93 protein-coding genes, 4 tRNA genes, 1 pseudogene and 1 riboswitch are annotated in these 98,093 nt (G+C 58.6%); of the genes and pseudogenes, 43 read left to right on the forward strand and 55 right to left on the reverse strand.

Features of this window, described 5'->3' with window-relative positions; translation table 11 throughout:
- Nucleotides 1-226: 226 nt before the first annotated feature.
- Nucleotides 227-1,393 carry a PLP-dependent aminotransferase family protein gene (locus FHW68_RS24085; protein WP_183683457.1) on the reverse strand — a complete coding sequence of 389 codons (1,167 nt, stop codon included), beginning with the start codon at nucleotides 1,391-1,393 and terminating at the stop codon, nucleotides 227-229.
- Between the two features lie 82 nt (nucleotides 1,394-1,475).
- Here FHW68_RS24085 and FHW68_RS24090 point away from each other — a divergent pair, with 82 nt between their 5' ends.
- From FHW68_RS24090 to FHW68_RS24100, 3 genes are all read left to right on the forward strand, one after another.
- Nucleotides 1,476-1,922 (forward strand): MarR family winged helix-turn-helix transcriptional regulator, encoded by a 447-nt coding sequence (locus FHW68_RS24090; protein ID WP_063342984.1) that lies wholly within the window; start codon nucleotides 1,476-1,478, stop codon nucleotides 1,920-1,922.
- A 317-nt stretch (nucleotides 1,923-2,239) separates the two neighbouring features.
- A complete protein-coding gene (locus FHW68_RS24095) occupies nucleotides 2,240-3,589 on the forward strand; it encodes an NCS2 family permease (protein ID WP_183683459.1) in 1,350 nt (449 codons plus the stop codon).
- A 78-nt stretch (nucleotides 3,590-3,667) separates the two neighbouring features.
- Nucleotides 3,668-4,294: a LysE family translocator gene (locus FHW68_RS24100; RefSeq protein WP_095633764.1), complete on the forward strand. Its 627-nt coding sequence runs from the start codon at nucleotides 3,668-3,670 to the stop codon at nucleotides 4,292-4,294.
- Between the two features lie 225 nt (nucleotides 4,295-4,519).
- On the opposite strand, the gene uraH is transcribed toward FHW68_RS24100, so the two are convergent.
- Nucleotides 4,520-4,873, reverse strand: coding sequence for a hydroxyisourate hydrolase (uraH, locus tag FHW68_RS24105; RefSeq protein WP_095633763.1), 354 nt, complete (start codon nucleotides 4,871-4,873; stop codon nucleotides 4,520-4,522).
- Nucleotides 4,874-5,304: 431 nt separating this feature from the next.
- Between uraH and puuE the strand changes: the two genes are divergently transcribed.
- The 8 genes and pseudogenes from puuE (at nucleotide 5,305) to FHW68_RS24140 (ending at nucleotide 12,143) form a co-directional block, all read left to right on the forward strand.
- Nucleotides 5,305-6,231, forward strand: coding sequence for an allantoinase PuuE (puuE, locus tag FHW68_RS24110; protein ID WP_095633762.1), 927 nt, complete (start codon nucleotides 5,305-5,307; stop codon nucleotides 6,229-6,231).
- Nucleotides 6,228-6,743 carry a 2-oxo-4-hydroxy-4-carboxy-5-ureidoimidazoline decarboxylase gene (gene uraD / locus FHW68_RS24115; protein WP_095633761.1) on the forward strand — a complete coding sequence of 172 codons (516 nt, stop codon included), beginning with the start codon at nucleotides 6,228-6,230 and terminating at the stop codon, nucleotides 6,741-6,743. The genes puuE and uraD overlap by 4 nt, the downstream gene beginning before the upstream one ends.
- 75 nt (nucleotides 6,744-6,818) lie before the next feature.
- Nucleotides 6,819-7,814 (forward strand): allantoicase, encoded by a 996-nt coding sequence (alc, locus tag FHW68_RS24120; RefSeq protein WP_095633760.1) that lies wholly within the window; start codon nucleotides 6,819-6,821, stop codon nucleotides 7,812-7,814.
- A gap of 117 nt (nucleotides 7,815-7,931) precedes the next feature.
- On the forward strand, nucleotides 7,932-8,435 hold the full coding sequence (locus FHW68_RS24125; RefSeq protein ID WP_095633759.1) for an ureidoglycolate lyase: 504 nt from the start codon (nucleotides 7,932-7,934) through the stop codon (nucleotides 8,433-8,435).
- A 51-nt stretch (nucleotides 8,436-8,486) separates the two neighbouring features.
- Complete coding sequence (locus FHW68_RS24130; RefSeq protein ID WP_183683461.1) at nucleotides 8,487-9,791, forward strand: urate hydroxylase PuuD; 1,305 nt, start codon at nucleotides 8,487-8,489, stop codon at nucleotides 9,789-9,791.
- 172 nt (nucleotides 9,792-9,963) lie between these two features.
- Nucleotides 9,964-10,076 (forward strand): annotated as a pseudogene (locus FHW68_RS27595) (hypothetical protein); the annotation flags it as partial.
- A 122-nt stretch (nucleotides 10,077-10,198) separates the two neighbouring features.
- Nucleotides 10,199-10,984, forward strand: a complete 786-nt coding sequence (locus FHW68_RS24135) for an outer membrane protein OmpK (protein WP_095633756.1) — start codon at nucleotides 10,199-10,201, stop codon at nucleotides 10,982-10,984.
- 373 nt (nucleotides 10,985-11,357) lie between these two features.
- Nucleotides 11,358-12,143, forward strand: coding sequence for an outer membrane protein OmpK (locus FHW68_RS24140; RefSeq protein ID WP_183683463.1), 786 nt, complete (start codon nucleotides 11,358-11,360; stop codon nucleotides 12,141-12,143).
- Nucleotides 12,144-12,230: 87 nt separating this feature from the next.
- On the opposite strand, the gene FHW68_RS24145 is transcribed toward FHW68_RS24140, so the two are convergent.
- Both FHW68_RS24145 and FHW68_RS24150 read right to left on the reverse strand, forming a co-directional pair.
- The gene (locus FHW68_RS24145; RefSeq protein WP_095633754.1) at nucleotides 12,231-13,385 is read right to left on the reverse strand and encodes a patatin-like phospholipase family protein; all 1,155 of its coding nucleotides are present in this window, start codon (nucleotides 13,383-13,385) and stop codon (nucleotides 12,231-12,233) included.
- Between the two features lie 33 nt (nucleotides 13,386-13,418).
- Complete coding sequence (locus FHW68_RS24150) at nucleotides 13,419-14,351, reverse strand: lipid A biosynthesis lauroyl acyltransferase (protein WP_095633753.1); 933 nt, start codon at nucleotides 14,349-14,351, stop codon at nucleotides 13,419-13,421.
- Between the two features lie 118 nt (nucleotides 14,352-14,469).
- Here FHW68_RS24150 and minC point away from each other — a divergent pair, with 118 nt between their 5' ends.
- The 6 genes from minC to FHW68_RS24180 all read left to right on the forward strand — a co-directional run bounded on the left by minC (nucleotide 14,470) and on the right by FHW68_RS24180 (nucleotide 19,300).
- Complete coding sequence (gene minC, locus FHW68_RS24155) at nucleotides 14,470-15,207, forward strand: septum site-determining protein MinC (protein WP_183683465.1); 738 nt, start codon at nucleotides 14,470-14,472, stop codon at nucleotides 15,205-15,207.
- A 201-nt stretch (nucleotides 15,208-15,408) separates the two neighbouring features.
- Nucleotides 15,409-16,221, forward strand: a complete 813-nt coding sequence (gene minD / locus FHW68_RS24160; RefSeq protein ID WP_007898841.1) for a septum site-determining protein MinD — start codon at nucleotides 15,409-15,411, stop codon at nucleotides 16,219-16,221.
- Entirely contained in the window at nucleotides 16,221-16,475 is a 255-nt protein-coding gene (gene minE, locus FHW68_RS24165) for a cell division topological specificity factor MinE (RefSeq protein ID WP_007898843.1), read from the forward strand. The genes minD and minE overlap by 1 nt, the downstream gene beginning before the upstream one ends.
- A 230-nt stretch (nucleotides 16,476-16,705) precedes the next feature.
- Nucleotides 16,706-17,341 carry an RluA family pseudouridine synthase gene (locus FHW68_RS24170; RefSeq protein WP_183683467.1) on the forward strand — a complete coding sequence of 212 codons (636 nt, stop codon included), beginning with the start codon at nucleotides 16,706-16,708 and terminating at the stop codon, nucleotides 17,339-17,341.
- A gap of 223 nt (nucleotides 17,342-17,564) precedes the next feature.
- Nucleotides 17,565-18,854, forward strand: a complete 1,290-nt coding sequence (locus FHW68_RS24175; protein WP_095633751.1) for a M18 family aminopeptidase — start codon at nucleotides 17,565-17,567, stop codon at nucleotides 18,852-18,854.
- Nucleotides 18,855-19,123: 269 nt separating this feature from the next.
- A complete protein-coding gene (locus tag FHW68_RS24180) occupies nucleotides 19,124-19,300 on the forward strand; it encodes a hypothetical protein (RefSeq protein WP_007898847.1) in 177 nt (58 codons plus the stop codon).
- A gap of 111 nt (nucleotides 19,301-19,411) precedes the next feature.
- Here the strand turns inward: FHW68_RS24180 and FHW68_RS24185 are convergent, their stop codons facing one another.
- Nucleotides 19,412-20,125 carry a UTRA domain-containing protein gene (locus FHW68_RS24185; protein ID WP_095633750.1) on the reverse strand — a complete coding sequence of 238 codons (714 nt, stop codon included), beginning with the start codon at nucleotides 20,123-20,125 and terminating at the stop codon, nucleotides 19,412-19,414.
- A 350-nt stretch (nucleotides 20,126-20,475) separates the two neighbouring features.
- On the opposite strand from FHW68_RS24185, the gene FHW68_RS24190 reads away from it, so the two are divergent.
- The 6 genes from FHW68_RS24190 (at nucleotide 20,476) to FHW68_RS24215 (ending at nucleotide 25,892) form a co-directional block, all read left to right on the forward strand.
- Nucleotides 20,476-21,540: an ABC transporter substrate-binding protein gene (locus FHW68_RS24190; protein ID WP_095633749.1), complete on the forward strand. Its 1,065-nt coding sequence runs from the start codon at nucleotides 20,476-20,478 to the stop codon at nucleotides 21,538-21,540.
- A gap of 164 nt (nucleotides 21,541-21,704) precedes the next feature.
- Nucleotides 21,705-22,511, forward strand: a complete 807-nt coding sequence (locus FHW68_RS24195; protein ID WP_095633748.1) for an alkaline phosphatase family protein — start codon at nucleotides 21,705-21,707, stop codon at nucleotides 22,509-22,511.
- 5 nt (nucleotides 22,512-22,516) lie between these two features.
- Nucleotides 22,517-23,353: an ABC transporter permease subunit gene (locus tag FHW68_RS24200; RefSeq protein WP_168185115.1), complete on the forward strand. Its 837-nt coding sequence runs from the start codon at nucleotides 22,517-22,519 to the stop codon at nucleotides 23,351-23,353.
- The gene (locus FHW68_RS24205; RefSeq protein ID WP_095633746.1) at nucleotides 23,340-24,140 is read left to right on the forward strand and encodes an ABC transporter permease; all 801 of its coding nucleotides are present in this window, start codon (nucleotides 23,340-23,342) and stop codon (nucleotides 24,138-24,140) included. The genes FHW68_RS24200 and FHW68_RS24205 overlap by 14 nt, the downstream gene beginning before the upstream one ends.
- Nucleotides 24,137-25,126, forward strand: a complete 990-nt coding sequence (locus tag FHW68_RS24210; RefSeq protein ID WP_183683469.1) for an ABC transporter ATP-binding protein — start codon at nucleotides 24,137-24,139, stop codon at nucleotides 25,124-25,126. Before FHW68_RS24205 ends, FHW68_RS24210 begins: the two co-directional genes overlap by 4 nt.
- 112 nt (nucleotides 25,127-25,238) lie before the next feature.
- Nucleotides 25,239-25,892, forward strand: a complete 654-nt coding sequence (locus FHW68_RS24215) for an HAD family phosphatase (protein ID WP_095633744.1) — start codon at nucleotides 25,239-25,241, stop codon at nucleotides 25,890-25,892.
- 113 nt (nucleotides 25,893-26,005) lie between these two features.
- On the opposite strand, the gene FHW68_RS24220 is transcribed toward FHW68_RS24215, so the two are convergent.
- Nucleotides 26,006-26,968, reverse strand: a complete 963-nt coding sequence (locus FHW68_RS24220; RefSeq protein WP_183683471.1) for a zinc-binding dehydrogenase — start codon at nucleotides 26,966-26,968, stop codon at nucleotides 26,006-26,008.
- Between the two features lie 139 nt (nucleotides 26,969-27,107).
- Between FHW68_RS24220 and FHW68_RS24225 the strand changes: the two genes are divergently transcribed.
- Both FHW68_RS24225 and FHW68_RS24230 read left to right on the forward strand, forming a co-directional pair.
- Complete coding sequence (locus FHW68_RS24225; RefSeq protein WP_183683473.1) at nucleotides 27,108-29,189, forward strand: carboxy terminal-processing peptidase; 2,082 nt, start codon at nucleotides 27,108-27,110, stop codon at nucleotides 29,187-29,189.
- Nucleotides 29,190-29,323: 134 nt separating this feature from the next.
- Complete coding sequence (locus tag FHW68_RS24230) at nucleotides 29,324-31,114, forward strand: bifunctional diguanylate cyclase/phosphodiesterase (protein ID WP_183683475.1); 1,791 nt, start codon at nucleotides 29,324-29,326, stop codon at nucleotides 31,112-31,114.
- Between the two features lie 244 nt (nucleotides 31,115-31,358).
- Here the strand turns inward: FHW68_RS24230 and FHW68_RS24235 are convergent, their stop codons facing one another.
- The 6 genes from FHW68_RS24235 to FHW68_RS24260 form a co-directional block, all read right to left on the reverse strand.
- Nucleotides 31,359-31,682, reverse strand: coding sequence for a hypothetical protein (locus FHW68_RS24235; protein WP_183683477.1), 324 nt, complete (start codon nucleotides 31,680-31,682; stop codon nucleotides 31,359-31,361).
- Nucleotides 31,683-32,168: 486 nt separating this feature from the next.
- Entirely contained in the window at nucleotides 32,169-32,576 is a 408-nt protein-coding gene (locus FHW68_RS24240; RefSeq protein ID WP_183683479.1) for an SEL1-like repeat protein, read from the reverse strand.
- Nucleotides 32,577-32,948, reverse strand: coding sequence for a hypothetical protein (locus tag FHW68_RS24245; protein WP_007898892.1), 372 nt, complete (start codon nucleotides 32,946-32,948; stop codon nucleotides 32,577-32,579).
- The gene (locus tag FHW68_RS24250) at nucleotides 32,945-33,286 is read right to left on the reverse strand and encodes a helix-turn-helix domain-containing protein (RefSeq protein WP_030131674.1); all 342 of its coding nucleotides are present in this window, start codon (nucleotides 33,284-33,286) and stop codon (nucleotides 32,945-32,947) included. Before FHW68_RS24250 ends, FHW68_RS24245 begins: the two co-directional genes overlap by 4 nt.
- A gap of 115 nt (nucleotides 33,287-33,401) precedes the next feature.
- Nucleotides 33,402-33,857, reverse strand: coding sequence for a YkvA family protein (locus tag FHW68_RS24255; protein ID WP_183683481.1), 456 nt, complete (start codon nucleotides 33,855-33,857; stop codon nucleotides 33,402-33,404).
- A gap of 294 nt (nucleotides 33,858-34,151) precedes the next feature.
- Nucleotides 34,152-34,865: an FKBP-type peptidyl-prolyl cis-trans isomerase gene (locus FHW68_RS24260; RefSeq protein ID WP_095633737.1), complete on the reverse strand. Its 714-nt coding sequence runs from the start codon at nucleotides 34,863-34,865 to the stop codon at nucleotides 34,152-34,154.
- Nucleotides 34,866-35,135: 270 nt separating this feature from the next.
- Here FHW68_RS24260 and FHW68_RS24265 point away from each other — a divergent pair, with 270 nt between their 5' ends.
- Nucleotides 35,136-36,968, forward strand: a complete 1,833-nt coding sequence (locus FHW68_RS24265; protein WP_183683483.1) for a di-heme-cytochrome C peroxidase — start codon at nucleotides 35,136-35,138, stop codon at nucleotides 36,966-36,968.
- 3 nt (nucleotides 36,969-36,971) lie between these two features.
- On the forward strand, nucleotides 36,972-38,108 hold the full coding sequence (locus FHW68_RS24270) for a catalase family protein (RefSeq protein ID WP_095633736.1): 1,137 nt from the start codon (nucleotides 36,972-36,974) through the stop codon (nucleotides 38,106-38,108).
- Between the two features lie 313 nt (nucleotides 38,109-38,421).
- Here the strand turns inward: FHW68_RS24270 and FHW68_RS24275 are convergent.
- The 4 genes from FHW68_RS24275 to FHW68_RS24290 all read right to left on the reverse strand — a co-directional run bounded on the left by FHW68_RS24275 (nucleotide 38,422) and on the right by FHW68_RS24290 (nucleotide 38,951).
- Nucleotides 38,422-38,498 (reverse strand) — tRNA-Asp (locus FHW68_RS24275).
- A 19-nt stretch (nucleotides 38,499-38,517) separates the two neighbouring features.
- Nucleotides 38,518-38,593, reverse strand: a tRNA-Val gene (locus FHW68_RS24280).
- Nucleotides 38,594-38,780: 187 nt separating this feature from the next.
- Nucleotides 38,781-38,857 (reverse strand) — tRNA-Asp (locus FHW68_RS24285).
- Between the two features lie 18 nt (nucleotides 38,858-38,875).
- Nucleotides 38,876-38,951: transfer RNA gene (locus FHW68_RS24290), tRNA-Val, on the reverse strand.
- Nucleotides 38,952-39,111: 160 nt separating this feature from the next.
- Here FHW68_RS24290 and rdgC point away from each other — a divergent pair.
- The gene (gene rdgC / locus FHW68_RS24295; RefSeq protein ID WP_095634568.1) at nucleotides 39,112-40,032 is read left to right on the forward strand and encodes a recombination-associated protein RdgC; all 921 of its coding nucleotides are present in this window, start codon (nucleotides 39,112-39,114) and stop codon (nucleotides 40,030-40,032) included.
- Nucleotides 40,033-40,345: 313 nt separating this feature from the next.
- The gene (gene sugE, locus FHW68_RS24300; protein WP_095634567.1) at nucleotides 40,346-40,660 is read left to right on the forward strand and encodes a quaternary ammonium compound efflux SMR transporter SugE; all 315 of its coding nucleotides are present in this window, start codon (nucleotides 40,346-40,348) and stop codon (nucleotides 40,658-40,660) included.
- A gap of 126 nt (nucleotides 40,661-40,786) precedes the next feature.
- Here sugE and FHW68_RS24305 read toward each other — a convergent pair whose 3' ends face one another.
- Both FHW68_RS24305 and FHW68_RS24310 read right to left on the reverse strand, forming a co-directional pair.
- Nucleotides 40,787-42,661 carry an MFS transporter gene (locus FHW68_RS24305; RefSeq protein ID WP_183683485.1) on the reverse strand — a complete coding sequence of 625 codons (1,875 nt, stop codon included), beginning with the start codon at nucleotides 42,659-42,661 and terminating at the stop codon, nucleotides 40,787-40,789.
- Between the two features lie 126 nt (nucleotides 42,662-42,787).
- Nucleotides 42,788-43,939, reverse strand: a complete 1,152-nt coding sequence (locus tag FHW68_RS24310) for a TDT family transporter (RefSeq protein ID WP_183683487.1) — start codon at nucleotides 43,937-43,939, stop codon at nucleotides 42,788-42,790.
- A gap of 275 nt (nucleotides 43,940-44,214) precedes the next feature.
- On the opposite strand from FHW68_RS24310, the gene FHW68_RS24315 reads away from it, so the two are divergent.
- Entirely contained in the window at nucleotides 44,215-47,685 is a 3,471-nt protein-coding gene (locus tag FHW68_RS24315; RefSeq protein ID WP_095634564.1) for a PAS domain-containing hybrid sensor histidine kinase/response regulator, read from the forward strand.
- Nucleotides 47,686-47,733: 48 nt separating this feature from the next.
- Here the strand turns inward: FHW68_RS24315 and rmuC are convergent, their stop codons facing one another.
- Together rmuC and FHW68_RS24325 are read right to left on the reverse strand one after the other, a co-directional pair.
- Nucleotides 47,734-49,098 (reverse strand): DNA recombination protein RmuC, encoded by a 1,365-nt coding sequence (gene rmuC, locus FHW68_RS24320; RefSeq protein ID WP_168185142.1) that lies wholly within the window; start codon nucleotides 49,096-49,098, stop codon nucleotides 47,734-47,736.
- A 175-nt stretch (nucleotides 49,099-49,273) separates the two neighbouring features.
- The gene (locus FHW68_RS24325; RefSeq protein ID WP_095634562.1) at nucleotides 49,274-49,594 is read right to left on the reverse strand and encodes a sel1 repeat family protein; all 321 of its coding nucleotides are present in this window, start codon (nucleotides 49,592-49,594) and stop codon (nucleotides 49,274-49,276) included.
- Between the two features lie 978 nt (nucleotides 49,595-50,572).
- Here FHW68_RS24325 and FHW68_RS24330 point away from each other — a divergent pair.
- From FHW68_RS24330 to FHW68_RS24340, 3 genes are all read left to right on the forward strand, one after another.
- On the forward strand, nucleotides 50,573-50,797 hold the full coding sequence (locus FHW68_RS24330; RefSeq protein WP_095634561.1) for a hypothetical protein: 225 nt from the start codon (nucleotides 50,573-50,575) through the stop codon (nucleotides 50,795-50,797).
- 271 nt (nucleotides 50,798-51,068) lie between these two features.
- Entirely contained in the window at nucleotides 51,069-51,551 is a 483-nt protein-coding gene (locus tag FHW68_RS24335; RefSeq protein WP_038979731.1) for a hypothetical protein, read from the forward strand.
- A gap of 146 nt (nucleotides 51,552-51,697) precedes the next feature.
- Nucleotides 51,698-52,966, forward strand: coding sequence for an OmpP1/FadL family transporter (locus FHW68_RS24340; RefSeq protein ID WP_183683489.1), 1,269 nt, complete (start codon nucleotides 51,698-51,700; stop codon nucleotides 52,964-52,966).
- 83 nt (nucleotides 52,967-53,049) lie between these two features.
- On the opposite strand, the gene FHW68_RS24345 is transcribed toward FHW68_RS24340, so the two are convergent.
- The 14 genes from FHW68_RS24345 to cobO form a co-directional block, all read right to left on the reverse strand.
- Nucleotides 53,050-53,601: a glutathione peroxidase gene (locus FHW68_RS24345; RefSeq protein WP_183683491.1), complete on the reverse strand. Its 552-nt coding sequence runs from the start codon at nucleotides 53,599-53,601 to the stop codon at nucleotides 53,050-53,052.
- Between the two features lie 56 nt (nucleotides 53,602-53,657).
- Nucleotides 53,658-53,780, reverse strand: coding sequence for a hypothetical protein (locus FHW68_RS27350; RefSeq protein WP_008071541.1), 123 nt, complete (start codon nucleotides 53,778-53,780; stop codon nucleotides 53,658-53,660).
- Nucleotides 53,777-54,985, reverse strand: a complete 1,209-nt coding sequence (locus tag FHW68_RS24350) for an MFS transporter (RefSeq protein WP_095634558.1) — start codon at nucleotides 54,983-54,985, stop codon at nucleotides 53,777-53,779. The genes FHW68_RS27350 and FHW68_RS24350 overlap by 4 nt, the downstream gene beginning before the upstream one ends.
- Nucleotides 54,986-55,037: 52 nt before the next feature.
- Nucleotides 55,038-55,442, reverse strand: coding sequence for a MarR family winged helix-turn-helix transcriptional regulator (locus FHW68_RS24355; protein ID WP_095634557.1), 405 nt, complete (start codon nucleotides 55,440-55,442; stop codon nucleotides 55,038-55,040).
- Nucleotides 55,443-55,603: 161 nt separating this feature from the next.
- On the reverse strand, nucleotides 55,604-56,335 hold the full coding sequence (locus FHW68_RS24360) for an adenosylcobinamide-GDP ribazoletransferase (protein ID WP_183683493.1): 732 nt from the start codon (nucleotides 56,333-56,335) through the stop codon (nucleotides 55,604-55,606).
- A 2-nt stretch (nucleotides 56,336-56,337) separates the two neighbouring features.
- Nucleotides 56,338-56,913, reverse strand: a complete 576-nt coding sequence (gene cobC / locus FHW68_RS24365; RefSeq protein WP_183683495.1) for an alpha-ribazole phosphatase family protein — start codon at nucleotides 56,911-56,913, stop codon at nucleotides 56,338-56,340.
- Complete coding sequence (cobT, locus tag FHW68_RS24370) at nucleotides 56,910-57,965, reverse strand: nicotinate-nucleotide--dimethylbenzimidazole phosphoribosyltransferase (RefSeq protein WP_183683497.1); 1,056 nt, start codon at nucleotides 57,963-57,965, stop codon at nucleotides 56,910-56,912. The genes cobC and cobT overlap by 4 nt, the downstream gene beginning before the upstream one ends.
- On the reverse strand, nucleotides 57,962-58,483 hold the full coding sequence (gene cobU / locus FHW68_RS24375; protein WP_095634553.1) for a bifunctional adenosylcobinamide kinase/adenosylcobinamide-phosphate guanylyltransferase: 522 nt from the start codon (nucleotides 58,481-58,483) through the stop codon (nucleotides 57,962-57,964). Before cobU ends, cobT begins: the two co-directional genes overlap by 4 nt.
- Nucleotides 58,484-58,618: 135 nt before the next feature.
- Nucleotides 58,619-60,079, reverse strand: coding sequence for a cobyric acid synthase (locus tag FHW68_RS24380; protein ID WP_409258783.1), 1,461 nt, complete (start codon nucleotides 60,077-60,079; stop codon nucleotides 58,619-58,621).
- A 29-nt stretch (nucleotides 60,080-60,108) separates the two neighbouring features.
- A complete protein-coding gene (cobD, locus tag FHW68_RS24385; protein WP_095634552.1) occupies nucleotides 60,109-61,101 on the reverse strand; it encodes a threonine-phosphate decarboxylase CobD in 993 nt (330 codons plus the stop codon).
- Nucleotides 61,094-62,002, reverse strand: coding sequence for an adenosylcobinamide-phosphate synthase CbiB (gene cbiB / locus FHW68_RS24390; protein ID WP_095634551.1), 909 nt, complete (start codon nucleotides 62,000-62,002; stop codon nucleotides 61,094-61,096). Before cbiB ends, cobD begins: the two co-directional genes overlap by 8 nt.
- Nucleotides 61,999-62,649, reverse strand: coding sequence for a 5,6-dimethylbenzimidazole synthase (gene bluB, locus FHW68_RS24395; RefSeq protein ID WP_183683499.1), 651 nt, complete (start codon nucleotides 62,647-62,649; stop codon nucleotides 61,999-62,001). The genes cbiB and bluB overlap by 4 nt, the downstream gene beginning before the upstream one ends.
- On the reverse strand, nucleotides 62,646-64,028 hold the full coding sequence (locus FHW68_RS24400; protein ID WP_095634549.1) for a cobyrinate a,c-diamide synthase: 1,383 nt from the start codon (nucleotides 64,026-64,028) through the stop codon (nucleotides 62,646-62,648). The genes bluB and FHW68_RS24400 overlap by 4 nt, the downstream gene beginning before the upstream one ends.
- A 10-nt stretch (nucleotides 64,029-64,038) precedes the next feature.
- Nucleotides 64,039-64,650, reverse strand: coding sequence for a cob(I)yrinic acid a,c-diamide adenosyltransferase (gene cobO / locus FHW68_RS24405; protein WP_095634548.1), 612 nt, complete (start codon nucleotides 64,648-64,650; stop codon nucleotides 64,039-64,041).
- Between the two features lie 80 nt (nucleotides 64,651-64,730).
- Nucleotides 64,731-64,982, reverse strand: a riboswitch (cobalamin riboswitch).
- A 154-nt stretch (nucleotides 64,983-65,136) separates the two neighbouring features.
- On the opposite strand from cobO, the gene FHW68_RS24410 reads away from it, so the two are divergent.
- Complete coding sequence (locus FHW68_RS24410) at nucleotides 65,137-65,721, forward strand: hypothetical protein (RefSeq protein WP_095634547.1); 585 nt, start codon at nucleotides 65,137-65,139, stop codon at nucleotides 65,719-65,721.
- A gap of 68 nt (nucleotides 65,722-65,789) precedes the next feature.
- Complete coding sequence (locus tag FHW68_RS24415; RefSeq protein ID WP_095634546.1) at nucleotides 65,790-67,097, forward strand: sorbosone dehydrogenase family protein; 1,308 nt, start codon at nucleotides 65,790-65,792, stop codon at nucleotides 67,095-67,097.
- Nucleotides 67,098-67,263: 166 nt separating this feature from the next.
- Here the strand turns inward: FHW68_RS24415 and FHW68_RS24420 are convergent, their stop codons facing one another.
- The 5 genes from FHW68_RS24420 to FHW68_RS24440 form a co-directional block, all read right to left on the reverse strand.
- Complete coding sequence (locus FHW68_RS24420; protein WP_007898942.1) at nucleotides 67,264-67,800, reverse strand: C40 family peptidase; 537 nt, start codon at nucleotides 67,798-67,800, stop codon at nucleotides 67,264-67,266.
- A 165-nt stretch (nucleotides 67,801-67,965) separates the two neighbouring features.
- On the reverse strand, nucleotides 67,966-68,604 hold the full coding sequence (locus tag FHW68_RS24425) for a C40 family peptidase (protein WP_095634545.1): 639 nt from the start codon (nucleotides 68,602-68,604) through the stop codon (nucleotides 67,966-67,968).
- Nucleotides 68,605-68,830: 226 nt separating this feature from the next.
- Nucleotides 68,831-69,535: a DnaA regulatory inactivator Hda gene (gene hda / locus FHW68_RS24430; RefSeq protein ID WP_095634544.1), complete on the reverse strand. Its 705-nt coding sequence runs from the start codon at nucleotides 69,533-69,535 to the stop codon at nucleotides 68,831-68,833.
- Between the two features lie 230 nt (nucleotides 69,536-69,765).
- Nucleotides 69,766-70,839, reverse strand: coding sequence for an AI-2E family transporter (locus tag FHW68_RS24435; RefSeq protein ID WP_095634543.1), 1,074 nt, complete (start codon nucleotides 70,837-70,839; stop codon nucleotides 69,766-69,768).
- Nucleotides 70,840-70,869: 30 nt separating this feature from the next.
- Nucleotides 70,870-71,928, reverse strand: coding sequence for a DUF2066 domain-containing protein (locus tag FHW68_RS24440; protein ID WP_183683501.1), 1,059 nt, complete (start codon nucleotides 71,926-71,928; stop codon nucleotides 70,870-70,872).
- Nucleotides 71,929-72,318: 390 nt separating this feature from the next.
- Between FHW68_RS24440 and purM the strand changes: the two genes are divergently transcribed.
- Genes purM through FHW68_RS24455 form a run of 3 tightly spaced genes read left to right on the forward strand, consistent with a single transcriptional unit; the run spans nucleotide 72,319 to nucleotide 74,761 of the window.
- A complete protein-coding gene (gene purM / locus FHW68_RS24445; RefSeq protein WP_095634541.1) occupies nucleotides 72,319-73,377 on the forward strand; it encodes a phosphoribosylformylglycinamidine cyclo-ligase in 1,059 nt (352 codons plus the stop codon).
- Between the two features lie 11 nt (nucleotides 73,378-73,388).
- Complete coding sequence (gene purN / locus FHW68_RS24450) at nucleotides 73,389-74,039, forward strand: phosphoribosylglycinamide formyltransferase (RefSeq protein ID WP_095634573.1); 651 nt, start codon at nucleotides 73,389-73,391, stop codon at nucleotides 74,037-74,039.
- Nucleotides 74,040-74,047: 8 nt separating this feature from the next.
- A complete protein-coding gene (locus tag FHW68_RS24455; RefSeq protein ID WP_183683503.1) occupies nucleotides 74,048-74,761 on the forward strand; it encodes a DUF3108 domain-containing protein in 714 nt (237 codons plus the stop codon).
- Between the two features lie 72 nt (nucleotides 74,762-74,833).
- Here the strand turns inward: FHW68_RS24455 and FHW68_RS24460 are convergent, their stop codons facing one another.
- Complete coding sequence (locus FHW68_RS24460; RefSeq protein WP_183683505.1) at nucleotides 74,834-75,298, reverse strand: DUF3859 domain-containing protein; 465 nt, start codon at nucleotides 75,296-75,298, stop codon at nucleotides 74,834-74,836.
- 286 nt (nucleotides 75,299-75,584) lie between these two features.
- On the opposite strand from FHW68_RS24460, the gene FHW68_RS24465 reads away from it, so the two are divergent.
- Nucleotides 75,585-76,001, forward strand: a complete 417-nt coding sequence (locus tag FHW68_RS24465) for an OsmC family protein (protein ID WP_183683507.1) — start codon at nucleotides 75,585-75,587, stop codon at nucleotides 75,999-76,001.
- Nucleotides 76,002-76,062: 61 nt separating this feature from the next.
- A complete protein-coding gene (locus tag FHW68_RS24470; protein WP_183683510.1) occupies nucleotides 76,063-76,950 on the forward strand; it encodes a pirin family protein in 888 nt (295 codons plus the stop codon).
- Between the two features lie 146 nt (nucleotides 76,951-77,096).
- Here the strand turns inward: FHW68_RS24470 and htpG are convergent, their stop codons facing one another.
- From htpG to FHW68_RS24485, 3 genes are all read right to left on the reverse strand, one after another.
- Nucleotides 77,097-79,001 carry a molecular chaperone HtpG gene (gene htpG, locus FHW68_RS24475; protein ID WP_095634572.1) on the reverse strand — a complete coding sequence of 635 codons (1,905 nt, stop codon included), beginning with the start codon at nucleotides 78,999-79,001 and terminating at the stop codon, nucleotides 77,097-77,099.
- 81 nt (nucleotides 79,002-79,082) lie between these two features.
- Nucleotides 79,083-79,535 (reverse strand): PaaI family thioesterase, encoded by a 453-nt coding sequence (locus tag FHW68_RS24480; RefSeq protein WP_183683512.1) that lies wholly within the window; start codon nucleotides 79,533-79,535, stop codon nucleotides 79,083-79,085.
- Nucleotides 79,532-80,008, reverse strand: coding sequence for a PaaI family thioesterase (locus FHW68_RS24485; protein WP_183683515.1), 477 nt, complete (start codon nucleotides 80,006-80,008; stop codon nucleotides 79,532-79,534). Before FHW68_RS24485 ends, FHW68_RS24480 begins: the two co-directional genes overlap by 4 nt.
- Nucleotides 80,009-80,165: 157 nt before the next feature.
- On the opposite strand from FHW68_RS24485, the gene FHW68_RS24490 reads away from it, so the two are divergent.
- Nucleotides 80,166-80,411 (forward strand): hypothetical protein, encoded by a 246-nt coding sequence (locus FHW68_RS24490; RefSeq protein ID WP_008071487.1) that lies wholly within the window; start codon nucleotides 80,166-80,168, stop codon nucleotides 80,409-80,411.
- A 77-nt stretch (nucleotides 80,412-80,488) separates the two neighbouring features.
- On the opposite strand, the gene FHW68_RS24495 is transcribed toward FHW68_RS24490, so the two are convergent.
- The 12 genes from FHW68_RS24495 to sdhC all read right to left on the reverse strand — a co-directional run bounded on the left by FHW68_RS24495 (nucleotide 80,489) and on the right by sdhC (nucleotide 94,961).
- The gene (locus FHW68_RS24495) at nucleotides 80,489-80,890 is read right to left on the reverse strand and encodes an MAPEG family protein (protein ID WP_095634533.1); all 402 of its coding nucleotides are present in this window, start codon (nucleotides 80,888-80,890) and stop codon (nucleotides 80,489-80,491) included.
- A complete protein-coding gene (locus FHW68_RS24500) occupies nucleotides 80,890-81,627 on the reverse strand; it encodes a DUF599 domain-containing protein (RefSeq protein ID WP_095634532.1) in 738 nt (245 codons plus the stop codon). Before FHW68_RS24500 ends, FHW68_RS24495 begins: the two co-directional genes overlap by 1 nt.
- Before the next feature lie 270 nt (nucleotides 81,628-81,897).
- Entirely contained in the window at nucleotides 81,898-83,211 is a 1,314-nt protein-coding gene (gene brnQ, locus FHW68_RS24505) for a branched-chain amino acid transport system II carrier protein (protein ID WP_095634531.1), read from the reverse strand.
- A 386-nt stretch (nucleotides 83,212-83,597) separates the two neighbouring features.
- The gene (gene sucD / locus FHW68_RS24510) at nucleotides 83,598-84,479 is read right to left on the reverse strand and encodes a succinate--CoA ligase subunit alpha (RefSeq protein WP_095191616.1); all 882 of its coding nucleotides are present in this window, start codon (nucleotides 84,477-84,479) and stop codon (nucleotides 83,598-83,600) included.
- Nucleotides 84,479-85,645: an ADP-forming succinate--CoA ligase subunit beta gene (sucC, locus tag FHW68_RS24515; protein ID WP_007898980.1), complete on the reverse strand. Its 1,167-nt coding sequence runs from the start codon at nucleotides 85,643-85,645 to the stop codon at nucleotides 84,479-84,481. Before sucC ends, sucD begins: the two co-directional genes overlap by 1 nt.
- Before the next feature lie 194 nt (nucleotides 85,646-85,839).
- Nucleotides 85,840-87,276: a dihydrolipoyl dehydrogenase gene (gene lpdA / locus FHW68_RS24520; RefSeq protein WP_095634530.1), complete on the reverse strand. Its 1,437-nt coding sequence runs from the start codon at nucleotides 87,274-87,276 to the stop codon at nucleotides 85,840-85,842.
- Between the two features lie 99 nt (nucleotides 87,277-87,375).
- Complete coding sequence (gene odhB, locus FHW68_RS24525) at nucleotides 87,376-88,596, reverse strand: 2-oxoglutarate dehydrogenase complex dihydrolipoyllysine-residue succinyltransferase (RefSeq protein WP_095634529.1); 1,221 nt, start codon at nucleotides 88,594-88,596, stop codon at nucleotides 87,376-87,378.
- A 42-nt stretch (nucleotides 88,597-88,638) separates the two neighbouring features.
- Nucleotides 88,639-91,470 (reverse strand): 2-oxoglutarate dehydrogenase E1 component, encoded by a 2,832-nt coding sequence (locus tag FHW68_RS24530; protein WP_183683517.1) that lies wholly within the window; start codon nucleotides 91,468-91,470, stop codon nucleotides 88,639-88,641.
- 262 nt (nucleotides 91,471-91,732) lie between these two features.
- Nucleotides 91,733-92,437 carry a succinate dehydrogenase iron-sulfur subunit gene (locus FHW68_RS24535; RefSeq protein ID WP_007898989.1) on the reverse strand — a complete coding sequence of 235 codons (705 nt, stop codon included), beginning with the start codon at nucleotides 92,435-92,437 and terminating at the stop codon, nucleotides 91,733-91,735.
- Between the two features lie 11 nt (nucleotides 92,438-92,448).
- On the reverse strand, nucleotides 92,449-94,221 hold the full coding sequence (gene sdhA, locus FHW68_RS24540; RefSeq protein WP_095634527.1) for a succinate dehydrogenase flavoprotein subunit: 1,773 nt from the start codon (nucleotides 94,219-94,221) through the stop codon (nucleotides 92,449-92,451).
- A gap of 3 nt (nucleotides 94,222-94,224) precedes the next feature.
- A complete protein-coding gene (gene sdhD, locus FHW68_RS24545) occupies nucleotides 94,225-94,593 on the reverse strand; it encodes a succinate dehydrogenase, hydrophobic membrane anchor protein (RefSeq protein WP_052967227.1) in 369 nt (122 codons plus the stop codon).
- Nucleotides 94,587-94,961, reverse strand: a complete 375-nt coding sequence (sdhC, locus tag FHW68_RS24550; RefSeq protein ID WP_095634526.1) for a succinate dehydrogenase, cytochrome b556 subunit — start codon at nucleotides 94,959-94,961, stop codon at nucleotides 94,587-94,589. Before sdhC ends, sdhD begins: the two co-directional genes overlap by 7 nt.
- 362 nt (nucleotides 94,962-95,323) lie before the next feature.
- On the opposite strand from sdhC, the gene gltA reads away from it, so the two are divergent.
- Entirely contained in the window at nucleotides 95,324-96,610 is a 1,287-nt protein-coding gene (gene gltA / locus FHW68_RS24555) for a citrate synthase (protein WP_008071464.1), read from the forward strand.
- 951 nt (nucleotides 96,611-97,561) lie between these two features.
- On the forward strand, nucleotides 97,562-97,864 hold the full coding sequence (locus tag FHW68_RS27355) for an IS3 family transposase (protein WP_060739331.1): 303 nt from the start codon (nucleotides 97,562-97,564) through the stop codon (nucleotides 97,862-97,864).
- Nucleotides 97,865-98,093 lie beyond the last annotated feature (229 nt).

Below are 98,093 nucleotides of genomic sequence, written 5' to 3' on the forward strand. Positions count from 1 at the left end.
ACGTTGTTCATGGCAATGATCTCCGATGAGCCCCCGGTGAAAGCTTAGTGGGCGATCACAGGGGGGGAGGCGGGGGTAGCCATTTCATTAGGTTGGCGGTGTGTGCGAATGGCCACCTCGCCTCCGTAGGAGCGAGGCTTGCCCGCGAAGGCGTCAGCACAAGCACTACAAATCCTGAGCAAAAATAAACCGGCCGATTGGCCGGTTTGTTGTTTATACCCTCCTCTCAGGCCGCTTCTGCTGCCTGGGCCTCACGCACCACGGTCGCCAATCGCTTGAGGCCTTCGTCCAGCTTCGCCGGGTCGATGTGGCTGAAGTTCAACCGCAGATGGCCAAGGTTGTTGTCCGGTTCGGGGAAAAACGGTTCGCCCGGCATAAACGCCACATCCGCCGCCAGCGCAGCCTTGAGCAGCGTGCGCGTATCCAGCGGCTGTTTGAGCGTCAGCCAGAAAAACAGCCCGCCCTGCGGCACATTCCACTGCGCCAGACCGGAAAAATGCGCTTCCAATGCTGACTGAAATGCATCCCGACGAGCCCGATAGAAAGCACGCAACTCACTCAAGTGCTGCTGGTATTTTTCGCTGCCGATCCATTGCAGCGTTTGCCACTGCCCGACGCGGTTGGTGTGAAGATCGGCCGATTGCTTGAGCCGCAACAAATGCGGGAACAGGTCCGGGCTGGCAATCAGGTAACCGACTCGCAGGCCCGGCAACAGGGTTTTCGACACGGTGCCGGTGTAGATCCAGCTGGCCTTGCTCAAGCGGCTGACGATTGGCGTGGCGCTGACGCCGTCAAAGGTCAGCTCGCGGTAAGGTTCGTCTTCGATCAGGGTCACGCCAAACTCGTCGAGCAATGCAGCCACCGCATCGCGCTTGGCCTCGCTGTAACGCACCGCCGAGGGGTTCTGAAACGTCGGGATCAGGTAGATGAATGCAGGTTTATGCCTTTCCAGACGGCAGCGCAATTGTGCCAGGTTCGGGCCATCGCCTTTCTGTGGGACGGTGATGCAGTCGGCACCGAACAATTGGAAGATCTGCAATGCTGCCAGGTAAGTCGGCGCTTCAAGCAGGATCTCGGTGCCTTTGTCGATGTAGAGCTTGGCCGCCAGATCGAGGGTTTGCTGGGAACCACTGACCACCAGCACCTGACTTGCCTCACATGGCACACCCAACGCTCGGGCTTGGGCTGCCAGCGCCTCACGCAGCGCCGGCTCGCCTTCACTCATGCCGTATTGCCCCATGGACAGCGGCATGTCCGCCCATTCGACTTTCGGCAGCATGGCTTCGGCCGGCAAGCCGCCGGCAAACGACATCACTTCCGGGCGCTGGGCGGCGGCGAGGATTTCACGGATCAAAGAACTTTTAAGGCGCGAGACACGTTCAGAAAAAGCCATGGGGGTCACCGGTAGCGAGGCCTGAGGAAAATGAGTCAAACTAGTTGACCGAAATTACGACAGACCGAGCGGATACGTCAACATGCTTGACCTTAAAAACCCCAGCACTCAGCAACAAGCCATGGAAGCTTTTTTCTTCGGCTACCAGGCCTTTACCGCCAAAGCCGACGAAATGCTCGAACGTCGCGGTTTGAGCCGGGTGCATCAACGCATCGTATTTTTCATCGCCCGCTACCCTGCCCTCAGCGTCAAGGAGTTGCTGGCGTTGCTGGGCGTGAGCAAGCAGGCGCTGAACATGCCGCTGCGTCAGTTGGTGGAAATGCATCTGGTGAACAGCGTCGCGTCCGAGACGGACAAGCGTAAGCGGTTGCTGGAACTGACCGCAGAAGGTGCGCGGTTCGAACAGTCGTTGCGGCGCGAGCAGGTGAAGTTACTGGAGCGGGTGTTTGCCGAGGCCGGAGAGACGGCGGTGAATGGGTGGTTGGCGGTGAATCTCGCGCTGGGTAAAGCCCAGGTCTTTCCAAGCTGATCGTTCCCACGCGCTGCGTGGGAATGCATCCCGTGACGCTCTGCGTCACATCAACGGCGGACGCAGAGCGTCCATGGCGGCATTCCCACGCAGAGCGGGGGAACGATCGTCCTATAGCCGATATATCCCGATCAACAAACTTTTCGTCTACAAAATCAAAAACATTATTTGCTTTATTTGTATACAAAAGCATAATTCGCCTCGTGCGAGATTTCTGACCAACAAGTCAACAAATTCGCAAGCACCTCAAAGGGTCGCTGCCGCCCTCATGGGTCCGGCCCTGGAAATAACAATAAAACTCTTGAGGAGTACTCGCTGTGGAAAGCCGCAAATCCGAAGCCCCGACGCTGGAACTCTCGCCGCCCATACGCAATGGCTGGCTGGAGCGCATCTTCAAACTCAGCTTGCACGGCACCACGGTGAAGACCGAGCTGATCGCCGGTCTGACAACCTTCATCACCATGGCCTACATCATCTTCGTCAACCCGAACATCATGGCCGATGCCGGTATCGATCACGGGGCGGCGTTCGTCGCCACTTGCATCGCCGCCGCGCTGGGTTGCCTGTTGATGGGGCTGTACGCCAACTGGCCGGTCGGCCTCGCGCCGGGCATGGGCCTGAACGCATTCTTCACTTACACCGTGGTGGGCACCATGGGCTACAACTGGGAAACCGCGCTCGGTGCGGTGTTCGTCTCCGGTGTGTTGTTCATGTTCCTGACCTTTTCCCGGATTCGCGAATGGCTGCTCAACAGCATTCCAGTGAGTTTGCGCTTTGCCATGGGCGCCGGCGTGGGCCTGTTTCTAGGGCTGATCGGCTTGAAAACCGCAGGCATCGTGGTTGACAGCCCGGCCACCCTGATCAAGCTCGGTTCCCTGCGCGAGCCTGGCCCGCTGCTGGCGGCCATCTGCTTCCTGATGATTGCCGTGCTCAGCTACCACAAAGTGTTCGGCGCGATCCTCATCAGCATCATCACCGTGACCCTGGCCGGTTGGGGCCTTGGCCTGGTGCACTACGAGGGCATCATGTCTGCCCCGCCGAGCCTGGCTCCGACATGGATGGCCATGGACGTCGCCGGTGTATTCAATATCAGTATGATCAGCGTGGTGCTGGCCTTCCTCTTTGTGCACATGTTTGATACCGCTGGCACCTTGATGGGCGTCGCCCAACGCGCCGGTCTGGTAAACGCTGACGGCAAGATCGAAAACCTTTCCCGTGCGCTCAAAGCCGACAGTGCTTCCAGTGTATTCGGTGCGGTGGTCGGTGTTCCGCCCGTCACCAGCTACGTGGAAAGTGCCGCCGGTGTCGCCGCGGGCGGTCGGACTGGTCTTACCGCTGTGACCGTAGGTGTGCTATTTATTGCCGCGATGTTTTTCGCACCGCTGGCTGGCATGATCCCCGCTTATGCAACCGCTGGCGCGCTGATTTATGTGGCGATGCTGATGATGGGCGGCATGGCGCACATCGAATGGGACGAAGCCACCGACAGCATTCCGGCGATTGTTACCGCGATCATGATGCCGCTGACCTTCTCGGTCGCCGACGGTATCGCGCTGGGCTTTATCACTTACGTGGTGTTGAAGGCTTTCACCGGTAAGCACAAGGAAATTTCCGTCAGTCTGTGGGTGCTCTGCGCGATCTTCATCGCCAAGTTCATTTTCTTGTAAGCCGTCTACGTTTCAACAACAGTGCTTCAAAACAGCCTCACCCCGTCGGGTGGGGCTTTTGCACATAGGGAGAAAGTGATGAGTCTGGAAACCTGGCTGCTGTTCAGCGGCGCTGCGCTGGTGGTGATCCTGATTCCGGGGCCACTGTCGTTGCTGATGATCAGCAACAGTCTGAATTACGGTTTGCGCCGTTCCTATCCGGCGTTTCTGGGCGGTGTGATTGCGTCGATCTGCCTGCTCAGTGCTTCGGCTTTGGGTCTGGGTGCCTTATTGCTGGCGTCGGAACAGTTGTTCAGCATCCTGAAAATCGTCGGCGCGCTGTACCTGTTCTACCTCGCCTGGCAGAGCTGGCAGCAATCGCGTCAGCCCTCCCATGGCACCGAAGTGCCCCAGGCTGCACCAGTGCCGCGCTTTCGCGCACTGTTCGGGCGCGCGTTCATGCTCGGCGCCAGCAATCCGAAAGACATTTTGTTCTTCGCCGCTTTTCTGCCGCAGTTTCTGAGCGCCGAGCAACCCTTCTTGCCGCAGTTGCTGGTGATGATTGTGACCTGGACGGTGCTGGATCTGCTGTGCAAATTGGCTTATGGGCTGGGGGCTCACGGTGCTGCCCGGTATTTGCGCAGCGGCAAGGGGCAGAGTTGGTTTAACCGGGTGAGTGCGGGGTTGTTCAGTGGTGCGGGTGCCGCGTCGTTGTTGAGCCGCTAGTTGAGCCGCTAAAAGCTGCGCGGGCAAGCCTCGCTCCTACAGGGATTTTGTTGTTCTTGCATGACATGAACGACGCAAATCCTGTAGGAGCGAGGCTTGCCCGCGAAGGGTCCCTCCCATGCACCCCATTTCTCAGAGCAAAAAAAAGCCCGCAGTGTGAGCGGGCGAAAGACCAAAGAAGCTATATGCGCAGTCGCTTCTCGGAGGAGGCAGCGGCTTGGGGGATCAACTGCCTCGGTACGTGGAATAGCTGTACGGCGAAATCAACAACGGCACGTGATAGTGATCCTGTTCCGCAGAGATGCCGAAACGCAGCACCACCACATCCAGAAACGCAGGCTCGGGCAGCTGAACCCCACGGGTGCGGTAGTAATCCCCCGCATGAAACTGAAGCTGATAGACCCCGGACCGATAGTCATCGCCTTGCAGCAGCGGCGCATCGACCCGGCCATCGCTGTTGGTGATCGCAGTGGAGACCAATTCCAGCTGCGAACCTTCAACGCGGTACAACTCGACCTTGATCGAGCTGCCCGGGCAACCGTGTGCAGCGTCCAAAACGTGTGTCGTCAAACGTCCCATTGATTCTGCGCGCCTGCCTGCGTGGAGCAGTCAGACCTCGCGCCTCCCGAAGTCAGTTGAAAAGGAGACCGCACCGTTTCGGAACACGAAAAGCTGCGGCGAGCGACTGATTAAGACATTTTTAATAAAAATTGTACACAATAAAAACGACATTTTTACCGCTACCGCCGTCATCAAGGATTGGCCAGCCAATCTTTCGCCGAACCATAGGATCAGAGATCCCGCTTTCCATTAGCTGACCAATCAGGCAGATTTCTTGCAGGCCCCTTCAAAGTGGACCGTCAGTAAAAAATGCAAAAAATCAGGCTTACAAAGTGAATATAAAGTTGTATACAATCAACCCATCGCTGTGACGCCAGCCTGCCCTCTCATCATCAGGCCGCCACACCCTGACTTTGAATAAGTCGACACGAACAAGAAGGAAGACTGCAGTGAGCGCTGACTACCCACGCGACCTGATCGGTTACGGCAGTAACCCTCCTCACCCACACTGGCCGGGCAATGCCCGCATCGCGCTGTCCTTCGTGCTCAACTACGAAGAAGGTGGCGAGCGCAATATCCTGCACGGCGACAAAGAATCCGAAGCGTTCCTCTCGGAAATGGTCTCGGCGCAGCCGCTGCAAGGCGAGCGCAACATGAGCATGGAGTCTCTTTACGAGTATGGCAGCCGGGCCGGCGTCTGGCGGGTTCTGAAACTGTTCAAGGAATTCGACATCCCGCTGACTATCTTCGCCGTGGCCATGGCCGCCCAGCGCCACCCGGACGTGATCCGCGCCATGGTCGATGCTGGCCATGAAATCTGCAGTCACGGCTACCGCTGGATCGACTACCAGTACATGGATGAAGCGCAGGAACGCGAGCACATGCTCGAAGCGATCCGCATCCTCACCGAAATCACCGGTGAGCGCCCTCTTGGCTGGTACACCGGCCGCACCGGTCCGAACACTCGTCGGCTGGTGATGGAAGAAGGCGGTTTCCTCTACGACTGCGACACCTACGACGACGACCTGCCCTACTGGGAACCGAACAACCCGACCGGCAAGGCGCATCTGGTGATCCCGTACACCCTGGACACCAACGACATGCGCTTCACCCAGGTCCAGGGCTTCAATAAGGGCGACGATTTTTTTGATTACCTGAAAGATGCGTTCGATGTGCTGTATGCCGAAGGCGCCGAAGCACCGAAGATGTTGTCGATCGGCCTGCATTGCCGCCTGATCGGCCGTCCGGCGCGTCTGGCTTCGCTCAAACGCTTTATCGAATACGCTAAAAGTCATGAACAGGTGTGGTTCAGCCGTCGCGTCGACATTGCTCGTCACTGGCATGCAACCCACCCGTATCAAGGGGCCGCGAAATGAGCCGCTTCCAAACCCTGAAACCATCGACCCTGAGCCGCGACGCCTTTGTCGCCGCCTTCGCCGACATTTACGAACATTCGCCATGGGTGGCCGAGAAGGCTTTCGACCTGGGCCAGGATGCGTCGATCGACGAGATCGAAACCCTGCACCAGCGCATGAGCGACATCCTGTTGAGCGCCGATCATGAAAGCCAATTGGCCCTGGTCAACGCTCACCCGGACCTGGCCGGCAAAGCCGCCGTCCAGGGCCAACTGACCGAAGCCAGCACGAATGAACAGGCTGGCGCCGGTATTCACCAATGCTCGAGCGATGAGTTCCAGCGCTTCACCGAGCTGAACGACGCCTACAAAGCCAAGTTCAAGTTTCCCTTCATCATGGCGGTAAAAGGCAGCAACCGGCATCAGATCCTCGCGGCATTCGAAACGCGCATTCACAACTCGGTCGACACCGAATTCAAATGCGCGCTGGCGGAGATCAACAAGATCGCGTTGTTCCGATTACTGACTCTTTAGCGAACAGCCCCTGAGGAAAACCCGAGCGGGCCCTGCGAGCATCCCAAGCCAACTTATTAAAGGCAGACAAGAAGAATGAAAGCTTACGCCGTACCTTTCGAGAAATTCGTCAACCTGGCCGACGCCCGCCTGGGCACTAAAATCATCTCGGTCACCGATGACTGGTTCGCAGACGCCAACCGTCTGTTCCAACCGACACCGGCTGTGTGGAAGGAGGGCGTGTTCGATGACAACGGCAAGTGGATGGACGGCTGGGAGTCGCGCCGCAAGCGCTTCGAAGGCTACGACAGCGCGGTGATCCGTCTTGGCGTACCGGGTTCGATCAAGGGCGTGGACATCGACACTTCATTCTTCACCGGCAATTACCCGCCGTCTGCTTCGCTTGAAGCCTGTTTCCTGACTTCGGGCGAACCGGACGAAAACACTCAGTGGACTGAAGTGCTGTCAGCCGTCGAGCTGCAAGGCAACAGCCATCACTACCACGAAATCAACAACGACCAGGCGTTCAGCCACCTGCGTTTCAACATCTACCCCGATGGCGGCGTGGCCCGTCTGCGTGTTTATGGCGTTCCGTACCGCGACTGGTCCGCTGTGGGCGACAACGAACAAGTCGATCTGGCCGCAGCCCTCAATGGCGGCCGGGCACTGGCCTGCTCCGACGAACATTTCGGCCGCATGAGCAACATCCTCAACCCGGGTCGTGGCATCAACATGGGCGATGGCTGGGAAACTGCACGCCGTCGCACCCCGGGCAATGACTGGGTAATCGTCGCGCTGGGGCATGCCGGCGAGATCGAAAAAGTCATCGTCGATACCCTGCACTTCAAGGGCAACTACCCGGACAGCTGCTCGATCCAGGGCGCATTCGTGAAGGGCGGCACCGATAGCCAGATCGAAACCCAGTCGCTGTTCTGGCGCGAACTGCTGCCAAGCCAGAAGCTGGAAATGCACGCCGAACACACCTTCGCCGAGCAGATCAAGGCGTTGGGCCCGATCACCCACATCCGCCTGAACGTGTTCCCGGACGGTGGCGTGAGCCGCCTGCGGGTATTGGGCAAGGTCGCCAAATAAGCGCTGAACCCAATCGCTAGCAGGCTAGCTCCCACATTTGGATCGCATTCCCCTTTGGGAGCTGGCCTGCCAGCGATAGCAATAGAACCAACAACACAGAATTCGGAAAACAACAGCATGCGCACACTGACGATTGAACCGCTGACCAAAGAAGCCTTCGCCCCTTTCGGTGACGTGATCGAAACCGACGGCAGCGATCACTTCATGATCAACAACGGTTCGACCATGCGCTTTCACAAACTGGCGACGGTGCAAACCGCTATGCCAGAGGACAAAGCGATCATCAGCATTTTCCGCGCCGATGCGCAGGACATGCCGCTGACCGTGAGCATGCTGGAGCGTCATCCGCTGGGCAGCCAGGCTTTCATCCCGCTGCTCGGCAACCCCTTTCTGATCGTGGTCGCGCCACTTGGCGATGAACCTGTATCAGGCTTGGTCCGCGCCTTCGTCACCAACGGCAGGCAGGGCATTAATTACCATCGCGGCGTCTGGCACCACCCGGTGCTGACGATCGAAAAGCGGGATGACTTCCTGGTGGTTGATCGCAGTGGCACAGGCAATAACTGCGATGAGCATTTTTTCAAAGAGGATGAGCGTTTGATCCTCGCCCCCCACCAATAAGAGAAGGTCTGATCACTTGACAATAAAAGTGACAGGCGAGAGGTAAAGACTGTGGAAGCACATCTGTTGGAATGGCTGAACCTGAGCGTGCGCTGGGTTCATATGATTACTGGCGTGGCCTGGATCGGCGCGTCGTTCTATTTCGTCTGGCTGGAAAACAACCTCAACCGGGTCAACCCGAAAAACGGGCTGGCGGGCGATTTGTGGGCGATCCATGGCGGCGGTATCTATCACCTGGAAAAATACAAACTGGCTCCACCGACCATGCCGGACAACCTGCACTGGTTCAAATGGGAAGCCTACTTCACCTGGCTGTCGGGGGTCGCGCTGCTGTGCGTGGTGTTCTACTCCAACCCGACCCTTTACCTGCTCGCTCCGGGCAGCAGCCTGACCGGTCCTGAAGGTGTTCTGCTGGGCATCGGCTCACTGTTCGTCGGCTGGTTTGTCTACTCCTTCCTCTGCGACTCGGCCCTGGGTAAACGCCCTGCCCTGCTCGGTTTCATCCTGTTCGTGCTGATCATCGGCGCTGCCTACGGCTTCAGCAAAGTGTTCAGCGGCCGTGGTGCATACCTGCACGTCGGCGCGATCATCGGCACCATCATGGTCGGCAACGTGTTCCGCATCATCATGCCGGCCCAACGGGCATTGGTGGCGGCGATCGCCGAGAACCGCACGCCCGATCCGGCGCTGCCGGCCAAAGGCTTGCTGCGTTCGCGGCACAACAACTACTTCACCTTGCCGGTGCTGTTCATCATGATCAGCAACCACTTTCCGAGCACTTACGGCAGCCAATACAACTGGCTGATCCTGGCCGGGATCGCGGTGCTGGCGGTGTTGGTGCGTCACTACTTCAACACCCGTCATGACAGCCACAAGTTTGCCTGGACCCTGCCCGCCGCGGCGGTCAGCATGATTTGTCTGGCCTACGTGACCGGCCCGGCGCCGATGTCCAGCGCACCTGAAGTGGCCAAGGCGCCTGGCACCATTGAGTATCAGCCGCTGCCGGAAACCGCCCTGGGCGGTGGCAAGAAACCGGCTGAAGCTGCACCGGCGGCAGCCCCTGAAACTGCACCCGCCCAGGCATCCAATGCCGGTCCTGCCTTCGATAAAGTGCACAACGTGATCCAGGAACGCTGCACAGTCTGCCATTCGGCCAAACCCACCAGCCCGCTGTTCAGTGCGGCACCGGGGGGCGTGATGTTCGATACCCCCGAGCAGATCAAGCTCCAGGCCCCGCGCATCCAGGCCCAGGCTGTTGCCAGCCAGATCATGCCATTGGGCAACATCACCCAGATGACCCAGCAAGAGCGCGACCTGATCGGTGCGTGGATTGTTCAGGGAGCCCAAACCCAATAAGCAACACACCGTTGTAGCGAAGGGGCTTTTGTGACCATACAAAGCCCCCTCGCCACAGGTTCACCTGATACAAAATCACAAGAATAAAAAAGATCCGAGGTGTTGCATGTCCGAGCTATCCGAAGCCCGCATTCCCGACGCACCCGTCATTCAGCGTTTACCCCTCTTGCAACTACCGAAAGCAGCGTTCCCGTGGCGTCGATTCCACCTGCGGTACCGGGCCGCGCAGCGCTAGCGATGTTCGGCATGGTTACCGCCACCGGAATCAAGCTTCTTCACGAAGCCGGCTGCCACGCCCAACCGCACTGACCCGTTAAAAGACACAGCCACTGTGGGAGCGAGCCTGCTCGCCCCCACAGTGGGTGGCTGCCTGCGCCTCAAACAATAAAAACAAAAGGGAGCAACAGATGATTCAGATAAAAACCAGCGTGCTGTTGAGCACCGGCCTGTTGGCCGCGAGCCAGGCTATGGCCAGTGATTTACTGCTGTGGCAAACCAATAGCCTGAGCTACCTGTACGGCAAGAATTTCGTGATCAATCCGTCGATCCAGCAGACGGTGACATTCGAGCACGCCGACAAATGGAAGTACGGCGATAACTTCCTGTTCATCGACAAGATCTTCTACAACGGCGAAGAAGATCGCAATAAAGGCCCCCACGCCTTCTATGGCGAATTCAGCCCACGCCTGTCGTTTGGCAAAATGCTCGACCGTCGCTTCGAACTTGGGCCGATCAAGGACGTATTGCTGGCCATGACGTACGAATACGGCGAAGGCGACAGCGAAGCGTATCTGATCGGCCCGGGGTTCGATCTGGCAGTACCGGGTTTCAACTACTTCACCTTGAATTTCTATCGTCGCCAGACCGAGGGCCCACGCCCTGGCGATGGTGTCTGGCAGATCACTCCCACGTGGTCCTACAGCGTTGCGCTGGGCAATTCGAACCTGTTGATCGATGGCTATCTGGATTGGGTGGTAGACAACGATCGCAATGCACGCGGCACTTACCACGCCAACCTGCACATCAATCCGCAGATCAAATACGACCTGGGCAAGGCTTTGGGCTGGGGCGAGAAATTCGTCTACGTCGGCACCGAATACAGCTATTGGAAAAACAAGTACGGAATCGAAAACAGCGCCAGCTTTGACACTAACCAAAACACCGCCAGCCTGCTGGTAAAGGTGCACTTCTAAGATGGCCCGCAACCGTGCCCCACAGCTGTCACCGGTGCTCTGTTGCGGGGCACTTGAGACCTGGCCAAGGAGTCAGTATTCTCCGCGCCCGCCCGAATCCGCTCTAAAAAAAAGCGCGGATTCAGTTCCTGACCAGAAAGCCAACTTATCCCGGCTCTGGGCAGCACCAAGGCCCCTCGAATTGACGCTCAATCGACTGTTTTCGAACAGCCGAACGGGCGTTTTTTTCTTTTTGGAAGCCTTGGCTCAGCTCTTGCTAACAGCACTAAAGCTGACCGAATGGATTGTTTTTTACAGCGAAGAAAAGGCGCCACACCAGAGCGCCAACCTTAGAAAAATAACGTGGAACCACCTACTTTTTGGGAGCAACCGAATGAAACGTACGTGCACCAGCCTGATGCTCGCGGGATCCTTGCTGGCCGGGGGCCAGGCAATGGCCGGCGACTTGCTGCAATGGCAGAACAACAGCCTGACCTATCTCTACGGCAAGGACTTCCAGGTCAACCCGCGCATTCAGCAAACCGTCACCTTCGAGCACGCCGATGCCTGGAAATACGGGGATAACTTCATATTCGTCGACAAGATTTTCTACAACGGAAAGGAAGACAGCGGCGTCGGCTCGAACACCTATTACGGCGAAATCAGCCCGCGCTTGTCGTTTGGCAAGATCTTCGACCAGAAACTGGCGTTCGGCCCGATCAAAGACGTGCTGTTGGCCATGACGTACGAGTTCGGTGAAGGCGATACCGAGTCCTACCTGATCGGTCCGGGTTTCGACCTGGCGATTCCCGGCTTCGACTACTTCCAGCTGAACTTCTACCAGCGTCACACCGAAGGCAGCCGCGCAGGTGATAACGTCTGGCAGATCACACCGGTCTGGTCCTACACCATTCCCGTGGGCGACTCGAATATCCTGATCGATGGTTTCATGGATTGGGTCGTTGATAACGACCAGAACAGCAAAGGCACCTACCACGCCAACCTGCACTTCAACCCGCAGATCAAATACGACTTGGGCAAAACCCTTAACATCGGCGAGAAGCAGTTGTACGTCGGTGTCGAGTACGACTACTGGTCAGACAAGTACGGAATCAAGGACAGCCAGTACTTCAAGACCGATCAGAGCAACACGAGCTTGCTGGTGAAGTTCCACTTCTGATTTAAAGTCAAAAGATCGCAGGCTTCGCCAGCTCCTACGGACGTGCGCATCCGGGGTAGGAGCTGCCGCAGGCTGCGATCTTTTGCTTTATGACACCCCCAGAAACCGGCACAATTCATGCCGTTTGGCCAACGCATCGCGCCGCCCCAGATCGATCAATTCGCTGCAATACCCCGCCTCGAATAACAGATAACTCAGCACCCCCGCTCCGCTGGTCTTGGTCGCCCCCGGCCCGCGCAAAAACAGACGCAAGGCTGCCGGCAATTCCTGGCGATGCCGCGCCGCGATTTCATCGATCGGCTGACTGGGCGAAATCACCAACACCTCCACCGGTGCAGCGCCCAATGCACGACTCGGCGCGCCGTCGGGCAGCAGATGGCTGAACTGATTCAAGCGCTGCAGCAACTCAATGTCACTTTCCAGGCTGTCAATGAACGTACTGTTGAGCATGTGCCCACCGATTTGCGCCAAGGTCGGCTGCTGACCGGTATAGGCACGTTGCAGCGGCTGTTGCGGGTCGACCCCGCGCGGGTTGCCGCTGACACCTACCACCAGCACGCGGCTGGCTCCCAGGTGCAGGGCCGGGCTGATGGGTGCCGATTGGCGTACGGCACCATCGCCGAAATATTCTTCGCCGATTTTCACCGGCGCAAACAGCAATGGAATCGCCGAACTGGCCAGCAAGTGTTCGACGCTCAATTGCGTCGGCACGCCGATTCGCCGATGGCGCAACCAGGACTCGATGGTGCCGCCCCCCTGATAAAACGTGACGGCCTGACCGGACTCGTAGCCAAACGCCGTGACCGCCACCGCCTTCAATTGCTTTTGCGCAATGGCCTCGGCAATCCCGGGCATGTGCAGTTTGTCGTTGAGCAAACCGCGCAGTGGCGAGCTGTTGAGCAGGGCCACGGGCACCGGAGCGCCAATGCCCATCAGATTGTGACTGATAAAACGGGTGGCTTGATGGATCACCCCCGGCCAGTCGCTGCGCAATACCAGATGGCTGCGAAAACCTTGCCAGAAGGCGGTCAGACGCTGAATCGCGCCGCGAAAGTCCATTGCCCCACTGGCTAGGCTGACCGCGTTGATCGCGCCAGCCGAAGTACCGACGATCACTGGAAACGGATTCGCCGCTCCCACCGGCAGCAGCTCGGCAATCGCCGCCAGCACGCCCACCTGATAAGCCGCCCGAGCCCCGCCGCCGGAAAGTATCAACCCTGTAACCGGTTCAGCAGAACTCATCGCAACACTCCATGGTGCATAAGGATCGGTGACTCAACCGCGCTTGGCGTACAACTTCGGTTCGCCCGGTGGACGGCTCTTGAAGCGGCGATGTGCCCAGAGGTATTGCTCCGGGCATTCGCGCAACGTGCTTTCGACCCATTGATTGATCCGAATGCAGTCAGCCTCTTCCGTCTCGCCGGGAAAGCCCTCCAGCGGCGCATGAATCACCAACCGATAACCACTGCCGTCCGCCAGGCGTTGTTGAGTGAACGGCACGACCAGTGCCTTGCCCAGTCGCGCAAACTTGCTGGTGGCGGTGACGGTCGCCGCCTGAATCCCGAACAACGGCACGAAGATACTTTGCTTGGCGCCGTAATCCTGATCCGGCGCGTACCAGATCGCCCGGCCTGAGCGCAGCAGTTTGAGCATGCCACGCACATCGTCCCGCTCCACTGCCAGCGAGTCGAGATTGTGCCGCTCCCGGCCACGACGCTGGATGTAGTCGAACAGCGGATTCTTGTGTTCGCGGTACATGCCATCGATGGTGTGTTGCTGACCGAGCAGCGCCGCGCCGATTTCCAGCGTAGTGAAATGCACGGCCATCAGAATCACGCCCTTGTCCTGCGCCTGGGCCTTCTTCAAATGCTCCAGGCCTTCGATATGGGCCAATTTCGCCAGACGCTTGCGAGACCACCACCAGCTCATGGCCATTTCGAAGAAAGCGATACCGGTGGAGGCAAAGTTTTCCTTGAGCAAACGCTTGCGCTCGGCAGCGGACTTTTCAGGGAAACACAGTTCAAGATTGCGCTTGGCAATGCGCCGTCGGTCGCCCGCCACTCGGTACATCAATGCACCCAGGGCGCGACCGACCGACAGCAATGCCGGATATGGCAACTGCACAATCAGCCACAACAGCCCCAAGCCACCCCATAGCGGCCAGAAACGTGGAGAAAGAAATGCTGTTCGAAAACGCGGGCGATCCATTAAAGGTTCCGTCAAGACAGTGGCCGCGCATTCTACATCGTTCGACCCGGCTTGCGGCCTGCGGGCGTTCTCGTTATAAGTCTCGGCACTTTTAGTGACAAGTCGTTGTATGCCGACCATGAGCCAAACCGAACCGCTAGACCAAGATCCCGTGTTCCAGTTGAAGGGCAGCATGCTCGCCATTACGGTGCTGGAACTGGCCCGTAACGACCTCGAGAACCTTGATCGACAACTGGCCGCCAAGGTCGCCCAGGCGCCCAACTTCTTCAGCAATGCGCCGCTGGTCCTGGCCCTGGACAAACTTCCGGCCAGTGAAGGCTCGATCGATCTTCCGGGGCTGATGCGCATCTGCCGCCAGCATGGCCTGCGCACTCTGGCAATCCGTGCCAGCCGCATCGAGGACATTGCCGCCGCCATCGCCGTCGATCTGCCGGTACTGCCGCCGTCCGGTGCCCGTGAGCGACCGCTCGACCCGCACGAAGGCACTGTTGTGAAAAAACCGGAAAAACCACCGGAACCGACCATCAAACCGACCAAAATCATTACCTCGCCCGTACGCGGTGGCCAGCAGATTTATGCCCAGGGTTGCGATCTGGTGGTGATTTCATCGGTCAGCCCGGGGGCGGAACTTCTCGCCGACGGGAACATCCATGTATACGGCGCGATGCGCGGTCGTGTCTTGGCCGGCGTCAAAGGTGACACGAAAGCCAGGATTTTCTGCCAGCAAATGACCGCTGAACTGGTCTCCATCGCCGGCCATTACAAGGTTTCCGAGGATTTGCGTCGTGATCCATTGTGGGGCGCGGGCGTGCAAGTCAGCCTGTCGGGCGACGTGTTGAACATCATTCGGCTTTAACGGATACTGCCGCATTTTCCAAGCATCTCTAAAACGTAGCGAAAACGGCTCAAACGAAGTAGGAAAAAGGCCAAAAGCAGTGTTTACCGGGGGTAAGCGCCGCTCAGAACCGGATTCCAGCCAAGGCTGTCCGACTGCAGTAGTTTTTCAAGAGATGTTTTTCAGGGGCTAAACGTCCTTTTTCCTTAGGGGTAAAACACCTTGGCCAAGATTCTCGTGGTTACATCCGGCAAGGGTGGTGTGGGTAAGACCACCACCAGCGCCGCTATCGGTACCGGCCTCGCTCTGCGTGGTCACAAAACAGTTATCGTCGACTTCGACGTCGGCTTGCGTAACCTCGACCTGATCATGGGTTGCGAGCGCCGCGTGGTGTATGACTTCGTCAACGTGGTAAACGGCGAAGCCAACCTGCAACAGGCCCTGATCAAAGACAAGCGTCTGGAAAACCTCTACGTACTGGCTGCCAGTCAAACCCGCGACAAAGACGCGCTGACTGTCGAAGGCGTCGAAAAGGTCCTGATGCAGCTCAAGGAAGACTTCGAATTCGTGGTCTGCGACTCTCCGGCGGGCATCGAGAAAGGCGCCCACCTGGCCATGTACTTCGCTGACGAAGCGATTGTAGTGACCAACCCGGAAGTCTCCTCCGTACGTGACTCGGACCGCATGCTGGGCCTGTTGGCCAGCAAGTCCCGTCGCGCCGAAAACGGCGAAGACCCGATCAAGGAACACTTGTTGCTGACCCGCTACAACCCGACACGCGTGAGTAACGGTGAAATGCTGGGCGTCGAAGACGTCAAGGAAATCCTCGCAGTGACCCTGCTGGGTGTGATTCCGGAATCGCAAGCCGTCCTCAAGGCATCCAACCAGGGCGTCCCTGTGATTCTCGACGACCAGAGCGACGCCGGTCAGGCGTACAGCGATGCCGTTGATCGTCTGCTGGGTAAAACCGTGGACCATCGTTTCCTCGATGTCGAGAAGAAGGGATTCTTCGAGCGACTTTTTGGAGGTAGGTAATGAACCTTTTTGACTTCTTTCGTGCCAGTAAAAAGGTCAGCACCGCGTCGGTAGCGAAAGAGCGTCTACAGATCATCGTGGCGCATGAACGCGGCCAGCGCAGTACGCCGGATTATCTGCCAGCCTTGCAAAAGGAACTGGTGGAAGTGATCCGCAAGTACGTCAATATCGGGTCCGATGACGTGCACGTCGCTCTGGAAAACCAGGGCAGCTGCTCGATCCTGGAACTCAATATCACCCTGCCAGATCGCTGAGTCGATCCGGCGGGAGCCACGGCGGCTCAGGCTTTCCAGCTCCTGTTTGGGGGCGAACTGTGACGAGGGGCTTGCCCCCGTTTGAGTGCGCAGCACTCACAGGACCTTCGGTACACCGGAAGTTTTGGGGCTGCTTCGCAGCCCAACGGGGGCAAGCCCCCTCGCCACAGGTCGCCCCTACAGGGGCGTGGGCCTGAGCCGCCGTTGGCGTTTGTTACGAGGCTGTTTTAATGCCGTTGTCCAACATCCGCATCATTCATCAGGACGCCGCCGTACTGGTGGTGGACAAACCGACCCTGTTGCTCTCTGTCCCCGGCCGGGCCGATGACAACAAGGACTGCCTGATTACGCGCCTGCAAGAAAACGGCTACCCGGAAGCGCGAATTGTCCATCGGCTGGACTGGGAAACGTCCGGTATCATTCTGCTGGCCCGTGACCCGGACACGCATCGCGAGCTGTCTCGGCAATTTCACGACCGCGAAACCGAAAAGGCCTACACCGCCCTGTGCTGGGGACAACCGGAACTGGACAGCGGCAGCATCGACCTGCCCCTGCGCTACGACCCACCGACCAAGCCACGCCATGTGGTGGACCACGAGCTTGGCAAGCATGCCTTGACTTTCTGGCGGGTGCTGGAGCGTTGTGGCGACTGTTGCCGCGTCGAACTGACGCCGATCACCGGCCGCTCTCACCAGTTGCGGGTGCACATGCTTTCCATCGGCCACCCGCTATTGGGTGACGGGCTCTATGCCCATGAGCAAGCCTTGGCTGCCTGGCCACGACTTTGTTTGCACGCCAGTATGCTCAGTTTCACTCATCCCCAGACGGGCGAACGCCTGCGCTTCGAGTGCCCCGCACCGTTTTAACAGTCAATGAGCGTGCTTTTGTGGCGAGGGGGCTTGCCCCCGTTGGAGTGCGAAGCACTCCTGAAACCAGCTAAACCGCATCTGCAGGATTTACGACTGCTTCGCAGCCGAACGGGGGCAAGCCCCCTCGCCACATTAAGACTCATACGCCACCAAGAACAGGCCCACCGCACTTTGCGCTTTCAATACGTTAAACTGGCGCCACTGCTGTCTGGAGCTACTTATGCGCGAAGAGTTGAACCAAGGCCTGATCGACTTCCTCAAGGCCTCCCCTACCCCGTTCCATGCCACCGCCAGTCTTGTTCAGCGTCTGGAAGCGGCCGGTTTCATGCGCCTGGACGAGCGCGAGCCATGGACCACCGAAGCCCATGGTCGTTACTACGTCACCCGTAACGACTCTTCGATCGTCGCATTCAAAATGGGCCGTCATTCGCCCTTGCACGGCGGCATCCGCCTGGTCGGCGCGCACACTGACAGCCCGTGCCTGCGGGTCAAACCCCAGCCAGAACTGCAACGCCAGGGCTTCTGGCAACTGGGTGTCGAAGTCTATGGCGGCGCACTGCTGGCACCGTGGTTCGACCGTGACCTGTCTCTGGCCGGTCGCGTAACCTTCCGCCGCGACGGCAAGGTCGAGAGCCAGTTGATCGACTTCAAGGCACCGGTCGCGATCATTCCCAACCTGGCCATTCATCTCAACCGTGAAGCCAATATGGGCTGGGCGATCAATGCCCAGACCGAACTGCCGCCGATCCTCGCGCAATTCGCCGGTGACGAGCGCGTGGACTTCCGCGCCGTGCTCACTGACCAACTGGCCCGCGAACACGGCCTGAACGCTGACGTGGTGCTCGATTACGAGCTGAGCTTCTACGACACCCAAAGCGCAGCGGTCATTGGCCTGCATGGTGATTTCATTGCGGGGGCGCGCCTCGATAACTTGCTGTCGTGCTACGCCGGCCTGCAAGCTTTGCTGACGGCCGAAACCGATGAAACCTGCGTGCTGGTCTGCAACGATCATGAAGAAGTCGGTTCTTGCTCGGCCTGCGGCGCCGACGGTCCAATGCTTGAGCAAACCCTGCGTCGTCTGTTGCCCGAAGGGGATGAATTCGTACGGACCATTCAGAAATCCCTGCTGGTTTCGGCCGACAACGCCCACGGCGTGCACCCCAACTATGCGGACAAGCACGATGCCAACCACGGCCCGAAACTCAACGCCGGCCCGGTGATCAAGGTCAACAGCAACCAGCGCTACGCCACCAACAGCGAAACCGCCGGGTTCTTCCGCCATTTGTGCATGGCCGAAGAAGTGCCGGTGCAGAGCTTCGTGGTGCGTAGCGATATGGGCTGCGGCTCGACCATCGGCCCGATCACCGCCAGCCACTTGGGCGTGCGCACCGTGGACATCGGTTTGCCGACGTTTGCCATGCACTCGATCCGTGAGCTGTGCGGCAGCCATGACCTGGCGCATCTGGTCAAAGTGCTGAGCGCGTTTTACGCCTGCCGCGAATTGCCCTAGCCCTTAGTGATTAAAAGGTAAGAACGAGGGGGCTTGCTGTGGCGAGAGGGCTTGCCCCCGTTGGGCTGCGAAGCAGCCCCCATTGCGTTCTGTTCCGACACATTCCATGAACCGGGACAGCGACCGCTGCGCGGTCGAACGGGGGCAAGCCCCCTCGCCACAGAAACTTCATTGTCCAAGTAGAAGCCTTTCCATTCCTGATTCACATCACCACCGCTCATCCGAAAGCCGCCTAGACTTGCGGTACCCTCTCTGACAAGGCTGTCCCTATGATCTCGTTGTCTTCGTTCCACGCCATGCTGATCCCGATTCTTTCCGGGATGATCATGCTGGCCATCGGCTTCAACTTTCGCGACAAAAATGCTGGTGTGTTCGCGATGTGGGTTGGCATGCTGATGATCCTTGCCACTGTGATCTACAAGATCCTCGCCAAACTCAACGAATAATCCTCGCGCCTGGCTCGCATTGATGTTGGCTGATGGGTTCATCCAGGGTTGACCGTGTTCGCTCGCGTACAGTCTGCACAGTTGCAGTGGCTGTGCCGTTGAATGTGCGATCTAAACCACATCCACCCCGACATGAATCGCATCATGGCGCCAGAACTCCAGGTCACAATCGATCAGTCGTTCGTGCTGATCGTAATTGACCCGGGCAATCCGCAATCCCGGGCTGCCTACCGACACCCGTAAAGCCGCCGCGGCGTCCACCGACAAGGCCGTCGGCACAATCTCGAAACGCACCCGCCCGTAATGCAAGTCGTAATGCCGCGCATACAGTTCAGTGATTGACTGATTCAGATCGAAGTCCAGAATCCCCGGAAAATATTGCGGGTTCAGGTAGTGCTCCACATACAGCACCAGTCGCCCGTCAATCCGTCGCGAGCGGCAGATCTGGATCACGCTCGACAACGCCGGCAATTGTAACCAGGCACACACCGCCGCCGACGCTGGTTGCAAACGGGCCGAAATCACCTCGGTGGACGGCACTCGCCCCTGCGCACTGACCATCGCGTGAAAGTGGCTGCGCTGCATCAGGTTGTAAGCCAGCCTTGGTGGCGACACGAACCAGCCGCGTCGTTCCTCGCGATAGATCTGGCCCTGGGCCTCCAGTTGCAGTAACGCCTCCCGCACGGTGATCCGCGTGGTACCGAACAACTCACTGAGCTTGCGCTCTGCCGGCAGTTTGCTCCCTGGCGCCAACAGACCATGGTCGAGCTGTTCCTGCAGAACCTGCCCGATGGCGGTCACCGCTTTGGTGGTCTCGATGCGCATCAACGTTACCTATCTGGACTAGACCAGCACTGATTCAGGGCAGAACCGTGATTCAAATCGGTTCCTTCAACTGCCTGCAAGCCTAGGCACTGCACATGACTGACAGATGACAAAGCCGCCGAACGGTTGCGCCAGACACCTGCAATTTTATGGCCAAGTCCCTTTCATATCAGCTCTTTAGCCATGGTCTACGCTTATCTCGCACGCCGCGTATCCGAGCACAGAAAATTCGGGCTGACCGGTTGTCGACATCAAAATGTCATCCAGCCTGCCTAAATTGGCTCAGGTATTGCTGACCTAGACCAACATAACCGCAATCGCAGCGTTGAAAACGCCCAAAGGAGCTTCGGATGAAACAGTTTTTCCTGGCATCACTGTTAGGCTCGACCATTGCCCTGTGCACCGCCGCCATGGCGGCGGATGATCTGAAAACCCTCGAAGCCGCTGCGAAAGCGGAAGGCGAAGTCAACAGCGTCGGCATGCCCGATGACTGGGCCAACTGGAAAGGCACCTGGGAAGACCTGGCCAGAATATATGGCCTGAAACACATCGATACCGACATGAGTTCGGCCCAGGAAATCGCCAAGTTCGCTGCCGAAAAAGACAACGCCACGGCGGACATCGGCGACGTCGGTGCCGCGTTCGGCCCGATCGCGGTCAAGCAAGGTGTCGTGCAACCTTACAAACCCACCACCTGGGAACAGATTCCGGACTGGGCCAAGGACAAGGACGGTAACTGGGCACTGGCCTATACCGGCAGCATCGCCTTCATCATCAACAAAAAACTGCTGCACGGTTCTGAAGCACCGACCAAATGGGCCGACCTCAAGACTGGCAAGTACAAAGTCTCTATCGGTGACGTGAGCACTGCGGCCCAGGCGGCCAACGGTGTACTGGCCGCCGCCCTCGCCAACGGTGGTGACGAAAAAAACATTCAGCCGGCCCTGTTGCTGTTCGCCGACATCGCCAAGCAAGGCCGCCTGTCCATGGCCAACCCGACGATCGCCACCATGGAAAAGGGTGAAATCGAAGTCGGTGTGGTCTGGGACTTCAACGGTCTGAGCTACAAGGCCAAGATGGCGAATCCGGATGACTACACCGTGCTGATTCCATCCGACGGCTCGGTGATTTCCGGTTACACCACCATCATCAACAAATACGCGAAGCACCCGAACGCTGCCAAGCTGACTCGCGAATACATCTTCAGCGACGCCGGCCAAATCAACCTGGCGAAAGGCAACGCCCGTCCGATCCGCGCCGAGCATCTGAAATTGCCGCAAGAGGTCAAGGCCAAACTGCTGCCTAACGAGCAGTACAAAAAGGTCACGCCGATCAAAGACGCCGATGCCTGGGAAAAGACCTCCAAGTCGCTGCCGCAGAAGTGGCAGGAAGAAGTCATTATCAATATGCCGTAACACGGTAGATCCCATTCGGGGGATCTGATGGAGATCAGATTGTAGGAGCGAGGCTTGCCCGCGAAGGCGGACTGTCAGCCAACATCAATGTTGAATGTCAGTCCCTCTTCGCGGGCAAGCCTCGCTCCTACAGGTTTGACGATATTTGCGGAGTCCCAGCCCCTATGAAACACAACGTCATCCTTGTCGTGCTCGACGGCCTCAATTACGAAGTCGCGCGCCACGCCATGGGGCATCTGCAGGCTTACGTTGGCGCAGGACGCGCGGCACTCTACAAACTGGAGTGCGAACTGCCGGCCCTGTCCCGACCGCTTTATGAATGCATCCTGACCGGCGTTACGCCGATCGACAGCGGTATCGTTCACAACAACGTCTCGCGCCTGTCCACCCAGCGCAGCATCTACCATTACGCCACCGACGCCGGCCTGAAAACCGCGGCCGCGGCGTATCACTGGGTCAGCGAGTTGTATAACCGTTCGCCGTTCGTCGCCGCCCGGGATCGGCACACCGACGACCCCAAATTGCCAATCCAGCACGGTCACTTCTACTGGAACGATCACTACCCCGACTCGCACCTGTTTGCCGACGCGGAAAACCTGCGCCTGCGCCATGCACCAGATTTTTTATTGATCCACCCGATGAACATCGACGACGCCGGGCACAAGCACGGCCTGGATACCCCGCAATATCGCAACAGCGCCCGCTCGGCAGACATCATTCTGGCCGACTATCTGCAAGGCTGGCTCGACGCCGGTTATCAGGTGATGGTGACGGCTGACCACGGCATGAACAACGACCGCTCGCACAACGGCTTGCTGCCCGAAGAACGTGAAGTGCCGCTGTTCGTCCTCGGCGATGCCTTCAGCCTCAACCAAAAAGCCGCACCGAAACAGACCGAAATCTGCGGCACCGTCTGTGAACTGCTGGGCGTGCCCCACGACAAACCTGTGTGCCGGGAGCTGCTCAATTGAACGCCATGACCCGCGGTAAATGGCTGGCCGCCCTGTGCCTGGTGCCCTTCGCGATTTTCTTCTTCATATTCCAGATCGCCCCGCTGCTCTGGGTGATGATCAATAGCCTGGAATCGGAAGAATTCGGCTGGGGCCTGGCCAACTTCAGCAAGATCTTCAACTCGAAATTCTATTTGCAGGCCATTCAGCACAGCCTCGAGATCAGTTTCTGGTCCAGCGTGTTCGGCATCATCATCGCCGTACTCGGCGCCTACTCCTTGCGCCGGGTCGACTCGAAACTGCGCAACTTCGTCAACGCCTTCGCCAACATGACCAGCAACTTCGCCGGCGTACCCCTGGCCTTCGCGTTCATCATTTTGCTGGGGTTCAACGGTAGCATCACCATCATGCTCAAACAGGCCGGGATCATTCAGGATTTCAACCTGTACTCGAAAACCGGTCTGATCATTCTCTACACCTACTTTCAGATTCCCTTGGGCGTGCTGCTGCTCTACCCGGCTTTCGACGCCTTGCGCGAAGACTGGCGCGAGTCCGCGCAATTGCTCGGCGCCAATGGCTGGCAGTTCTGGCGGCATATCGGTTTGCCGGTATTGACCCCGGCGCTACTCGGTACTTTCGTCATCCTGCTGGCCAACGCCCTCGGCGCCTACGCCACTGTCTACGCCCTGACCACAGGCAACTTCAACGTATTGCCGATTCGTATCGCGGCGATGGTCTCCGGCGACATTTCCCTGGACCCGAACCTGGCCAGTGCCTTGGCCGTGGTGCTGGTGACGTTGATGACCCTGGTGACTATCGTGCATCAGCTGCTGTTGAAGAGGAGCTACCATGTCTCGCGTTGAACTGGGCCCCGTCGGTATTTACCACCGCGTCGTGGTGTATTTGCTGTTTGCCATTCTGCTGCTGCCGCTGCTTGGGACATTGATCTACTCGATTTCCAGCAGTTGGTCCGCGACGATCATGCCCAGCGGTTTTACCGTCAAGTGGTACCTCCAGCTGTGGAGCGATCCGCGCTTTCTTGATGCGTTCGGTCAGTCCTTGCTGGTCTGTGTCGGCTCGTTGATTCTGTCGGTGGTGCTGATTCTGCCGCTGCTGTTCGTGGTGCATTACCACTTCCCGAAACTCGATGCCTTGATGAACATTCTGATCCTGCTGCCCTTCGCGGTGCCGCCGGTGGTGTCGTCGGTGGGATTATTGCAGCTCTATGGCTCGGGGCCGATCGCGATGGTCGGTACGCCTTGGATTCTGATCGGTTGCTACTTCACCGTGGCGTTGCCGTTCATGTATCGGGCGATCACCAATAACCTGCAAGCAATCAACCTGCGCGACCTGATGGACGCCGCGCAACTGCTCGGCGCCAGCACGTGGCAAGCGGCATTCCTGGTGGTGATGCCGAACCTGCGCAAGGGTCTGATGGTGGCGTTGCTGCTTTCATTCTCGTTCCTGTTCGGCGAGTTCGTGTTCGCCAACATTCTCGTCGGCACCCGTTACGAAACCCTGCAGGTCTACCTCAACAACATGCGTAACAGCAGCGGCCATTTCACCAGTGCGGTGGTGATTTCCTACTTCTTCTTTGTGCTGGTTCTGACCTGGGCGGCCAATATCTTGAACAAGGACAAAAGCGAATGAGCTATGTCAGCGTCCGACACCTTCAGAAAAATTATTCTGGAACCACGGTATTCAGCGACATCAACTGCGAAATCAAGAAAGGTGAATTCGTCACGCTTCTCGGCCCGTCCGGTTGCGGCAAGTCCACCTTGCTGCGTTGCATCGCCGGCCTGACCTCGGTGGACGGTGGCAAGATCCTGCTGGAAGATCAGGACCTCGTCCCGCTGAGCCCGCAAAAACGCGGGATCGGCATGGTGTTCCAGAGTTACGCGCTGTTCCCGAACATGACCGTGGAACAAAACGTCGCCTTCGGCTTGCGCATGCAAAAGGTCAACGCCGACGATAGCCACAAGCGCGTTGCCGAAGTATTGCAACTTGTGGAGCTCAAAGACTTCGCCGCCCGTTACCCACATCAATTGTCCGGCGGCCAGTGCCAGCGTGTTGCCCTCGCTCGCTCGTTGGTGACCCGACCCCGGTTGTTGTTGCTGGATGAACCGCTGTCGGCACTCGATGCGCGGATTCGCAAGCACCTGCGCGAACAGATCCGCCAGATCCAGCGCGAACTGGGCCTGACCACGATCTTCGTCACTCACGATCAGGAAGAAGCCCTGACCATGTCTGACCGAATCTTCCTGATGAACGAGGGAAAGATCGTACAGAGCGGCGATGCCGAAACCCTCTACACCGCGCCAGTCGATGTGTTTGCCGCCGGCTTCATCGGCAACTACAACCTGCTGGACGCCGAAAGCGCCAGCAAACTGCTGCAACGACCGATCACCCATCGCCTCGCCATTCGCCCGGAAGCCATCGAGCTGAGCCTCAACGGTGAACTCGACGCGCAGATCCGCAGCCACAGCCTGTTGGGTAACGTGATTCGCTACCGGGTCGAGGCCCGGGGCGTGGAATTGGTGGTGGATGTGCTGAACCGCTCGGCCGCCGATTTGCATCCCGATGGTCAACGCCTGGCGCTTTCCATCGATCCGACGGCCCTGTGTGAGGTCGCTTGAAAGCAGCGGCAAGCTACAAGCCATAAGCTTCAAGTTGTAGACTGCTGATCACCAAAATCCACTTCTTGCAGCTTGAAGCTTGAAGCTTGCAGCTGTTCTCAGAGAGAACCCGATGGCCCTGGCAATTTTTGATCTGGACGAAACCCTGATCCACGGCGACTGCGCCACCCTCTGGAGCGAGCAAATGGGTCGCCTGGGCTGGGTCGATCCAGAGTCGTTCATGCGTCGGAACAACGAACTGATGGACGCTTACAGTCACGGCAAGTTGCGCATGGAGGAATACATGACCTTCAGCCTCGAACCGATGATCGGTCGCACGCCGGAAGAACTCGAGCATCTGGTGGGGCCTTGGGTAGAGGACTTCATCGAACCGATCATCTTCAGCGACGCCACCAAAGCCATCGCCGCCCACCGCAAGGCGGGCGACCGGATCCTGGTGATCTCGGCCTCGGGTACGCATCTGGTCAAGCCGATTGCCGACCGGTTGGGCATCGACGAGATTCTCGGCATCGAGCTGGAACTGCAGCATGGGGTGTACAGCGGCAACACTGTTGGCACCCTGACTTACCGCGAAGGCAAGATCGCCCGATTGCTGGAATGGCTGGATGCCGAAGAGGAAAACCTGGAAGGCGCGAGCTTCTATTCCGACTCACGCAACGATTTGCCGCTGCTGCTGAAGGTGGACTTTCCGCATGTGGTGAATCCGGATCCGGTGCTGCTCGAGCACGCCGAAAAGGCCGGCTGGCCGATCCATATCTGGAAGTAAAAGCAAAAGATCGCAGCCTCGCTTCGCTCGACAGCTCCTACAGGTGTAAACAATCCATTTGTAGGAGCTGTCGAGCGAAGCGAGGCTGCGATCTTTTGGCTGCCAACCCGATGTCAGGTCAGGCTTTCGTCGATCACCAGCACCAGCTTGCCCGACACCTTATTGGTCGCCAGTTCCGCAAACGCCGCTTCGGCATCCTTGATCGCAAAGGTCCTGGCCAGTTGCGGGCTCAAACGCCCTTCGGCAAACAGCGGCCAGACATGCTGGCCAAGATCGCTGAACAAATCGGCCTTGAACTGCTCGTCGCGGTTGCGCAAGGTTGAACCCAGCAGATGCAACCGCTTGGCCAGTACCTGCGCCAGATCCAGCTGCGCTTCACGACGGCCCATCAAACCGATCAGCACCCAACGACCATCGCGAGCCAGCAGCTTGAGATTCAACGCCGCGTAACTGCCACCCACCGGATCGAGGATCACGTCGAACGGCGCAAGATCATTCAAGCTGTCCAGATCGCCGTTGCGCACCACTCCGCCCTGCGCGCCCAACGCTTCACAATAGGCCAGACGCTCGGCAGAACCGACGCTGACCCAGCACGGATTACCAAACGCCTTGCACAGCTGAATGGCAGCTGAACCGATTCCACTGGCCCCGGCGTGCAGGAGAACTTTCTCACCCGGTTTGAGCGCAGCCAATTGAAACAAATTCAGCCAAACGGTCGCATACACTTCCGGCAATGCCGCCGCCTCGGCCAGGGACAAACCGTCGGGAACCGGCAACACGTGCCGTCCGTCGACAACTACCTCTTCGGCCATCCCACCCCCGGCCAGCAAGGCGCAAACCCGATCGCCAACCTTCCAGGAAGCGCCCGGACCGACCTCGCTGATCACCCCCGAACACTCAAGACCCAGTACTTGACTGGCCCCCGGCGGGGGCGGATATAGTCCCGCCTTCTGTAACAAATCGGCGCGATTAAGTCCTGCTGCCGCCACGCGAATGCGAACTTGTCCTACATCGCACGTAGGACTCGGCTCTTCAACCCACTCCACTCGCCCCTCAACGCCTTGCAATGCTTTCACAGTGCCTCCATAGTGAGTCTGGACTGAGCCCGAAGCTTGTAGCACCGGGCTTTTTGCATTATGCGACCGGTCCTTGTGGATCCGGCGACTTCAAAGACGGCCTAATATGCGTTATCAATTGTCCCCGCGTCGAATCAGCATGAAGCATCTGCTCCCCAGCACCGCCCTCGCTCTTGTCATTGGTCTCGGTCTTTTGCCGATGTCGAGCCATTCGTTCGCAGCCAACAGCTGGGACAAGCTTCAGCCCGATCGTGACGAAGTAATCGCCAGTCTGAACGTCGTCGAATTGCTCAAGCGTCACCATTACAGCAAACCACCGCTCGACGATGCGCGCTCCGTGATCATCTACGACAGCTATATCAAGCTGCTGGATCCATCGCGCAGCTATTTCATGGCCAGCGATATTGCCGAATTCGACAAATGGAAAACCCAGTTTGACGACTACCTCAAAAGCGGCGACCTGAACGCCGGGTTCACCATCTACAAGCGCTACCTGGACCGCGTCAAGGCGCGTCTGGACTTTGCCCTTGCCGAGCTGAACAAGGGCGTCGACAAGATCGACTTCACCGCCAGGGAAACCTTGCTGGTCGATCGCAAGGACGCCCCTTGGCTCAAGACCACCGCCGAGCTGGACGATCTATGGCGCAAACGCGTCAAAGACGAAGTGCTGCGGATGAAGATCTCCGGCAAAGAGCCGAAGCAGATTCAGGAAACCCTGACCAAGCGTTACAAGAATCAGCTGTCGCGTCTGGACCAGACCCGTGCGGAAGACATCTTCCAGGCGTACATCAACACCTTCGCCATGTCCTACGACCCGCACACCAACTATCTGTCGCCGGATAACGCGGAAAACTTCGACATCAACATGAGCCTGTCCCTGGAGGGCATCGGCGCTGTGTTGCAGAGCGATAACGATCAAGTGAAAGTCGTGCGCCTGGTGCCTGCCGGCCCGGCCGACAAAACCAAACAGGTTGCACCGGCCGACAAGATCATCGGCGTGGCTCAAGGCAACAAGGAAATGGTCGACGTAGTCGGCTGGCGCCTGGATGAAGTGGTCAAGCTGATTCGTGGCCCCAAAGGCACCGTGGTGCGCCTGGAAGTGATTCCGGCCAGCAATGCGCCAAACGACCAGACCACCAAGATCGTGCCGATTACCCGCGAAGCGGTGAAGCTCGAAGATCAGGCGGTGAAGAAGTCAGTCCTCAACCTCAAGCAGGATGGCAAGGACTACAAACTCGGCGTCATCGAGATCCCGGCCTTTTACCTGGACTTCAAGGCTTTCCGTGCTGGCGATCCGGACTACAAGAGCACCACTCGCGACGTGAAGAAGTTGCTGACCGAGTTGCAGAAAGACAAGGTCGACGGCGTGGTCATCGACCTGCGCAACAACGGCGGCGGTTCCTTGCAGGAAGCCACCGAGCTGACCAGCCTGTTCATCGACAAAGGTCCGACCGTACTGGTGCGTAACGCCGACGGCCGGGTCGATGTGCTGGAAGATGAAAACCCGGGCGCGTTCTACAAAGGCCCGATGGTGTTGCTGGTCAACCGTTTGTCTGCCTCGGCTTCGGAGATTTTCGCCGGCGCCATGCAGGACTACCACCGCGCGCTGGTCATCGGCGGCCAGACCTTCGGCAAAGGCACCGTGCAGACCATTCAGCCGCTGAACCATGGCGAACTGAAACTGACCCTGGCCAAGTTCTACCGGGTTTCCGGCCAAAGCACCCAGCATCAGGGCGTGCTGCCGGACATCGATTACCCGTCGATCATCGACACCAAGGAAATCGGCGAAAGCGCCCTGCCGGAAGCCATGCCGTGGGACACCATCCGTGCGGCCATCAAGCCTGCGCTTGACCCGTTCAAACCGTACATCACGCAGCTCAAGTCCGAGCATGAGATGCGCACGGCCAAGGACGCGGAATTTGTCTTTATCCGTGACAAGCTGGCCCTGGCGCAAAAGTTGATGAGCGAAAAAACCGTCAGCCTCAATGAAGCCGAGCGTCGCGCACAACATGCCGATATCGAAGCCAAGCAACTGGCCATGGAAAACCTGCGTCGCAAGGCCAAGGGCGAAGAACCCCTCAAAGAGCTGAAGAAAGAAGACGAAGATGCCCTCGCGGGCGAGCCGGACAAGACCAAGCCAGAAGACGATGCTTATCTGAGCGAGACCGGGCGGATTCTGCTGGATTACTTGAAACTCAACACCGCTGTTGCCAAGCACTAAGTGGCTACAGTCAGGATGATGGCAATTTAATGCTGACGCTCCCCGGAGCGTCATCAAACAGACATCATTCTGTCGTGAAATAAAGGACTGGGTGCAGCTTGCACCCGGTCCTTTTTTTATCGCCAGAGAACGCCATGACCACGACCGAACAGCTGAGTGCCTTGAGCTCGATATTGACTCAAAGCGGTTTGCACAGCCTGTTCCAGCCGATCATTTCCCTCTCTGAACGACGTATCGTCGGCTACGAAGCCCTCAGCCGCGGCCCTTCCAACAGTCCGCTGCACTCCCCCGTCGCCCTGTTCGCGGTAGCCCGCCAGGCCGGTCGTCTCAGCGAACTGGAGATCGCTTGCCGTCAAAATGCTTGCCGTCGTTTCAATGAGCAGCAACTGCCCGGCAAACTCTTCCTCAACGTATCCCCGGAATCCCTGCTCGAAGCCGCCCACCAACCTGGGCGCACCCTGCAACTGCTGCAGGATTTCGGCATCCCACCGAGCCAGGTGGTCATCGAACTCACCGAACAGACCCCGACCGACGATTTCCAGTTGCTGCAAAACGCCCTGCATCACTATCGGGCAATGGGCTTTTCCATTGCACTGGATGATCTGGGTGCCGGTTATTCGAGCTTGCGACTCTGGTCTGAGTTGCGCCCAGACTACGTCAAAATCGATCGGCATTTTATCGACGGCATTCATCAGGACGCGCTCAAGCGTGAATTCGTTGGCTCAATCTTGCAGATCGCCAAGGCTTCCCGGGCAAAAGTGATCGCTGAAGGCATCGAATTGCGGGAAGAACTCGCCGTGCTGACCGAAATGGGTGTCGATCTGGTCCAGGGTTATCTGCTTTGCCGGCCCCAGGAGCAGCCGCCCCGCGATGCCCAGACCTTGATGCCCAAACCCAACAGCGTCGCCACGATACTGAGCGAGGAAGTCAGCGACCTCAGCGCCCTGCTCAACGACCAACCGGCGGTGACCAGCGACACCCCGACCGCCACCGTACTGGAAGCCTTCCGCCGCCAGGCCAACCTCAACTCCCTGGCGGTGCTCGACAAACAGGGCCAGCCCTGTGGCATCGTCCACCGTCATTCGCTCTCGGATGCCCTGCTCAAGCCCTTCGCCACCGACCTGTTCGCCCGCAAGCCCATCAGTCGTTTGATGAGCGACGATTTCCTCGCTGTGGAATTGAGCCAGTCGCTGCAACAGGTCAGCCGCTTGATCACCAGCCGCGCCCGCCAGCGCATCGAAGAAGACTTCATCATCACCCTCAACGGCGGCTATTTGGGGCTGGGCCGGGTAATCGACGTGCTCAAGCTGATTACCGAACTGAAAATCCAGCAAGCCCGCTACGCCAACCCGCTGACCCTGCTACCGGGCAACGTACCCATCCAGCAATGCCTGACACGGCTGCTGCAACAGGAACGGGAATCGGTGATCTGCTACGTCGACATCGACAGCTTCAAACCCTTCAACGACATCTACGGCTACGGTCGCGGGGATGAAGTCCTACTGTGCCTGGCGCAATGCCTGAACGACCGCGTCGACCCTTCCCGCGACTTCGTCGGCCATATCGGCGGCGACGACTTCCTGCTGGTACTCGGCCCGGAAGACTGGCGCAAACGCCTGAACCAACTGCTGGACGACTTCCACAGCCAATGCCGACGCTTCTACCGCAGTGAACACCTGGAAGCCGGCTGCTTCATCGCCCCCAACCGCCAGGGCGTAAAACAGGAATTTGCCCTGCTGTCACTGTCCATCGGTGTGGTGCATTTACAACCACAAGCCTGTGCACGGCTCGATGCGAGTCGATTGGCAGAGATGGCATCGCAAGCCAAGCATCACGCGAAGAATGTGCCGGGGTATAGCGTGCATGTGATTGATAGCCTGGCGGTGCCAACAGTCGAGGAAGCGTTGGTTGCCGGGCATCGGTGATTGCCGCTCAAAAAAGATCGCAGCCTTCGGCAGCTCCTACAGGATGTACGCCATTCAATGTAGGAGCTGCCGAAGGCTGCGATCTTTTGATCTTGCTCTTGTGGCAAGTGTGGCAAGGGCCGGCAAGTTAAGACGCAGAACCTGTGGGAGCGTGGCTTGCCCGCGAAGAACGATAACGCGTACTACCTGAAGAACCGCGGTGCATTCTTCGCGGGCAAGCCCCTCACCACAAAACCGTTCGGCGCTACTCCGAAGACCGCGCCCGCAACCGCCGCCCAATTACATCCAGCACATCGCAGCCATCGCGCAGCGGAATGGCGCAGAGCAAGGCAAAGTCACTGAGTATCGTCGCATCACACTCGACTGAGCCGCGCATGGACAGGTTTTCAAGTACCTGGGTGACGGCGCGGATTCGGTAGCTGGCAGCGTCGGTCAAGATATCGAGCGGGGCGTGGGTATCGACGAACAGCGTGGGCATGTCGTTGCAGTTGCTGGTGAGTGCCATGAAGCGGTTTTTGGGGTGTGGAATTGGTTTTTCGTAGGGTGGATCAGGGGTAATTGCTGTCATTGTTTGGCTCCTAACGTATGGATTGGAGCCGCCAGAAATCACTTCCACGCAATAGGTGGCGGCTGTACGCAGGTGTGGAAGACCAGGACGTTAGGCACCTGGCGCACTCGAAAGCGCCCCGCGCACAGCCACCATAAAACACAGACGATAAAAAACGCCGCACTGGTGGCGCTTGATGCGCCTAACGATAGAAGGGCTTCCACGCCCTGTCACTGAATTTGCAGTGACACCCCCAAGACTATCGATGGAGCGCATCGCGCACCAGTTCATGCAATCCGCTACAACTTGAAGGAAATCTCCGATGGATCTACACGGCAATAAACGCGCGAGACTTTGCGGGGGATCAATCAGGAAAGAAGTCGGGAAAGGATGATGTTGATGTAGGGCGATTCTTTTAGTGGCTACGCCATCTACGAGCAGGCAGAAACGCAAACGTGGCGGTAGGTTTCCCCCCTCGCCACGTTCATTTGTCAGACACTTGATTGCTTAATCCGCAGCACCACGAGACGCCAGCTCTTTCAACTTGAGTTCAGCCAACGGATGCCCGGCCTTCGCCGCCATTTCCCACCAGCGAGCCGCTTCCACCGGATCCGGCGCCTTGCCCGGCGTGCCGGCCAGGCAGATCACGCCCACCTGATAGGCCGCCTTGCCATCCCCCGCCAACGCCGCCAGGCGCAGTAATCGCACACCTTCCTCGCGTGCCCCAAGACCGACGCCGCGAAAGGTCAGAATGTGGCCATAGAAGCTCTGGGCGCCGACATCACCCAGGTTCGCCATACGCGCAAACTGGCCCTCGAGCCAGCTCCAGCCTCTCGGTTGACGCACAAACCACGACCAATGGAACAACCGGCGGGCCAGCCAGTAACCGGCCCGCGCCTTGAGTCGCAAAAACACTCAGGCTTCCGCCGATTCGGGGTACTCGTATTCGAACACTCGCACCACTTCCGAGGCATGCCAGGACGCGGCAGCCACGCCATCGGACGGTCCGGAGAAGCGCCCGAGGCGCTCGACACATTCGAAGAAGCCGGTGCGCGGCAAGCGACTCGCGCCCTGGCTGATCACCAACGAGCTGCGCAACGGCTGCTCGGCTCTGGCATCCAGTGCGGCCAGGTGCTCAAGGGCTGCGGTCAAGGTTTGCATGGCCGGCGTGGGGAGCTGCAAACGCTCCAGCAACGCCCGATAAGTCAAAAGATGGCGCTGACGACGCGCCTGATCCAGCTCCCCCAACAATCCGTCCCAATGTTGACGACTGATGCGTACGCTCACGATTCATCCCTCCATCCTGGCACCGTCAATTCCCAGGCGAGGCTGCGGCGAATAGCAGCGTCAGGTTGACGCTCTCCGCTTTCGATCAAGGCGAGATATGACGGGCTGATGCCTACCGTGCGGGCGAGCGCCTCAATGGCGATGCCCTTCCCTTCGCGCAAATTGCGTAGTTGATCCAGACCCGGAAGAATCTGGTCTGGTGCCGCCGCGGGAGGCACTGTGGCGTCACGCGGTGGTTGTTGCTTGATGCCTGCTGCTTTCAGTAGAGCCTGATACTGAGCCCATGGCAGAACCGCATATTCGGGCTCGCCTTCGCGTGTAATTATCTGAATATCCATGACCACCCCGTAGGACAACGACACTTAGCGAGTCGGCGCTTTTCCTTAGAAGTGTAATCCTAACAGCGACCAAGGTCGCGGGGCGGTATGAATATGTGGAGGATTCTGAATGGACTCAGTTTTTTTTCGGTCCCTGCAGCTGTAATTGTTCAGAGGTATCAGGCAAGCGTTCGACGACCGCGAGCTTCTCCGGCGGCTGACGTTTGCGCCAGGCGCGGAAGGCATTGAGCTCGTCATCAAGGACTTTCATCAACCAGGCCAGCACGGCAATGTCGTCGAGCATGCCAAACATGGGAAGGAAATCCGGGATCGCATCGACGGGGCTCAGGAAATACATCAGGCCGGCCACCACCGAAACCAGTGCTTTCGGGCTGATGGCCCGGTATTCGCCACGCCAGTAAGCCAGGCAAAGAGCCTGCAACAGGCGCAGATCGTCTTTGAGCTTGCCCAGACGATTGCCCTGACTGGCACCTTTGCTGGCAACCGCGAACAGCAGGGTCGGCAAACGACCACGGGCGAGCAGGCGTCCAGCCAGAGGCAGGAAACGAGCAAAATTCCAGGGCGTTTTCATTTATTACTCCCACTGAAATGTTATCCACACAAATTGTGGATAACCTTGTGAACAGAGCTGCATTTCTACGCTGAAAGCCCCGTTTCATAAGGGCCTGACTCAGATCGGGCGTTTTTTACTCACATAAAAAAACCCAAGATTTCATTGACTTGGCGTTCTGGCCCGTCTAGCTCGAGCGCTCTCACTGGCTATGACTTCAGCGTACCGCATCCGTTCGCTTTGTTTACCTCCACTGAACGCCAGATGCAACAACGCCCCGCATAAGCGAGGCGTTGTTTGTAAAGCAGACGCGAATTACTGAGGGGCGTCTTGTTTGGCTGGATCCTTGATGGCCAGCAGCTCCAGGTCGAATACCAGCACCGAGTTGGCTGGAATCGCCGGGCTTGGGCTTTGAGCGCCGTAAGCCAGTTCGCTAGGGATGTACAATTTGTACTTCTCGCCAACGTGCATCAGTTGCAGGCCTTCGACCCAACCCGGAATCACACCGCTGACCGGCAGATCGATCGGGCTGCCGCGCTCGACGGAACTGTCGAAAACGGTGCCATTGGTCAGCTTACCGGTGTAGTGAACAGTCACTACGTCAGTCGGCTTAGGCTGAGCGCCATCGGCTTTTTTGATCACTTCGTATTGCAGGCCGGAAGCTGTGGTGGTGACACCCGCTTTCTTGCCGTTCTCTTCGAGGAATTTCTTGCCAGCGGCTGCCGACTCTTCGCTCATCTTGGCCAAACGCTCTTCAGCACGCTTTTGCAATGCAGCGAAGGCTTCAACCAGCTCTTCATCTTTCAGCTTCTGTTCTTTCTTGCCGACGGCATCTTCGATGCCCTGGGCTACCGCTTTGGAATCCAGGTCATCCATGCCTTCCTGAGCCAGGCTTTTGCCCATGTTCAGGCCGATACCGTAGGAAGCTTTTTGCGCCGGGGTTTTCAGCTCTACGCTGGTCTGTGAATCACAACCCGCAAGTACCAGGCCAACCAGGGCCACCGCCGCCGCCAACCGATGCTGTTTCATGCTATTTCCTTGTTCATGCGCCTAAAGGGCAATCGAGTAAAGCCGCGAGCTTATCAGGCCGCCACGACCAATGGCTACCGGCATGAGAGCAGGAAACGTCTGATAAGTTCAGGTGTTTAAACGCATTTTAGCTATAGAAGGATGAAGCTTCTGTCATTTCGCTCTTACGGACTCAAGCGCCGGTTCCCACAGACTCTGGCGTAATGGCCTCTTGCCGCACTTCGTGAGCTGAGGCATAAGGGAGCTAACAAACTGACAAGGATGTTTATCGTGCGCCTCATATTCCGCTTGCTGATTCTGATCGCAGTCTTGCTGGGGCTGGGCCTCGCCGTCGTGCTGTATTACGTCGCCAACCCGAAATTGCCAGCCTGGTCACCCGCGCAACAGGTAAATTACCTGGAGCAATGGAGTGCCGCCGACCGACAGGCTTACTACTTCACCCCTCAGGGTACCCAGGTCAAAGGCTTGCGCTATGACTGGTTCAACGCCCTGGAATTGCCCTTCTCACAAGAACGATTCGCCGCTCCTGAATACCTCGCACGCTTTGGTTTTCTGATCGATCCGAGCCAGAAAGCCACGTCGAGCAATCCCGGTAACTTGCCCGTCGGTTTTGCCCGTCATCAAAACCCCGGCAGCCAGGACGAATTCCTGGACATCACATGCGCCGCCTGCCATACCGGCGAACTACGCTTCAATGGCCAGGCTGTGCGCATCGATGGCGGCTCGGCCCAGCATGTATTGCCCTCCAGTGTCCCGACCCTTCGGGGTGGCAGTTTCGGTCAGGCACTGGTGGCCAGTCTCGCCTCGACTTACTACAACCCCTGGAAATTCGAACGTTTCGCCCGCAACGTTTTGGGTCAGGACTACGAGGCACGGCATCAACAACTGCGCCAGGATTTCAAAGTTTCACTCGATACTTTCTTGAAAGTGGCCTGGAACGACACCCATCGCGGCCTCTATCCCACTGAAGAAGGCCCGGGCCGCACCGATGCTTTCGGGCGTATTGCCAACGCCAGCTTTGGCGACGCGATTTCACCCGCCAACTACCGGGTGGCCAACGCTCCGGTGGACTACCCGCAACTGTGGGACATGTGGACATTCGACTGGGTGCAGTGGAACGGTTCGGCGCAGCAACCGATGGCCCGTAATATCGGTGAGGCCCTGGGTGTGGGCGCCACGCTGAATTTCTTCGACAGCAGCGGACAGCCGCTCAAGGGCGACGACCGCTACCCCTCCAGCGTCCGGGTGCGCGATCTGCATCGGATCGAGCAAACCTTACAGCGACTCAAACCGCCCGTCTGGCCGGAAGCCCTGTTGGGCCACATTGACATGCCCGTGGCCGCAAAAGGCCGCGAACTGTTCGCTGAAAACTGCGCAGGATGTCATGTCCCCCGTGTGACCCAAAGCGACGGCAGACCCGTGCAACATTTGAAGTTGCTGCCTGTGGAGGTCATCGGCACAGACCCCGGCGCCGCCAACAACATTGCCGATCACCGCTTCGATCTGACGGCTTTACAGTGGGACCCGGCGGAGCTTGCGCAACTGGACGTACAACTGCATCCCAAACCCACAGAACCCTTGGATATGAGCCAATTGTCCGTGGCCAAGGGACTGGCTTACGTCACTGCTTTCGTGGGCAACCAGGCCTACCGCGAAGCCAATGTGACACCCGCAGAGCGCCCGGACCTGGATGGATTCGGCCTGCCGATCGGCGTGCAGGAGTTGCGTAGCTACAAAGCCCGACCTTTGGCGGGCGTCTGGGCCACGCCGCCATTCCTGCACAACGGTTCGGTACCCAGCCTTTATCAATTGCTCTCGCCACAAAGTGAACGCGCTACCACGTTCTACAAGGGCACTTTCGAATATGACCCTAAACATCTGGGCTATCGCACCGAAGCCTTCACCAACGGTTTTGTATTCGACACGCGCATTACCGGTAATCACAACACCGGCCACGAGTTCCGCGCAGGTGATCGCGGCAATGGCGTCATTGGTCGCCTGCTGCAGCCGGAGGAACGCTGGGCGCTGCTGGAATACCTGAAAGTGTTGGGCGGCCCGATGGAGTCGCAGTTGCCCGATCGCCGCCTCAGTCAAAAGGATTGACCCATGCTGATCACTCTCTGGTTGCGCCTGGGCGCCTTCCTGGGCAAAACCCTGCTGTGGTTGTTGGGTCTGGGCCTGCTCGGCTGGGCGCTGATCATGGCCTGGTCTGCCTGGCAGCATCGCGGCCCGGTATCGGCTGAAGAACTGATTCCGGACGGCGAAGCAGCAATGACCCAGGACATCATCCAGACGGCCGTGCGTATCGTCGATCAACACCGTGAAAGCACCCGTTACCTGCGCGATGCCCATGCCAAGGCCCATGGCTGCGTGAAGGCCGAGGTACAGGTGCTGTCGGATTTGACGGCTGAGTTACGCCAAGGCGTGTTCAGCGAACCGGGCAAAACCTGGCAAGCGACGATCCGGCTGTCCAACGGCAATGCGTATCCGCAGTTCGATAGCATCCGCGATGCTCGGGGCATGGCGATCAAACTGCTTGATGTGCCTGGCAAACAGTTGCTGAGTGACCGACAAGGGCGCAGCGAACAGGACTTCGTGATGTTCAACCATCCGAATTTCTTTGTCAGCGATGTCGCTGAGTATCGTCAGAATGTGGCCGCTCAAGCTGATGGCAAAAAGGCGATGGCATTCTTCCCGGGCTGGGACCCACGCACGTGGCAGGTTCGCCATCTGTTCATTGCGCTGGCGACGCTCTCCCCTGCTCCGACAAGCCCGACGCAGACCACTTACTTTTCGGTTTCGCCGTACAAGTTCGGTGATGCCAACGCTAAATTCCGTGTGATGCCGGATCCCGATAGCTGCCCGGCCTACGCGCTACCCACACAAAATCAAAACTTGCCAAACTTTCTGCGCAGTGCGCTGAACCAGCAGTTATCGACCGATCGGGTGCCAGCGTGTTTCGTCTTACAGATCCAGCGTCAGGATGCGGGCAAGTACATGCCCATTGAAGATACCAGTATCGAATGGAGCGAAAGCGACGCGCCCTATGAAACCGTAGCCCGGATCAAACTGCCTGCTCAGGATTTCGACACGCCGGCGCTGAACCTGCAATGCGACAACCTGTCGTTCAATCCATGGTTCGGCCTTGAAGCCCATAGGCCGATTGGCGGGATCAACCGGTTGCGCAAAGCGGTGTATGAGGCCGTCAGCGACTATCGGCACAGTCGCAATGCCGAACAATGAACAAGACACTTAAGCCGGAATGAGATCTGTAGCAGCTGGCGAAGCCTGCGTTCGGCTGCGAAGCAGTCGTGAAATCGACTGACGAAGTCTGCCTGACACACCGAGGTCTGCTTTACGACTGCTACGCAGCCTTCGGCAGCTGCTACAAGGCGTGAGGCCTGAGGCGTAAGGCATGATGGAAATTACTGGCATGACCCGAACAGATCGCTTTTCAGTGAAAGGTCAGCACAAAGCCAAATCCCAGACAGCAAAAAGCCCGCATTAAGCGGGCTTTCTGTGGTGATCTGGCGTTCAGCGTTCCAGATACCGAATATGGCGCAGCGGACGGGACTCGAACCCGCGACCCCCGGCGTGACAGGCCGGTATTCTAACCGACTGAACTACCGCTGCGCGTAGCGTTGAAAGTAAGTGGTGGGTGATGACGGGATCGAACCGCCGACATTCTGCTTGTAAGGCAGACGCTCTCCCAGCTGAGCTAATCACCCTTTACCTTCGTTGCGGGGCGCATTGTGCCACAGATTTTCATAAAGTGTTGATTTAATTGATAAAAAATCAAAAAAATTTGAAAACCGGTAAAACGACACACCCTGCAGGAACTTCAGACAGAAAAAAACCCGCGTAAGCGGGCTTTTCCGTGGTGACCTGGCGTTCAGCGTTCCAGGTTACCGAATATGGCGCAGCGGACGGGACTCGAACCCGCGACCCCCGGCGTGACAGGCCGGTATTCTAACCGACTGAACTACCGCTGCGCGTAACACTAAAGCGAATGGTGGGTGATGACGGGATCGAACCGCCGACATTCTGCTTGTAAGGCAGACGCTCTCCCAGCTGAGCTAATCACCCTTCACTTTCGGTGTGGCGCGCATTCTACGGAGCGACCCAACCTCTGGCAAGCACTTTTTTAATTAATTTTCTCAGGCCTTCCAAAGGCTTAGAGAAGGGTTGGCCTATGGCACACGGAGGACAATAATGCCCCCCTTTGTTTAAAGGAGAGACTCACCCCATGTGGTTCAAAAACCTGCTTATCTATCGCCTGACCCAAGATCTGCCTTTTGATGCCGAGGCGTTGGAAACTGCACTGGCCACCAAACTGGCGCGTCCGTGTGCAAGCCAGGAGTTGACCACCTACGGTTTCGTCGCGCCGTTCGGCAAGGGCGAAGACGCGCCGCTGGTGCACATCAGCGGTGATTTCCTGCTGATCGCCGCCCGTAAGGAAGAGCGCATTCTGCCGGGCAGCGTCGTGCGTGACGCAGTGAAGGAAAAGGTCGACGAGATCGAAGCCGAACAAATGCGCAAGGTCTACAAAAAGGAACGCGATCAGATCAAGGATGAAATCATCCAGGCCTTCCTGCCCCGCGCCTTTATTCGCCGCTCGTCGACCTTCGCCGCTATCGCACCGAAACAGGGCCTGATCCTGGTTAACTCGGCCAGCCCGAAACGCGCCGAAGACCTGCTCTCCACCTTGCGCGAAGTGATCGGCTCGCTGCCAGTGCGTCCGTTGACGGTGAAAATATCGCCGACTGCCACCATGACCGAGTGGGTGACCACTCAGAAAGCCGCGAATGATTTCTTCGTGCTGGACGAGTGCGAACTGCGCGACACCCATGAAGACGGCGGCATCGTGCGCTGCAAGCGTCAGGACCTGACCAGCGAAGAAATCCAGCTGCACCTGAGCACCGGCAAAGTAGTCACTCAACTGTCGCTGGCCTGGCAGGACAAACTGTCGTTCGTGCTTGACGACAAAATGGTGGTCAAGCGCCTGAAGTTCGAAGACCTGCTGCAAGATCAGGCAGAACAGGACGGGGGCGACGAAGCCCTGGGCCAACTGGACGCCAGCTTCACGCTAATGATGCTGACCTTCGGCGACTTCCTGCCGTCGATGGTTGAGGCGTTGGGTGGTGAAGAGATGCCGCAAGGCATCTAACGACGAGTGATGCCTACTGTGGGAGCGAGCCTGCTCGCGATAGCGGCATTTCAGTCAACATCATTGTTGAATGTCAGCCCCTCATCGCGAGCAGGCTCGCTCCCACATTGGTTTTGTGGTGCTACTTAAACAAGGATCAGGCCATGGGCGCACTGGCCACTGGCGTTGGTGGGTTACTTCACCGGGCGCCTGTTCAACCTAACTTGATCCTCGGGTTAATGATGGGCACTCTATTGCGCAACGCGGGGACGACCTCGCGGCTCGATCGAGTGATTAATCCGGGGACGACCCCATCCATCGATGGAGGTCTTCAATGTCCTGGATCATTCTGTTTTTCGCTGGCCTGTTCGAAGTCGGCTGGGCCGTCGGCCTGAAATACACCGATGGCTTCAGCCGCCCTCTTCCTACCGCACTGACCATTGCAGCCATGGCGATCAGCCTGGGCTTGCTGGGCCTTGCCATGAAGGAGTTGCCGCTAGGCACGGCCTATGCAGTCTGGACTGGCGTGGGTGCGGTGGGCACGGTGATCGCCGGGATCATTCTGTTTGGTGAATCCATGGCGCTGTTTCGGTTGGCCAGTGTGGCGTTGATCATTGCCGGGTTGGTTGGGCTCAAGATCAGCGCTTAGGCCTCTACCGTCTTCGCGGGCAAGCCTCGCTCCTACAGGGATTGGTGGTGTGTCCACACTATGCGGCACAACACAAAACCTGTGGGAGCCGGGCTTGCCCGCGATGAGGCCCGGGCAAACAACTACTTATCTAACGGCCCCACGCAACTCCCCCACCAACCCTTGCAACGTCGCCGGTTCAGCCACTTCAACGGCCACCGCCGGCCCGGCCACCAGAGTCACCCGGGACCACAGCCGACGAAACACGCCCTTGTCCGGGTCCCGACTGAAAAAACTCCCCCACAACCCCTGCAATGCCAGCGGAATCACCGGCACCGGCGTTTCTTCCAGAATCCGCGTCAGCCCACCCTTGAACTCATTGATCTCGCCATCGGCGGTCAATTTACCTTCAGGGAAGATGCACACCAGTTCACCGTCCTTCAGATACTGCGCAATGCGGGTAAAGGCTTTTTCATAAATCTGGATGTCCTCCTGACGCCCGGCAATTGGAATCGTCCCCGCCGTGCGGAAGATGAAGTTCAGAACCGGCAGGTTGTAGATTTTGTAATACATCACAAAGCGAATCGGCCGACGCACCGCGCCGCCTATCAGCAACGCATCGACGAACGACACATGGTTGCAAACCAGCAGTGCCGCGCCTTCGTCGGGAATCAGCTCCAGGTTGCGATGCTCGACGCGGTACATGGAATGGCCGAGCAGCCAGATCATGAAGCGCATGCTGAACTCGGGGACAATCTTGAAGATGTAAGCATTGACGCCGATGTTCAGCAGCGACACCACCAGGAACAGCTGCGGGATTGATAGCTTGGCAATGCTCAACAAGACGATCGACACAATGGCCGAGACCACCATGAACAGGGCGTTAAGAATGTTGTTCGCAGCGATCACCCGCGCCCGTTCGTTCTCGACACTACGCGACTGAATCAGCGCATACAGTGGCACGATGTAGAAACCGCCGAAGACCCCAAGCCCGAGGATATCGATCAATACCAGCCAGGCGTGTCCGAACCCAAGGACTTCGATCCAGCCATGGCCGGCAACACTGTCTGGAATCGCGCCGGAATGCCACCACAGCAACAGGCCAAACACTGTCAGACCGAATGAGCCAAACGGCACCAGACCAATCTCGACTTTGCGCCCGGAGAGTCTCTCGCAAAGCATCGAACCCAGTGCGATACCGACCGAGAACACGGTAAGAATCAGCGTCACCACAGTCTCGTCGCCGTGCATCCATTCCTTGGCATACGCCGGGATCTGCGTCAGATAAATCGCCCCGACAAACCAGAACCATGAGTTGCCGACGATCGAACGCGATACTGCCGGGGTTTGCCCCAGGCCCAACTTCAAGGTGGCCCAGGACTGGCTGAAAATGTTCCAGTTCAAACGCATTTCCGGCGTTGCCGCCGCCGCACGGGGAATGCCGCGGCTGGCCAGGTAACCGAGCACGGCGATACCGATGATTGCCGTGGACACGACCGGCGCGTAGTTGCTGGTCGACATCATGATCCCGGCGCCGATGGTCCCGGCGAGAATCGCCAGGAAGGTGCCCATTTCCACCAGGCCGTTGCCACCCACCAACTCTTCTTCGTGCAAGGCCTGGGGCAGGATCGAGTACTTCACCGGCCCGAACAGCGCCGAGTGGGTGCCCATGGCGAACAGCGCCACCAGCATCAGCGACAGGTGATCGAACATGAAACCGACCGCCCCCACCGCCATGATGACGATTTCCCCGAGCTTGATCAGACGGATCAATGCGTCCTTGGCGAACTTTTCCCCGAATTGCCCGGCCAGGGCCGAGAACAGGAAAAACGGCAAGATAAACAGTAACGCACACAAGTTGACCCAGATCGAACGGTCACCCTCGATGGTCAACCGGTACAAAATGGCGAGGATCAACGACTGCTTGAAAATGTTGTCGTTGAAGGCCCCCAGGGACTGGGTGATAAAAAACGGCAGGAAGCGCCGAGTGCGAAGCAAGGTGAACTGCGAGGGGTGACTCATCTTCCATGTGCCCTGATGTTGGGTAGCTGATGTTGGGTAATTGGTGCTGGATAAAAAAGCGGCGTAACAATTGTTATTGGAATGTGGAACGTCGATCCAGGCCACAGATTACCCAATCCTGGCCGGTTATTTGTTTAATCCTGCAATGCAGGGTGAAACAAATAACTCACCTCGCCATGCGCCCTGCACTGTGCGTTTGGCAACAATCAGCCACATCACCGCCAGCAACGCCACCAGCACACAGCCAAAGACACTGAAAAAGGTCAGGTGCAATGCGCTTGCCAGGTTCAACGTCGCCAAAGAATAGACGCCCAACGGGAAAGTGAAGCCCCACCAGCCAAGATTGAACGGGATACCGGCGCGCAAGTAACGCACGGTGATCAACAGCGCAATCAGCATCCACCAGAGCCCGAAGCCCCACAACGTGATGCCGGCCACCAAGCCAAGCCCTGCGGCAATCTCGCCGATACCCGGCAAACCGTTGGCGGCAAAGATCGCTGGCGCGTCAGCCCCCAACAGCAACATGCCCAGCGCACCGGTGCCAATCGGCCCAAGAGCCAGCCAGCTTGAGGCGGCCATGTTTTCGTGGGGCAACTTATGCAACGCCATGCGCAGCAACAGGATAGTCAGAATGCTGAATGCCACCGGCAGGGAAAAGGCCCACAGTACGTAGCTGGTCACCAGCACCACCAGTTGTGAATGAGCATCGGCCAGATGCGGCGCCAGCAAGCCGCCGCTGGCCGCCGCCACTTCCGCCGCGACCACCGGCAACAGCCAGACCGCGGTCATCTGGTCGATGCTGTGCTCCTGACGGGTGAACATCATGTAGGGAATCAATACGCCGCAGGCCAGCGACATCGCCACGTCCAGCCACCAGAGCGCTTGGGCGATATGAATCACGCCGTCGCCCCAGCGCGGCAAACCGAACAACAAAAAGCCATTGATAAGGGTCGCAAGGCCCATGGGAATGGTGCCGAAAAACATCGAAACCGTGGAGTGCCCGAAAATCCGCCGCGCTTCGTCGAAGAACATGATCCAGCGCGCGGCATACATGGCCGTGAACACAACAAACAGAACAATATTGAACAGCCACAGGCCTTCGGCGATCGCATGCAGACCAGGATTCGCCGCCGGTAATTGCGCAAACGCGAGCGACAACACACCCGTACCCATGGTCGCCGCGAACCAGTTGGGGGTGAATTGGCGGATGGCTTCTCGAGGGTGCTGCAAATGACTGAGCGGTTTGATACCGGGTTTAACGCTATGGGTGCAGGTCATGGTGAACTCCTGTCCTCTCGTGAGGTGGAGCTCATGGTAGATCCGAATCGAATATCGATATAACGGGTAATTTCTCTAACTGTTATCTGTTTTGCAGATATGCATCAGATTGCGTTGAATCAGGAACAACACCGCCTTCGCGGGCAAGCCTCGCTCCTACAGGTATTGCGATACCCCGCCACGTCACGACCTTGGTCGACACTGACTAACTCAAGCGGTCATGCGAGACTGTCTTGACCGGGCGGAGTCCCGGATGTCTTTTGCCTGGAGTTCCCATGTCGCTGTCCATCGGGCTGATCGCCACCGTCGCCCTGGCCTATATGGCCATTCTGTTCGCTATCGCCTTTTACGGCGATCGGCGCAGCACGCCGTTGCCGCCACGGGTGCGTGCCTGGGTGTATAGCCTGTCGCTGGCCGTTTACTGCACCAGTTGGACATTCTTTGGCGCCGTGGGTCAGGCGGCCGAACAACTCTGGTCATTTCTGCCGATCTACCTCGGGCCGATTCTTCTGCTGATTTGCGCGCCGTGGGTCCTGCAAAAAATGGTGATGATCAGCAAGCAGGAGAACATCACCTCCATCGCCGACTTCATCGCCGCCCGCTACGGCAAATCCCAGTCGCTGGCCGTGGTGGTGGCGTTGATTTGCCTGGTTGGCGTGCTGCCGTACATCGCCTTGCAGCTCAAGGGTATTGTGCTGGGCGTGAACCTGCTGATTGGCGCCGGTGCCGACGCCATGGGCACACGCGCGCAGGACACGGCCCTGATCGTATCCCTGGTGCTGGCGCTGTTCACCATCGTTTTCGGTACCCGCAACCTCGACGCCACGGAACACCACCGCGGCATGGTATTGGCAATTGCTTTTGAGTCGCTGGTCAAGCTGTTCGCTTTTCTCGCGGTAGGCGCGTTCGTGACCTACGGCCTGTACGACGGTTTCGACGACCTTTTCGATCAGGCCATGCTCGCCCCGCGCCTCGAAGCGTACTGGAAAGAAACCATCAACTGGCCGTCCATGGTGGTGCAAACCGGCGTGGCGATGATGGCGATCATTTGCCTGCCCCGGCAGTTCCATGTGACCGTGGTGGAAAACATCGATCCTCAGGATCTACGCCTGGCCAAATGGGTGTTCCCGGCCTATCTGGCGCTGGCCGCGTTGTTTGTCGTGCCCATTGCGCTGGCCGGTCAGATGTTGCTGCCCGGTTCGGTGCTGCCGGACTCATTCGTCATCAGCCTGCCCTTGGCGCAATCTCATCCCGCCCTGGCGATGCTGGCGTTCATTGGCGGCGCTTCGGCGGCGACCGGGATGGTGATCGTGGCCAGCGTGGCGCTGTCGACCATGCTTTCCAATGACCTGTTGCTGCCCTGGTTGCTGCGGCGAAACAACGCCGAGCGGCCGTTCGAAGTGTTCCGCCAGTGGATGCTATCGGCGCGGCGGGTGAGCATCGTGGTCATTCTGCTGCTGGCCTACGTCAGTTATCGACTGTTGGGGTCCACCGCGAGCCTGGCAACCATCGGCCAGATCGCCTTTGCCGCCGTGACCCAACTGGCCCCGGCCATGCTTGGCGCGTTGTACTGGAAACAGGCTAACCGTCGTGGAGTGTTTGCCGGGCTGGCCGCCGGTACGTTCCTGTGGTTCTACACGCTGGTGTTGCCGATCGCTGCCAACAGCCTTGGCTTGCCCTTGAGCAGTTTTCCAGGCCTGGCCTGGCTGCAAGGCAACCCGTTGAATTTGCCGATCACGCCGCTGACTCAAGGCGTGGTGCTGTCCCTGGCGGGCAACTTTACCTTGTTCACCTGGGTCTCGCTGCTGTCACGCACGCGGGTTTCGGAGCACTGGCAGGCCGGCCGCTTCATCGGCCAGGAAATCAGCGCGCGCCCCAACTCCCGCTCAATGCTGGCAGTACAGATCAACGACTTGCTGCAACTGGCCGCCCGCTTTGTCGGCGAAGAACGCGCTCGTCAGAGCTTCATCCGTTTCGCCTATCGCCAGGGCAAAGGCTTCAACCCCAACCAGAATGCCGATGGTGAATGGATCGCCCATACCGAACGCTTGCTGGCCGGCGTGCTCGGCGCATCTTCGACCCGGGCGGTGGTAAAAGCCGCCATCGAAGGTCGGGAAATGCAGCTTGAGGATGTCGTGCGAATCGCCGACGAAACCTCGGAAGTGCTGCAGTTCAACCGCGCCCTGTTACAAGGCGCCATCGAGAACATCACCCAAGGTATCAGCGTGGTCGACCAGTCGTTGAAACTGGTGGCCTGGAACCGGCGCTACCTTGAACTGTTCAATTACCCCGACGGTTTGATCAGCGTGGGCCGGCCGATTGCCGACATCATTCGCTACAACGCCGAGCGCGGTCTGTGCGGCCCTGGCGAAGCGCAAGTGCACGTCGCCCGTCGCTTGCACTGGATGCGCCAGGGCCGGGCCCATACCTCCGAACGGTTGTTCCCCAATGGTCGAGTGATCGAGTTGATCGGTAACCCGATGCCCGGCGGCGGTTTCGTCATGAGTTTCACCGACATCACCGCGTTCCGCGAGGCCGAACAGGCGCTGACCGAAGCGAACGAAGGCCTCGAGCAACGGGTCATCGAACGGACCCACGAACTGTCGCAACTCAACGTTGCCCTGACCGAAGCCAAAGGCGTCGCCGAATCGGCGAACCAGTCGAAAACCCGTTTCCTGGCCGCCGTCAGCCATGACTTGATGCAACCGCTGAATGCTGCACGACTGTTCTCTGCCGCCCTCTCCCACCAGGAAGAAAATTTATCCAGTGAAGCCCGCAAGCTGGTTCATCACCTGGACAGTTCGCTACGCTCGGCCGAAGACCTGATCAGCGATCTGCTGGACATTTCCCGCCTGGAAAACGGCAAGATCAACCCTGACCGCAAGCCTTTCGAACTCAATGATCTGTTCCATACGCTGGGCGCGGAGTTCAAGGCACTGGCGCAGGAACAGGGGCTGAAGTTTCGCGTCAGGGGCAGCGCATTACGGGTCGACAGCGACATCAAACTGCTTCGGCGGATTTTGCAGAACTTCCTCACCAATGCCTTCCGCTATGCCAAAGGCCCGGTGCTGCTCGGCGCTCGGCGGCGCAACGGCGAGCTGTGCCTTGAGGTCTGGGACCGTGGACCGGGTATTCCAGAAGACAAACTCCAGGTGATTTTCGAAGAGTTCAAACGCCTCGACAGCCACCAGACCCGGGCCGAAAAAGGTCTGGGCCTGGGCCTGGCGATTGCCGATGGGCTGTGTCGCGTATTGGGTCATACCTTGCGCGTGCGTTCCTGGCCGGGTCGCGGCAGCGTGTTCAGTGTCAGCGTACCGCTGGCTCGGACACAAACGGCAACGCCGGTCAAAGTGGCCGAACTCAATGGCCATTTGCTCAGCGGCGCGCAGGTGCTGTGTATTGATAATGAAGACAGCATCCTGATCGGCATGAACAGTTTGCTCACCCGCTGGGGTTGCCAGGTCTGGACCGCACGTAACCGTGTGGAATGCGCGACGCTGCTCGGCGATGGAATGCGCCCGCAATTGGCGCTTGTGGATTACCACCTGGACGATGGCGAAACCGGGACCGAGTTGATGGCCTGGTTGCGCACACAACTGGGCGAGCCGGTGCCGGGGGTGGTGATCAGTGCCGATGGACGGCCGGAGACGGTGGCCCAGGTGCATGCGGCTGGCCTGGATTACCTGGCCAAACCGGTGAAACCGGCGGCGTTGCGGGCGTTGTTGAGTCGGCATTTGCCGTTGTAGTGCCGTCCTCCAGCCCACCCTCGCCACGAAGATTAGGTAGTGCCTTACTTATTCCGGTAGCTCGGCCAAGCCATCGACATCCGTCATCGCCCGTTCCAGCAGGTCCGCCGGCAAGCTCTTGCTGGCTCGCGCCCCAAGTAACTTGAGCTGCTCGCTGCGACTGACCAGATTGCCGCGGCCTTCAGTCAGCTTATTGCGTGCTGCGCTGTAGGCTTTGTCCAGTTGTTGCAGGCGATTGCCGACTTCATCCAGATCCTGGATGAACAACACGAACTTGTCGTACAGCCAACCGGCGCGCTCAGCAATTTCCCGGGCGTTCTGGCTCTGGCGCTCCTGCTTCCACAGGCTGTCGATAACCCGCAAGGTGGCCAACAGCGTAGTCGGGCTGACGATCACGATGTTGCGGTCGAATGCCTCCTGAAACAGCGTCGGTTCAGCTTGCAATGCCGCAGAAAACGCGGCCTCGATCGGGACGAAAAGCAGAACGAAATCCAGGCTGTGCAAACCGTCGAGCCGCTTGTAGTCCTTGCCGGCCAAGCCTTTGACGTGACTGCGCAAAGACAGCACGTGCTGCTTGAGAGCGATCTGGCCGATGGCATCGTCCTCGGCCGCCACGTATTGCTGATAGGCCGTGAGACTGACTTTGGAATCGACCACCACCTGCTTGTCGCCGGGCAGGTAAATAATCACATCCGGCTGGAAACGCTCGCCGTCCGGTCCCTTGAGATTGACTTGGGTCTGGTACTCACGCCCCTTCTCCAGACCCGCGTGCTCAAGCACCCGCTCGAGAATCAGTTCGCCCCAGTTGCCTTGGGTTTTCTGCCCCTTCAACGCACGAGTGAGGTTGGTGGCTTCGTCGCTCAGGCGCAGGTTCAGCTGTTGCAGCCGTTCCAGCTCCTTGGCCAGGGAAAAACGCTCGCGGGCTTCAGCCTGATAGCTTTCCTCAACGCGCTTTTCGAACGACTGAATGCGCTCCTTCAACGGGTCGAGCAACTGCCCCAAACGCTGCTGACTGGTTTCGGCAAAACGCTGCTCACGCTCGTCGAAGATTTTTCCCGCCAGCTCGGCGAATTGTGCGCGTAGCTCGTCTCGCGAGCCTTGGAGGTCGTTGAGGCGCTGCTGATGGCTTTCCTGCTGCTCACGCAATTCGGCATTAAGGGAAGCGGCCTGCGCGTCGAGGCGACGCAACTCAGCCTCTTTGCCGGCACGTTCGATATTCCAGGCGTGAGACGCATCGCGGGCGTCGTCACGTTCGATCTGGAGCAGTTCGACTTCACGGCGCAGCGCGGCCAGATCCGCTTGTTTGGCGGCATTGGCCTGGCTCAAGTCAGCGATTTCATCACGGCAAGTATCAAGCTGGGCAGTCAAGCCATCCTGCGTCAATTGGGCAATGGCAAGACGCTCTTCCAGCAACGCCAGTTCGGCCTGCCCCGCACTCGCCCGCCGCTGAAGCTGCCAGGCCAGTACCAATAACGGCAACCCGGCGCCCGCCAGCCCCAGCAATGCGCTGGTCAAGTCCATCGCCATAGCCACTCCTGCCGATTCGATAAAGCGTGAAGGTTAACCAAGGTGTCAGGTCTTGGACAGCTCAGTCTTCGCCCAGACCCAGTTCCTCTTGTGCACGTCGGTCGCCCGCACGCGCGGCCTGACGCAGGAGCTCCTGGCCAATGCGGCGATCCCGGGCATTACCGCACTCGCGGCACATCAACTGGCCGAGACGGCTTTGCGCCGCCACGACGCCTTCACGGGCAGGCTGCTTGAGCAAGCGTCCGGCGAAGTGTTTGACGTTGGAGTTTTCGCCCAGGCGTGGGCTGTCCAGTAACCACTCGGCCACGCGCATTGCAAAGCGCTTGGGCGGGATAACACGGGAGGGCGTTGAGGTAGCAGAGACGGATGAGCGAAACTTCATAAAGCACTGTGGGGCAGATCGGAAGGCGCGCCACTCTACTCTTTTTTTCGTACAGGTAAAGTCGAAAAAAGCCTGCACGCCCGTCCTAGAGCAAGCGCTTGGGACAATCCACAGAAGCTGTGGATAACTCAGTGGACAACCGCCTTTGAACTGGCGCAAAGCCGTGTGGCGTGGGGCCCGCAGTCAAACTGACGATTTTTTCACCAGTAAAAAAAAGCGATGTTTTTCATTGACTTAAATTTTCATTACAGGCACCCACTCCTGTTGAAGCGAGGATGACAGCGCGATGACAGTTCGCGCAATTTGTGTGCACAAGTGCCTGGGAAGCGGTTATACCGATGCGCTTTTTCGGCGCGTTTTTGGATAGCGTCTGGGGATAAACCCGAGCAACCCTTGCCGCCGATCGGTCCTGACGCGATCGTTCTCTCGGATCAACGGTCGGGTTCCGGGCTATTGTGGGGCACTGGTGTGTTCGACAGTTCAATCGAGACTTGCCGACAGGCCCTTCAGCGCTTTTTTTCAAACAGACTTCCCTTCTGCCATTCGATCCGTTAGTATCCGCGACGTTAGTACCAAGCTGAAAGTCAATTCTGGTCGAACAAATCCTCCGGTCAGCCTTCCCTAAGAGAAGCCTCCACCGACAAAACGGGATCGACCACCTCGATGGTTTCCAGGTAAATCTTGCGCCAACACAGCCTTTGAATCGAAAGCAAAGGGTGTTGCCAAGCTCACTTACTCTGACCGAACCAGCCTGCAAATTGATCAGGATCTTCACCCCGGGCCCAGAACCTTTGCCCTTGATGTGTTGCCTGCCCTCCTAAGTACCTACCTGCCAGCCCAAGCGCGCCAATTTATCAGCGCTTCAAACTGGCTGCTTTGTTCCAGTCGGGTTCTTCGTTCGACCAATGGTGGTCGTCGTTACTGGAACGTTTTAACTTTGCACGGTTCTTATCCGTGTCGCTTGTAGGAACACCCATTATGTCCACTCAAATCCACACTCAGGATGCCATTCGCACCCTAACCAACGCTTTTGCTCCAATGAACTGCCTGATCCTGGCCGCTCGCAAAGGCTGTTTCAGCTTCACTCTGGTCAATGAACACGGCATCGCTCGTCACAGCGAACGCCTGTACCCTGATCAATACTCCAGCGCAGAACCGCTGCAGGCTGTGATCGAACGTACTCGCCAGGCACTGGTTGCCTGAGACACCCGAAAAGCTGAAACCTGAAAAGCCCTGCTGAAAAGCGGGGCTTTTTATTGCCCGATATTTCTCATTTCGCGGCATACGGCTAAGCACCAACCGATATAACGGTTATAACTCGAAGCCGGAAATATTTTAAAAACAGTCCTTTACAGCAAAATAATGACACTACACTTCAACTCAAGCGGCTTGATCCGCTTGCGGCGAGCCTGAATCGATCCACTGCTGCCAAGGCCTTCAGGCCTCGCCGACCACTTCATGTTTCGAGGGCTTTATGGGAATCGCTGCCAGCGAACTGTGTCGTTATGTGATCCGTCCGACGTTGATCTACCTCGGACGCCATAGCGCAACTGCCGAATCCCTGCTGCTGGGCATCGCCGCCAGTCAGTCAGCCCTTGGTTCAGCCCTGCATGACCGCCGTGGACACGGCCTGTACCGAATCGCCGAACCCCGCCACCAGGCACTTTGGGATCACTACCTGGCCCTGGACCCGGATCGGGCAAGCCTGGTCCGCGGCCTTGCCAGCCAGCATGCTTTTCTCAGCGGGCCGCATCTGGAATTGACCGTCAACCTGCGTTACGCCACTGCCATTGCCTGGCTGCTGGTAGAAGAACAGAACACTCCCCTCCCCGCCTCCGACGACTTATTGGGAATGGCCCGAATCTGGCGCCAGACTTTCCAGCCCCAAGGTCGACTGCGAGATTTCACCTACGCGTGGCAAACCTGTGTTTCATCGTTGAATCAGGTCGCCTGCTGATCCACCCCTTTACGAAAATCGCACAACTGGTCGCGATTTTGGTCAGATTGTCCTACAAAACCGCTCTAACTCAAGCGTTACAAGCTATAGCGCCCAGACGAAAATCTTGGTAATTTCCGCGCCGGTGATCACCAGGAATTCTAATAATGAAAAAAGTAATGCTCAAAACCACCCTTAGCCTCGCCGTTGCCATGGCTTCCACCCAACTCTTCGCAAGTGGCTTCGCGCTCAACGAACAAAGCATCAGCGGGATGGGGACAGGTTTTGCCGGGCGATCTTCTTCTGCCGACGACGCATCTACAGTTTTTGGTAACCCTGCCGGCATGTCTCGCCTCAAGCGTGAACAAGTGAGCGGTGGTGTTGCATTTATCGACGCCCACGCTGATATCAGTGATGCAAGCTCCAGTCCGAATAGTGGCACCAACAAGGGTGACATGGTCCCTTTCATGGGCGTGCCCATGGGCTACTACGTAAAGCCAATCGATGACCAGTGGGCATTCGGTTTCGGTGTCTACGCTCCATTCGGCCTGGTGACCGACTACGAGAACGGCTTCGCCGGCAAATACTTCGGCAGCAAGAGCGAAGTCAAGATCGTGACGCTCCAGCCAACCGTCAGCTACGCCTTCAACGACAAGGTGTCGATCGGTTTTGGTCCGACCATCAACCACATTTCCGGCACCCTGGAATCGAACCTGTCGATCACTCAGGCCGCGCCGGACGGCAAGGTCAAGATCGAGGGTGACGACACCGCGCTGGGTTACAACATCGGTATTCTGGTTCAAGCCACCGACAGCACGCGCGTCGGCCTGACTTACCACTCGAAAGTGAAGTACAAGCTGGAAGGTGACACCAAGGTCAATTACAACCTCCTCGGTGCCGTTGGCCAGAACCCGAACCAGAAGTATGACGCGTCTCTGGATATCACCACGCCTGAGTCGGTCGACTTCTCGGTCACTCATCAACTGGATGACCAATGGACGCTCTACGCAGGGAGCACCTGGACTCGCTGGAGCCGCCTGAAAGAAATCACCGTTGAGAACAAAGGCGTTCCGGCTATCCTCAATGGCCAGTTCGGTACCATCACCGAAGAACAGAACTGGCACGACACCTGGGCGCACGCCATCGGCGCTTCGTACCAGTTGAACAAACAATGGGTTCTGCGTACCGGCCTGTCCGTTGACCAGGCACCGACCAACAACGTCGACCGCTCCCCACGCATCCCGACGGGCGATCGCAAGATTTTCAGCTTGGGCGCCGGCTGGAGCCCGACCGACGACCTGACCATCGACGTGGCGTACTCGTACCTGCGCGAAGAATCGGTCAAGGTCAACAACAGCAACGGCCGTCAGAACTACAGCGCAGAGTATGAAAACTATGCGAACGGTTTCGGTGTTGGCGCGACATACCGTTTCTGATGATTCACGGCGACGCCCTCGCCGCCTGAATTGAAAAAGCCCCGCGCTCTTGTACAGAGGCGGGGCTTTTTAGTGCATGTCGATCAGGGTTTCGATGCGAGCGCTTTCTCCACCGCCTCGATGAACTCGGGATTATCCGGCTTGGTCAGGCTGGAAAAATTGGCAACCACTTTGCCTTGGCGATCCACCACGTACTTGTAGAAATTCCACTTCGGCGAGCTGCTTTGTGCAGCGAGAACCTTGAACAAATGCGTTGCGTCATCACCGCGGACTTTCTGCGGCTCGGTCATGGTGAAAGTCACGCCGTAGTTCACGTAACAAACCTTGGCAGTCTCTGCACCATCCTTGGACTCTTGCTTGAAGTCATTGGACGGCACGCCGACCACCTCAAGCCCTTGATCCTTGTAACGCTGGTATAGCGCCTCAAGGCCTTTGAATTGCGGGGCAAAGCCACAGAAACTCGCGGTATTGACCACCACCAGCGGCTTGCCGGCGAAGCGCTGGCACAGATCGATGGACTCCTTGGCACGCAGCTTGGGCAAAGAGCCTTGTAATAACTCGGGGCATTCTGCCGCCTGGACCACACCGGTGAAAGCCATCAACAATGCGGGTACTGCAATCCAGCGCATCAGCATGTCGGTGCATCCTTGAACAATCGTCAAAAAACGAAATTACTCGCCTTCGCCGCTCGCTAGCAAGCACCCATGCCCAGTTGCATCAATGCCAGGCCACCCTGATGCCAGCCCCACCATGCCAGGGCCAGCAACAAAATGCCGACGCCGATAGCAGCCATTTGCGGCCAGAGACTGTTCATGCGGCACTCATCCGGGTTTGCAGACGCGCCACCGGCTGCTCGCGCACCGGCCAGTTCAGGGCTGCGGCCACCAGACTCAAGAGAATTGCCACCTGCCAGATCAAGTCGTAGCTCCCGGTCCGGTCATACACCACCCCACCCAACCAGCCGCCGAGGAACGAGCCGAGCTGATGGAAAAGGAAAACGATCCCACCGAGCATGGACAAATTTCGTACACCGAACAAGGTCGCTACCGTGCCGTTGGTCAAGGGCACCGTCGACAACCAGAGAAACCCCATGGCCATGCCGAACAGATAAGCCGTGACCTGAGTGACCGGCGCCCAGAGGAACAGCACAATCACCACCGCTCGCAACAGGTACAGACCGGTGAGCAAGCGCGGTTTGGACATTCGCCCGCCAAGCCAGCCCGCGGTATAGGTACCGAAGATATTGAACAGGCCGATCAGCGCCAGCACCGTGGTGCCGACGGAGGCCGGCAAGTGCTGGTCCACCAGATAGGCCGGCAAGTGCACGCCGATGAACACCACCTGAAAACCGCAGACAAAAAAGCCGAACGCCAATAGCCAGAATCCTGAATGGGAGCAGGCTTCGCGTAACGCTTCAGAGAGGGTTTGCTCGTGACCGAGCACCGGCAGCGGATTGTCTTTGAGCATGCTCACCAGCGGCACGATCAGCGCCACCACCAGCCCCAACACCAGCAACGCCGCGGACCAGCCAAGCCAGCCGATCAACCCCAGCGTGCCGGGCAACATGGCGAATTGACCGAAAGAACCGGCAGCGCTGGCGATCCCCATGCCCATGCTGCGCTTTTCCGGTGGCACCGCACGGCCGACCACGCCAAGGATTACCGAAAACGAGGTGCCCGACAGGCCGATACCGATCAACAGCCCCGCGCTCAAGGACAAGGTTACCGCCGAATCGGACAGCCCCATGAACGCCAGACCCAAGGCGTACAGAACACCCCCGATCAACACCACCTTCGCAGCGCCAAAGCGGTCGGCCAATGCGCCGGTGAATGGCTGGGCCAGGCCCCAGATCAGGTTCTGCAAAGCAATGGCGAAGGCAAAGACTTCGCGGCCCCAGCCGAACTCGGCACTCATGGGTGCCAGAAACAGCCCGAAGCCGTGTCGCACTCCCAATGACAACGCCAGAATCAGCGCACTCCCCAACAGCACCCAACCGCACGTACGCCACATCGATGTCATTGTTGTTCTCCGGTAGCGGGTATATACCCGCTTAAGATCGAACAAACTGGCCTCAAGCCAGTTCATCCAGCAGTTTCAGCAAAATCTCACGCTTCTCGGCACCCAGGCGATCGATCAACCGCTGCTGCGCCGCTTCCCAGGCTGGCAACGCCGCCGCCAGGCGTTCGCGCCCTGTCTCGGTGAGCAGGACGATGCGATTGCGCATGTCCTCGCCTTCGGTCAGCGTTACCAGACCTTCGCCCTCCAGCACCCGCAGATTACGCCCCAGCGTGCTGCGATCCAGGCCCATGGCTTCGGCCAGGGACGAGATGCTTGGCTGATCCAGACGCTGCAGATTGCACAGCAGAGAATACTGGGCAACGTTGATCCCGAAACCGTCGAGGGCGCCGTCGTAATGCCTGCTGACGCCACGAGCGGCGCGACGCAGGTTAGTGCACAAACATTGAGAAGGAAGCATAGTGCGTGTATATACCCGCAGTTAAATGAATGCAAATTTTTTGATACATCTTACCGTTGGAGCCTTGCCCGCGAAGGCGGTGTGTCAGCCGATATCAATGTTGACTGTGCCGCCGCCTTCGCGGGCAAGCCTCGCTCCTACAGGGGTTCAGAGCAAGGGGTTCAGAGCAATGCAAGCCCCACCAGCATCGTCACTTCCAGCAATTCCAGCAATGCTCCCGCCGTATCGCCCGTCGTCCCGCCCAATCGGCGCACCATCACTTGCCGCAGCCAGACAAACATCACGGCCGCCAACACAAGCGCCCATACGCCGCTGAGGCCAGCCATCAGCACACAGGCCATCGCACTGATCGCCACTACCTGTTTGCCGCCCAAACGCGGCAGATGATCGGCCAGCGCTTGCCCCAATCCACCGGGGCGCACGTAAGGTGTGGAGAGGAATAAGCCCAGTAACGCGCTGCGGCTAATCAATGGAACGATGATCAGAACTACGCTGTGCTGTTGCTCGAGCAACGCCAGCAACGCAGCGAACTTGAGCAGCAATACCACGACCAGCGTCACCACCGCGATGGGCCCGCTGCGAGGGTCTTTCATGATGGTCAAGGTGCGTTCACGGTCGCCGTAACCCCCGAGCCACGCATCAGCGCTATCGGCCAGGCCATCCAGGTGCAACGCGCCGCTGAGCACGACCCAAACGCTCAGCAGCAAAGCGGCGTGAAGCAATAATGGCGCGCCCAGCAACAGCCAGTTCAGCCCCCACAGAATCAAGCCGAACAGCAAACCGACCAGTGGGTAAAACAGCAGCGATCGGCCCAATTCCTCGGGCGTCGGCATACCCGATAAACGAATCGGCAGGCTGCTCAAGAATTGCAGGGCGATCCAGAACGGCAACATGGTCAGATCGCTTCCCTTAACAAGACGCCGGGTTCGACCGACAACGAAAACAACGCGCCGTGGCCGACTTCAACGTTGAGCAACTGCTCACGCGGCAATCCGCGCGCTTGCGCCAGCAACAAACGCATGACGCCGCCATGGCTGATCAGCAAGACCCGCTCACCGGCATAGGCCGTGTGCAGCCGTTCGATGGCCGCCAACACCCGCGCAGAAAAGTCCGTCACCGGTTCACCGTCTGGCGGCGTAAACGAATACGGATCGGCCCAGAACATGCCCAACGCCTCGGCGCTGGTTTCCATCAGCGCCGCCGCGCTCTGCCCTTCCCAAGCGCCGAAGTGCAGCTCTTGCAGATCCTTATCCAACTGCACTGGCAACCCGAGTTGCGCCCCCAGCTCGTCAGCAAAGCGTGCACAACGCTGTAACGGCGAACTGACCAGTCGATCCCAGGGCCCCTGCTCAAGCACCGCGGCGCGCATCTGCGCCCAACCCTTGCCGGTCAGTGCATCGTCGAGGCTGCCGCGCAAACCGCCGCCGAGCTCGGTTTCGCCATGGCGCAACAGGTCCAGGCGCAAGGTCATGCCGGACGATCCGCCACTGCGGCTTCGGCGAACGTCGCCATTTGCCCGTGCAGGTCGCAGGCCAGGCGCAACAATGGCACGGCCAATGCCGCACCACTGCCCTCGCCCAGTCGCAGGCCGAGCTCCAGCAAGGGTTCGGCGTTCAGGGTTTCGAGCACATGGCGATGACCCGGCTCGGCGCCGCGATGACCGAACAGCAGCCACTCACGGCAGGCCGGATTCAAACGCACCGCCACCAACGCAGCGACGCTGCAAATAAACCCGTCGACCAACACCGCGACACCTTCCTGAGCGCAGGCCAGGTACGCGCCGACCAGCGCAGCGATTTCGAAACCGCCGAGGTTGAACAACGTTTGCAGCGCATCGCTACGCTGAGCGCCATGCAACGCCAAGGCGCGTTCAATGACTTGGGCTTTATGGCTGACACCCGCTGCATTCAATCCGGTGCCCGGTCCGGCCAGATGCACCACCGGGCAATCGAGCAACGCACAGGCCAATGCGCTGGCCGCCGTGGTGTTGCCGATGCCCATTTCGCCACCGATGAACAACTGCGCGTCGGCTGCGATGGCGCGCTGCACACTGTCCCGGCCGGCCTGCAAGGCGAGTTCACCTTGGACCTGGGTCATCGCCGGCCCCTGGACGAAATTCGCCGTGCCCGGACCAAGGTTCAGGTGACGCACGCCTGGCAGATTCAACGACGGCGTGACAGTGCCGAGATCGACCACTTCCAGGCAAGCCCCCAACTGCCGCGCCAACACGCTGATCGCCGCGCCACCGCTGACAAAGTTGAGCAGCATCTGTCCAGTGACTTCCTGCGGAAACGCCGACACGCCTTCAGCAACCACACCATGGTCACCGGCAAAAATCGCAATCCACAGCTGATCCAGCGCCGGCTTGACCTGCCCCTGCAACCCGGCCAGTTGCACCGCCACCGATTCGAGCCGACCGAGTGAGCCCGCGGGTTTGGTCAGTTGCTGTTGACGTGCCTGCGCCTGTTCGACCGCTTGCGCATCGATGGGTTTGCACGGGTTCAGCCACCAGGCGTGAGTCATAACGCAGTTCCTTTCAAAGTCAGGGGCAGGCCGGCGACGGTCAGGACGACTCGCTGACAGCGCTCGGCCAAGGCTTGATGCAGCCAACCGGCTTCATCGACATAACGGCGAGTCAATTCGCCCAACGGCACGACACCCATGCCGGTCTCGTTACTGACAAAAATGATTTCACCTGGCAATGACGCCAGGCAGTCCAGCAGGGCTTCGCGCTCGGCCGACAAGCGCTCGGCATTGTCGAGCATCAGCAGATTGGTCAGCCACAGCGTCAGACAATCCACCAGCAAGCAACGATCGGCACTGGCGTTTTCGCGCAGCACACGGGCGAGTTCCAGCGGTTCTTCGATCAGTGCCCATTCGGCTGGACGACGGGCGCGGTGATGGGCCACCCGTTCGTTCATCTCACCGTCCAGGGGTTGGCTGGTGGCGATGTAAGTGACGTGGAGCTGACTCTCTGTCGCCAGTTTTTCAGCCAGGCGGCTTTTACCGGAACGGGCGCCGCCGAGGATCAGTTGCAGCATGTTTATTCCTTAAGATGTGCGGTGTCGGGGCAGGCCTCTTCGCGGGCAAGCCTCGCTCCTACGGATTAGCGTCGAATCGTAATAATGTGAACGACACACAACCTGTAGGAGCGAGGCTTGCCCGCGAAGGCGCCCTCAAATCCCACAGAGTTCACGCAACAGCGAAGTATCCAGATGCTTCTCCACCAAATCTGCCAACCGTTCGATATCGCGCTCGCGCAAGGCGTGGTAATCCACTTCCTGCACAGCCTGCAGCCCGGCCCAGCGCAACAGCGCACCGCACGCCGCCGGTGATTCGAACAGCCCATGCAGATAGGTGCCGAAAATCTGCCCATCGGCACTTTGTGCGCCGTCGCAGCGACCATCATCGAGATGCACCGCAGCGTTTTCCAGCGCCGGCCCGCTGGTCACGCCGGCATGAATTTCATAGCCACTGACCGGCGCATCTTCCAGCGCCAGGCGTCCACGCACATTGCGTAACTGCTTCTCTTCTTCGAGCTGGGTTTGGAACGCCAGCAAGCCCAAACCGGCACTGGAACCCGGCGTGCCTTCGAGGCCCAGCGGGTCGTGCACCTGCTCGCCGAGCATTTGCAGACCGCCGCAGATCCCCAACACTTTTCCGCCGTAGCGCAAGTGTCGCGAGATGGCCGTGTCCCAACCATTGGCCTGCAAGTATGCGAGGTCGCTGCGCACGCTTTTCGAGCCGGGAAGAATAATCAGGTCGGCCGGCGGAATCGCCTGACCGGGGCCGATGAATTGCAGGTCCACTTGCGGATGCAGGCGCAGCGGATCGAAATCGGTGTGGTTGCTGATGCGCGGCAGTACCGGCACCACCACGTTGAGCACTTGCTCGGCCTTGTCGGCCTGGCGCTGATCGATGCCGTCCTCGGCCTCAAGGTGCAGGTCCATCACATAGGGCAAAACCCCGATCACCGGTTTGCCAGTGCGCGCCTCCAGCCAATCGAGGCCTGGTTGCAGCAAGGCGATGTCGCCGCGAAACCGGTTGATGATGAAGCCTTTGACCCGCGCCTGTTCGCTGGGCGACAGCAACTCCAGCGTACCGACCAAGTGGGCGAAAACCCCACCGCGATTGATGTCGGCAATCAGCACCACCGGGCAGTCCACCGCCTCGGCAAACCCCATGTTGGCGATGTCCCCGGCGCGCAAGTTGATCTCTGCTGGCGAACCCGCCCCTTCGACCATCACCACCGGATACGCCGCACGCAAACGCTCATGGGAGGCCAGCACCGCTTGCATGGCGATGGCTTTGTAGTCGTGATAGGCGACCGCGTTCATCGTCGTGACTGCACGGCCATGAATGATCACTTGAGCACCGGTATCACTATTGGGTTTGAGCAGCACCGGATTCATGTCGGTGTGCGGTTCGAGGTTGGCCGCCTGAGCCTGCACCGCTTGAGCACGGCCAATCTCGCCCCCGTCGGCGGTCACCGCGCTATTGAGGGCCATATTCTGTGGCTTGAACGGCACGACGCTCACGCCCTGACGCGTCACCCAGCGACACAGCGCCGTCACCAGTGTGCTTTTACCGGCGTCCGATGTAGTGCCTTGCACCATCAAAGTCGTGCCCTGCACCATCAAAGTCGCGCCCTGCTCCATTAACGTAGTCATTGCGCGTCCTTGACGTAGGCTTCGAGCGCTTGCTCAAGACGCAGCCAATCCGCTTCATCGGCGGGCAAGCCGAACCGCACGCTGCTGTTGTGGGTGAACAACCGCAGCAGAATGCCGCGCCGGGCCATGAATTCGTGCAGCGCTTGGGCAGATTCAGTGATCAGCCATTGAAATAATGCGCAGCCGCCCTGGGGTTTGAAACCGTACTGTTCAAGCAGCAACGCCAGACGCTCGCCAGCCTCGTCCGTACGAATGCGCTGTCGAGTGTGCCCGTGCGTATCCGTCAGGCACGCCTGGCCCAGCACTCGTGTCGGACCGCTGACCGCCCAGGGCCCGACCTGTTCGGCCAGCAGTTTGAGCAACTTGCGCTCGGCCAGCACAAACCCCAGTCGCACACCGGCCAGGCCGAAGAATTTGCCGAAGGAGCGCAGCACGATCAATCCGGTCTGATGGGTAAACGGCGCCAGGCTCAAATGCGGCGTGTTATCCATGAACGCCTCGTCCACCACCAGCCAGCCACCACGCTGGGCCAGCCGCGCATGCCAATCCAGCAGGCGAGCCGGGGTCAGGCTCAACCCTGTGGGATTGTTCGGGTTGACCACCACCAGCACGTCGAGGCTGTCGAGAAAGAAATCGACTTCCGACACCAGCACTTCGCGCACGATATAACCATTGCGACGCCAGGCTTCGGCGTGTTCGGCGTAACACGGCGCCAGCACGCCGACCTTGCCGGGCCGGCGCAATCGCGGCAGCAACTGGATCGCCATTTGCGAACCGGCCACCGGCAATACCTGAGCCGCACCGTAATAGTCGCAGGCAGCCTGCTCCAGACCGTCATCGGTTTCCGGTAACCGCGCCCAGGCCCGCAGCGGGATGTCCGGGACCGGGAATGGCCAAGGCGCGAGGCCACTGGACAGGTCGAGCCAATCGGCTTCGGCAATGCCGTATTCAAGCGCCGCCTTGCGCAAGCGACCACCGTGCTCAAGCATAAAACTGCGCCCCCACACAAAGAATCAGCAGCCATAACCATACCCCGCGCTGGACCAATTGCCAGCCACGCTCGATGGAATCGGCGTCCGCCGGCACACCTTCGCCCAACGGCGGACGCTGATGCAGTTCACCGTGATAAATCGCCGCCCCGCCCAACTCGACACCCAGCGCACCTGCACCGGCCGCCATCACCGGCCCGGCATTCGGGCTGTCCCAGGTCGGGCCCTGGGTACGCCAGCATTTCAACGCCAGTCGGGTTTTGCCCAGCAGCGCGTAGGTCAATGCCACCAGGCGTGCGGGAATGTAGTTCAGAACATCATCGATTTTCGCCGCGGCCCAACCGAAGCGTTCGAAGCGATCGTTGCGATAACCCCACATCGCATCGAGGGTGTTGCTCAGGCGATAGAGCACCACGCCGGGCGCACCCGCCACGGCAAACCAGAACAACGCGGCGAACACCGCATCGCTGCCGTTCTCCAGCACCGATTCGGTGGCGGCGCGGGCGACGTCGGTTTCATCCAGTTCGCTGGTCTGACGGCTGACCAGATAGCTGACGCGTTTGCGCGCCTCCCCCAGATCATCGCCGCGCAGGGCCTTGGCCACCGGCTCAACGTGCTCACCAAGGCTGCGCATGCCAAGAGCGCAATAGAGCAGGAGAATCTCGACGATCCAACCGATATAAGGTGCCCAGGAAAGTGCGGTGGCCAGCAAAGTCAGCGGCACGACCGCCATCACCCAGGCCGTGACGCCGTGACTGCGCCAGCCACGGCCACCGGAGTTGAAACGTTGCTCGATGCGATCGGCAAAACGACCGAACGCCACCAGCGGATGCCAGCGTTTGGGTTCACCCAGCAGCGCATCCAGCGCGACCGCGGCGACACTCAACAACGCCACACTCATTGACTCTCTCCCCAGTAATTTTCATACAACAACTCGCTGAGTGGACGCGTCTGCGCCCAGCCTTCGAGTACCAGCATGGGCGCTGGGTAGAATTCCTTGACCGGCCCCAGGCAAAGAACGGCCAAAGGCTTGGCCCCGATCGGCAACCCCAGCAAATCCGCCAGCGCTTGTGGCTCGAACAATGACACCCAGCCCATGCCCAGGCCTTCGGCGCGGGATGCGAGCCAAAGGTTCTGGATGGCGCAGGACAGCGACGCGATGTCCATTTCAGGCAATGTACGACGGCCGAAAATGTGCCGTTCACGATCGTCCATCAGTGCAGCGACCAGCACCTCGGCGCAGTCGCTGATGCCTTCGACCTTGAGCTTCATGAATTCGTCGGAGCGCTCGCCGAGGGCGTCGGCAGTGCGGATGCGTTCCTCTTCCACCAGTTGCTGGATCTTGCCGCGCAGGGCCCGGTCGCTGATGCGGATGAAACGCCAGGGCTGCATCAGGCCGACACTCGGCGCCTGGTGCGCGGCTTCGAGCAGACGCCTCAATAACTCGGGTTCGACCGAGCCGCCGCTGAAGTGCCGCATGTCGCGGCGCTCGGCGATGGCTCGGTAAACGGCTGCGCGTTCGGCTTCGGAAAATGTGTTGTCGGTCATGGCCTCTTCGCGAGCAGGCTCGCTCCCACATTTGAATTGCATTCCCCTGTGGGAGCGGGCTTGCCCGCGATGGCGGTCTTAAGGTCAGGCACAAACAGCGCGGCAATCGCCGATGGATTGGACGGGAAATAAAAGTGCACATAAGAAGCCGTCATCCGCCCCTCACGATAAACCGCTTCCGCCCCTCGCCCGCCATTGGGGCTCAAACCTCGGGCAATCGGCTCAAGCCCGGTGCTGGTCAGCGAGTGGTGATAGGTGTGGCCACGCAACAAACCTTCCGGCAATTCGACCGCCTGCAAGGCCAACGCGGCAAGACGCTTCTGCATCACTGCTTCACCGGCCAGCAAGCCAACCAGTTCAGCGCGAGTGCCCTCGACATCGGTCAAGGAATCCAGCAAATACAGCATGCCGCCACACTCGGCCAGCAACGGTTTGCCCGCCGCGTGGTGCGCGCGGATCGCGGTCAGCATCGACGTGTTTTGTGACAACGCCACATGGTGCAATTCGGGATAGCCGCCCGGCAGATAGAGGCTGTCTGCCTCAGGTAACTCGCTGTCGCGGATCGGCGAAAAGAACGTCAATTCGGCGCCCATGGCCCGCAGCAAATCCAGGCTCGCGCCGTAGGTAAACGCGAACGCTTCGTCCCGCGCCACGGCAATCCGCACACCGGCCAGCAACGGTTCGGCGGCGATCATTTCAGGCGCGGCGAATTCCACGGCTGGCGGCAGCGCCACGTCGCAACTGCTGGCTAATGAGTCGGCCGCCGCATCGAGACGCAGGTCGAGATCATTCAATTCACTGGCCTGAACCAGGCCGAGATGCCGACTCGGCAATTCGATCCCGGTCTCCCGGGACAGCGCGCCGTACCAGCGCAAACCTTCAGTCAGGCTGCCTTCGAGCAATTGCGCATGGCGCACGGTGCCGACCCGATTGGCCAGCACACCGGCAAACGGCAAATCCGGCTGATAACGCGCAAGGCCCAGGGCCAGCGCGCCAAAGGTCTGGGCCATGGCGGTGCCGTCGATCACGCCGAGCACCGGCACGCCGAAGTGCCGCGCCAGGTCGGCACTGGACGGCGTACCGTCGAACAGCCCCATGACGCCTTCGATGAGGATCAGGTCGGCTTCGCCAGCGGCTTCCCACAACAGACGCCGGCTTTCCTGTTCGCCGACCATCCACATGTCGAGTTGATAGACCGGCGCGCCGCTGGCGCGCTCGAGAATCATCGGGTCGAGAAAGTCCGGGCCGCATTTGAACACGCGAACCTTGCGCCCCTGATTACGATGCAAACGGGCGAGCGCGGCGGTGACGGTGGTCTTGCCCTGACCGGAGGCCGGCGCGGCGATCAGGACCGCCGGGCATTGACGATGGCTATTCATAAAGTGCAGTTCACAACTCGACGCCTTTTTGCGCTTTGATTCCGGCCTGGAAGGCGTGTTTGATCATGCCCATTTCAGTGACGGTGTCGGCCAGATCGATCATCTCCGGTTTGGCGCCACGACCCGTGACCACCACGTGCTGCATCGGCGGACGCGCCTGCAAATCGCTGAGCACCTGATCGAGATCCAGGTAGCCGTGCTTGAGGGCAATGTTCAATTCATCGAGCACCACCAGGCCAATGGCCGGATCGCGCAGCAGTTCGCGGGACACCGCCCAAGCGGCTTCGGCGGCGGCGATGTCACGCTGGCGATCCTGGGTTTCCCAGGTGAAGCCTTCGCCCATCACATGAAAACGCACCTGTTCCGCAAAGCGCCGGAAAAACAGCTCCTCGCCGGTGCTGTTGCGCCCCTTGATGAACTGCACCACGCCGCACTGCATGCCGTGGCCCATGGCCCGCGCAAGCATGCCGAACGCCGAACTGCTCTTGCCTTTGCCGTTGCCGGAGAGCACCAGCAGCAAACCGCATTCATTCGGCGAATTGGCGATGCGTTCGTCGATCACCGCTTTTTTGCGCAGCATGCGCGCCAGATGGCGTTCGTCACGATCGGGAGTATCAGTCATGGGGGAGCTCTCCGTTGAGGCTGGATAACGGCGGGCAGGCACAAGAATAGACGGCAAGAAGCCTGGCATCGCCCACCGTGATGCCGTTGGATGAATCAGGCCGGTCTCCGGGCTCATGAGCGGCTTGCGCCTGACTGCGCGCCTTCCCATGTCGACAGTCGACACAGTGGCTAGGGCCTGTCATCAGGCCCTCGCGCAGCTTTTACTCATTTACCGTTGCGGGGGCAGCGCCGGGATCGTGATCATTCTTTGCTGGAAGAAATTCACTCACCGGCTTCCCTGTTTCACTCTGTCGACCAAGGTCACAGAGCACCTGAAACAAGCCGCGAAGGTTAGAGGGTTGGGGGTGGAGCGTCAATTAAAGCCGGGACACCGCTGAGCGAATAACTGCCATCGATCAATTAACTGACGCCAATCTTGTGCCACACTGTCAGCAGTGATATCAAAGAGCCACAACCTGACAACACAATAACAAGGGTGAGCCACATGCAAGGCATGATCATCAGCAATCCGAAGCTGGAATTCCTGCGGCCTGTGCTGGAACGCTGGTTTGACTGTATCGACCGCTACAACGCCGTGCGCGGCGATAACGATACGCCCTACTGGCACGACGAAAACGCCAACCTCGGCCTGCTTTCCGCCGCAGCCTGGATGGCAGAAATGGTCACGCTGACACAAACGTCGACCCGCAAACAGATCGAAGAAGGCGAACGCAACGCCCGGGCCGATCTGTTTATCGCCAGCAGCGAAGAGCGCGCGTATCTGCAGGCCACCCAGCGCTGGCCACGGGTCAATAGCCTGAACCTGACCCAGGCGCTGGCGGACATCACCAGTGATGCGAAGCGAATCAGCTACGCCAGCGATCTGAAACTCGGCTGTCTGTTTGTCGCGCCACAAAAAGCCCAGCACAGCGCCACCCCGGAGGAACTCCAGGACATGGTCGATGACCTGCAAAAGGAACACACCTGCGCCGTGGCCTGGTATTTCCCTTACGCCTACCGCAAGTTGCGCAATGAAGCCGGCAACTACCATCCGGGCATCGCTATTGTGCTCAAGGAAGCCCGCGGCTGACCGGTTGAACCATCGGGCGTCTACGCTTCTCTATGATTACTTCAATGCATTCATAGGGAAGATCAGTAATGCGCAAATCCCAGCTCGCTTTCGTTATCGCGCTCGCCGGAGGGCTCGCCGCCTGTGGTGACACCTCCAGCCTGCAAGTCTCGGACGGCACAGGCCCTTCGCCCAAGCTGCCAGAACCGAATAAAACACTGATCCCGACGGTGAACATCGCCCCGGCGATCGGCTGGCCTGAAGGCAAGAAACCTGTCGCCGCGCCAGGGACTCAAGTGGCAGCGTTTGCCGAAGGCCTCGAGCACCCGCGCTGGCTGTACGTGCTGCCCAACGGCGATGTACTGGTAGCCGAAACCAACGCACCGCCCAAACCTGGCCGAGGCATTCGCGGCTGGGTCATGGGCAAGGTCATGGGCCGCGCCGGTGCCGGCGTCCCTAGCCCGAACCGCATCACCCTGCTGCGGGACAAGGACCACGATGGCGTGGCCGAAACCCGCACGGTCTTCCTGGAAAACCTTAATTCGCCCTTCGGCATGACCCTGGTCGGCAAGGACCTGTACGTCGCCGACACTGATCGCCTGCTGCGCTTCCACTATGAAAACGGTGAGACGGCGATCAAGTCGCAGCCCATCAAGGTGGTCGATCTGCCGGGCGGCACACTGAATCACCATTGGACCAAAAACGTCATCGCCAGCAAGGATGGCAGCAAGCTATACGTCACTGTGGGTTCGAACAGCAACATCGGTGAAAACGGCATGGATCAGGAGCAAGGCCGCGCGGCGATCTGGGAGGTGGACCGTGCCACCGGCAACCACCGCATTTTCGCTTCAGGGATTCGCAATCCAAACGGCCTGGCCTGGGAACCGCAAAGCGGCGCCCTGTGGACCGCCGTCAACGAGCGCGACGAAATCGGCAGCGATCTGGTGCCGGACTACATCACCTCCGTGAAGGATGGCGGGTTCTACGGCTGGCCTTACAGTTATTACGGCCAGCACGTCGACATTCGCGTCGAGCCACAAAACCCCGATCTGGTGGCCAAGGCGATTGCGCCGGACTACGCGGTGGGGCCACATACCGCATCACTGGGCCTGACGTTCGCCGAAGGCAGCAAGTTGCCCGCACCGTTCACCCAAGGCGCCTTCATCGGCCAACACGGCTCGTGGAACCGCAAGCCACACAGCGGCTATAAAGTGATTTTCGTGCCGTTCAATGCCGGCAAACCGACCGGGCAGCCGGTGGATGTGCTTACTGGCTTCCTCACTGACGACGAAAAAGCGATGGGGCGGCCGGTGGGTGTTGTGATCGATCAGCAAGGAGGCTTGCTGGTGGCGGATGATGTGGGGAACAAGGTGTGGCGCGTGTCCGCGGCTAAGTAATCAGCTCTGATCGTAGGAGCGAGGCTTGCCCGCGAAGGCGGCAGCACAGTCAACATTGATATCGACTGACACACCGCTTTCGCGGGCAAGCCTCGCTCCTACAGCTTTGCACAGCGCCAACCTATCACCCAGCGCGAGTCATCCTTCAAGCGAGCGCTCATGACAACTACGGATTATGTGCCAAATGCTCAGGTTGCAAGACGCGCTTGGCGCTCAGATAAGCTTTCTGCCAGTAGGCCTTGGACAAGCTGTCCAGCTTGACCGTGCCGCCCGTGGCGGGTGCGTGGACGAAGCGGCCTTCGCCGACGTAGATCCCGGCGTGACTGACCTGGGAGCCGCCATTGGTGGCGAAGAAAATCAGGTCACCGGTTTGCAGGCCTTCCTTGCCGACACTGGGGGCTTGCATGCCGATCATCTCGCGGGTAGAGCGCGGTAAGGAAATGCCGGCGACATCGCGATAAACGTAACCGATCAGCCCGCTGCAATCGAACCCGGAATCGGGCGTGTTGCCGCCCCAGCGATAAGGTGTTCCCACCAGGCCCAGCGCGCGAAACAGCACGTCTTCTGCCGCAGGGGAAAAGGCTTGGGAAGGACCGAAAACAATGGGAGCGCGAACCACCGGCGCAGGTGGCGGTGTACGGCTGGCGCAGGCGCTGAGCAGCGCTGCGAAAAACATGAGTGCGAGGCGGGCCGACATCGTCATAAACAGAACATCCTGATCTGGCTGCGGCTTTTTCCACCCAAAAGGCAGAAAAGAAAACCGCCTGCGCAGGACGCAGGCGGTTTGCCATCAATAATAGATCAGGATTCTAGCGGCTACGCGGCAAACTTCAAGTAAGACTTTAAGTTCGCCTTACAAACTGTCCGCTTACTTGCGTGCCGTGACGATAGCCGGGGCCGCAGTCGGCGCCATCGCGAGTGCGCGCTTGGCTTCGATAAAGGTTTTGCTCCAGTAGCTGTCGCCCAGACTGTCAATCCGGACACCACCGCTTTTGCGGCTGCTGGAGTGGATAAACTGGTTGTCACCCAGGTAGATCCCGGCGTGACTGACACGACCGCGACGACCATTGGTGGCGAAGAACAGCAGGTCACCCGGCTTGAGGGCGCTGCGAGCAACCAGAGGAGCGTCAACGTTGATCATTTCGCGGGTGGAGCGCGGCAGGTTCATGCCGGCCTCTTCACGAAACAGGTAACCGATGAAGCCACTGCAGTCGAAACCGGCTTCAGAGGTGCCGCCGAAACGGTAACGGGTACCGATCAGGGACATGCCACGTTCGAGGATGCTGTCGGCGAGAACAGGAAGCTGGTACGACTTGCCGTCGGCGAAGTCTGCCAGTTCTTTATCGGTAGCTAGCTCTTCCTGGAAAAGAACGGAAGAAGATTGCGCGGTAACTGAATTTGAAACCTGAGGTTTTGGCTCTTGCTGGGACACTGGAGAGTGGGCAGCGCAACCGAACAACAGGGTGACGAGTGCGAGAGGCACGAGGGGTGCGAAGCGCTTTAGCATGGGCACGACCGTGGCTGATAGTTTCTAAAGAAGCCGCGACTATGCCCGCTATCAAACTCATTTGCAAATTCAATCGATCTTTTTGTGACTTATCCGTTTCTCGTTTACATCTAAGCGCTTAAGCCCGTTTTGAACCTTTACGCAGCCTGCCCTCTTGCAGGAAAGCGGATTTGTTGACGCCTGGAATATGCCGAAACCCTGGTAAACCCTGGGGTTGATCAGGTGATTACCAGCCCAGGGTTTCTTTCAGGAACGGGATTGTCAGCTTGCGCTGAGCTTGAAGAGAAGCCTGATCGAGACGCTCAAGCAGCTCGAAAAGCGCACTCATGCTGCGGGTACCACGGGTCAAGATAAAATGCCCGACTTCATCGGTCAGGTGCAGGCCACGGCGGGATGCGCGTAACTGCAAGGCACGTAATTTGTCTTCGTCAGAAAGTGGGCGCATCTGGAAGATGAGTGCCAGGGTCAGCCGCGATTTGAGGTCCGCCAGCTTCACCGGCAATTCACGCGGGGACGTCGAGGCAGCAATCAACAGACGCCGGCCGCTGTCACGCAAGCGATTGAATAGATGGAACAGCGCCTCTTCCCAATCCGCCTTGCCGGCGACTGCCTGCAGATCGTCCAGGCAGACCAGTTCGTATTGTTCAAGGTGATCGAGGATTTCGATGCCGCGGTCCAGCAATTCGGCCAACGGCAGATACACCGCCCGCTCCCCCAGTTGTTCGAAGCGCAGACACGCCGCCTGCAACAAATGCGTGCGCCCGACCCCGTCCTTGCCCCAGAGGTAAATCAGGCTTTCCGTCCAGCCGGCGTCGGCTTCGCAGAGCCGCTCGACATAGCCGAGTGCAGCGGCATTGGCGCCTGGGTAGTAATTGATAAAGGTAGCGTCATCACGCAGACGCACACCTAGGGGCAGCTGAATCGGTTTCATGCTGACTGAACAGTTCCCAAGGAACCGTTAGTGGCCTCTGTGTAAAGTTTGCGAAGTTTATACCCGTGAGGCTGACCGCACAATGCGACAGACCACAAGCAAAATCAAAGGTTTGCGATAACACACTGGTTTTATGACAGTTTCTTTGGCGGCGCATGTGACAGCCGCACGAGGGATACGGGCACACCTGGCACGAAACCAGGCTGCCCACCATGAACGATCAAAAACCCTTACAGCGCGGATTCGTCGACACCACCGTAGATATCCGAATCCTTGTACAAATCATGTACGTGACGCAGGAGGACCATGATCACCGCGGCTACCGGCAATGCCAGCAACACACCGGTAAAACCAAACAGCTCGCCGCCAGCCAGGATGGCGAAGATCACCGCCACCGGATGCAGGCCGATCCGGTCGCCGACCAGCAACGGTGTCAGGACCATGCCTTCCAGCGCCTGGCCGACCATGAATACCGCGACAATACCGATCAAGGGATATAAATCGCCACCGAACTGGAACAGGCCGGCAATCAATGCCGCACCAATGCCGATGACGAACCCCATGTACGGCACAATCGCCGCCAGACCGGCAATCAGCCCGATCAACAGCCCCAGTTCCAACCCGACGATCATCAAGCCTGCGGCGTAAATCACACCCAGCGCCAGCATCACCAGCAACTGCCCGCGCACGAAAGCCCCTAGCACTTCATGGCACTCTCCCGTCAAAGACATGACGCGCTCTTCACGATCACGGGGCAGCAGGCTGCGGACCTTGGCCATCATCAGGTCCCAGTCGCGCAGCAGATAAAAACTCACCACCGGAATCAGCACCAGATTGGCCAGCAGGCCAATCAGCGCAAGACCTGAAGCCGTCGCCTGACTCAGCACCACGCCGACCACATCGGTGGTCTGGCCCATGTGCTCGCTGAATGCCGCCTTGAGCTTGTCGAATTTCCAGAAGCCGTCCGACAACCCCATCTTCGATTGCGCCCACGGCACGGCAGTGTGCTGCAACCAGTCGAGCATTTGCGGCGTCAGCTCATACAAGCGAAACAGCTGTTTGGCGAGCATCGGTACCAGCACTAACAACAACGCGGTAACGAGCAATGTGAACAAGGCAAACACCGCCACCACGCCCCAGGTCCGCGAAAGCCCATGCTTTTCCAGCCGATCCACCAGCGGGTCGAACAGATACGCCAACAACAGCGCCACCAGGAAAGGCGTCAGGATCGGGTGCAACAGGTAAACAAATACGCAAAGCAGGACCACCCCACCGAGCCAGAACCAACGCCGTGTATCGGCCATGCACCACTCCTGCTTCTATATAAAGGAAAACTACCAGCGAAAACGTAACTGCGGCGTCGGTGCCGCAGTTGGCGCTACGGCCGGTGCCGAGCCCGCTGCAACAGGCTGAACCGGCGCGGTCGGAGCCGGCGCCTCACCGGCCGGGATTTCCTGCAACCTGCCCAAGGACAACTGCGCCCGCAGCTGATCGGGACTGCCGTTGACCCGATAAAGCACGCGATCGCCATCAACGCTTTGCAAGCGTGCGCCAAAAGGTTCCAGCAATCGCCCGAGCGCCGCATAACGCTCCAGGCTCATCCCCTGCACTTCCAGCAACTGCTCGCTGGAAGCACCCGGTTTGGCGGCAAAACGCGGCGCCAGGCGTTGGCTGACCGCCAGCATCACCGCATCGGCCAGCGCGGCTGTATCGGCGCCCTGCGCGCTACCGGCTTCTTTCTGATCGCCCAACCACAAACGCCACTTGGCTTGCCATTGGCCACCTTCTTCACGGGCATGCACCGCCAGCAAGGCGTCGGCATTGTAGCGGTCGGATGCGTCCCGCAGCGATGCCGGATCTGCACTTTCCAGATTCGGTGCAGTGGCGACAATCTGCTCATCCAGGTCCGCCAGCGGCAAACGCAGCGGCAGCCCACGATGTTGCGCTGCTCGAAGCAGTGGCGTGGCACTGGCCTGGCCATCGCCGACCAGGTTCGAACCTTCGGCGGAATCGTTCAACCACCAACCGAGAATCGACGGCCGGTTCGCCCCCCACACGGCCAACCCGGCACGCCGCAAGGCCTGTTCAGTGGTGGCCGGGTCGAAATCGACTTTCAGCACTTGAGGTGGGCCGGCGTCATATCCGAACTGACTGATGATCTGCTGAGGATCTTTACGCACGGTCGCCAGCCCCGGGCTCTGCGCCGCCTTGGGGTCGCCGGTCAGGCGTAACACCAACGTATCCAGCGCCCGCTGAGTCGCCTCATCGCGCTCCTGCGGCGTCTGGCTACTGACAGGCTCGCGCACTTGATAGAGGCCTTTGACGGTTTCGGCATGACCGGTCAGGCTGACCATGGTCAAACAGCCCACGAACAAGAATTTAAGAAAACGCATAAAAAGATTCCTGACGACAAGAGCGGCTGGAAACAGACCGCGTGAAGATGATTGAACCAAGGGTCTGTTGACCACAGGCTCAAGCAAAACATTCACCCGACCCCGGTAAGTTTTCGCACTGTCATAACGATAGACGGTTAGCGTCGATACCTTATACAGCCATCCGTGACGCCACCAACACGGGCAATATGGGTTTTTTTAACGCGATATGCCCCTGCCCGTCGGCACGAGGATGGCCGCTGCCCCTCAAGCCTGATAAAATCGCGCGCCTTCGCAGACCGGCAACAGCCGGGCGCCCTGAAATTCGCGTACGGCAATTGCCCTTCGCCAGCTTCAGTGGCCCCACTGGACTCGGTCGTTACCCCTGAATCCCCCCTAAAGGCCTGGATCATGAGCAAGCAACCCTCCCTGAGCTACAAGGACGCCGGTGTAGACATCGACGCCGGTGAAGCATTGGTCGAACGCATCAAGAGCGTCGCCAAGCGCACTGCGCGCCCGGAAGTCATGGGCGGCCTGGGCGGTTTCGGCGCCCTCTGCGAAATCCCGGCCGGCTACAAGCAACCGGTACTGGTTTCGGGCACTGACGGCGTCGGCACCAAGCTGCGCCTGGCGCTGAACCTGAACAAGCACGACAGCATCGGCATCGACCTGGTTGCCATGTGCGTGAACGATCTGGTGGTCTGCGGCGCCGAGCCGCTGTTCTTCCTCGACTACTATGCCACCGGCAAACTGAACGTCGACACCGCCGCTCAGGTTGTAACCGGCATCGGCGCCGGCTGTGAACTGTCGGGTTGCTCCCTGGTCGGCGGCGAAACCGCGGAAATGCCTGGCATGTACGAAGGTGAAGACTACGACCTGGCCGGCTTCTGCGTCGGCGTCGTGGAAAAATCCGAAATCATCGACGGTTCCAAAGTCGCTGCTGGCGATGCCCTGCTCGCTTTGCCGTCTTCCGGTCCGCACTCCAACGGCTACTCGCTGATCCGCAAGATCATCGAAGTGTCCGGTGCAGACATCGAAAACATCCAGCTGGATGGCAAACCGCTGACCGACCTGCTGATGGCCCCGACCCGCATCTACGTGAAGCCGCTGCTCAAGCTGATCAAAGAAACCGGCGCCGTCAAAGCCATGGCCCACATCACCGGTGGTGGCCTGCTGGACAACATCCCGCGCGTTCTGCCAAAAGGCGCCCAAGCGGTAGTTGACGTTGCAAGCTGGACCCGCCCTGCCGTGTTCGACTGGCTGCAAGAGAAAGGCAACGTCGACGAGAACGAAATGCACCGCGTGCTGAACTGCGGCGTCGGCATGGTTATCTGCGTTGCGCAAGAGCACGTTGAAACCGCGTTGAACGTATTGCGTGAAGCCGGCGAGCAACCATGGGTCATCGGTCAGATCGCCACCGCTGCCGAAGGCGCGGCCCAGGTCGAACTGAAAAACCTCAAGGCACACTGATGCAAGAGCGGATGTCCCACACCTGTGATGTGGTGGTGCTGTTGTCTGGCACTGGCAGTAACTTGCAGGCCTTGATCGACAGCACGCGGACCGGCGACAGCCCGGTTCGCATCGCTGCGGTGATCTCCAACCGCGCCGACGCCTACGGCCTGCAACGCGCCAGGGACGCGGGTATTGATACCCGCACCCTGGATCACAAGGCTTTCGAAGGTCGCGAGGCCTTCGATGCCGCGCTGATCGAACTGATCGACGCCTTCAATCCCAAACTCGTGGTACTGGCCGGTTTCATGCGCATTCTAAGCGCTGGTTTCGTGCGCCACTATCAGGGTCGCCTGCTCAATATCCACCCCTCGCTGCTGCCAAAATACAAAGGGTTACACACCCATCAGCGCGCGCTGGAGGCCGGCGACACTGAACATGGCTGTTCGGTGCACTTCGTCACCGAGGAACTCGATGGCGGACCACTGGTCGTACAGGCAGTAATACCGGTAGAGTTGCACGATTCGCCGCAGAGTCTGGCGCAGCGAGTCCATACCCAGGAACACCTGATCTACCCGATGGCCGTACGCTGGTTTGCCGAAGGTCGTTTATCACTGGGTGAACAAGGTGCTTTACTGGACGGACAGTTACTCGCGGCCAGCGGCCACTTGATTCGAACCTAGGAGATTTTATGCGTCGCGCCCTGCTCTTCGCTTGCGCTCTGCTCGCCCTGCCGTTTGCGCAGGCCGCAGACCTTCAACCCTTCTCCGCCAGCTACACCGCCGACTGGAAGCAACTGCCCATGAGCGGCACCGCCGAGCGCAGCCTGACCAAGGGCGCCAACGGTGTCTGGAAACTCAGCTTCAAGGCGTCGATGATGATCGCCAGCCTGACCGAAGAAAGCACCCTGACCCTGGACAAGGACGCTCTGCTGCCGCAGTCCTACCGCTTCGAACGTGGCGGCCTGGGCAAAGCCAAGAAGGTCGATCTGGACTTCGACTGGACCAACAAGATGGTCACCGGCACCGATCGCGGTGACGCCGTCAAGCTGCCGCTCAATCGCGGCATGGTCGACAAGTCCACCTATCAACTGGCGCTGCAGCATGATGTGGCCGCCGGCAAGAAAAGCATGAGCTATCAGGTCGTCGATGACGGCGAAGTCGATACCTATGACTTCCGCGTGCTGGGTTCGGAAAAAGTCGACACCAAGGCCGGCCAGATCGATGCGATCAAAGTCGAGCGAGTGCGCGACCCGACCCAAAGCAAGCGCATCACGGTGCTGTGGTTCGCCAAGGATTGGGATTACCTGCTGGTCCGTCTGCAACAAGTCGAAACCGATGGCAAGGAGTACAACATCATGCTCCTCGACGGCACGGTCAACGGCAAGCCGGTCAAAGGCAGCTGATCCGCACCCACATGAAAGCCCCGCAAACGCGGGGCTTTTTTTCGTCTGGCGTTTGGTTGGTCGAGAGAACGATCAGCGCACGGTAAAACGCTGCTGGGCCAGCAGACGATCGCCCTGGAACACCATGAACCGCCACTCGCCGGGAACGACTTCGTGGCTTTCGGTGAACTCGAAGGCCATCACGTCTTGGGGAGCATCGGGCACCAGTTTTTGAGTGACTTCCAGTTTGTCGTGACGCACGCCATCCGGAGTTCGGATGCCCGGGGTGAAATAGAGCAAGGTCAACGGCTGGTCTTCAGCGACCTTGCCAGCCAACTGGTAACGCATACCGAATTTGGTGCCGAGTTTGGCGGGAACGATTTCGGTCTGCCGGATCTGTTCATTGCTGCGACGCAACACTCGCTCGCCCGATTGCAGTTCCGCTTTCGGGCCAGCGAACACGCCGTATTCCACCGGGCCTTCGATTCGGACTTCGGCATTGGCCAGGCCACTGATGAACATCATTGTGGCCAAGGCGATTAAGCGGGTGAGATGCATAGTGCGCTCCTTGATTGAGATGAGCGCGAGGGTATGACGCCGGGGTGACAGGACGATGACAACCTCAGTGAAATCCTGTGGGAGCGAGGCTTGCCCGCGAAGAACGATGACGCGTAATGCCTGAAAAACCGCGGTGCATTCTTCGCGGGCAAGCCTCGCTCCTACAGGCTCTGCGTCTTAGTCGAATCCCCCAACAAGAAAGTGGAACGCGAATTTGAAGGGATGCTCTATAACTTCAGGGTCTTTTTTGATCGAATGACTTTTCCCATTCTCTGCGAGGTTTCTTATGACTGTTACCGTCAATACCGTCTCCGCCGAAGGTTTTCGTCACAGCGTCCAGATCGATGACCACGAACTCTTTGCCGACGTGCCGAAAACCTCTGGCGGCGAAGGCTCCGCGCCTGAACCCCACGACTACTTCGATGCAGCCCTCGGTGCCTGTAAGGCCCTGACGCTGAAAATCTACGCCAGGAAAAAGAACATCCCGCTGACGGGCGTCGAGGTTGAGGTCAAGCGCGACAACAGTGAAGAGCAGAAAGGCAAATATACCTTGCACGTCGAACTCACGCTAAAAGGCGTGCTCACCGATGCCCAGCGCGACGAACTGCATCGTGTGGCTGACCGCTGCCCAGTACATAAGCTGATGACCACCTCCGAAGTCAGCATCGAAACCCATCTGTCCGAAGGTGCGTTCAGCCAATAGCGGCAAGGGCTGCGCAAGCGGGTTATGCTCCGTGCGTCACCCGCTCAGCCTGGAATGCACCATGAACACGCCACTCGTGATACGCCCTCGCGCCGAAGATGTCGAAGGCCAGCCGATTCTTCGCCCGTTGCCGTCAGCCAAATGCCGCAACGTCGGACCTTTCGTGTTTTTCGACCACATGCTCGAAACCCGTTACCCGGCGGGCAAAGGCATGAATATCCGTCAGCACCCGCACATTGGCCTGTCCACCCTCACCTACCTGTTCGAAGGGCAAATCCAGCACAAGGACAGTCTTGGCTCCGATCAGGTGGTAAATGCCGGTGATGTCAGCTGGATGACCGCCGGCAGTGCAATCGCCCACGTCGAACGCACGCCCGAAGCATTGAAGGAAAGCGGCTTTACGATGCACGGCTTGCAGATATGGCTGGCGTCGCCCCAGGATCATGAACACGGTCCGGGACATTACAGCCACCATCCGGCTGCCACACTGCCCGTCAGCGATAACCTGGGCGTGAAGATACGGATGATCGCCGGGTCAGGCTTTTGTCTCGAATCGCCGGTCCCGGTGCTTTCTCCTACGTTGTACGCCGAATTGAACCTGCAAACGGCGACCACATTGCTGATTCCCACCGAGCATGAAGAACGGGCACTGTATGTGTTGAGCGGCGAGGCGCAACTGGATGGCGAGCTGATTGAACCTCTCTCGCTGGTGGTGTTGCCGGCCGGTGAAGAGATGGCACTGTTCGCTGAAAGCGACTGCCATGCCGTGCTGTTTGGCGGTGCGCCGCTGGATGGGCCACGGCGGATCAACTGGAATTTCGTGGCCAGTGATCCGGCATTGATCGATGAAGCACGTCGGCGTTGGGCGGCCGGGGACTGGCCGACAGTGCCAGGGGAAAGCGAGCGGATCGAACTGCCGAAACACCGAAGCCCGCCAACGCCCCTGTAATTGATCGGCTGATCGTTCCCATGCTCTGCGTGGTTGCAGCCCGTGACGCTCCGCGTCACTGGACGCGGAGCGTCCCCAGAGGCATTCCCACGCAGAGCGTGGGAACGATCAAAAAACCCGCCGAAGCGGGTTTTTTTACAACGCGGTTAAACCGACAGTTCAACCAGCAGCTTGTTCAGACGGCGCACATAAGCGGCGGGGTCTTTCAAGCTGTCGCCGGCCGCCAGGGCCGCCTGATCGAACAGAATGTGCGACAGGTCGCCGAAGCGCTCGTCGCTCTGCTCATTGTCGAGCTTCTCGATCAGCGGGTGCGCCGGGTTGAATTCGAAGATCGGCTTCGAATCCGGAACCTTCTGACCGCTGGCTTCCAGGATCTGACGCATTTGCAGGCCCAGGTCCTGCTCGCCGATGGCCAGAATCGCCGGGGAATCGGTCAGACGATGGGACACCCGCACTTCAGCAACGGAGTCGCCCAATGCCGTCTTCAGACGCTCAACCAGGCCTTCTTTGGACTTGGCGACTTCTTCTGCGGCTTTCTTGTCTTCTTCCGAATCCAGGTTACCGAGGTCCAGGTCACCGCGTGCCACGTCGACAAAGCTCTTGCCGTCGAAGTCGGTGAGGTAGCTCATCAGCCACTCGTCGATGCGGTCGGTCAGCAGCAGCACTTCAATGCCTTTCTTGCGGAAGACTTCCAGGTGCGGGCTGTTTTTGACTTGCGCGTAGGTTTCGCCAGTCAGGTAGTAAATCTTGTCCTGACCTTCCTTGGCGCGGGCCAGGTAGTCGGCCAGACCTACAACTTGCTCGCCGTCATCGCCCTGAGTGGACGCGAAACGCAGCAGGCCAGCAATTTTTTCTTTGTTGGCGAAATCTTCTGCCGGGCCTTCTTTCATGACCTGACCGAAGTTCTTCCAGAAGCCTTTGTATTGCTCAGGCTCGTTCTTCGCCAGTTTTTCCAGCATGTCCAGGACGCGCTTGGTCAGCGCCGACTTCATCGAATCGATGATCGGGTCTTTCTGCAGGATTTCCCGCGACACGTTCAGCGACAGATCGTTGGAGTCGACCACGCCTTTGATGAAGCGCAGGTACAGCGGCAGGAACGACTCAGCCTGATCCATGACGAACACACGCTGCACGTACAGCTTCAGACCTTTCGACGCTTCACGCTGGTACAGGTCGAACGGAGCACGGGTCGGCACATAAAGCAGCGAGGTGTACTCCAGCTTGCCTTCGACCTTGTTGTGGCTCCAGCTCAGCGGGTTTTCGAAATCATGAGCAACGTGTTTGTAGAACTCCTGGTATTCCTCGTCCTTGATTTCAGTACGAGGGCGAGTCCACAGAGCGCTGGCGCGGTTGACGGTTTCCCATTCAACGGCAGGCTTGTCTTCGCCTTCGACGGCCGCCACTTCTTTGGGCAACTCGATCGGCAAGGCGATATGGTCGGAGTACTTCTTGATGATGTTGCGCAGACGCCAACCATCGGCGAACTCGTCTTCACCGGATTTCAGGTGCAGGACAATGCGCGTACCGCGGTCAGCCTTCTCGACGGTGGCGATTTCGAATTCGCCTTCGCCTTTGGATGACCAGTGCACACCTTCGCTGGCAGCGAGGCCGGCACGGCGGCTGAATACGTCAACTTTATCGGCGACGATGAAGGCCGAGTAAAAACCGACCCCGAATTGACCGATCAGGTGCGAGTCTTTTTTCTGATCGCCAGACAAGTGTTTCATGAAATCGGCAGTGCCGGACTTTGCGATAGTGCCCAGGTGGGTCACCGCGTCTTCACGGCTCATGCCGATGCCGTTGTCTTCGAGGGTGACGGTTTTAGCGTCTTTGTCGAAGCTCACACGGATTTTCAGTTCCGCGCCGCCTTCCAGCAAGTCAGGCTTGGCCAGCGCTTCAAAGCGTAATTTGTCGACAGCGTCAGAGGCGTTCGAGATCAATTCGCGAAGGAAAATTTCCTTGTTGGAATACAGCGAATGGATCATGAGGTGCAGCAGTTGCTTCACCTCGGTCTGGAAGCCCAGGGTTTCCTTTTGAGTTTCCACACTCATGGTCATCAAACTCCAATCAGATGGCATAAGCCGCGACCTTGAGGGTCGACGGCGGGTTGTCCTCAGAGTTGGGGGCTGTGATCAGGATTTCAAGGGCTGTTCTATTTTGAAATGAGCGCGGGCCGTCGCAATGGGCTCGACTTCAGTGCTTTGCCAGGCGGTAATCGCCACGTTTGCCACCCGGCGCCCCTGTCGGCACACCTGGCATTTGGCCCAGGTATCGCGAAATTGCCCCGCGCGCAGGTAATCGATGGAGAAGTCGATAATCTTCGGCACACTGGACGAGCCGGTGAAGATCAGCAGGTGCAATGCCGCCGAGAGCTCCATGAACCCGGCAATCACCCCGCCGTGAATTGCTGGCAATAAAGGATTACCAATGTTGTCTTTGTTCGCCGGCAGACGGAACAGCAGTTCATCACCCACCCGCGAACATTCGACGCCAATCAGTCTGGCATAGGGAATCAGGTCCAGCAGCGAGGCGTAGTCCCCCTGCGCATGGGCCTTTTGAAGCTGCTCGTTGAACGCGTCGGTCATTTCGCACCTCCCGCAATGGCACCGGCAAAGCCTTTGGTGCCTTTGACGCCCTTGCCCATGCGCATGAAGGTACCCACCACATGGGCGATGGGCTGTTCGGGGTCATCTTGATAAGCAAAACCGCGCGTGAAGATGACATCGGTGGTCACTCGGTAGCATTGGGCGAAGCCATACACATCCTTGTGCGGCTCGGCGGCGTGCATGTAGTCGATGCGCAAGTCGAGCGTCGGACAGACTTCGAATTCGGGCAACACACAAAGGGTAGCCATGCCGCAGGCGGTGTCCATCAGTGAGGTCAACGCTGCGCCATGGATCACCCCGGTTTGCCGATTGCCGACGATTTGCGGGCTGTACGGCAGAATCACCGTCAATCCTTCGCTGCTGGCGCTGTGAACGCGCAAACCGAGGACCTGACAATGCCGCAATGCCGACAGGAATCGCGTCGCACGCTCAAAAACGGGGTTTTCGGCCATTGGATTAAACTCTTCTTAGTGCCCCGGAAAAGTAGCAGGCTAATGGGTAAAAGTTCCGTAGAAAAACAAACTTATATATCTGTGCGAATTAAGGAACTTAACCCTGATCGCTGCGTTCGAAAGGCCAGTAGATACTTTCCATCAGGAGAAACACCCCATGCGTAAGACTTTAGCTATTGCCTTGATGTTGACCGCTTCCCTCGGTCTCGCTGCCTGCGATAAAAAATCCGAGGACAAAGCTCAAGAAGCCACCAAACATGCTGAGCAAGCTCAGGAAAAAATGGGTGAAGCTCAGGATAAAGTGAACGAGGCAGCAAAAGAAAACGCCGAAGCTGCCAAAGCTCAGGCCGAATCGAACGCAGCAGCGACAAAAGAAGCCGCGCCAGAAGCTCCTAAAAACTAAAAGCGTTTTTAGTGATAAAAGAAAACCCGCCAAGTGCGGGTTTTCTTTTGTCTGCGGCTTTTGTTTGGCGTGCAGCCTTAGAGCAAAATCGCCCTAAAAGTCGGACTAATCATCAGCAGCAACGAAGACACTAAGCCGACAAACCACACCAGACTGCGCTGCCAGGCCAGATCCACCCAATAGCACAACAGGTAAAAGATACGTGCGATCACAAAGATGATCGCCAGCGCATCGATCAGCCATCCCGCCGTCTGCGTGGTGTGCGCCATCAACACCCCCACCGCAAAGATCATGAACGCCTCGAAACTGTTTTGATGGGCTGCCAATGCACGGGCACCGAAGCCTGTAAGTTGCGCCTGTTGTTGACGCGGCAGGTGATTGTTGTAACCACCCTGCTCGTTCATGGCTTTGGCCACCGGGATCTTTGCCAGGAAAATCAATAATGCGCTGATAAACACACACCAGAACGGAATACTCATCAAGCAGCCTCCTTGTTAACTTCAGGCAATGGCGCCTCTGTGGGGGTATAGACCATCACATCGAGAACGTCGGAGTGAAACTCGCGGCGATACAACACCAGCACGACGCCGGCACTCATCAACATGAACAACCAGGGGCTGACGAACCACGCCAGCATGGTCATACCGAAGTAATAGGAACGCAGACCGAAGTTGAACTGGTTGGCCGCCATGGAGATGACACGGGCGGCACGGGAAGCGAAGGCTTTACGCTCTTGCTCGGACACATGGCGCTCGCCGATCATGGGTGCCGACCCCACGAGAATGGCCGCAAAGTTGTACTGACGCATGCACCAGCTGAACGTAAAGAACGCATAGACAAACACCAGCGCCAGGCATAACAACTTAATCTCCGACATGCCCTGGGAAGCCTGTTGCACCATCGGGATATCCGCCAGCAACGACACGGCTCTATCGGACGCCCCTAATACCGTGAGAATACCGGCCAGGATAATCAACGTACTGGATGCGAAGAACGAGGCATTGCGCTCCAGGTTACCGATCACGCTGGCATCAGCAATGCGGTTGTCGCGCAACAGCATGCGGCGCATCCAGTCTTCGCGATACAGATGCAACACACTGGCCAGGCATGCAGTGTCGCGGCCTTTCCATGTTGCGTAACGGGTGTAGCCACCCCAGCAGATAACAAACCAGAGCGCGGCGAGGATGTGGATCAGATTGGCGTGGATGAACGACATGCAGGTCCTTGTGGTGCGTTTTCGGAGAACTGAAACCTGTGGGAGCGAGCCTGCTCGCGATGGCGGTAGATCAGCCTACGCATCTATTGAATGTAAAGCCGCCATCGCGAGTGGGCTCGCTCCCACATTAGATTTGGCAATGCTTCGACGTTAGCTCAAGGAAAAAGACACTGCATCACACGCATAAAAAATGCCCCGTATCGATTGATACGGGGCATTTTCATTTTTGCCAGGAAAGCAGTTCGAGGCCCGCTTGTGGCGGGCCAAAGCTTAGGCCAGCGCTTCGGCGCGCTTGCCCAACAGACGATCGCAAACCACCGCGACCACCAGAGTCATGACCGCCGGCACCAGCCACGCCAGACCCTGCTCACTCAGTGGCAGGTGTGTCAGCTGGGACGGCATCCAATCGGCCAGACCGGCACCCTTGAGGGCATCGATCAGACCGAAGATGAACGACACCAGCATCACCGGACCAACGATGCGGCCTTGCTCATGCCAGAAATCCTTGCAGAAGCTCAGCGCTACCAGGGCAATGCACGGCGGATAGATGGCGGTCAGTACCGGGATCGAGAACGCGATCAGTTTGGTGAGGCCCAGGTTGGACACCAACAGGGAAAACGCAGCCAGGATGATCACCAGCGTCTTGTAGGACAGTGGCAGTACACGGCTGAAGTATTCGGCACAAGCGCACGTCAGACCGACTGCCGTCACCAGGCAGGCCAGGGAAATCAGCACCGCAAGGAAACCGCTGCCCAACGAACCAAACGTGTGCTGGACATACGCGTGCAGTACCGCCGCGCCATTGGCAGCACCGGCCGCCACTTCATGGCTGCCCGAGCCGAGACGGAACAGACTGACATAAACCAGCGCCAGGCCCACGCCGGCAATCAGACCGGCGATGATCGCGTAACGGGTGATCAAGGCCGGTGATTCCACGCCACGGGAGCGGATCGCATTGACAATAACGATGCCAAATACCAGCGCACCCAGGGTATCCATGGTCAGGTAACCATTGATAAAGCCCTGGGAGAACGGTGCTGTGACATATTCAGGGGTGGCCACGCCAATATCACCAGCCGGCAACGCAAACGCGGCGATGCCCAGAACGGCCAGGGCGATGATCTTCAGCGGTGCAAGGAAACGTCCGACGGTGTCGAGCAGGCGGCCCGGGTAGAGCGAAATGAAGAACACCACCAGGAAGTACACCGAGCTATAGAGAAACAACGCCAGCGGGCTCTCGCCAGTCAGTGGCGCCAGGCCCACTTCGAACGACACGGTCGCAGTGCGCGGCGTCGCGAACAACGGGCCGACGGCGAGGTAGCACGCCGCTGCCAGCAGGCCACCGGCGATTTTACCGATCGGGCTGCTCAAGGCATCCATTGCACCACCGACCTTGGCCAGGGCGACAACGGTGATCACCGGCAAACCGACCGCTGTGACCAGAAAACCCAGCGCCGCCATCCAGACATTAGGCCCGGACTGCAAACCGACGATAGGCGGGAAGATGATGTTGCCAGCCCCGACGAACAGGGCAAATGTCATAAAACCCAGTGCCAGGATGTCCTGGCCTTTCAACACTTTCATTAAGGAAATACCACACTACTGAATCGGAATTTAGAGAGGGATTTCCCTTATGGGTGAGGGAAATGCTGTCGGCCCGTATAGGACTAACCCGTTTAGCGCGTCGCTGCCTTGTGGGCCGCGGACGCAAAAATGGCTGCTAGCCTAACGAATTCGCACGACAAACGCACTGTTACAGGGCGAACTATCCGATACACGACATTTCAATGTCGCGTTTACATATCTAATTTTCCTTGAAGATCAAAAGATCGCAGCCTTCGGCAGCTCCTACATGGGATCGCATTCCAACTGTAGGAGCTGCCGAAGGCTGCGATCTTTTGATCTTTGGAAATGACAAAGGCCACCCGAGGGTGGCCTTTGTTTGGTGAAGCGTCAGTTAAGCGCGAGGCTTACTTGACAGCCCAGCCAGTCAGCTCGGCCAGGGCCTTGCCGATGTCTGCCAGCGAACGCACGGTTTTTACGCCTGCGTCTTGCAGAGCAGCGAATTTCTCGTCTGCAGTGCCTTTGCCGCCAGAGATGATTGCGCCAGCATGGCCCATGCGCTTGCCCGGAGGAGCAGTCACACCAGCGATGTAGGAAACAACCGGCTTGGTCACGTGAGCCTTGATGTAGGCAGCCGCTTCTTCTTCAGCCGAACCGCCGATCTCACCGATCATCACGATCGCTTCGGTCTTCGGGTCTTCCTGGAACAGCTTCAGGATGTCGATGAAGTTGGAGCCTGGGATCGGGTCACCACCGATGCCGACGCAAGTGGACTGACCGAAACCGGCGTCAGTGGTCTGCTTCACGGCTTCGTAAGTCAGGGTGCCGGAACGGGAAACGATACCGACCTTGCCTGGCAAATGAATGTGACCTGGCATGATGCCGATCTTGCATTCGCCTGGAGTGATCACGCCTGGGCAGTTAGGGCCGATCAGGACTACGCCCAGCTCGTCGCACTTAACTTTAGCGTCCAGCATGTCCAGGGTAGGAATGCCTTCGGTGATGCACACGATCAGCTTGATGCCGCCGAATGCCGCTTCCAGGATGGAGTCCTTGCAGAAAGGAGCTGGAACGTAGATCACGCTGGCGGTGGCGCCAGTGGCAGCTACAGCGTCTTTCACGGTGTTGAACACTGGCAGACCCAGATGCTCGGTGCCGCCTTTGCCAGGCGTTACGCCACCCACCATCTGGGTGCCGTATTCGATGGCTTGCTGGGTGTGGAAACTACCTTGCGAACCGGTAATACCCTGGCAGATAACTTTGGTGTCTTTATTGATCAGGACGCTCATTATTTGCCCTCCGCAGCTTTGACAACTTGTTGAGCAGCGTCGGTCAGGCTGGTAGCAGCGATGATGTTCAAACCGCTTTCTGCCAGTACTTTAGCGCCCAGCTCAGCGTTGTTGCCTTCAAGGCGAACAACAACCGGGATTTTCACGCCGACTTCTTTCACCGCGCCGATGATGCCTTCGGCAATCATGTCGCAACGAACGATGCCGCCGAAGATGTTGACCAGTACTGCAGCGACGTTAGTGTCGGACAGGATGATCTTGAACGCTTCGGTCACGCGTTCTTTGGTAGCACCGCCGCCCACGTCGAGGAAGTTGGCTGGCTTGCCGCCATGCAGGTTGACGATGTCCATGGTACCCATGGCCAGGCCAGCACCGTTGACCATGCAACCGATGTTGCCTTCCAGTGCTACGTAGTTCAGTTCGAACTTGGCAGCGTGCGCTTCGCGCGGATCGTCTTGCGACGGATCGTGGAAAGTCTTCAGCTTAGGCTGACGGTACATGGCGTTGGCGTCGATGTTGATCTTGGCGTCGAGGCAATGCAGATCGCCGTCAGCCTTGATCACCAGCGGGTTCACTTCCAGCAGAGCCAGGTCGTGATCCTTGAACAGCTTGGCCAGACCTACGAAGATCTTGGCGAACTGAGCAACTTGCTTGCCTTCCAGGCCCAGCTGGAAAGCCAGCTCGCGACCCTGGAATGGCTGAGCGCCAACCAGTGGATCGATAGTAGCCTTGAGGATTTTCTCAGGGGTGTCGTGAGCGATTTTCTCGATGTCCACGCCACCTTCGGTGGAAGCCATGAACACGATGCGACGGCTCGAACGGTCAACGACAGCGCCCAGGTACAGCTCTTTAGCGATATCAGTGCACGATTCAACCAGGATCTTGGTGACTGGCTGGCCATTGGCATCAGTCTGGTAAGTCACCAGACGCTTGCCCAACCACTGTTGAGCGAATGCTTTGGCGTCTTCTTTGCTGCGAACCAGCTTTACGCCGCCCGCTTTACCGCGACCACCAGCGTGGACCTGGGCTTTGACAACCCACTCGGTGCCGCCGATTTTGTCGCAAGCTTCTGCTGCTGCTTCCGGGGTGTCTACTGCGTAGCCGGTGGAAACTGGCAGGCCGTATTCAGCGAACAGCTGCTTACCCTGATACTCGTGAAGATTCATGCTTATTACCGTCTTCGTTAGGTACTGCGCATTCGGTGCTGCACCGTTCTGGTGCCGCACCACCTGTGACTGCTGCTTGCGTAGCTTTCCGGTCACCCGGTGCAGCTACGCAAGACTGCGTCCAGCGGACATTCCGCGGTGAGTCTTGCACGCAAGGCTCACGACGGGCCGTACCGCCGTGGTTTCTTATTGTCTTAACGCTTCTTGCGGTTGGCGATGTGGATGGCGCCGCCATTCACAGCCAAAGCTGCTTCATGCAAGGCTTCAGACAGGGTCGGATGGGAGAAAACCATCATGCCCAGGTCTTCAGCGCTGGTGCCGAATTCCATACCGATCGCGCCCTGCTGAACCAGTTCTGCAGCGCTCGGGCCAATCACGTGGACGCCCAATACGCGGTCAGTCTTGGCATCGGCAATGACTTTCACGAAACCGCCGGTGTCGTTGGCTGCCATGGCACGGCCACTGGCTGCGAACGGGAAGGTGCCAACGTTAACTTCAACGCCTTCAGCCTTCAAGGTCTGCTCGGTTTTGCCGACCCACGCGATTTCCGGGTGAGTATAAATAACTGACGGGATCAAGTCATAGTTCATCTGGGCTTTGTGGCCCTTGATGCGCTCAACGACCATGATGCCCTCTTCCGAGGCCTTGTGTGCCAGCATCATGCCGCGAACCACGTCACCGATGGCGTAAACGCCCGGTACGGTGGTGGCGCAGTGATCGTCAACGTGCACGAAACCGCGCTCGTCCAGGGTCACACCGCAATCAGCAGCCAGCAAATCAGTGGTCACCGGACGGCGACCAACGGCTACGATTAGCTTGTCGAATGTGATGTTTTGTTCGCCGTTGGCATCGGTGTAGTTCACAACGACTTCGTCACCGTTCACTTTGGAACCGGTAACGCGAGCACCCAGCTTGATGTCCAGACCTTGTTTGGTCAGGGTTTTCAGCGCTTCCTTGGAAACAGCGGTGTCCGCTGCCATCAGGAAGGTGTCCAGGGCTTCCAGGACAGTCACTTCTGCACCCAGACGCGACCAGACCGAACCCAGTTCCAGACCGATCACGCCAGCGCCGATCACGCCCAGACGTTTTGGCACGGACTGGAATTCCAGCGCGCCAGTCGAATCGACGATCACATTCTGGTCAACCGGAGCTGGCGGAATGTCGATCGGACGCGAACCTGGAGCCAGAATCACGTTTTCGGCTTCAATGATTTCTACCGAACCGTCAGGCTTGGTGACTTCGACTTTCTTGCCGGCCAGCAGTTTGCCGTGGCCCTGGATCGAGGTCACGCCGTTGGCCTTGAACAGGGTGGCAACACCCGAGGTCAGGCCTTTGACGATGTTGGCTTTACGGCCGACCATTGCTGGCACGTCCATGGTTACGCCAGCGTGGTTGATACCGTGGATCGCGAAGCCGTCTTGGGCTTCGTGGAACTTCCAGGAGCTGTCCAGCAGCGCCTTGGATGGAATGCAGCCGACGTTCAGGCAGGTACCGCCGAGGGCCAGTTTGCCTTCCTTGTCGGTGTATTTCTCGATGCAGGCAGTGGAAAGGCCCAATTGCGCTGCTTTGATGGCGGCCACGTAACCGCCAGGGCCCGCGCCAATCACTACTACGTCAAATTTCTGCGACATTCAAAAAATCCTCTTTTTTGCGGCAAGCTTGAAGCCGCAAGCGTCAAGCCAAGCTGCCCTTTCCTGCAGCTTGTAACTTGAAGCCTGCAGCTGCTTCTATCAGATATCCAGCAGCAAACGAGCCGGGTCTTCCAGCAAGTTCTTGATGGTAACCAGGAAGGTCACAGCTTCTTTGCCGTCGATCAAACGGTGATCGTAGGACAGCGCCAGGTACATCATCGGACGGATAACGACTTGACCGTTGATTGCCATAGGACGCTGCAGAATGTTGTGCATGCCCAGGATGGCCGCTTGTGGCGGGTTGACGATCGGCGTCGACATCATCGAACCGAAGGTGCCACCGTTGGTGATGGTGAACGTACCACCGGTCATTTCGTCCATCGACAGCTTGCCGTCACGAGCCTTCTTGCCGAAGGTGGCGATGCCGCCTTCGATTTCAGCCAGGCTCATCAGTTCGGCGTTACGCAGAACCGGAACAACCAGGCCGCGATCGCTGGAAACTGCAACGCCGACGTCAGCGTAGCCGTGGTAAACGATATCGCCGCCGTCGATCGAAGCGTTGACAGCCGGGAAGCGTTTCAGCGCTTCGGTGGCAGCCTTGACGAAGAACGACATGAAGCCCAAACGCACGCCGTTATGGCTCTTCTCGAAGAGATCCTTGTACTTGGAACGCAACGCCATGACTTCGGTCATGTCGACTTCGTTGAAAGTGGTCAGCATCGCCATGTTCGACTGAGCTTCAACCAGACGCTTGGCCACGGTGGCGCGAACGCGGGTCATCGGTACGCGCTTCTCGATGCGATCGCCGGCGGCGAACACAGGAGCAGCAGCGGCAGGCGCGGCAGCCTTGGCAGGTGCGGCAGCCGGAGCGGCTTTTTTGGCAGCTACAGCGGCAACAACGTCTTCCTTGGTCACACGACCGCCTTTGCCGGTACCGGCAACGGAAGCGATGTTGATGCCGTTTTCTTCAGCCAGCTTGCGAGCAGCCGGTGCAGCAACAGGGTCCTCTTCGCCCGCTTCGGCAGGAGCAGCGGCAGCGGCAGCAGGTGCAGCAGCGGCGGCTGGAGCAGCGGCAGCAGCACTGCCCTCACCGATGGAGCCCAGAACTTCGTCGGACAGAACGGTGTCGCCTTCGTTCTTGACGATAGCGCCCAGCACGCCGTCAGCGGTGGCCAGCACTTCCAGTACGACTTTGTCGGTTTCGATGTCGACGATCAGGTCATCGCGCTTGACGGCGTCGCCCGGTTTTTTGTGCCAGGTGGCAACGGTGCCATCGGCAACCGATTCCGGGAAAGTGGGGGCTTTGATTTCGATAGCCATTATCTGTGGGTCCTTAAATTCGGTTTCAGGTGCGCGAAGGCGTTAAACAGTAAAGGCGTCTTGCAGCAGTTGTTCCTGCTGCTCAGCGTGCATCGATGCATAACCACAAGCCGGCGCAGCAGAAGCATCACGGCCCGCGTACTCGAGTACGAGCGACTTGTCGTGATTGCCAACGATGCGGCGCATGTGGTGTTGGCTGCAGTACCAGGCACCCTGGTTCATCGGCTCTTCCTGACACCAAACGATATGTTTGAGGTTGGTGTACGGAGCCAGGACTTCGCTCAAGTCGTCCTCAGGGAATGGGTACAGCTGCTCGATACGCACGATGGCGATGTCATCACGACCTTCGGCACGGCGTTTTTCCAGCAGGTCGTAGTAGACCTTGCCGCTACACAGAATGACGCGCTCGATCTTTTTCGGATCCAGGGCATCGATTTCCGGGATAACGGTCTGGAACGAACCTTCGGCCAGATCTTCCAGGGTCGAGATGGCCAGTTTGTGACGCAGCAGCGACTTCGGAGTCAGAACGACCAACGGCTTGCGCAGCGGGCGAATCACCTGACGACGCAGCAAGTGGTAGATCTGAGCCGGCGTAGTCGGCACGGCTACCTGAATGTTGTGCTCGGCGCACAGCTGCAGGTAACGCTCCAGACGAGCCGAAGAGTGCTCTGGCCCCTGGCCTTCATAACCGTGCGGCAGCAGCATGGTCAGACCGCAGAGACGACCCCACTTGTGCTCGCCACTGGTGATGAACTGGTCGATAACCACTTGGGCACCGTTGGCGAAGTCGCCGAACTGGGCTTCCCAGATCACCAGCGCGTCAGGCGTGGTGGTCGAGTAACCGTATTCAAATGCCAGCACGGCTTCTTCGGACAGGAACGAATCGTACAGGTCGAAACGTGGCTGGCCCTTGTACAGGTTTTGCAGCGGGATGTAGGTACCCGCGTCTTTCTGGTTGTGCAAGACAGCGTGACGGTGCGAGAACGTACCGCGACCGATGTCCTGACCCGTCATGCGAATCGGGTGACCTTCGAACGCCAGGGTCGCGTACGCCATGGTTTCGGCGTAACCCCAGTTGATCGGCAGGCCGCCGGCTTGCATTTTCTGACGGTCTTCGTAGATTTTCGAGACCTGGCGCTGAACCACGAAGCCTTCCGGAATTTCCAGCAGCTTGGCGGACAGTTCCTGCAAGGTTTTCAGATCGAAGCGAGTGTCGTGACGCGCGGTCCAGGCGTGGCCCAGATACGGACGCCAGTCCACGAACAACTCTTTGTTCGGCTCTTTGACCAGGCTTTTTACAACATGCAGACCGTTGTCCAGCGCATTGCGGTATTCGTCGACTTTCGCCTGAACACGCTCTGCGTCCAGCACACCGCTTTGGGTCAGACGTTCGGCATACAGCTCACGGGTGGTGCGCTGTTTGGTGATCTGCTGGTACATGATTGGCTGAGTGCCGCTAGGCTCGTCGGCCTCGTTGTGGCCACGACGACGGTAGCAGACCATATCGATTACCACGTCACGCTTGAACTGCATGCGGTAGTCGATGGCCAGTTGGGTCACGAACAACACGGCTTCCGGATCATCACCATTCACATGGAGGATCGGCGCCTGGATCATCTTCGCAACGTCGGTCGCGTACTCGGTGGAGCGCGAGTCCAGCGGGTTGCTGATGGTGAAACCGACCTGGTTGTTGATCACGATGTGCACGGTGCCGCCGGTCTTGAAACCGCGGGTCTGCGACATCTGGAAGGTTTCCATGACCACACCTTGACCGGCGAAGGCCGCGTCACCGTGGATGGAAATTGGCAGAACCTTCTCGCCGGTAGGGTCGTTACGACGATCCTGACGGGCGCGAACCGAACCCTCGACCACCGGGGAAACGATTTCCAGGTGGGAAGGGTTGAACGCCATGGCCAGGTGAACTTCACCGCCGGTGGTCATCACGTTGGACGAGAAGCCCTGGTGATATTTAACGTCACCGGAACCCAGCTCGACCTTTTTCTTGCCTTCGAACTCGTCGAACAGCTCGCGCGGGTTCTTGCCGAAGGTATTGACCAGTACGTTCAGACGACCACGGTGGGCCATGCCGATCACGATTTCCTTGGTGCCGTAGGAGCCGGAACGCTGGATCAACTCGTCGAGCATCGGAATCAGGCTTTCGCCGCCTTCCAGACCGAAACGCTTGGTACCCGGGTATTTGGTCCCCAGGTATTTTTCCAGGCCTTCGCCGGCGGTGACACGCTCAAGCAGGTGGCTCTTGATGTCGGCGGAGTATGTCGGACGACCGCGCACGCTTTCCAGACGCTGCTGGAACCACTGGCGCTGCTCGGAATCGGTGATATGCGTAAATTCAGCGCCGATGGTGCGGCAATATGTCTGCTGCAACGCTTCGTGAATTTCGCGTAGGCTCGCCTCCTCTTTGCCGATGAACAGGTCGCCGGCACGGAAGGTCGTATCAAGATCGGCATTGGTCAAGCCGTAATGATTGATTGACAGGTCTGCAGGTGCAGGACGCTGCCACAGCCCCAGCGGGTCAAGCTGGGCTGCCTGGTGGCCACGCATACGGTAGGCCTGGATCAATCGCAGCACTTCAACTTGCTTCTTCTCGTGCTCACTGCTCACGCTGCCGGCGGAAACCGGTTGGGCGCGGCGCTGGTTCTTTGCCAGCAAGACGAAATGATCGCGAATTGTGGAGTGCGAAACATCGGTGGCAGGGTTGCCGTCAGCAGGCAACTTCTGGAAGTAGGTGCGCCACTCTTCTGGCACAGCGTTAGGGTCGTGCAGGTAGAGCTCGTAAAGCTCTTCCACATAGGCAGCGTTACTACCGGATAGGTAGGCGCTGTTCCACATGCGCTGCATCACGCTTTCTTGCATGCTTGGTCACCCTCGGTTAGGGGAACACCACCGGCGTCGACACCGAGCAAACTTGCAGAAGTCCGAATGCAGCGACTAAAACAAGCCACTTAGGATCACGCTGATAGTCCGGGTACCAGCCCGGATGCCCCTGCTTGTCTCATTTCTTCAAAATAAGAGCGGCAGCCTTTTAAGCTGCTGCTCAGGTTAAAACTACGGCGCCGGTTGAAGCCGGCGCCGTAGCATCTACGGGTACAGCGGTTCTACGGGTACAGCAGCTGAATCACACGCCGCTTTGCAGCAACATGTTACGAATGTGACCGATGGCCTTAGTCGGGTTCAGGCCTTTCGGACAAACGTTGACGCAGTTCATGATGCCCCGGCAGCGGAATACGCTGAACGGGTCATCCAGCGAAGCCAGACGCTCGGATGTCTTGTTGTCGCGACTGTCTGCCAGGAAGCGATAGGCTTGCAGCAGAGCAGCCGGACCCAGGAACTTGTCCGGGTTCCACCAGAAGGACGGGCACGAAGTCGAGCAGCAAGCGCACAGGATGCACTCGTACAGACCATCGAGCTTTTCACGCTCTTCAGGAGACTGCAGACGTTCGATGGCCGGAGCTGGCGTGTCGTTCTGCAGGTATGGCTTAACCTTTTCGTATTGCTTGTAGAAGATGCTCATATCGACGACCAGGTCACGGATAACCGGCAAACCTGGCAACGGACGAACGATCAGCTTGTTACGTTTTACGACGGCAGACAGCGGCGTGATGCATGCCAGACCGTTTTTGCCGTTGATGTTCATGCCGTCGGAACCGCAAACACCTTCACGGCAAGAGCGACGATAGGAGAAACCTTCGTCCTGCTCTTTGATCAGGGCCAGCACGTCCAGCACCATCAGGTCTTTACCACCGGTATCAACCTGGAATTCCTGCATGAACGGCGCAGCGTCCTGATCAGGGTTGTAACGATAAACACTGACTTGCAACATGGCGGCCACCCTTAATAAGTCCGAATCTTAGGTTCAAAAGTCGGAACAGTCTTCGGCGAGAAGTTCACGGCACGCTTGGCAACGCGCTTGTCACCCGGGAAGTACAGTGTGTGGCACAGCCAGTTTTCATCGTCACGGTCTTCGAAGTCTTCACGGGCGTGAGCACCGCGGGACTCTTTGCGCACTTCTGCAGCGATAGCAGTGGCTTCGGCGACTTCCAGCAGGTTTTGCAGTTCCAGTGCCTCGATACGCGCGGTGTTGAAGGCCTGGCTCTTGTCGTTGATCTTGACGTTGGCGATACGCACGCGCAGATCAGCCAGCTGAGCAATACCTTTCTGCATGTATTCGCCGGTACGGAACACACCGAAGTAGTTCTGCATGCAGCTTTGCAGTTCACGACGCAGGGTTGCCACGTCTTCACCGTCGGTACGCTCATTCAGAGCGGACAGACGTGCCAGGGCTGCGTTGATGTCAGCGTCGGTGGCGTCATCGTATTCGATGCCGTCGCTCAGCGCTTTTTCCAGGTGCAGGCCGGCAGCACGGCCGAATACCACCAGGTCAAGCAGCGAGTTGCCGCCCAGACGGTTGGCGCCGTGAACCGATACGCACGCCACTTCACCCACTGCGAACAGGCCAGGGATGATTTCGTCGACGCCTTCGTCGTTCTGGGTGATGGCCTGGCCGTGAATGTTGGTCGGAACGCCGCCCATCATATAGTGGCAGGTCGGAACGACCGGAACCGGAGCAACAACAGGGTCAACGTGTGCGAAAGTCTTGGACAGTTCGCAGATGCCTGGCAGACGGCTGTGCAGCACTTCCTCGCCCAGGTGGTCGAGTTTGAGCATTACGTGGTCGCCATTCGGACCGCAACCATTGCCGGCGATGATTTCCTTAACCATCGAACGGGCAACAACGTCACGACCGGCAAGGTCTTTGGCGTTCGGAGCATAACGCTCCATGAAACGCTCGCCGTGCTTGTTGATCAGGTAACCACCTTCACCACGGCAACCTTCGGTCACCAGTACACCGGCGCCGGCGATGCCGGTCGGGTGGAACTGCCACATTTCGATGTCTTGTACCGGTACGCCGGCACGCAGCGCCATACCAACGCCGTCACCGGTATTGATCAGGGCGTTGGTGGTCGAGGCGTAGATACGACCTGCACCGCCGGTGGCCAGTACGGTAGCCTTGGCGCGGATGTAGGTGGTTTCGCCGGTTTCGATGCAGATGGCAATCACGCCGACGAATGCGCCGTCCTGGTTTTTCACCAGATCAACAGCGTAGTACTCGTTAAGGAACGTGGTGCCAGCTTTCAGGTTGCCCTGATAAAGGGTGTGCAACAGCGCGTGACCGGTACGGTCGGAAGCGGCGCAGGTACGGGCGGCCTGGCCACCTTTACCGTAATCCTTCGACTGACCGCCGAATGGACGCTGGTAGATGCGACCCTGTTCGGTACGGGAGAACGGCAGCCCCATGTGATCCAGCTCGAAAACGGCAGCCGGACCTTCCTGACACATGTATTCGATAGCGTCCTGGTCACCGATATAGTCGGAACCCTTGACGGTATCGTACATGTGCCAGCGCCAGTCATCGTTAGGATCAGCGGACGCGATGGCGCAAGTGATGCCGCCCTGGGCCGACACGGTGTGCGAACGGGTCGGGAAAACCTTGGTGATCACGGCAGTCTTGTGACCGCCTTGTGCCAGTTGCAGCGCTGCGCGCATGCCGGCACCGCCACCACCAATAATGATGGCGTCGAAAGAAATCGTTGGAATGTTAGCCATGGATCAGATACCCCAGAGAATCTGCACACCCCAGACGAAGTAAGCGAACATCGCAACGCCGCATACTGCCTGGAAAAGGAAACGTACTGCAGTCGCGGACTTGCCCAGCGCCATTGGCGTCAGGTAGTCAGTCGCGATGGTCCACATGCCGACCCAGGCGTGAGCGCCCAAGGCCACAAGGGCCAGCAGACTGAAGATACGCATCCAGTTGCTTGCGAACAGTTCGTGCCATTGGGTGTAGCCAATGCCAGGATTCGCAACGAGGTATCCGATCAGGAAGATGAAATAAGCCGCGAGAACGACCGCAGACACACGCTGTGCCATCCAGTCATAGAGGCCCGAACGCGACAGGTTCGTAACGCTGGTTACCATATCCAAACTCCCGCCAGAACGATCAACACCGCAGATACGGCGATAATGATTTGCGAGCCCAGCTTGCCGCCTTCCAGCGTCTCACCGATGCCCATATCCATAATCAGATGGCGCACACCGGCTACCAGGTGATACAGAAGAGCGGACAGGAGGCCCCATGCTACGAACTTGGCCAGCGGGCTGGTCAAGCATGCCTTCACCTCGGCAAAACCTTCCTCGGAATCCAGAGACTTGCCCAATGCATAAAGCATGAAGCCAAGGCCCAGAAAGAGGATGATGCCGGAAACACGGTGAAGAAACGACGTAACGCCGGTGATGGGGAGTTTGATGGTCCTTAGGTCTAGGTTTACAGGTCGTTGGCTTTTCACGGCTTTTTTTCACACTGAAGAGCCCCTAACAATCAGGGCAAAGTTGTTGGGGAGTGCACTGGTCAGGTAACCACCACCCAGGGATGCGACCCCCAATAAAGCAGGCCCAAAAGCCCTTGGCGGTCGGTGGCCGAGTATAGACAGTTAGGCTACTAATGACAACGCGTTCACCTTCCCCTAATAGCTGATTGCACAAGTGACATAAAAGGCGTAAATGGCAGTCAATTTCGAGGAAAAAGTCCGGTTAAAGCCTTCTGGAGCAAGACTTTAGGCAAATTGACATTCGAATTTATCTCACTATAGTGGTGCGGGCCCTGCGTGGGGGGTCTGTCTGATGATTTCAAGCATAAATAGGAGGCCACATGGCTGACAAAAAAGCGCAGTTGATCATCGAGGGCGCAGCCCCCGTCGAGCTGCCCATTTTAACCGGCACCGTTGGTCCCGATGTTATCGACGTTCGGGGCCTGACGGCCACGGGCCGTTTCACCTTTGACCCTGGCTTCATGTCGACTGCCTCCTGCGAGTCGAAGATCACCTATATCGACGGCGACAACGGCATTCTGCTGCACCGCGGCTACCCGATCGAACAGCTGGCTGAAAAGTCGGACTACCTGGAAACCTGCTATCTGCTGCTCAACGGCGAATTGCCGACCGCAGAACAGAAGGCCCAGTTCGTCGGCACCGTGAAGAACCACACCATGGTTCACGAACAGTTGAAGACCTTCTTCAACGGCTTCCGTCGCGACGCCCACCCGATGGCTGTCATGTGCGGCGTAGTCGGCGCCCTCTCGGCCTTCTACCACGACTCCCTCGACATCAATAACCCGCAGCATCGTGAAATCTCCGCGATCCGCCTGGTTGCCAAGATGCCGACCCTGGCCGCAATGGTTTACAAGTACTCCATGGGCCAACCCATGATGTACCCGCGCAACGACCTGTCGTACGCGGAAAACTTCCTGCACATGATGTTCAACACCCCGTGCGAGATCAAACCGATCAGCCCGGTACTCGCCAAGGCCATGGACCGGATCTTCATCCTCCATGCCGACCACGAGCAGAACGCATCGACGTCCACCGTACGCCTGGCAGGTTCCTCGGGTGCCAACCCGTTCGCCTGTATCGCCGCTGGCATCGCTGCACTGTGGGGCCCTGCCCACGGCGGCGCGAACGAAGCCGTTCTGACCATGCTTGACGAGATTGGCGATGTTTCGAACATCGACAAGTACATCGCCAAGGCCAAGGACAAGAACGATCCGTTCAAACTGATGGGCTTCGGTCACCGGGTTTACAAAAACCGCGACCCACGTGCCACCGTCATGAAGCAGACCTGCGACGAAGTGCTGAAGGAACTGGGCATCACCAACGATCCGCAACTCGAACTGGCCATGCGCCTGGAAGAGATCGCCCTGACTGACCCGTACTTCATCGAACGCTCGCTGTACCCGAACGTCGACTTCTATTCGGGGATCATCCTCAAGGCGATCGGCATTCCAACCAGCATGTTCACCGTGATCTTCGCCCTGGCGCGGACTGTCGGCTGGATTTCCCACTGGAAGGAAATGCTCTCCAGCCCGTACAAGATTGGCCGTCCGCGCCAGCTGTACACTGGCTATGAGTCGCGTGATATCACCCGGCTTGAAGACCGCTGATAAGGGCTGTCTTGCGATAACGTCTTGAGCTGTACCGGAAACGGCCTCTATTGGATAGGGGCCGTTTTTGTTTGTGCCTGACGTTGTATACGCAGCGGCCTGAGGGCCGACTGGCTCTTTGGTCGGGTACATATCCTTTTCTGCGGTAACGACTGCTTAGGGTTCCGCTCTTACAGCGGGTCACTTTGGAAAAGCGCCAAAGTAACCAAAACGCTCTTGCCCCTTTCGTTCGGTGCCTCGCCCAGGCTCGGCATGCCCTCGCTCCGGTCCTGCTCCGTGGGCCCGCCGCGATCGGCCATCCATGGCCGTGCGCGGCTAACCCGGCATCCATGCCGGGTTGCCCACTGCGCAGAACCTCCACTCGGCCTCTCGAGGGGGCGGTGCGTCAACATCAAAAGCTGCAGGCGAGCTAACGCTCGGCCTGTTGAGTGGTGAAAAGCACAGCGGATGCGCTCTGATTTTTTGTGGGAACTGGCTTGTCGGGTCGCCGCATCGCTGCGAAGGCGGCCTGACAGCCGACCAGTCTCTTGCAGATGCCCCCCCTGTGGGAGCGGGCTTGCTCGCGAAGCTTTTGATCTTGCTTTGGCTTTGGCTTTTGATCTGCCGCCCCTTTCCCAGAGGCCGAACGCAGGCGTTGCATAGGGGGCACCGCGGCAAGGATGGCCGATGGCGGCGGGCTGCCGGAGTGAGGCATGCCGAGCCTGGGCGAGGTACCGAATGGCGGGGCAAGAGCGCTTTGGTTACTTTCCGCCGGGCCGCGCAGGCTTTTCGAAAGTGACTCGCTGTAAAAGCGAAACCGCCAGCCGTCGCTACCGCAGAAACGGGTATGTACACAATCAAAGACCCTGGTCGACTATCAGGCCGCCTTCGCGGGCAAGCCTGAACTGGCCTAATGATTTTGGACACTTCAATCGGGCGCTAAGATGGCGCCCAAATCTGAGGTGTGTGGATATGCGTAAATCTTATTCCAGTGAGTTCAAACTCAAGGCCGCCAGCATGGTGCTGGACGAGGGCCAGTCAGTTCCTGAGGTCTGTGCCAGTTTGGATATTGGCCCTACGGCCTTGCGCCGTTGGGTCGACCAGGTTCGCAAAGAACGCTTGGGTTCGACCCCGGTGGGGGCCAAGGCAATCACCGCCGATCAGCGGGAGATTCAGCAGCTCAAAGCGTTGCTCAGGCAAAAAGACCTGGACATTGAAATCCTAAAAAAGGCCAGTGCTCTCCTGCTTTTGGACTCCAAAGATCATTCTCGCTGATCAATGAGCTGGACGAGCAGTACGGCGTTAACAATTGCTGTCGGGCGTTTGGAGTCACCCGCAGCAGCTTTTACGCCTGGCGTCAGCGCCAGGGCAAGGTGAATCCTGAACGGGAGAAACTTAAGGCCGTGCTAGTCAAGCATCATAAGGAATCCAGAGCGTCCGCCGGGTCTCGCACCCTGTCCAAGGAACTGCAAGCCAAGGGGCATCGTGTCGGGCGCCATATGGC

The organism is Pseudomonas sp. Tn43 (assembly GCF_014192635.1).
GTDB lineage: Bacteria > Pseudomonadota > Gammaproteobacteria > Pseudomonadales > Pseudomonadaceae > Aquipseudomonas.

Excerpts from the sequence above, each read along its gene's own strand:
- FHW68_RS24085 (WP_183683457.1), bottom strand. The coding sequence starts at position 1,393 with ATGGCTTTTTCTGAACGTGTCTCGCGCCTTAAAAGTTCTTTGATCCGT.
- FHW68_RS24090 (WP_063342984.1), top strand. The coding sequence starts at position 1,476 with ATGCTTGACCTTAAAAACCCCAGCACTCAGCAACAAGCCATGGAAGCT.
- FHW68_RS24100 (WP_095633764.1), top strand. The coding sequence starts at position 3,668 with ATGAGTCTGGAAACCTGGCTGCTGTTCAGCGGCGCTGCGCTGGTGGTG.
- uraH (WP_095633763.1), bottom strand. The coding sequence starts at position 4,873 with ATGGGACGTTTGACGACACACGTTTTGGACGCTGCACACGGTTGCCCG.
- uraD (WP_095633761.1), top strand. The coding sequence starts at position 6,228 with ATGAGCCGCTTCCAAACCCTGAAACCATCGACCCTGAGCCGCGACGCC.
- alc (WP_095633760.1), top strand. The coding sequence starts at position 6,819 with ATGAAAGCTTACGCCGTACCTTTCGAGAAATTCGTCAACCTGGCCGAC.
- FHW68_RS24125 (WP_095633759.1), top strand. The coding sequence starts at position 7,932 with ATGCGCACACTGACGATTGAACCGCTGACCAAAGAAGCCTTCGCCCCT.
- FHW68_RS24135 (WP_095633756.1), top strand. The coding sequence starts at position 10,199 with ATGATTCAGATAAAAACCAGCGTGCTGTTGAGCACCGGCCTGTTGGCC.
- FHW68_RS24140 (WP_183683463.1), top strand. The coding sequence starts at position 11,358 with ATGAAACGTACGTGCACCAGCCTGATGCTCGCGGGATCCTTGCTGGCC.
- FHW68_RS24145 (WP_095633754.1), bottom strand. The coding sequence starts at position 13,385 with ATGAGTTCTGCTGAACCGGTTACAGGGTTGATACTTTCCGGCGGCGGG.
- FHW68_RS24150 (WP_095633753.1), bottom strand. The coding sequence starts at position 14,351 with ATGGATCGCCCGCGTTTTCGAACAGCATTTCTTTCTCCACGTTTCTGG.
- minC (WP_183683465.1), top strand. The coding sequence starts at position 14,470 with ATGAGCCAAACCGAACCGCTAGACCAAGATCCCGTGTTCCAGTTGAAG.
- minE (WP_007898843.1), top strand. The coding sequence starts at position 16,221 with ATGAACCTTTTTGACTTCTTTCGTGCCAGTAAAAAGGTCAGCACCGCG.
- FHW68_RS24170 (WP_183683467.1), top strand. The coding sequence starts at position 16,706 with ATGCCGTTGTCCAACATCCGCATCATTCATCAGGACGCCGCCGTACTG.
- FHW68_RS24175 (WP_095633751.1), top strand. The coding sequence starts at position 17,565 with ATGCGCGAAGAGTTGAACCAAGGCCTGATCGACTTCCTCAAGGCCTCC.
- FHW68_RS24180 (WP_007898847.1), top strand. The coding sequence starts at position 19,124 with ATGATCTCGTTGTCTTCGTTCCACGCCATGCTGATCCCGATTCTTTCC.
- FHW68_RS24185 (WP_095633750.1), bottom strand. The coding sequence starts at position 20,125 with ATGCGCATCGAGACCACCAAAGCGGTGACCGCCATCGGGCAGGTTCTG.
- FHW68_RS24190 (WP_095633749.1), top strand. The coding sequence starts at position 20,476 with ATGAAACAGTTTTTCCTGGCATCACTGTTAGGCTCGACCATTGCCCTG.
- FHW68_RS24195 (WP_095633748.1), top strand. The coding sequence starts at position 21,705 with ATGAAACACAACGTCATCCTTGTCGTGCTCGACGGCCTCAATTACGAA.
- FHW68_RS24200 (WP_168185115.1), top strand. The coding sequence starts at position 22,517 with ATGACCCGCGGTAAATGGCTGGCCGCCCTGTGCCTGGTGCCCTTCGCG.
- FHW68_RS24205 (WP_095633746.1), top strand. The coding sequence starts at position 23,340 with ATGTCTCGCGTTGAACTGGGCCCCGTCGGTATTTACCACCGCGTCGTG.
- FHW68_RS24210 (WP_183683469.1), top strand. The coding sequence starts at position 24,137 with ATGAGCTATGTCAGCGTCCGACACCTTCAGAAAAATTATTCTGGAACC.
- FHW68_RS24215 (WP_095633744.1), top strand. The coding sequence starts at position 25,239 with ATGGCCCTGGCAATTTTTGATCTGGACGAAACCCTGATCCACGGCGAC.
- FHW68_RS24225 (WP_183683473.1), top strand. The coding sequence starts at position 27,108 with ATGAAGCATCTGCTCCCCAGCACCGCCCTCGCTCTTGTCATTGGTCTC.
- FHW68_RS24230 (WP_183683475.1), top strand. The coding sequence starts at position 29,324 with ATGACCACGACCGAACAGCTGAGTGCCTTGAGCTCGATATTGACTCAA.
- FHW68_RS24235 (WP_183683477.1), bottom strand. The coding sequence starts at position 31,682 with ATGACAGCAATTACCCCTGATCCACCCTACGAAAAACCAATTCCACAC.
- FHW68_RS24250 (WP_030131674.1), bottom strand. The coding sequence starts at position 33,286 with ATGGATATTCAGATAATTACACGCGAAGGCGAGCCCGAATATGCGGTT.
- FHW68_RS24255 (WP_183683481.1), bottom strand. The coding sequence starts at position 33,857 with ATGAAAACGCCCTGGAATTTTGCTCGTTTCCTGCCTCTGGCTGGACGC.
- FHW68_RS24260 (WP_095633737.1), bottom strand. The coding sequence starts at position 34,865 with ATGAAACAGCATCGGTTGGCGGCGGCGGTGGCCCTGGTTGGCCTGGTA.
- FHW68_RS24270 (WP_095633736.1), top strand. The coding sequence starts at position 36,972 with ATGCTGATCACTCTCTGGTTGCGCCTGGGCGCCTTCCTGGGCAAAACC.
- rdgC (WP_095634568.1), top strand. The coding sequence starts at position 39,112 with ATGTGGTTCAAAAACCTGCTTATCTATCGCCTGACCCAAGATCTGCCT.
- sugE (WP_095634567.1), top strand. The coding sequence starts at position 40,346 with ATGTCCTGGATCATTCTGTTTTTCGCTGGCCTGTTCGAAGTCGGCTGG.
- FHW68_RS24305 (WP_183683485.1), bottom strand. The coding sequence starts at position 42,661 with ATGAGTCACCCCTCGCAGTTCACCTTGCTTCGCACTCGGCGCTTCCTG.
- FHW68_RS24310 (WP_183683487.1), bottom strand. The coding sequence starts at position 43,939 with ATGACCTGCACCCATAGCGTTAAACCCGGTATCAAACCGCTCAGTCAT.
- FHW68_RS24315 (WP_095634564.1), top strand. The coding sequence starts at position 44,215 with ATGTCGCTGTCCATCGGGCTGATCGCCACCGTCGCCCTGGCCTATATG.
- FHW68_RS24325 (WP_095634562.1), bottom strand. The coding sequence starts at position 49,594 with ATGAAGTTTCGCTCATCCGTCTCTGCTACCTCAACGCCCTCCCGTGTT.
- FHW68_RS24330 (WP_095634561.1), top strand. The coding sequence starts at position 50,573 with ATGTCCACTCAAATCCACACTCAGGATGCCATTCGCACCCTAACCAAC.
- FHW68_RS24335 (WP_038979731.1), top strand. The coding sequence starts at position 51,069 with ATGGGAATCGCTGCCAGCGAACTGTGTCGTTATGTGATCCGTCCGACG.
- FHW68_RS24340 (WP_183683489.1), top strand. The coding sequence starts at position 51,698 with ATGAAAAAAGTAATGCTCAAAACCACCCTTAGCCTCGCCGTTGCCATG.
- FHW68_RS24345 (WP_183683491.1), bottom strand. The coding sequence starts at position 53,601 with ATGCTGATGCGCTGGATTGCAGTACCCGCATTGTTGATGGCTTTCACC.
- FHW68_RS27350 (WP_008071541.1), bottom strand. The coding sequence starts at position 53,780 with ATGAACAGTCTCTGGCCGCAAATGGCTGCTATCGGCGTCGGCATTTTG.
- FHW68_RS24350 (WP_095634558.1), bottom strand. The coding sequence starts at position 54,985 with ATGACATCGATGTGGCGTACGTGCGGTTGGGTGCTGTTGGGGAGTGCG.
- FHW68_RS24355 (WP_095634557.1), bottom strand. The coding sequence starts at position 55,442 with ATGCTTCCTTCTCAATGTTTGTGCACTAACCTGCGTCGCGCCGCTCGT.
- FHW68_RS24360 (WP_183683493.1), bottom strand. The coding sequence starts at position 56,335 with ATGTTGCCGTTCTGGATCGCCCTGCAATTCTTGAGCAGCCTGCCGATT.
- cobC (WP_183683495.1), bottom strand. The coding sequence starts at position 56,913 with ATGACCTTGCGCCTGGACCTGTTGCGCCATGGCGAAACCGAGCTCGGC.
- cobT (WP_183683497.1), bottom strand. The coding sequence starts at position 57,965 with ATGACTCACGCCTGGTGGCTGAACCCGTGCAAACCCATCGATGCGCAA.
- cobU (WP_095634553.1), bottom strand. The coding sequence starts at position 58,483 with ATGCTGCAACTGATCCTCGGCGGCGCCCGTTCCGGTAAAAGCCGCCTG.
- FHW68_RS24380 (WP_409258783.1), bottom strand. The coding sequence starts at position 60,079 with ATGGTGCAGGGCACGACTTTGATGGTGCAAGGCACTACATCGGACGCC.
- cobD (WP_095634552.1), bottom strand. The coding sequence starts at position 61,101 with ATGCTTGAGCACGGTGGTCGCTTGCGCAAGGCGGCGCTTGAATACGGC.
- cbiB (WP_095634551.1), bottom strand. The coding sequence starts at position 62,002 with ATGAGTGTGGCGTTGTTGAGTGTCGCCGCGGTCGCGCTGGATGCGCTG.
- bluB (WP_183683499.1), bottom strand. The coding sequence starts at position 62,649 with ATGACCGACAACACATTTTCCGAAGCCGAACGCGCAGCCGTTTACCGA.
- FHW68_RS24400 (WP_095634549.1), bottom strand. The coding sequence starts at position 64,028 with ATGAATAGCCATCGTCAATGCCCGGCGGTCCTGATCGCCGCGCCGGCC.
- cobO (WP_095634548.1), bottom strand. The coding sequence starts at position 64,650 with ATGACTGATACTCCCGATCGTGACGAACGCCATCTGGCGCGCATGCTG.
- FHW68_RS24410 (WP_095634547.1), top strand. The coding sequence starts at position 65,137 with ATGCAAGGCATGATCATCAGCAATCCGAAGCTGGAATTCCTGCGGCCT.
- FHW68_RS24415 (WP_095634546.1), top strand. The coding sequence starts at position 65,790 with ATGCGCAAATCCCAGCTCGCTTTCGTTATCGCGCTCGCCGGAGGGCTC.
- FHW68_RS24420 (WP_007898942.1), bottom strand. The coding sequence starts at position 67,800 with ATGACGATGTCGGCCCGCCTCGCACTCATGTTTTTCGCAGCGCTGCTC.
- FHW68_RS24425 (WP_095634545.1), bottom strand. The coding sequence starts at position 68,604 with ATGCTAAAGCGCTTCGCACCCCTCGTGCCTCTCGCACTCGTCACCCTG.
- hda (WP_095634544.1), bottom strand. The coding sequence starts at position 69,535 with ATGAAACCGATTCAGCTGCCCCTAGGTGTGCGTCTGCGTGATGACGCT.
- FHW68_RS24435 (WP_095634543.1), bottom strand. The coding sequence starts at position 70,839 with ATGGCCGATACACGGCGTTGGTTCTGGCTCGGTGGGGTGGTCCTGCTT.
- FHW68_RS24440 (WP_183683501.1), bottom strand. The coding sequence starts at position 71,928 with ATGCGTTTTCTTAAATTCTTGTTCGTGGGCTGTTTGACCATGGTCAGC.
- purM (WP_095634541.1), top strand. The coding sequence starts at position 72,319 with ATGAGCAAGCAACCCTCCCTGAGCTACAAGGACGCCGGTGTAGACATC.
- purN (WP_095634573.1), top strand. The coding sequence starts at position 73,389 with ATGTCCCACACCTGTGATGTGGTGGTGCTGTTGTCTGGCACTGGCAGT.
- FHW68_RS24455 (WP_183683503.1), top strand. The coding sequence starts at position 74,048 with ATGCGTCGCGCCCTGCTCTTCGCTTGCGCTCTGCTCGCCCTGCCGTTT.
- FHW68_RS24460 (WP_183683505.1), bottom strand. The coding sequence starts at position 75,298 with ATGCATCTCACCCGCTTAATCGCCTTGGCCACAATGATGTTCATCAGT.
- FHW68_RS24465 (WP_183683507.1), top strand. The coding sequence starts at position 75,585 with ATGACTGTTACCGTCAATACCGTCTCCGCCGAAGGTTTTCGTCACAGC.
- FHW68_RS24470 (WP_183683510.1), top strand. The coding sequence starts at position 76,063 with ATGAACACGCCACTCGTGATACGCCCTCGCGCCGAAGATGTCGAAGGC.
- htpG (WP_095634572.1), bottom strand. The coding sequence starts at position 79,001 with ATGAGTGTGGAAACTCAAAAGGAAACCCTGGGCTTCCAGACCGAGGTG.
- FHW68_RS24480 (WP_183683512.1), bottom strand. The coding sequence starts at position 79,535 with ATGACCGACGCGTTCAACGAGCAGCTTCAAAAGGCCCATGCGCAGGGG.
- FHW68_RS24485 (WP_183683515.1), bottom strand. The coding sequence starts at position 80,008 with ATGGCCGAAAACCCCGTTTTTGAGCGTGCGACGCGATTCCTGTCGGCA.
- FHW68_RS24490 (WP_008071487.1), top strand. The coding sequence starts at position 80,166 with ATGCGTAAGACTTTAGCTATTGCCTTGATGTTGACCGCTTCCCTCGGT.
- FHW68_RS24495 (WP_095634533.1), bottom strand. The coding sequence starts at position 80,890 with ATGAGTATTCCGTTCTGGTGTGTGTTTATCAGCGCATTATTGATTTTC.
- FHW68_RS24500 (WP_095634532.1), bottom strand. The coding sequence starts at position 81,627 with ATGTCGTTCATCCACGCCAATCTGATCCACATCCTCGCCGCGCTCTGG.
- brnQ (WP_095634531.1), bottom strand. The coding sequence starts at position 83,211 with ATGAAAGTGTTGAAAGGCCAGGACATCCTGGCACTGGGTTTTATGACA.
- sucD (WP_095191616.1), bottom strand. The coding sequence starts at position 84,479 with ATGAGCGTCCTGATCAATAAAGACACCAAAGTTATCTGCCAGGGTATT.
- sucC (WP_007898980.1), bottom strand. The coding sequence starts at position 85,645 with ATGAATCTTCACGAGTATCAGGGTAAGCAGCTGTTCGCTGAATACGGC.
- lpdA (WP_095634530.1), bottom strand. The coding sequence starts at position 87,276 with ATGTCGCAGAAATTTGACGTAGTAGTGATTGGCGCGGGCCCTGGCGGT.
- odhB (WP_095634529.1), bottom strand. The coding sequence starts at position 88,596 with ATGGCTATCGAAATCAAAGCCCCCACTTTCCCGGAATCGGTTGCCGAT.
- FHW68_RS24530 (WP_183683517.1), bottom strand. The coding sequence starts at position 91,470 with ATGCAAGAAAGCGTGATGCAGCGCATGTGGAACAGCGCCTACCTATCC.
- FHW68_RS24535 (WP_007898989.1), bottom strand. The coding sequence starts at position 92,437 with ATGTTGCAAGTCAGTGTTTATCGTTACAACCCTGATCAGGACGCTGCG.
- sdhA (WP_095634527.1), bottom strand. The coding sequence starts at position 94,221 with ATGGCTAACATTCCAACGATTTCTTTCGACGCCATCATTATTGGTGGT.
- sdhD (WP_052967227.1), bottom strand. The coding sequence starts at position 94,593 with ATGGTAACCAGCGTTACGAACCTGTCGCGTTCGGGCCTCTATGACTGG.
- gltA (WP_008071464.1), top strand. The coding sequence starts at position 95,324 with ATGGCTGACAAAAAAGCGCAGTTGATCATCGAGGGCGCAGCCCCCGTC.
- FHW68_RS27355 (WP_060739331.1), top strand. The coding sequence starts at position 97,562 with ATGCGTAAATCTTATTCCAGTGAGTTCAAACTCAAGGCCGCCAGCATG.